This window comes from Pseudomonas oryzihabitans (genome assembly GCF_032027545.1).
In the GTDB taxonomy this organism is placed as follows: Bacteria; Pseudomonadota; Gammaproteobacteria; order Pseudomonadales; family Pseudomonadaceae; genus Chryseomonas; species Chryseomonas oryzihabitans_F.
This window is the reverse complement of record NZ_JAVSJB010000005.1, coordinates 280,183-392,504: the sequence shown is the minus strand read 5'-3', so window position 1 is coordinate 392,504 and position 112,322 is coordinate 280,183. Positions and strand designations below refer to the sequence as shown.

99 protein-coding genes and 3 pseudogenes (2 of these 102 only partly in view) are annotated in these 112,322 nt (G+C 66.0%); 49 read left to right on the top strand and 53 right to left on the bottom strand.

Annotated elements, in window-relative coordinates; all coding sequences use genetic code 11:
• On the bottom strand, window positions 1-922 hold the 5' portion of the coding sequence (locus tag RND78_RS11340; protein ID WP_312728796.1) for a LysR family transcriptional regulator. Its footprint begins 11 nt before the window's first position; only the first 922 of its 933 coding nucleotides appear in the window; its start codon is at window positions 920-922; its stop codon lies off the left edge, out of view.
• A gap of 120 nt (window positions 923-1,042) precedes the next feature.
• Between RND78_RS11340 and fpr the strand changes: the two genes are divergently transcribed.
• The gene (gene fpr, locus RND78_RS11335) at window positions 1,043-1,822 is read left to right on the top strand and encodes a ferredoxin-NADP reductase (RefSeq protein ID WP_058760032.1); all 780 of its coding nucleotides are present in this window, start codon (window positions 1,043-1,045) and stop codon (window positions 1,820-1,822) included.
• 280 nt (window positions 1,823-2,102) lie between these two features.
• On the top strand, window positions 2,103-2,789 hold the full coding sequence (locus RND78_RS11330; protein WP_312728793.1) for a dihydrofolate reductase family protein: 687 nt from the start codon (window positions 2,103-2,105) through the stop codon (window positions 2,787-2,789).
• Here the strand turns inward: RND78_RS11330 and RND78_RS11325 are convergent.
• The 6 genes and pseudogenes from RND78_RS11325 to RND78_RS11300 form a co-directional block, all read right to left on the bottom strand.
• Window positions 2,786-5,011 (bottom strand): putative bifunctional diguanylate cyclase/phosphodiesterase, encoded by a 2,226-nt coding sequence (locus RND78_RS11325; RefSeq protein ID WP_312728791.1) that lies wholly within the window; start codon window positions 5,009-5,011, stop codon window positions 2,786-2,788. The two genes, RND78_RS11330 and RND78_RS11325, sit on opposite strands and share 4 nt — an antisense overlap.
• Window positions 5,012-5,363: 352 nt before the next feature.
• On the bottom strand, window positions 5,364-6,740 hold the full coding sequence (gene ppnN, locus RND78_RS11320) for a nucleotide 5'-monophosphate nucleosidase PpnN (RefSeq protein ID WP_312728789.1): 1,377 nt from the start codon (window positions 6,738-6,740) through the stop codon (window positions 5,364-5,366).
• A 120-nt stretch (window positions 6,741-6,860) separates the two neighbouring features.
• Window positions 6,861-7,556 (bottom strand): tRNA (N6-threonylcarbamoyladenosine(37)-N6)-methyltransferase TrmO, encoded by a 696-nt coding sequence (tsaA, locus tag RND78_RS11315; RefSeq protein WP_312728788.1) that lies wholly within the window; start codon window positions 7,554-7,556, stop codon window positions 6,861-6,863.
• Window positions 7,557-7,604: 48 nt separating this feature from the next.
• Window positions 7,605-7,859, bottom strand: a complete 255-nt coding sequence (locus tag RND78_RS11310) for a hypothetical protein (protein ID WP_312728786.1) — start codon at window positions 7,857-7,859, stop codon at window positions 7,605-7,607.
• A 212-nt stretch (window positions 7,860-8,071) separates the two neighbouring features.
• A pseudogene (locus tag RND78_RS11305) lies at window positions 8,072-8,697 on the bottom strand (CatB-related O-acetyltransferase).
• A gap of 208 nt (window positions 8,698-8,905) precedes the next feature.
• On the bottom strand, window positions 8,906-9,646 hold the full coding sequence (locus tag RND78_RS11300; protein WP_312728784.1) for a haloacid dehalogenase type II: 741 nt from the start codon (window positions 9,644-9,646) through the stop codon (window positions 8,906-8,908).
• Between the two features lie 103 nt (window positions 9,647-9,749).
• On the opposite strand from RND78_RS11300, the gene RND78_RS11295 reads away from it, so the two are divergent.
• On the top strand, window positions 9,750-10,349 hold the full coding sequence (locus RND78_RS11295) for an HAD family hydrolase (protein WP_312728782.1): 600 nt from the start codon (window positions 9,750-9,752) through the stop codon (window positions 10,347-10,349).
• Here RND78_RS11295 and RND78_RS11290 read toward each other — a convergent pair.
• From RND78_RS11290 to RND78_RS11275, 4 genes are all read right to left on the bottom strand, one after another.
• Window positions 10,346-11,341: an alpha/beta hydrolase gene (locus RND78_RS11290; protein WP_312728780.1), complete on the bottom strand. Its 996-nt coding sequence runs from the start codon at window positions 11,339-11,341 to the stop codon at window positions 10,346-10,348. The two genes, RND78_RS11295 and RND78_RS11290, sit on opposite strands and share 4 nt — an antisense overlap.
• Before the next feature lie 19 nt (window positions 11,342-11,360).
• A complete protein-coding gene (locus tag RND78_RS11285; RefSeq protein ID WP_312728779.1) occupies window positions 11,361-12,221 on the bottom strand; it encodes a neutral zinc metallopeptidase in 861 nt (286 codons plus the stop codon).
• A 119-nt stretch (window positions 12,222-12,340) separates the two neighbouring features.
• Window positions 12,341-13,408, bottom strand: a complete 1,068-nt coding sequence (locus tag RND78_RS11280) for an NAD(P)-dependent alcohol dehydrogenase (RefSeq protein ID WP_312728778.1) — start codon at window positions 13,406-13,408, stop codon at window positions 12,341-12,343.
• A gap of 235 nt (window positions 13,409-13,643) precedes the next feature.
• Window positions 13,644-14,576, bottom strand: coding sequence for a LysR family transcriptional regulator (locus RND78_RS11275; protein ID WP_312728776.1), 933 nt, complete (start codon window positions 14,574-14,576; stop codon window positions 13,644-13,646).
• Between the two features lie 164 nt (window positions 14,577-14,740).
• On the opposite strand from RND78_RS11275, the gene RND78_RS11270 reads away from it, so the two are divergent.
• The 3 genes from RND78_RS11270 to RND78_RS11260 all read left to right on the top strand — a co-directional run bounded on the left by RND78_RS11270 (window position 14,741) and on the right by RND78_RS11260 (window position 17,965).
• Entirely contained in the window at window positions 14,741-15,805 is a 1,065-nt protein-coding gene (locus RND78_RS11270) for an SDR family oxidoreductase (RefSeq protein ID WP_312728775.1), read from the top strand.
• Window positions 15,806-16,048: 243 nt separating this feature from the next.
• A complete protein-coding gene (locus tag RND78_RS11265) occupies window positions 16,049-16,819 on the top strand; it encodes a sulfite exporter TauE/SafE family protein (protein ID WP_312728774.1) in 771 nt (256 codons plus the stop codon).
• Window positions 16,820-17,077: 258 nt separating this feature from the next.
• Window positions 17,078-17,965: an alpha/beta hydrolase gene (locus RND78_RS11260; RefSeq protein WP_312728773.1), complete on the top strand. Its 888-nt coding sequence runs from the start codon at window positions 17,078-17,080 to the stop codon at window positions 17,963-17,965.
• Between the two features lie 104 nt (window positions 17,966-18,069).
• Here the strand turns inward: RND78_RS11260 and RND78_RS11255 are convergent, their stop codons facing one another.
• The 6 genes from RND78_RS11255 to RND78_RS11230 form a co-directional block, all read right to left on the bottom strand.
• Window positions 18,070-19,041, bottom strand: a complete 972-nt coding sequence (locus RND78_RS11255) for a D-2-hydroxyacid dehydrogenase family protein (RefSeq protein WP_312728772.1) — start codon at window positions 19,039-19,041, stop codon at window positions 18,070-18,072.
• A gap of 150 nt (window positions 19,042-19,191) precedes the next feature.
• A complete protein-coding gene (locus RND78_RS11250) occupies window positions 19,192-19,998 on the bottom strand; it encodes an ABC transporter ATP-binding protein (RefSeq protein WP_312728771.1) in 807 nt (268 codons plus the stop codon).
• Window positions 19,980-20,993 (bottom strand): iron chelate uptake ABC transporter family permease subunit, encoded by a 1,014-nt coding sequence (locus tag RND78_RS11245; protein WP_312728769.1) that lies wholly within the window; start codon window positions 20,991-20,993, stop codon window positions 19,980-19,982. Before RND78_RS11245 ends, RND78_RS11250 begins: the two co-directional genes overlap by 19 nt.
• Window positions 20,990-21,967, bottom strand: a complete 978-nt coding sequence (locus RND78_RS11240) for a FecCD family ABC transporter permease (RefSeq protein ID WP_409457044.1) — start codon at window positions 21,965-21,967, stop codon at window positions 20,990-20,992. The genes RND78_RS11245 and RND78_RS11240 overlap by 4 nt, the downstream gene beginning before the upstream one ends.
• Window positions 21,968-22,026: 59 nt before the next feature.
• The gene (locus tag RND78_RS11235; protein ID WP_312728765.1) at window positions 22,027-22,971 is read right to left on the bottom strand and encodes an iron-siderophore ABC transporter substrate-binding protein; all 945 of its coding nucleotides are present in this window, start codon (window positions 22,969-22,971) and stop codon (window positions 22,027-22,029) included.
• Between the two features lie 195 nt (window positions 22,972-23,166).
• Window positions 23,167-25,173 (bottom strand): TonB-dependent siderophore receptor, encoded by a 2,007-nt coding sequence (locus RND78_RS11230; protein WP_409457043.1) that lies wholly within the window; start codon window positions 25,171-25,173, stop codon window positions 23,167-23,169.
• 276 nt (window positions 25,174-25,449) lie between these two features.
• Between RND78_RS11230 and guaB the strand changes: the two genes are divergently transcribed.
• The 4 genes and pseudogenes from guaB to RND78_RS11210 all read left to right on the top strand — a co-directional run bounded on the left by guaB (window position 25,450) and on the right by RND78_RS11210 (window position 33,583).
• Window positions 25,450-26,919: an IMP dehydrogenase gene (gene guaB, locus RND78_RS11225; RefSeq protein ID WP_312728763.1), complete on the top strand. Its 1,470-nt coding sequence runs from the start codon at window positions 25,450-25,452 to the stop codon at window positions 26,917-26,919.
• A 90-nt stretch (window positions 26,920-27,009) separates the two neighbouring features.
• Entirely contained in the window at window positions 27,010-28,587 is a 1,578-nt protein-coding gene (guaA, locus tag RND78_RS11220; protein ID WP_059229945.1) for a glutamine-hydrolyzing GMP synthase, read from the top strand.
• 464 nt (window positions 28,588-29,051) lie between these two features.
• Window positions 29,052-30,022: pseudogene (locus tag RND78_RS11215) on the top strand (IS5 family transposase); the annotation flags it as partial.
• A 186-nt stretch (window positions 30,023-30,208) separates the two neighbouring features.
• Window positions 30,209-33,583, top strand: coding sequence for a VPA1262 family protein (locus RND78_RS11210; RefSeq protein ID WP_312728761.1), 3,375 nt, complete (start codon window positions 30,209-30,211; stop codon window positions 33,581-33,583).
• 224 nt (window positions 33,584-33,807) lie between these two features.
• On the opposite strand, the pseudogene RND78_RS11205 reads toward RND78_RS11210, so the two are convergent.
• From RND78_RS11205 to RND78_RS11190, 4 genes and pseudogenes are all read right to left on the bottom strand, one after another.
• Window positions 33,808-35,753, bottom strand: a pseudogene (locus RND78_RS11205) (putative bifunctional diguanylate cyclase/phosphodiesterase).
• A gap of 680 nt (window positions 35,754-36,433) precedes the next feature.
• Window positions 36,434-36,823 (bottom strand): nuclear transport factor 2 family protein, encoded by a 390-nt coding sequence (locus RND78_RS11200; protein ID WP_312728760.1) that lies wholly within the window; start codon window positions 36,821-36,823, stop codon window positions 36,434-36,436.
• A 1-nt stretch (window position 36,824) separates the two neighbouring features.
• The gene (locus tag RND78_RS11195) at window positions 36,825-37,655 is read right to left on the bottom strand and encodes an MBL fold metallo-hydrolase (protein ID WP_312728759.1); all 831 of its coding nucleotides are present in this window, start codon (window positions 37,653-37,655) and stop codon (window positions 36,825-36,827) included.
• A 44-nt stretch (window positions 37,656-37,699) separates the two neighbouring features.
• On the bottom strand, window positions 37,700-38,332 hold the full coding sequence (locus tag RND78_RS11190) for a DsbA family protein (RefSeq protein WP_312728758.1): 633 nt from the start codon (window positions 38,330-38,332) through the stop codon (window positions 37,700-37,702).
• Window positions 38,333-38,443: 111 nt separating this feature from the next.
• Here RND78_RS11190 and RND78_RS11185 point away from each other — a divergent pair, with 111 nt between their 5' ends.
• Window positions 38,444-39,343, top strand: a complete 900-nt coding sequence (locus RND78_RS11185; protein ID WP_312728756.1) for a LysR substrate-binding domain-containing protein — start codon at window positions 38,444-38,446, stop codon at window positions 39,341-39,343.
• A gap of 45 nt (window positions 39,344-39,388) precedes the next feature.
• Here the strand turns inward: RND78_RS11185 and RND78_RS11180 are convergent, their stop codons facing one another.
• The 7 genes from RND78_RS11180 to RND78_RS11150 all read right to left on the bottom strand — a co-directional run bounded on the left by RND78_RS11180 (window position 39,389) and on the right by RND78_RS11150 (window position 45,709).
• Window positions 39,389-40,066, bottom strand: coding sequence for a type 1 glutamine amidotransferase domain-containing protein (locus RND78_RS11180; protein ID WP_312728755.1), 678 nt, complete (start codon window positions 40,064-40,066; stop codon window positions 39,389-39,391).
• A 162-nt stretch (window positions 40,067-40,228) separates the two neighbouring features.
• Window positions 40,229-41,497: a hypothetical protein gene (locus tag RND78_RS11175; RefSeq protein WP_312728754.1), complete on the bottom strand. Its 1,269-nt coding sequence runs from the start codon at window positions 41,495-41,497 to the stop codon at window positions 40,229-40,231.
• 172 nt (window positions 41,498-41,669) lie between these two features.
• A complete protein-coding gene (gene chrA, locus RND78_RS11170; RefSeq protein ID WP_312728752.1) occupies window positions 41,670-42,869 on the bottom strand; it encodes a chromate efflux transporter in 1,200 nt (399 codons plus the stop codon).
• Window positions 42,870-42,880: 11 nt separating this feature from the next.
• Window positions 42,881-43,306, bottom strand: coding sequence for an arsenate reductase (glutaredoxin) (arsC, locus tag RND78_RS11165; protein ID WP_312728751.1), 426 nt, complete (start codon window positions 43,304-43,306; stop codon window positions 42,881-42,883).
• Window positions 43,303-44,388: an ACR3 family arsenite efflux transporter gene (arsB, locus tag RND78_RS11160; protein ID WP_312728750.1), complete on the bottom strand. Its 1,086-nt coding sequence runs from the start codon at window positions 44,386-44,388 to the stop codon at window positions 43,303-43,305. The genes arsC and arsB overlap by 4 nt, the downstream gene beginning before the upstream one ends.
• Window positions 44,389-44,431: 43 nt before the next feature.
• Entirely contained in the window at window positions 44,432-44,752 is a 321-nt protein-coding gene (locus RND78_RS11155) for a metalloregulator ArsR/SmtB family transcription factor (protein ID WP_312728748.1), read from the bottom strand.
• Between the two features lie 69 nt (window positions 44,753-44,821).
• Window positions 44,822-45,709, bottom strand: coding sequence for a LysR family transcriptional regulator (locus RND78_RS11150; protein ID WP_312728746.1), 888 nt, complete (start codon window positions 45,707-45,709; stop codon window positions 44,822-44,824).
• Window positions 45,710-45,810: 101 nt separating this feature from the next.
• Between RND78_RS11150 and RND78_RS11145 the strand changes: the two genes are divergently transcribed.
• On the top strand, window positions 45,811-46,344 hold the full coding sequence (locus RND78_RS11145) for an N-acetyltransferase family protein (protein ID WP_312728744.1): 534 nt from the start codon (window positions 45,811-45,813) through the stop codon (window positions 46,342-46,344).
• On the top strand, window positions 46,344-47,504 hold the full coding sequence (locus RND78_RS11140) for an MFS transporter (protein WP_312728742.1): 1,161 nt from the start codon (window positions 46,344-46,346) through the stop codon (window positions 47,502-47,504). The genes RND78_RS11145 and RND78_RS11140 overlap by 1 nt, the downstream gene beginning before the upstream one ends.
• Here the strand turns inward: RND78_RS11140 and RND78_RS11135 are convergent.
• From RND78_RS11135 to mntR, 7 genes are all read right to left on the bottom strand, one after another.
• Complete coding sequence (locus tag RND78_RS11135) at window positions 47,501-48,253, bottom strand: class II aldolase/adducin family protein (RefSeq protein WP_312728741.1); 753 nt, start codon at window positions 48,251-48,253, stop codon at window positions 47,501-47,503. The genes RND78_RS11140 and RND78_RS11135 overlap by 4 nt on opposite strands.
• Entirely contained in the window at window positions 48,250-49,803 is a 1,554-nt protein-coding gene (locus tag RND78_RS11130) for an amino acid ABC transporter permease/ATP-binding protein (RefSeq protein WP_312728739.1), read from the bottom strand. The genes RND78_RS11135 and RND78_RS11130 overlap by 4 nt, the downstream gene beginning before the upstream one ends.
• Before the next feature lie 55 nt (window positions 49,804-49,858).
• Window positions 49,859-50,653 (bottom strand): ABC transporter substrate-binding protein, encoded by a 795-nt coding sequence (locus RND78_RS11125; RefSeq protein WP_312728737.1) that lies wholly within the window; start codon window positions 50,651-50,653, stop codon window positions 49,859-49,861.
• Window positions 50,654-50,681: 28 nt separating this feature from the next.
• Window positions 50,682-51,716, bottom strand: coding sequence for a 2-oxoglutarate and iron-dependent oxygenase domain-containing protein (locus RND78_RS11120; protein WP_312728735.1), 1,035 nt, complete (start codon window positions 51,714-51,716; stop codon window positions 50,682-50,684).
• A 10-nt stretch (window positions 51,717-51,726) separates the two neighbouring features.
• Window positions 51,727-52,572 (bottom strand): TIM barrel protein, encoded by an 846-nt coding sequence (locus RND78_RS11115; RefSeq protein ID WP_312728733.1) that lies wholly within the window; start codon window positions 52,570-52,572, stop codon window positions 51,727-51,729.
• Between the two features lie 203 nt (window positions 52,573-52,775).
• Complete coding sequence (locus tag RND78_RS11110) at window positions 52,776-54,089, bottom strand: PAS domain-containing methyl-accepting chemotaxis protein (RefSeq protein WP_312728731.1); 1,314 nt, start codon at window positions 54,087-54,089, stop codon at window positions 52,776-52,778.
• Between the two features lie 103 nt (window positions 54,090-54,192).
• On the bottom strand, window positions 54,193-54,642 hold the full coding sequence (mntR, locus tag RND78_RS11105; RefSeq protein WP_059225834.1) for a manganese-binding transcriptional regulator MntR: 450 nt from the start codon (window positions 54,640-54,642) through the stop codon (window positions 54,193-54,195).
• A 214-nt stretch (window positions 54,643-54,856) separates the two neighbouring features.
• Between mntR and RND78_RS11100 the strand changes: the two genes are divergently transcribed.
• Both RND78_RS11100 and RND78_RS11095 read left to right on the top strand, forming a co-directional pair.
• On the top strand, window positions 54,857-56,206 hold the full coding sequence (locus tag RND78_RS11100) for an Nramp family divalent metal transporter (protein ID WP_312728729.1): 1,350 nt from the start codon (window positions 54,857-54,859) through the stop codon (window positions 56,204-56,206).
• A 108-nt stretch (window positions 56,207-56,314) separates the two neighbouring features.
• Entirely contained in the window at window positions 56,315-57,319 is a 1,005-nt protein-coding gene (locus tag RND78_RS11095) for a hypothetical protein (RefSeq protein WP_312728727.1), read from the top strand.
• Window positions 57,320-57,548: 229 nt separating this feature from the next.
• Here the strand turns inward: RND78_RS11095 and RND78_RS11090 are convergent, their stop codons facing one another.
• The gene (locus tag RND78_RS11090; RefSeq protein WP_312728726.1) at window positions 57,549-58,106 is read right to left on the bottom strand and encodes a TetR/AcrR family transcriptional regulator; all 558 of its coding nucleotides are present in this window, start codon (window positions 58,104-58,106) and stop codon (window positions 57,549-57,551) included.
• 96 nt (window positions 58,107-58,202) lie between these two features.
• Between RND78_RS11090 and RND78_RS11085 the strand changes: the two genes are divergently transcribed.
• Window positions 58,203-59,384: an MFS transporter gene (locus RND78_RS11085; RefSeq protein WP_312728724.1), complete on the top strand. Its 1,182-nt coding sequence runs from the start codon at window positions 58,203-58,205 to the stop codon at window positions 59,382-59,384.
• On the opposite strand, the gene RND78_RS11080 is transcribed toward RND78_RS11085, so the two are convergent.
• Window positions 59,381-60,316, bottom strand: a complete 936-nt coding sequence (locus RND78_RS11080) for a DNA/RNA non-specific endonuclease (RefSeq protein ID WP_312728722.1) — start codon at window positions 60,314-60,316, stop codon at window positions 59,381-59,383. The genes RND78_RS11085 and RND78_RS11080 overlap by 4 nt on opposite strands.
• 210 nt (window positions 60,317-60,526) lie before the next feature.
• On the opposite strand from RND78_RS11080, the gene RND78_RS11075 reads away from it, so the two are divergent.
• Window positions 60,527-61,828, top strand: a complete 1,302-nt coding sequence (locus RND78_RS11075) for an OprD family porin (RefSeq protein ID WP_312728858.1) — start codon at window positions 60,527-60,529, stop codon at window positions 61,826-61,828.
• Window positions 61,829-62,162: 334 nt separating this feature from the next.
• On the opposite strand, the gene RND78_RS11070 is transcribed toward RND78_RS11075, so the two are convergent.
• The 3 genes from RND78_RS11070 to RND78_RS11060 all read right to left on the bottom strand — a co-directional run bounded on the left by RND78_RS11070 (window position 62,163) and on the right by RND78_RS11060 (window position 69,483).
• Window positions 62,163-67,292, bottom strand: coding sequence for a DUF4011 domain-containing protein (locus tag RND78_RS11070; RefSeq protein ID WP_312728720.1), 5,130 nt, complete (start codon window positions 67,290-67,292; stop codon window positions 62,163-62,165).
• A 140-nt stretch (window positions 67,293-67,432) separates the two neighbouring features.
• A complete protein-coding gene (locus RND78_RS11065) occupies window positions 67,433-68,815 on the bottom strand; it encodes a heavy metal sensor histidine kinase (RefSeq protein ID WP_312728719.1) in 1,383 nt (460 codons plus the stop codon).
• A complete protein-coding gene (locus RND78_RS11060) occupies window positions 68,812-69,483 on the bottom strand; it encodes a heavy metal response regulator transcription factor (RefSeq protein ID WP_093254533.1) in 672 nt (223 codons plus the stop codon). Before RND78_RS11060 ends, RND78_RS11065 begins: the two co-directional genes overlap by 4 nt.
• Before the next feature lie 120 nt (window positions 69,484-69,603).
• On the opposite strand from RND78_RS11060, the gene RND78_RS11055 reads away from it, so the two are divergent.
• From RND78_RS11055 to RND78_RS11040, 4 genes are all read left to right on the top strand, one after another.
• Window positions 69,604-70,215 carry a hypothetical protein gene (locus RND78_RS11055; protein ID WP_312378925.1) on the top strand — a complete coding sequence of 204 codons (612 nt, stop codon included), beginning with the start codon at window positions 69,604-69,606 and terminating at the stop codon, window positions 70,213-70,215.
• 198 nt (window positions 70,216-70,413) lie between these two features.
• Complete coding sequence (locus RND78_RS11050) at window positions 70,414-71,040, top strand: cytochrome b/b6 domain-containing protein (RefSeq protein WP_312728716.1); 627 nt, start codon at window positions 70,414-70,416, stop codon at window positions 71,038-71,040.
• The gene (locus RND78_RS11045) at window positions 71,027-71,782 is read left to right on the top strand and encodes a molybdopterin-dependent oxidoreductase (protein WP_312728714.1); all 756 of its coding nucleotides are present in this window, start codon (window positions 71,027-71,029) and stop codon (window positions 71,780-71,782) included. Before RND78_RS11050 ends, RND78_RS11045 begins: the two co-directional genes overlap by 14 nt.
• A gap of 201 nt (window positions 71,783-71,983) precedes the next feature.
• Window positions 71,984-72,865 (top strand): NAD(P)-dependent oxidoreductase, encoded by an 882-nt coding sequence (locus RND78_RS11040; RefSeq protein ID WP_312728712.1) that lies wholly within the window; start codon window positions 71,984-71,986, stop codon window positions 72,863-72,865.
• Window positions 72,866-72,905: 40 nt separating this feature from the next.
• On the opposite strand, the gene mqo is transcribed toward RND78_RS11040, so the two are convergent.
• The 3 genes from mqo to RND78_RS11025 all read right to left on the bottom strand — a co-directional run bounded on the left by mqo (window position 72,906) and on the right by RND78_RS11025 (window position 75,837).
• A complete protein-coding gene (gene mqo / locus RND78_RS11035) occupies window positions 72,906-74,411 on the bottom strand; it encodes a malate dehydrogenase (quinone) (RefSeq protein ID WP_409457042.1) in 1,506 nt (501 codons plus the stop codon).
• Between the two features lie 22 nt (window positions 74,412-74,433).
• Window positions 74,434-74,829 (bottom strand): cupin domain-containing protein, encoded by a 396-nt coding sequence (locus RND78_RS11030; RefSeq protein ID WP_059226654.1) that lies wholly within the window; start codon window positions 74,827-74,829, stop codon window positions 74,434-74,436.
• A gap of 99 nt (window positions 74,830-74,928) precedes the next feature.
• Window positions 74,929-75,837 (bottom strand): AEC family transporter, encoded by a 909-nt coding sequence (locus RND78_RS11025; protein WP_312728707.1) that lies wholly within the window; start codon window positions 75,835-75,837, stop codon window positions 74,929-74,931.
• A 424-nt stretch (window positions 75,838-76,261) separates the two neighbouring features.
• Here RND78_RS11025 and RND78_RS11020 point away from each other — a divergent pair, with 424 nt between their 5' ends.
• Window positions 76,262-77,089 carry an AraC family transcriptional regulator gene (locus RND78_RS11020; protein ID WP_312728705.1) on the top strand — a complete coding sequence of 276 codons (828 nt, stop codon included), beginning with the start codon at window positions 76,262-76,264 and terminating at the stop codon, window positions 77,087-77,089.
• On the opposite strand, the gene RND78_RS11015 is transcribed toward RND78_RS11020, so the two are convergent.
• Both RND78_RS11015 and RND78_RS11010 read right to left on the bottom strand, forming a co-directional pair.
• Complete coding sequence (locus tag RND78_RS11015) at window positions 77,069-77,656, bottom strand: LysE family translocator (protein WP_312728704.1); 588 nt, start codon at window positions 77,654-77,656, stop codon at window positions 77,069-77,071. The two genes, RND78_RS11020 and RND78_RS11015, sit on opposite strands and share 21 nt — an antisense overlap.
• 188 nt (window positions 77,657-77,844) lie before the next feature.
• Window positions 77,845-80,067: an ATP-binding protein gene (locus RND78_RS11010; RefSeq protein ID WP_312728703.1), complete on the bottom strand. Its 2,223-nt coding sequence runs from the start codon at window positions 80,065-80,067 to the stop codon at window positions 77,845-77,847.
• A gap of 252 nt (window positions 80,068-80,319) precedes the next feature.
• Here RND78_RS11010 and tadA point away from each other — a divergent pair, with 252 nt between their 5' ends.
• Entirely contained in the window at window positions 80,320-80,823 is a 504-nt protein-coding gene (tadA, locus tag RND78_RS11005) for a tRNA adenosine(34) deaminase TadA (protein WP_312728702.1), read from the top strand.
• Here tadA and RND78_RS11000 read toward each other — a convergent pair.
• From RND78_RS11000 to RND78_RS10980, 5 genes are all read right to left on the bottom strand, one after another.
• Window positions 80,820-81,218, bottom strand: coding sequence for a SufE family protein (locus tag RND78_RS11000; RefSeq protein WP_312728700.1), 399 nt, complete (start codon window positions 81,216-81,218; stop codon window positions 80,820-80,822). The two genes, tadA and RND78_RS11000, sit on opposite strands and share 4 nt — an antisense overlap.
• Window positions 81,215-82,423: a cysteine desulfurase gene (locus RND78_RS10995; RefSeq protein WP_312728698.1), complete on the bottom strand. Its 1,209-nt coding sequence runs from the start codon at window positions 82,421-82,423 to the stop codon at window positions 81,215-81,217. Before RND78_RS10995 ends, RND78_RS11000 begins: the two co-directional genes overlap by 4 nt.
• A gap of 50 nt (window positions 82,424-82,473) precedes the next feature.
• A complete protein-coding gene (dapD, locus tag RND78_RS10990) occupies window positions 82,474-83,508 on the bottom strand; it encodes a 2,3,4,5-tetrahydropyridine-2,6-dicarboxylate N-succinyltransferase (RefSeq protein ID WP_312728696.1) in 1,035 nt (344 codons plus the stop codon).
• A gap of 70 nt (window positions 83,509-83,578) precedes the next feature.
• Complete coding sequence (locus RND78_RS10985; RefSeq protein WP_312728694.1) at window positions 83,579-83,941, bottom strand: ArsC family reductase; 363 nt, start codon at window positions 83,939-83,941, stop codon at window positions 83,579-83,581.
• A 131-nt stretch (window positions 83,942-84,072) separates the two neighbouring features.
• Window positions 84,073-84,513 (bottom strand): YhcB family protein, encoded by a 441-nt coding sequence (locus tag RND78_RS10980; protein ID WP_312728691.1) that lies wholly within the window; start codon window positions 84,511-84,513, stop codon window positions 84,073-84,075.
• Window positions 84,514-84,698: 185 nt separating this feature from the next.
• Here RND78_RS10980 and RND78_RS10975 point away from each other — a divergent pair, with 185 nt between their 5' ends.
• From RND78_RS10975 to rpsI, 6 genes are all read left to right on the top strand, one after another.
• On the top strand, window positions 84,699-85,334 hold the full coding sequence (locus RND78_RS10975; RefSeq protein WP_312728688.1) for an alpha/beta fold hydrolase: 636 nt from the start codon (window positions 84,699-84,701) through the stop codon (window positions 85,332-85,334).
• A 41-nt stretch (window positions 85,335-85,375) separates the two neighbouring features.
• On the top strand, window positions 85,376-86,722 hold the full coding sequence (locus tag RND78_RS10970) for a tryptophan--tRNA ligase (protein WP_312728685.1): 1,347 nt from the start codon (window positions 85,376-85,378) through the stop codon (window positions 86,720-86,722).
• An 83-nt stretch (window positions 86,723-86,805) separates the two neighbouring features.
• The gene (gene zapE, locus RND78_RS10965; RefSeq protein ID WP_312728682.1) at window positions 86,806-87,900 is read left to right on the top strand and encodes a cell division protein ZapE; all 1,095 of its coding nucleotides are present in this window, start codon (window positions 86,806-86,808) and stop codon (window positions 87,898-87,900) included.
• A 54-nt stretch (window positions 87,901-87,954) separates the two neighbouring features.
• Window positions 87,955-88,656, top strand: a complete 702-nt coding sequence (gene nfi, locus RND78_RS10960) for a deoxyribonuclease V (RefSeq protein ID WP_312728679.1) — start codon at window positions 87,955-87,957, stop codon at window positions 88,654-88,656.
• A gap of 206 nt (window positions 88,657-88,862) precedes the next feature.
• Complete coding sequence (gene rplM / locus RND78_RS10955) at window positions 88,863-89,291, top strand: 50S ribosomal protein L13 (RefSeq protein ID WP_007160609.1); 429 nt, start codon at window positions 88,863-88,865, stop codon at window positions 89,289-89,291.
• 15 nt (window positions 89,292-89,306) lie between these two features.
• Entirely contained in the window at window positions 89,307-89,699 is a 393-nt protein-coding gene (gene rpsI / locus RND78_RS10950; protein WP_312728676.1) for a 30S ribosomal protein S9, read from the top strand.
• A gap of 612 nt (window positions 89,700-90,311) precedes the next feature.
• On the opposite strand, the gene rne is transcribed toward rpsI, so the two are convergent.
• Window positions 90,312-93,593, bottom strand: a complete 3,282-nt coding sequence (gene rne / locus RND78_RS10945; protein WP_312728674.1) for a ribonuclease E — start codon at window positions 93,591-93,593, stop codon at window positions 90,312-90,314.
• Window positions 93,594-94,300: 707 nt separating this feature from the next.
• Between rne and rluC the strand changes: the two genes are divergently transcribed.
• The 3 genes from rluC to sppA are packed head-to-tail and all read left to right on the top strand — an operon-like array spanning window position 94,301 to window position 96,918.
• Window positions 94,301-95,254: a 23S rRNA pseudouridine(955/2504/2580) synthase RluC gene (gene rluC, locus RND78_RS10940; protein ID WP_312728671.1), complete on the top strand. Its 954-nt coding sequence runs from the start codon at window positions 94,301-94,303 to the stop codon at window positions 95,252-95,254.
• Entirely contained in the window at window positions 95,247-95,933 is a 687-nt protein-coding gene (locus RND78_RS10935; protein ID WP_312728669.1) for an HAD-IA family hydrolase, read from the top strand. The genes rluC and RND78_RS10935 overlap by 8 nt, the downstream gene beginning before the upstream one ends.
• The gene (sppA, locus tag RND78_RS10930; protein ID WP_312728667.1) at window positions 95,926-96,918 is read left to right on the top strand and encodes a signal peptide peptidase SppA; all 993 of its coding nucleotides are present in this window, start codon (window positions 95,926-95,928) and stop codon (window positions 96,916-96,918) included. The genes RND78_RS10935 and sppA overlap by 8 nt, the downstream gene beginning before the upstream one ends.
• 21 nt (window positions 96,919-96,939) lie before the next feature.
• Here the strand turns inward: sppA and RND78_RS10925 are convergent, their stop codons facing one another.
• On the bottom strand, window positions 96,940-97,518 hold the full coding sequence (locus tag RND78_RS10925) for a Maf family nucleotide pyrophosphatase (RefSeq protein WP_312728664.1): 579 nt from the start codon (window positions 97,516-97,518) through the stop codon (window positions 96,940-96,942).
• Between the two features lie 99 nt (window positions 97,519-97,617).
• Here RND78_RS10925 and RND78_RS10920 point away from each other — a divergent pair, with 99 nt between their 5' ends.
• The 13 genes from RND78_RS10920 to RND78_RS10860 all read left to right on the top strand — a co-directional run bounded on the left by RND78_RS10920 (window position 97,618) and on the right by RND78_RS10860 (window position 107,615).
• Window positions 97,618-98,145 carry a YceD family protein gene (locus RND78_RS10920; RefSeq protein WP_312728661.1) on the top strand — a complete coding sequence of 176 codons (528 nt, stop codon included), beginning with the start codon at window positions 97,618-97,620 and terminating at the stop codon, window positions 98,143-98,145.
• 10 nt (window positions 98,146-98,155) lie between these two features.
• Window positions 98,156-98,338 carry a 50S ribosomal protein L32 gene (gene rpmF / locus RND78_RS10915; protein ID WP_007160601.1) on the top strand — a complete coding sequence of 61 codons (183 nt, stop codon included), beginning with the start codon at window positions 98,156-98,158 and terminating at the stop codon, window positions 98,336-98,338.
• Between the two features lie 6 nt (window positions 98,339-98,344).
• Entirely contained in the window at window positions 98,345-99,334 is a 990-nt protein-coding gene (gene plsX, locus RND78_RS10910) for a phosphate acyltransferase PlsX (protein WP_312728856.1), read from the top strand.
• Between the two features lie 82 nt (window positions 99,335-99,416).
• Window positions 99,417-100,352: an ACP S-malonyltransferase gene (fabD, locus tag RND78_RS10905; RefSeq protein WP_312728658.1), complete on the top strand. Its 936-nt coding sequence runs from the start codon at window positions 99,417-99,419 to the stop codon at window positions 100,350-100,352.
• 16 nt (window positions 100,353-100,368) lie between these two features.
• Window positions 100,369-101,112, top strand: coding sequence for a 3-oxoacyl-ACP reductase FabG (gene fabG, locus RND78_RS10900; RefSeq protein ID WP_312728655.1), 744 nt, complete (start codon window positions 100,369-100,371; stop codon window positions 101,110-101,112).
• Window positions 101,113-101,278: 166 nt separating this feature from the next.
• On the top strand, window positions 101,279-101,515 hold the full coding sequence (acpP, locus tag RND78_RS10895) for an acyl carrier protein (protein ID WP_007160597.1): 237 nt from the start codon (window positions 101,279-101,281) through the stop codon (window positions 101,513-101,515).
• Between the two features lie 138 nt (window positions 101,516-101,653).
• Entirely contained in the window at window positions 101,654-102,898 is a 1,245-nt protein-coding gene (gene fabF, locus RND78_RS10890) for a beta-ketoacyl-ACP synthase II (protein WP_312728652.1), read from the top strand.
• Window positions 102,898-103,710, top strand: coding sequence for an aminodeoxychorismate lyase (gene pabC / locus RND78_RS10885; protein ID WP_312728854.1), 813 nt, complete (start codon window positions 102,898-102,900; stop codon window positions 103,708-103,710). Before fabF ends, pabC begins: the two co-directional genes overlap by 1 nt.
• 3 nt (window positions 103,711-103,713) lie before the next feature.
• On the top strand, window positions 103,714-104,772 hold the full coding sequence (mltG, locus tag RND78_RS10880; RefSeq protein WP_312728650.1) for an endolytic transglycosylase MltG: 1,059 nt from the start codon (window positions 103,714-103,716) through the stop codon (window positions 104,770-104,772).
• Complete coding sequence (gene tmk, locus RND78_RS10875) at window positions 104,769-105,407, top strand: dTMP kinase (protein WP_312728647.1); 639 nt, start codon at window positions 104,769-104,771, stop codon at window positions 105,405-105,407. Before mltG ends, tmk begins: the two co-directional genes overlap by 4 nt.
• Entirely contained in the window at window positions 105,400-106,383 is a 984-nt protein-coding gene (locus RND78_RS10870) for a DNA polymerase III subunit delta' (protein ID WP_312728644.1), read from the top strand. Before tmk ends, RND78_RS10870 begins: the two co-directional genes overlap by 8 nt.
• Window positions 106,384-106,418: 35 nt before the next feature.
• Window positions 106,419-106,775, top strand: coding sequence for a PilZ domain-containing protein (locus RND78_RS10865; RefSeq protein WP_059226680.1), 357 nt, complete (start codon window positions 106,419-106,421; stop codon window positions 106,773-106,775).
• A gap of 57 nt (window positions 106,776-106,832) precedes the next feature.
• A complete protein-coding gene (locus RND78_RS10860; RefSeq protein WP_312728641.1) occupies window positions 106,833-107,615 on the top strand; it encodes a TatD family hydrolase in 783 nt (260 codons plus the stop codon).
• A gap of 217 nt (window positions 107,616-107,832) precedes the next feature.
• Here the strand turns inward: RND78_RS10860 and RND78_RS10855 are convergent, their stop codons facing one another.
• Window positions 107,833-108,963, bottom strand: coding sequence for an aminotransferase class V-fold PLP-dependent enzyme (locus tag RND78_RS10855; protein WP_312728638.1), 1,131 nt, complete (start codon window positions 108,961-108,963; stop codon window positions 107,833-107,835).
• A gap of 169 nt (window positions 108,964-109,132) precedes the next feature.
• On the opposite strand from RND78_RS10855, the gene RND78_RS10850 reads away from it, so the two are divergent.
• The 4 genes from RND78_RS10850 to RND78_RS10835 form a co-directional block, all read left to right on the top strand.
• Complete coding sequence (locus RND78_RS10850) at window positions 109,133-109,774, top strand: TetR/AcrR family transcriptional regulator (protein ID WP_058764584.1); 642 nt, start codon at window positions 109,133-109,135, stop codon at window positions 109,772-109,774.
• A 207-nt stretch (window positions 109,775-109,981) separates the two neighbouring features.
• A complete protein-coding gene (locus tag RND78_RS10845; RefSeq protein WP_312728626.1) occupies window positions 109,982-110,950 on the top strand; it encodes a GTP 3',8-cyclase MoaA in 969 nt (322 codons plus the stop codon).
• 66 nt (window positions 110,951-111,016) lie between these two features.
• A complete protein-coding gene (locus RND78_RS10840) occupies window positions 111,017-111,631 on the top strand; it encodes a DUF4823 domain-containing protein (protein WP_312728622.1) in 615 nt (204 codons plus the stop codon).
• 174 nt (window positions 111,632-111,805) lie between these two features.
• Window positions 111,806-112,322, top strand: partial view of a DUF1285 domain-containing protein gene (locus RND78_RS10835; RefSeq protein ID WP_312728619.1) — the 5' portion only. The gene runs 44 nt beyond the window's last position; the window shows 517 of its 561 coding nt (coding positions 1-517); it begins with the start codon at window positions 111,806-111,808; its stop codon lies off the right edge, out of view.

Below are 112,322 nucleotides of genomic sequence, written 5' to 3'. Positions count from 1 at the left end.
GTCGAGGCCGCGCGGTGTCGATCTGATCGCTACGGTTCAGGCCCAGGGTCAGCTGCCGGCAGAGGTCGAGGAACTCCACCATGGCCCCGGTCTGGTACTTCTGCTTGTGCCAGATGAAGCAGAATTGCCGACGCAGATCAAGCGTCGGGGTGGCGATGGGCACCAGGGTGCCGCGGGCGAAGGCGTCGCGTAGCGCCAGGCGCGACAGGCAACCGATCCCTAGCCCCGACTCCACCGCGCGCAGGATGGCCTCGGTGTGCTCCAGCTCCAGGCGCACGTCCAGTGGCTGGGCGTGGTGGCGCATGGCTTGGTCGAAGGTCAGGCGGGTGCCCGAGCCCTGTTCGCGCAAGATCCAGGCCTGGGCTTCCAACTCGGCTTGGCTGGCGTTGGTCTGGGCCAGGCGATGCCCGGGCGCGCAGAACACCACCAGTTCGTCCTCGATCCAGGGCTGGACCTCCAGATCCGGATTCTGGCAGTCGCCTTCGATCAGGCCGAGGTCGATGTCATGATTGGCGACCCGTTGCACCACGCTGGCGGTGTTGTGCACGTGCAGGCGCACCCGGCAGTCGGGGTGGCGCTGCATGAAGTCGCCCAGCAGCAGGGTGGCCAGGTAGTTACCGATGGTCAGGGTGGCGCCGAGCTCCAGGGAACCGAAACCGGTCTTGCCACGCAGCAGGTTTTCCACCTCGGCACTGCGATCGAGCAGGGCCACCGCCTTGGGCAGCAGCTGACGACCCAGGGCGTTGAGCGTCAAACGCTTTCCCGCGCGGTCGAATACCCGGCAGTCGAATTGCCGTTCCAGTTCGCCCAGGGCGGTACTGGTGGCCGACTGCGACAGACTGAGCGCCTCGGCTGCCCGGGAAACGCTTTCCTGGCGGGCCACGGCGACGAATACCTCGAGTTGACGTAACGTAAATCGCATATCTGCCTTTTGGATAATCGATATTCGAATTATTCATTTCACGGATATTTTCCCCCTCTATAAACTGTCGCGCAATTTCTATCCAGCCCCGGGCTGTACCGATTTTTCCTGGAGTCATCGATGAGCAACCTGTACACCGAGCGCGTCCTGAGCGTTCATCACTGGAACGACACCCTGTTCAGCTTCAAGACCACCCGTAATCCGGGCCTGCGTTTCGAGAATGGTCAGTTCGTGATGATCGGCCTGGAAACCGAAGGCGGTCGCCCGCTGATGCGCGCCTACAGCATCGCCAGCCCCAACTACGAAGAACACCTGGAGTTCTTCAGCATCAAGGTGCCGGACGGCCCCCTGACCTCGCGCCTGCAGCACCTCAAGGAAGGCGACAACCTGATGGTCAGCCGCAAGCCCACCGGCACCCTGATCCTCAGTGACCTCAAGCCCGCCAAGCACCTCTACCTGCTGAGCACCGGCACCGGCATGGCGCCCTTCCTGAGTACCATCCAGGACCCGGAGACCTACGAGCGCTTCGAGAAGGTGATCCTGGTCCACGGCGTGCGCTACGTGAACGAATTGGCCTATGCCGACTTCATCACCAAGACCCTGCCCGAGCACGAGTTCATCGGTGACCTGGTACGCGAGAAGCTGATCTACTACCCCCTGGTCACCCGCGAGGAATTCCGCAACCAGGGTCGCCAGACCGATCTGATGCGCAGCGGCAAGCTGTTCGAGGACATCGGCCTGCCGCCGATCAATCCCCAGGACGACCGCGCCATGATCTGCGGCAGCCCGAGCATGCTGGACGAGACCAGCGCCGTGCTGAACGAATTCGGCCTGACCATCTCGCCGCGCATGGGCGATCCGGGCGACTACCTGATCGAGCGGGCCTTCGTCGAGAAGTAAGAACCTGTTCACGATCTGCTGCGCGTCGGCCAAACGGCGTTGAAACTGGCTTCGGAATGCTCATTTACCACTCGTAAACTCCGCTTCCTCAGCCATTTTCGCCTTGTTTGGCTCTAGCTCGCGAGATCGTGAACAGGCTCTAACGCCACCAGGCTCCCCGAAAACCCGCCCTCCGGCGGGTTTTTCGTCTGTGCGGCCAGGCGAGCTGAACTCACCCGGCGCCGGGCCGGTCGGTTTCTGCAAGGCGTGTCATGGCGACACGCCATTGCCAGGAGTCCCCATGAAGCCCTATGTGATCTGCCATATGATGTCGTCGGTCGATGGTCACGCCCTCACCGACGGCTGGGATCGTGCGGTCAAGAAACAGGCCGATGCGACCTACGAGCGCCTGGCCGAGCGCTTCGACTTCGACGCCTGGGCCTGTGGCCGGGTGACCATGGAAGAGATCGCCCACGGCGAGGGCTATCCCACCGGAGTGGCCCAGACGCCCATCCCGCGTACCCATCATTTCGCCCAGCGCGACGCCGCCAAGTACGCCATCGCCATCGATCCCCAGGGCAAGGTGGCCTGGAAAAAGAACGAGGCGCTGGATTCCCATGTGGTGGCGGTGCTCACCGAGGGCGTCAGCGACGACTACCTGGCCCACCTGCAGAATATCGGCGCTTCCTATGTCTTCGGTGGCAAGGACGCGCTGGATCTGGCCGCGGTGCTGGAATTGCTGAACGCCGAGCTGGGTATCGAGCGGCTGGTGGTGGAGGGCGGTCCCCACGTCAGCGGTTCCTTCGTCGCCGCCGGGTTGGTGGATGAGATCAGCGTGCTGATCATCCCCCTGGTGGACGGTCGCGGTGCCCATCCGGCGTCCTTCGAGATCGCCGAGCAGGCCTGGCAGCAGCCGCTCTACCTCAAGCTGGATTCGGCCGACGCCCAGGACGATGGCAGCGTCTGGCTGCGTTATCGGCGCGGCTAGCCGAGCGCCCTTGCCAGGGCCAGGGCATTGGCGTCGAGCTGGGCCTGGTCCTGCAGCGGGCAGACCCCGGTGGCATAGCGAGCGACCACCCCGGGCACCTGGTTCAGGGGCACCGGCCGGCTGATGTGATAGCCCTGGATGAAGTCGCAGCCCAGGGCGCAGAGCAGGCGGAGCTGCTCCAGGTGCTCGACGCCCTCGGCGGTGATCTTGAGCTTGAGTGGCCGGGCCATGCCGATGATGGCCTGGACGATCTGGTGGTCGGCGTTACCCTCGACCAGTCCGGTAACGAAGGAACGGTCGATCTTGAGGATGTCGATGGGCAACCGCTTGAGATAGGCCAGCGACGAATAGCCGGTGCCGAAGTCGTCGATGGAGACGGTCACGCCCAGGTCGCGGATGCGCTGCAGCAGCTCGGCGGTGGGCTGCACGTTCTTGACCAGGGCATTCTCGGTGACCTCCAGCTCCAGGCATCGCGGCGACAGCCGGTGTTCGTCCAGGCACCAGGCGATCTGGGCCGGCAGCGCCTCGTTGCTCAGGCTGAGCGCCGAGCAGTTGATGGCTATGCGCAGCTCGGGAAGGCCCGCAGCGGCCAGTTCGGCGAGATCGTGGCAGGCCCGGCGTAGCACCCAGGCATCCAGTTCCTCGATGAAACCATTGGCCTCGGCGACGCCGAGGAAGACGTTCGGCGCCAGCAGGCCGAGGCGGGGATGATCCCAGCGGATCAGCGCCTCGGCCTTGTCCAGCTGGCCGCTGGCCACGTCGAGGATCGGCTGGTAGTAGAGTTGCAGGCCGCGTTCCTCGACCAGGGCCTCGCGCAGTTCGGCCTCCAGCTCCAGCTGCAGCGAGATCTTCTCGCGCAGGGTCTCGTCGAAGAAGCTGAAGGTATTGCGGCCATTGCCCTTGGACAGGTAGAGCGCGAGATCGGCGCTCTTGAGTAGCTCTTCGCAACAGCCGCCGTCGCGGGGATAGAGGCTGATGCCGATGCTGGTGGTCATCACCAAGGTGCGACTGCCGATGGCGATGGGCTGGCGCAGCCGCTCGAGGATGCGCTGGGCCAGGTGACGCGCCTCGTCCGGGCCGGCGAGACTGGCGAGGATGCAGAATTCGTCGCCGCCGAAGCGGGCCACCAGATCGCCGTCGCGGACCGTCTCGCGAATGGTCTGGGCCATGGCGACCAACAACTGGTCGCCAGCGTCGTGGCCGAGGCTGTCGTTGATGCGCTTGAAGTGATCGATGTCGAGGAACATCACCGCCAGGTTGCGCCCCTGCTGGGCGTGCCGGGCGAGGGTGTCGGCGAAGGCCTGGTTGAAGGCACGGCGGTTGTGCAGGTCGGTGAGCGGATCGTAGTGCGCCGCCTGCTGCAGCGAAGCGCGGGCTTCGTCGAGCTGGCCGACCAGGGAGTTGACCCGCTCCAGATCGTTTTCCTTGCGTTGCAACTGGCGATCCGCCCAGGCCGCACCCAGGCCGCCCATCACCAGCAGCAGGGCGATGATGGCGATGCCCACGCCGAGCTGCCAGGAATTGCTGGCACCCTGCAGCGTGGTCTCGGATTGCACCGGGGCGATCAGCACCATGGACCACATGCCGGTGAAGTGCATGGCGGCGATGGCCAGGCCCATCACCAGGGCGGTAGCCATGCGCAGCCAGCGATAGATGCCGGTGTAATGGCGGCGGAAGATCTGGATCAACTGCAGCGCGGCGAAGCTGGCGCCCACGGCGATGAGGATCGACAGCAGGAAGGGGCCCGGGCGATAGAGCACCACCGCGTCGGTGTGCACGGCGCTCATGCCGGTGTAGTGCATGAGCACGATGCCCACACTCAGCACCACGCCGGCCTTGAGGCGCTGGCCGACGCTGAGGTCGGGCTGGCTCAGGGCTGGCATGGCCATGAGCCCGGCCAGCACCACGATCAGCAGCGAGGCCAGGGTGATCAGGAGGTCGTAGTGCACCTGGGTGGGCACGGTGTACGCCAGCATGGCGATGAAGTGCATGCCCCAGACACCGAAACCGAAGCTCAGGGCGCCCATCAGGCTCCAGGCCCGTCGCCGCGACAGGGTGCGGGTCTGGCCAATGCGCTCGGCGAACACCAGGGTGACGTAGCAGGCACTGACGGCGACCAGATAGGCGAGCGCTACCAGCCAGGCGTCGTGCTGGCCGTGCAGGTGGACCTGGTCGTGGGCGAGAGGGGCGACGAGGAAGTCGAGTCCCAGCCAGTTATTCATTCCGTGACCTCGGCAGGAAATCCGGCGTGACGGGGTGAAGCCGGTCCGACGGGATCTCCGCTTCGGTCAGCATTCGCCACAGCAGCCACCGCTTTGAGTTTAGCTTGCCTTGCCCTATCGGCGTGGTGAAGAGGGGCTTTAGCACGGAGACAGGCAGTTAGCGCGCGAGTTTTTTTTCCGAATGCGAGGTGAGCGAAAACGAAGCCATGATGTACCGAGCGGAACGCTCTGGATAGCTAGCTGGCGAATTCTTGATATTGGTTGGCCATCAATATGACCGTTCGTCGATCAGTAGCTTCGACGAACGGCCATTTAGGAGGAAAACCGGCCGAACAGGCCAGCGTGAAAGGATTCAGCTCACCACGCGATAGCAGGGCTCATAGGCCGCGCCGCCGGGAAGCTTCATGCGGTGCTGTTCGACGAAAGCCTGCAGCAGCTGGTCCAGCGGGCGCATGATGGCGGGTTCGCCATTGATCTCGTAGGGGCCATGCTCCTCGATCAGCTGGATGCCCTTGGCCTTGACGTTGCCGGCGACGATGCCGGAGAAGGCCCGGCGCAGGTTGGCGGCCAGCTCGTGGGGGGGCAGGGCATGGGTAAGTTCCAGCGCGGCCATGTTGGCATGGGTGGGATCGAAGGGACGCTGGAAGCCTTCCTCGATGCGCAGCAGCCAGTTGAAGTGGAAGGCGTCGTGGCGCTCGCGGCGGAACTGCTTGACCGCCTTGAGCCCCTGGGCCATCTGCCGGGCCACCTCGGCCGGATCGTTGACCACGATCTGGTAGTGGCGCTGGGCGGCCTCGCCCAGGGTGGCGCCGATGAAGGCGTGCAGCTGTTCCAGGTAGGGCGCGGCGCTCTGCGGGCCGGTGAGCACCACCGGGAGGGGGATGTCCCGGTTCTCCGGATGCATGAGGATGCCCAGCAGGTAGAGGAATTCCTCCGCCGTGCCGGCGCCGCCGGGGAAGATGATGATGCCGTGGCCGACGCGGACGAAGGCCTCCAGGCGCTTCTCGATGTCCGGCAGGATAACCAGTTCGTTGACGATGGGATTGGGCGCCTCGGCGGCGATGATGCCCGGCTCGGTGAGGCCCAGGTAACGGCCGCCCTGGATGCGCTGCTTGGCGTGGGCGATGGTGGCGCCCTTCATCGGGCCCTTCATCACGCCCGGACCGCAGCCGGTGCAGATGTTCAGGCTGCGCAGGCCCAACTCGTGGCCGACCTTCTTGGTGTACTTGTATTCCTCGGTGCTGATGGAGTGGCCACCCCAGCAGACCACCATCTTCGGCTCGACGCCAGCGCGCAGGGTACGGGCGTTGCGCAGCAGGTGGAAGACGTAGTCGGTGATGCCCTCGGAGCTGTCCAGATCGATGCGCAGGCTGCTCTGTTCACTCTCGGTGTAGACGATGTCCCTCAGGGCGCTGAACAGCATTTCGCGGGTGCTGGCGATCATCTCGCCGTCGACGAAGGCATCGGCCGGCGCGTTGACCAGTTCCAGACGCACGCCGCGGTCCTGCTGGTGGATACGGATCTCGAAGTCCTGGTAGGCCTCGAGAATGGTCTTGGCGTTGTCGCTGTGGGCGCCGGTGTTGAGGATGGCCAGGGCGCACTGGCGGAAGAGCTGGTAGAGGTTGCCCGAGCCGGCGGCGCTGAGCTGCTGGACCTCGCGCTGGGAAAGGGTCTCCAGGCTGCCCTTGGGGCTGACCTGAGCGTTGATGACCTGTCTGCTTGGAGCCATAGATGTTTCCCTAATCGGTGATACGGCCGAACGGCGACCGTAGCCGCGTGCGGATCGCCTCATGCGATCCGGCAGCCCCATTGTTGGGGCCTCGCGCGCCGGATTGCAAACCGCAGGGCGTCAGGTGGCCGGGGTGACGTCCAGGACGTGAAGGCTGGCGGGGGTGGGATAGTGCCAGTGCACCTCCACGTCCCACAGGCGTACCCCGTAGCGACGCTCCGGGGCCGGATGCTGGTAGGCCGGGCGCGGGTCCTGGGCCAGGCACTGCTCGATCAGCTCGACCAGGGGTTCGCCCAGGCGCTGGCCATGGACGTCGGCCTGGCGGCGCGCCGCGTCCGCCCAGCTCACCGCCAGAGCCGGTGGCGGTGCTTCGGCAATGGCGTTGTGGGCGCCCAATGGGCTGTCGGCGTAGGGCACATAGGGCTTGATGTCGAGCACCGGGGTACCGTCCAGCAGATCGATGCCCGACAGCAACAGCCGTCCCGGTTCGATGCCGTCCAGGCGGACCACCGACTGGCCGATGCCATTCGGCCGGTGGGTGGCGCGAGTGGCGAACACCCCCAGGTAGCGATTGCCGCCCAGGCGCGGCGGCCGCACGCGCAGGCGGGGTTCGCTTTCCAGTGCCTGGTGGAAGAGGAACAGCAACCAGACGTGGCTCACCTGTTCCAGCCCCTGGACGGCCTCGGGCCGGTCGAACGGCGGCAGCAGCTCCAGCACGCCGCGGGCGGCCGGCGCCAGGGCGGGCTGCCGGGGGATGGCGAATTTCTCCTTGAAGCAGGAGCGGACGTGGCCAATGGGGGTGACGCTGTGCTGCATGGCGATGGGCCGTCTGACACGGGGCTGGCCATTATGCCTGGCCCAGGCCTAGGGGAGCGTCGCCGCAGCGGCCTCCTGGGCATTGCGCCGCACGCCGCGCAGATTCATCGCCGCCAGCCCCAGTTGCAGCACGATCAGTGCATAGGCTTCGGCTTGCAGCCCCCAGGCGATCCATAGGCCGTTGCTGCACAGGAAGACCCAGAAACCCAGGTTACGTCGGCCTTGGCGCTGGGAAGCCACGAGCCAGGCGGCGAGCAGGGTGATGGCCATGGCCGGCCATTGCAGCAGGTCGAGCGCTTCCATGGAAAACCTTCGGTTGCATGATTCATGAAGGTGAGTTCCTGGGAGCGATCAGAGTTCCTGAGCCTGTCCTCAGAACCTGTTCACGATCTGCTGCGCGTCGGCCAAACCGCGTTGACAATGCCTTCGGAATGCTCATTTACCACTCGTAAACTCCGCTTCCTCAGCCCTTTTCGCTTTGTTTGGCTCTAGCTCGCGAGATCGTGAGCAGGTTCTCAGGGCGCCGGATGGCGTGCCCGGGCGTAGGCGATAAACCCCTCGATATCGTCGCTGCACAGGTGCGTGCCGGCGGCGAGGATGTCCGCTTCGGGCCAGTCCCACCAGGCGATGTCCAGCAAGGCCTGGCAGATCTCCTCGGAAAAGCGCCACTTGATGAAGCGCGCCGGATTGCCGCCCACCACCGCATAGGGCGGCACGTCGCGGGTCACCACGGCGCCGGCCGCCACTACCGCGCCGTGGCCGATGGTGACGCCGGGAGCAGCAGTGCAACGGTGCAGATCCAGCAGTCGCTGCCGATCACCACGTCGCCGCGGCTGCCGCCGTAGTCGGTGATGTGGGCCAGGTCGTCGACGAAGGCGGGGAAGGGATAGGTGGTGACCCAGTCCAGGCGATGCAGGCCGCCGAGCAGGATCTGCACGTCGCTGGCGATGGAGGTGTAGCAGCCGATCCTCAGGGTCGAGCCTTCCTGCAGATCCGAGACCTCGGGCATGCCGTAGGTGCCGGCGCCGATTTCGTAGTTCGGCAGGGCGTTGCGCAGCCGGATGGTGCGCTGATGGAGCTTTGGCAAGGCCTTGATGGCCTTGCGCTCGCGTTTCTTGCGGAGTCGGTCGAGAAAGCCCATGGGAGCGCCCTGGTGAAAAAGTATCGGCGAGGATACCGAGCGCTCCGGCCTCCCCTCAATCGACCTCAGAACCTGTTTACGATCTCCTGACCGTCAGCCATACGGCGTTAAAAACAGCTTCGGAATGCTCATTTACGACCTGTAAACTGCGCTTCCTCAGCTGTTTTTGCCTTGTCTGACTCTAGTCCAAAAGATCGTGAACAGGTTCTCAGGCCTCCGTAAGGTCCTCCGCATCGCTGGCGGGCAGGCCGAGCTGGTCGGCCAGGTCCTGCAGGTCGCTGGCCTCGAGGTCCCAGCCGCCGCGCGATACCTCGCCACCGGCAGGTCCCTTTTCCCGGGGGCGCTGGATGAAGGCGGTGGCCAGGCCCAGTTCCTGGGCAGCCTGCAGATCGCCGTTGTGGGCGGCGCAGAGCATCACCTGTTCGGGCTGCAGGTCGAGCAGGGCGCAGGCGCCGAGATAGACCTCCGCCGCCGGCTTGTAGCGCCGGAACAGATCGGCGCCGAACAGCATGTCCCAGGGCAGCCCGGCGTGGCGGGCCATGTCCAGCAGCAGGCTGACATTGCCATTGGACAGGGCGCACACCGGATAACCCCGGCGCAGACGCTGCAGCCCCGGCACCGCATCGGGCCAGGGCGCCAGCTGGTGCCAGCGGCGGTTGAGCCAGCTCACCTCGGCCGCGGTGAGCCCGGCCAGGCCGTGGCGCGGCAGCAACTCGTCCAGCGCCAGCCGATGGACCTCGTCGAGGGGCAGCCAGGGCAGGGTGCGGGCCTCGATCTGCGGCAGGATGGCCTCGTAGGCCTCGGCGCGCCAGGCGTCGGCCAGGGCCCCCCAGTCGGCCTGCACGCCGTGCTTGGCGGAGAGCTCCTGCAACTGCTCGACCAGGCTGCCGCGCCAGTCCACCACGGTGCCGAAGACATCGAAAAGCAGCGCACGAACGGTCGTCGTCATGGGTAGACTCCTGCAGAAGATTGTTTCCACCAGACGGAGCGCGCAGGACGAGGGTTCCCCCCGTGCGCCCGGAGGTCACCTTTTCCCCTGCAGGATACTGCCGATGACATTGCGCCAACGCAGCCACTGGGTGTTCGACCTGGACGGCACCCTGACCCTGGCCGTGCACGACTTCGCTGCCATTCGCCGCCACCTCGACATCCCCGAACAGGCCGACATCCTGCACCATCTGGCCGACCTCCCGGCCACCGAGCGCGCCGCCAAGCACGCCTGGCTATTCGAGCACGAGCGCGAGCTGGCCGTCGCCGCCCGCCCGGCGCCAGGCGCGGTGGAGCTCGTGCGCCACCTGCACGGGCGTGGCTACCAACTGGGCATCCTGACCCGCAACGCCCGCGACCTGGCGTTGCTGACCCTGGCCGCCATCGGCCTGGAAGACTGTTTCGCTCCCGCCACGGTGCTCGGCCGCGACGAAGCGGCACCCAAGCCCGATCCCGGCGGCTTGCTGCACCTGGCGGCGCTGTGGCAAGTGGCACCGACCAGCCTGGTGATGGTCGGCGATCATCGCTATGACCTGGAATGCGGGCGGGCCGCCGGATGCCGAACCCTGCAGGTCAACCAGCCCGGCGATCCCTGGCCCACGGCGCGGGACCGGCGTTTTGCGGACTGCCGCGAACTCCTGGCGGCACTCGGAGAGCCAGGCTAGCGGCCGAACAGCGCCCGGCGCCCTTCGGGTGAGGTGAAGATGGCATCGCCGTTATGCCCTACGCCTGGGACCTCGACCAGCTCTTGGGTCAGTCCCGGATGGCGGCCCTGCAGGTAGTGGTAGTAGTTCAGCCCTCGCGCCAGGCGATAGGGCCCCTGGGCCTCCGCGGCGCAGCTCTTGTCCAGCGCCGGATGATTGGGGTTGGTATCCTGGGCGCCGAGCAGATAGGTGATGGCTTGTTGGGCATAGTGACGTTCCAGCGCCGCGGCGTTGCGTCCCTGGGCATAGGCGGGTAGCCCCTGCATGCCGTACTTCCAGGTATCGAAGTCCGGGCAGCTGGCCGCGTCGGCGAAGGCCGCGGGACGGCCCTGGGCATCGGGCCGGCTGGCGTCGAAATAGGCATAGGACGACGGATTGGCGATCACGAATCTCAGACGAATGCCGCTGGCCGCCAGCGGGCGTTCGCCCTGGCCGAGGACGGCGTAGCGCTGCACCACCTGGCCACCGCCGGAGTGACCGGCGATCACCACCTCCTGCAGGTTGGGCAGCAGGCGGCGATCCGCCAGGCGGGCGAGGAGGGCGTCGAATACCGCGAAGCTGCTCAGCGGCTGCGGCCCCAGGGCGGGTTCGCCGCCCATCCAGGCGTTGCCTTGCCAGCGCAGCAGGTCAGCCGGCAGCTGATGGCGCTCTACGTCCTGGTCGTTGAGAAATTGCGGGGCGATCACCAGGGTGTCGGCGCTGGCACCCGCGGCCTGGGTGGCGGTCTCGCCGGAGCGGAAATAGGTCGCGGCATTGCGCAGCCGGCCATGGACGATCACCAGGGCACGGCGAATTTCCGGATGGGGCTGGTTCCAGTCGGCCGACAGTTGCAACGCGGCCTGGGCCGTGCCGATCGGCAAGCGATCGCTGACGATGCGGGCGACCCCCTCGTGCGGCGCCGCCAGGGCGGAGCCGCAGACCAGGGACAGGCATAGCGCGAGTAGGCGGCGCATCGAGGGACTCTCCTGCAGGTCAGAGTGCCTGCGTAGCGAAGGTGTTGCAGCTTTCCACCTTGCCGCTGTCGAAGCCGGTGCGGAACCATTTCACCCGCTGCGCCGAGCTGCCATGGGTAAAAGAATCCGGCACCACGTGCCCCTGGGCCTGGCGTTGCAGGCGATCATCACCGATGGCGTTGGCGGCGTTCAAGGCCTTCTCCAGGTCGCCCGGGTCCAGCCAGTTCAACCGTTGCTGGGCGTCGTTGGCCCAGACCCCGGCATAGCAGTCGGCCTGCAGCTCCAGCCGTACCGACAACCCGGTGGCGCCTTCGGTAGGGGTGCCGCGGCGGCGCGCTGCTTCCATCTTGCTGGTCGTGCCGGTGAGGTTCTGCACGTGATGGCCGACCTCGTGGGCGATGACGTAGGCGCGGGCGAAGTCGCCGTCGGCGCCGAAGCGTTGTTGCAATTCCTGGAAGAAGGTCAGGTCGAGGTAGACCTTGCCGTCCACCGGGCAATAGAAGGGACCGCTGGCCGCGGTGGCGCCGCCGCAACTGGATTGCACCTGGCCGTTGAACAGCACCAGCTTGGGCGGCTGGTACTGCTCGCCATGGGCCTGGAAGATGCGCGTCCAGGTGTTCTCGGTTTCGCCCAGTACCACCCGGACGAAGTCCACCTGGCGATTGTCGGCGGGGGCGGTGGTCTGCTGCTGGGTCGGGGCGCCCTGGCCGCTGAGGCTGATCAGGGTGCCGAGGATCTGCGTCGGGCTCTGGCCGCTGAGCAGGCCGAACACCACCACGATGGCCACGCCGCCGAGGCCCAGGCCACCGCCGATCTTCAGGCCGCGTCCGCCGCTGGCCTGTTCCACGTTGTCGCTACGTTGTCCCTTGTCCCATTGCATGGCGGCTGTCTCTTGGTTGTCGTCAACGCTAGGACCGCGAAGCCTAGCGAAAATGCGTTACCGGAAATGACAACGCCCGCGACGGGCGCGGGCGTTGTGGGTGGGGCGACGAACGCGGATCAGGCCGCGGTCTGGCCCTGCTTGAGGCTCTGCATGTCGATCACGAAGCGGTACTTCACGTCGCTCTTGAGCATGCGCTCGTAGGCCTGGTTGATGTCCTGGATGGCGATCTGCTCGATGTCCGAGACGATGCCGTGCTTGGCGCAGAAGTCCAGCATCTCCTGGGTCTCGCGGATGCCACCGATGAGCGAGCCGGCCAGTTGGCGGCGCTTCATCACCAGGTTGAACACGCTGGGGGCCGGGTGCGGCTCGGCGGGTACGCCGACCAGGGTCATGGTGCCGTCCCACTTCAGCAGGGTGAGGAAGGCGTCCAGATTGTGCGGCGCGGCCACGGTGTTGAGGATGAAGTCGAAGCTGCCCGCATGGGCGGCCATCTCGTCTTCGTTCTTCGACACCACCACCTCGTCGGCGCCCAGGCGCAGGGCGTCGTCCTTCTTGCCGGCGCTGGTGGTGAATAGCACCACGTGGGCACCCATGGCGTGGGCGATCTTCACGCCCATGTGGCCGAGGCCACCCAGGCCGACGATGCCAACCTTCTTGCCCGGACCGACCTTCCAGTGGGCCAGCGGCGAATAGGTGGTGATGCCGGCGCACAGCAGCGGCGCCACGGCGGCCAGGTTCTCGGTGTGGCTCACCTTGAGCACGAACTTCTCGTTGACCACGATGTGGTCGGAGTAGCCGCCCTGGGTGTTTTCGGCACCACCATAGAGGTTGCCGTTGTAGGTGCCGGTGAAGCCGTTCTCGCAATAGGATTCTTCGCCGGCGTCACAGGGGGCGCAGTGCTGGCAGCTGTCGACCATGCAGCCGACGCCGACGGTGTCGCCGATCTTGAAGTTCTGCACATGGGCACCGACCGCGGTCACCTTGCCGACGATCTCGTGGCCGGGCACGGAAGGATAGAGGGTGTTGTTCCACTCGTTGCGTGCGGTGTGCAGGTCCGAATGGCAGACGCCACAGAAGAGGATGTCGATCTGCACGTCGTGGGCGCCGGGTTCGCGCCGCTCGAAGGAGTAGGGCGCCAGGGGCTGGTCGGCGGACTGGGCAGCGTAGCCTTGGGCTTGGCTCATGAGATACCTCGTTCAGATGGTGGAACGGTACAGCCAGGTTGGCCTGGCCGAATGACAAACCGTCGATCCTGCGGAGCCGAAGCCCGGGTCGCCAATCGATCGTCTCGATAATCGTCATGTCGCCCATCGATGGAACTTGGCGAATGCGCAGGTACGACGTTTTACGACTAGGGTGGTGGGGGCGATGTTCCCGCGTCCCGAGGCCCGGCCAGAGGCGTTGGTCGACTGGCGAACGTCAGTGCGGAATCGTCGGCGCCACCGTGGCGAGCAACCGGCTGGCCAGATGGTCGAGCAGCACACGCACCCGGGGCAGGGTCTCCCGGCTGCGCGGCCACACCAGGTTGATCGGCAGGCCGTCGACGGCGAGATCGGGCAGGACGTCCACCAGGGCGCCACTGGCCAGGTGCTCGGCGATCAGCCAGGTCGGCAACTGGGCGATGCCATGACCGGCCAGTGCCGCCAGCACCTCGCCTTCGCCGTCGCCCACCGCCAGGCGGGGCTTGAACACCCAGCGTTCCAGGTCACCGGGCTGCTCGCCGCGCAGGTGCCAGGGGCTGACCAGGCCGTCGGCCTGCCGAAAGCCGATGCAGTGGTGGTCAGGAAGGTCGCTCGCGCCCTGTGGCCGACCCTGGCGGGCGAGATAGGCCGGCGCCGCGCAAAAGACCTGGCGCTGGGTGCCCAGGTAGCGATGGCCGAGGCTGGCTGGCCAGGCGTCGGAGCCCCCGATGCGCACCAGGATATCGATGCCTTCGTGGACGGGATCGACGAAGCGGTCCGAGAAGGACAGGTCGGGCTGCAGCAGCGGATAGCGCTGCAGCGCCTCCAGGAGCACCGGCAGCACGTGCAGGCGACCGTAGGAGGCGGGCAGGTCGATGCGCACCCGCCCGTGGGGTTCGCCCTCCTGGGTGGTCAGGCCCAGCTCGGCCTGCTCCAGCTCGGCCAGCACCGCCGTACAGGTGCGATAGAAGCTCGCGCCGGCTTCGGTCAGGGTCAGGCGGCGGGTGGTGCGCTGGAACAGCCGCACGCCCAGGCGCTCTTCCAGCCGGGCCACGCTCTTGCCGATGGCCGAACCGGTGAGGTTCAGGCGCTCGCCAGCGGCAGTGAAGCTACCGAGATCGGCCACGGTGACGAAGACGTCGAGACCCTTGAGGCGTTCCGAGGAATACAAAGCGGGCTCCTGATTGCGGAATTGGATTCCCGTCTGATGGGAAATTTTACCCAGGATACGCCGTTAATTCTCCAATAGGCTGGAGTCATCTTTCCTTCGCGACACTCCCTTATCCATGTGCCCGCCGTCATTGCGGGCTTTCATCGCTTTCTCCTGGAGGTTTCATGCGTAAAGGCACCGCTCTCATCGTCGGCGTGACCGGCATTTCCGGCTACAACCTGGCCCACACCCTGGTCGCCTCCGGCTGGACGGTCTACGGCCTGGCGCGCAAGCCGGTGGAGCAAGAAGGCGTCATCCCGGTCGCCGCCGATCTGCTGGATGCCGAAGCTACCCGCAAGGCCCTCGCCGGCCTGCCGATCAGCCATGTGTTCTTCTGCACCTGGACCCGTCGCGCCACCGAGAAGGAAAACGTCGAGGCCAATGGCGCCATGATGGACAACCTCTGCCAGGCCCTGGCCGGCGCGCCGCTGGAGCACCTGGCGCTGGTCACCGGCACCAAGCACTACCTGGGTTCCTTCGAGGAATACGGCAGCGGCAAGGCGGAAACACCCTTCCGCGAAAGCGAACCGCGCCAGCCCGGCGCGAACTTCTACTACACCCTGGAAGACATCCTCTTCGCCGCCGCCGAGCGCCATGGCTTCGGCTGGAGCGTGCACCGTTCCCACAGCATGATCGGCCAGGCCAAGGGCACCAACGCCATGAACATGGGCCTGACCCTGGCGGTCTACGCCTCCCTGTGCAAGGCCACCGGCCAGCCCTTCGTCTTCCCCGGTTCCCGGACCCAGTGGGACAGCCTCACCGACGTCACCGACGCCGGCCTGCTCGCCGAGCAACTGGAATGGGCCGCCCTGGCCCCGGCGGCGCGCAACCAGGCGTTCAATACCGTCAATGGCGACGTCTTCCGCTGGCGCTGGCTGTGGGGCGAGATCGCCGCCTTCTTCGAGCTGGAGCCGGCGCCCTATCCCGAGCAGCCCATGCCCCTGGAAGCGCGGATGAAGGACCAGGCCCCGGCGCTGTGGCGCCAGCTGGCCGAGGAGCATGGCCTGGTGGAAGCCGACGTCGACAAGCTCGCCTCCTGGTGGCACAGCGACGCCGACCTGGGCCGCGAGATCGAGTGCCTCAACGACATGACCAAGAGCCGCGACCTGGGCTTCTTCGGCTATCGCGACACCCGGGCGAGCTTTCTCGACCTCTTCACCCGGCTGCGGGCGCAACGCCTGATTCCCTGAGAACCTGCTCACGATCTTGCGAGCTAGCGACAAACAAGGCGAAAAGGGCTGAGGAAGCGGAGTTTACGAGTGGTAAGTGAGCATTCCGAAGGCATTGTCAACGCCGTTTGGCCGACGCGCAGCAGATCGTGAACAGGTTCTGAGGCGCTCTGGTTCGCCGGTCCGCGTGTGAGCAGAGGCCAGCGGTTTTCATCGGCCTCCTGAGGGGCGCAAAATGCGGCATCTTGTCGCAGGATGCGCCCCATGCTCGAATCCCTCGTTGCCCTGATTCCCGCCTTCGGCCCGCTCGATTGGCTGTTCATCGAGGCCATCGTGGTGCTGGCCTATCTGATCTTCGGGGTTGCCGGTTTCGGCAGCGCCCTGGTTGCCGGTCCCTTGCTCACCAGCTGGATGCCCCTGTCGCGCATCGTACCCTTGCTGGTGATGCTGGATTTCCTCGCCTCCTTTCACAACTGGCTGCCGGATCGGCGCGCCATCGCCGGGCGCGAACTCAAGCGACTGCTGCCCATGCTGCTGCTCGGCGCGGCCCTGGGCACCTATCTGCTGATGCGTACCGATGCGCGGTTGCTGATGCTCTGGCTGGGGCTGTTCGTGGTGGCCTATTCCACCTATAGCCTGCTCTCGCCCAAGGGCTTCCGCCAACTGGCGCCGGCCTGGTCGATCCCGGCGGGCGGGGTAGGGGGACTCTGCGGCGCCCTGTTCGGCAGCGGCGGCTTCCTCTATGCGCTGTATCTCAATGGGCGGCTGCAGGACAAGAACGCCATCCGCGGTACCCAAAGCTTTCTCATCGGCTGCAGCGCCGCCATCCGCATCGCCCTCCTGCTGATCGCCGGTGCCTACAGCGATGGCAGCCTCTTGCTGCTGGCGGTCTGCCTGCTGCCGGCCATGCTGCTCGGCGGCTGGATCGGGCGCCACCTGCAGCGCTGCCTGTCCCGCGAGCGCTTCACCCGACTGGTGACCTGGTTGGTGTTGGTGTCGGGGGTGACGCTGATCGGACGGTATCTGGCGGGGTAGCCAGTGAGGCCGGGCGCTCTGTGTTGGGCTTCGCTGCGCTCAACCTAACCTATTTCGCTGATCGCGGCTGATCGCGGCCATGGGCCGCTCCTACAAAGGCCGGCCGCTGTAGGAGCGGCCCATGGCCGCGATGCTCTCAGACGCCGTAGCCTGGTAGGGTGGAAAACCGCGCAGCGTTTTCCACGCGACGCTGCCAGGTCGGGAACTCCCTCCGTCCACACCGATCCGCTCTACAACGACCCCAGGCGGAGATCCCCCATGCTCACCTCCATCCAGGCCGGCGTACTGGACGTGGCCTACCAGGTCCAGGGGCCGGCAAATGGCCATCCGGTCCTGCTGCTGCACGGCTTTCCCTACGACATCCATGCCTATGACGAGGTGGCCGGCGAGTTGGCCGCCCATGGCTGCCGGGTCTATGTGCCCTATCTGCGGGGCTATGGCGCCACCCATTATCGGAGTGCCGATACCCCACGTTCCGGCCAGCAGGCCGCGCTGGCTCATGATGTCCTGGCGCTGCTCGACGCCCTCGGCCTGGAGCGTGCCACGCTGGCCGTCTACGACTGGGGTGGCCGGGCCGCCGGCATCGTCGCGGCACTCTGGCCGGAGCGGGTGAGCGGGCTGGTCCTAGGCGATGGCTATCCCATCCAGGACATCGCCCGCGCCGCGACCCAGCCGGCCGCGCCAGCGGCGGAGCTGCGCTATTGGTACCAGTACTATTTCCACGGCGAGCGCGGTCGCGCCGGTCTCACGGCGCAGCGCCGGGAATTCTGCCGGCTGCTCTGGTCGCTGTGGTCGCCCACCTGGCGTTTCAGCGACGCCACCTACGCCCTTACCGCGGCGGCCTTCGACAATCCCGACTTCGTCGCGACGGTGATCCACTCCTATCGCCACCGCTACGGCCTGGCGCCGGACGATCCGGCCTATGCCGAGACCGAAGCGCGTCTGGCGGCCCAGCCGCCGATCAGGGTATCGACCACGGTGCTGGCCGGGGCGGACGATGGGGTGAGCACCTTACAGGAGGAGGCTGCCATAGCACGGCATTTTCGCGGCCCCTTCCGTTACGAGGTGCTGCCGCTTTGCGGGCACAACCTGCCCCAGGAAGCACCCGCCGCCTTCGCCGCGGCGGTGCGGGAACGGCTGCCGTAGGTGGGCCATGCCAGGACAGTGGAAAACGCTGCGCGGTTTTCCACGCTACAAGGGTGCAAGCGTAGGGTGGATAACGGCGCAGCCTCATCCACGCGCAACAACGTCTACCGACCCAACACCTCTGGATTGGCGACGCCCGTGGGTTCGCCGGCGAAGAAGCCCACCAGGTTGGCGAAGGCCTCGCCGAAATAGAGCTCGTAGCTGTGCTTTTCCACGTAGCCCAGGTGCGGGGTGCAGAGCACCTGCGGGTGGGCGAGCAGGGGATCGTCCGGCGCCACGGGTTCCTGGTCGAAGACGTCCAGCGCCGCCTGGCCGGGATGGCCCAGTTCTAGGGCGGTGAGCAGGGCGCCGGGCTCGATCAGGCCGGCGCGGGCGGTGTTCACCAGCAGGGCGCTCTTCTTCATCCGCGCCAGGTCCTCGGCGCGCACGCAGCCGCGGCTGCGCTCGCTGTATCTCAGGTGCAGGCTGATGACATCGGCCTCGGCGAAAAAGGCCTCCTGGCTGGTCGCCGCGCGATGGCCGTCGGCTTCGGCGCGGGCGCGCGAGGCCTCGCTGCCCCAGACCAGCACCGGCATGCCGAAGGCGTGGCCGTAGCGCGCCAGGCGCTGGCCGATCTTGCCGTAGCCCCAGATGCCGAGGATCTGCCCATCCAGCCGCTCGCCCAGGTTGACCTGCCAACGGCCGGCATAGAGCGCATCGATGGCCGGCTTGAGCTTGCGGCGGGCCATCAGGATCAGCGTCCAGGTCAACTCGGCGGTGGAGACTGGCGAACCGCTGCCTTCGCAGACCGCTATCCCGCGGTGGGTGCAGGCGACCACGTCGAGATGGGCGGTAGCCTTGCCGGTCTGGCTGATCAGCTTGAGGCGCGGCAGGTGCGCCAGCAACTCGGCATCGATGCGGGTGCGCTCGCGGGTCAGCACCAGGGCATCGGCGTCGCGGAAGCGCTCCACCAGCACCCTGGGGTCCCGCTCGGCGTCGTGGTAGAGCGTCACCTGGTGCCCGGCGCGCTGGAGCAGGGGGTAGCAATCCAGGGTTTCGACGACGTGCTGGTAGTCGTCGGGGATGACGATGTGCATGGCGGGCTCCGTTGTTGTTCTAGGCAACCAGTGGAGCACGGCGGTCGGGCTTTGCAAAGTCGTCCGACAGGCTGATGGCGGACAAGGCTGCGCCGGTGTCCGCCCTACGCGTAGCCTGGAAAACCGCGCAGCGTTTTCCGGGGGGGCACCCTAGTAGGGAATCACCAGCGGCGTACCCGCCAGCGGATTCTCGATCACCGCGCACCTGAGGCCGTACAACGCCTCGATCAGCGCGGGGGTGATGATCTCCGCCGGTGGCCCTTCGGCGAGGATGCGCCCGGTGCGCAGGGCGATGATGTGGTCGGCGTAGCGACAGGCCTGGTTGAGGTCGTGCAGCACCGCCACCAGCGTCCGGCCGCCTTCGCGGTTGAGCCGGCAGAGCAGCTCCATCAGCTCCACCTGGTGGGCGATGTCCAGGAAGGTGGTGGGCTCGTCGAGCAGCAGCAGGGGCGTCTCCTGGGCCAGCGCCAGGGCGATCCACACCCGTTGGCGCTGGCCGCCGGACAGGCTGTCCACCGCGCGCTCGGCCAGCTCCAGGGTATTGGTGGCCTCCAGCGCGTGCTGCACCGCCCTCTCGTCGGCATCCGTCCAGCCGGCGAAGGCCTGGCGGTGCGGATGACGCCCGCGGGCCACCAGGTCGCTGACCAGGATGTCCTCCGGCGCCACCGCGCTCTGCGGCAGCAGGCCGATGCGTCGGGCTACCTCGCGGGTCGGCAGTTCCTGGATCAGTCGACCGTCCAGGCGCACCTCGCCGGCCGTGGGGCGGATAAGGCGTGCCAGGCTGCGCAGCAGGGTCGACTTGCCGCAGCCGTTGGGGCCGATGATGACGGTGAAGCGGCCATCGGGCAGGCGCACGTCGAGGTCGCTGCAGATCGGCTGGCCGCCGTAGCCCACGGTAAGGCCGCGGGCGGCCAGGCGGCTGGAAGAGGCGTCTTGGCTCATGAGGTCCGCCGCCATTCGCGGCTCAGCAGGAAGATCAGATAGAGCCCGCCCAGGGCGCCGGTCAGCAACCCGACCGGAATCTGGAAGGGTGCCAGCAGCCGCTGGGCCAGCAGATCCGCGAGCGCCGTGAGGCAGGCACCGAGCAAGGCGGGCGCGAGGATGCCGAGGTCGGTACTGCGGGTCAGGCGGCGGGCCAGTTGCGGCGCCGCCAGGGCGACGAAACCTATGGGCCCGGCGGTGGCGATGGCCAGGGCGGCCAGGGCCACCGCCACCGCCAGCAACAGGTTCTGGCTGCGCAGCACCGGCAGGCCCAGGGCGCGGGCCAGGTCGTCGCCGAGTTCCAGCAGCCGCAGGCGGCGGGCCAGCAGGGCGGCCAGGGGCAGGAGCAGCAGGCAGCCGGCGAGCAGGGTGAGGGTACGGCTCCAGGTCATGCCGTCCAGGCTGCCGAACAGCCAGAGCCGGGCCTCCTGGGCTTCGTCCAGCTCGGCACGGGTCAGCAGGTATTCGTTGAGCGAGGCGAGCAGGGCGCTGATGGCGATGCCGAGCAGGATCATCCGCTCGCCGCGGATGCCGGCCAGGCCAGCCAGTCCGGCCACCAGCACCGCCGCCAGCAGGCCACCGGTGAGGGCACCGAGCATCAGCGCCGCGCCGCCCAGTTGCAGCCACAGCAGGGTGATCAGGGCGCCGCTGGCCGAACCGACGGTAAAGCCCACCAGGTCCGGGCTGGCCAGAGGGTTGCGTGCCAGCCGCTGGAAAATGGCACCACTGGCCGCCAGCGCGGCGCCCACGCCAAAGGCCGCCAGCAGCCGCGGCAGGCGCAGGTCCAGCAGGATCAGGCTGGCCAGGGTGTCACCCTGGCCTAGCAGTGTGATGACCACCCGGTGGGGCGCCGGAGCGAAGGCGCCGCCGGTGAGGGTCAGGGCGCAGACACCGACCGCTGCCAGCAGGAGCAGCAGCAGGCAGGCCTTGAAGCGGGCCGAGCGCCGCGGGGCGAAGCGATGGCGACTCAAGGACGCACCCGCCGTGCGGAACGGATGACCAGCGCCAGCAGCACCGGGGTACCGAGCAGGGCGCAGACGATCCCGGCCTCCAGCTCGCCCGGCAGCGCCACGCGGCGTCCCAGGGTGTCGGCCAGCAGCAACAGGTTGGCGCCGGCCAGGGGCGCCAGCGCCAGGATCCAACGCCAGTCGGCGCCCACCAGTAGGCGCAGGGCATGGGGCACCACCAGGCCGAGGAAGCCGATGGGGCCGGCCACCGCCGTGGCAGCGCCACAGAGCAGCACGATGGCGACGAAGGCCAGCAGCCGCAGTTGTCCCGGTCGGACGCCGAGGGCGCGACCCAGGTCGTCGCCCAGGGCGAGGGCATTGAGGCGACCACCCAGGGGCAGGCCCAGCAGGAGGCCGATCAGCAGCAGCGGCAGGATAGCCAGCGCCCCTCCGGGCGTCTGGCCGCTGAGTGCGCCCACCGCCCAGAAGCGGTAGCTGTCGAACACGGCGCTGTCGAACAGGGTGATGATGCCGGTGCAGGCGTGGAGGCTGGCGCTCAGGGCGATGCCGGCGAGGATCAGCCGCAACGGCTGGCCCCGGGCCGGGGCGCTGGCGCCGAGCAGATAGACCAGGCCAGCGGCCAGGGTCGCGCCCAGCAGGGCGCAGGCCAGGCGCGTCGGCGCATCGTCCAGCCCTACCAGCGACAGCCCGGCGACCACGGCGAAGGCCGCGCCGGCATTGATTCCCAGCAGGCCAGGGTCGGCCAGGGGATTGCGCGTCAGCGCCTGCATCAGCGCGCCGGCCAGCCCCAGGGCGGCGCCCACCAGTAACCCGAGCAGGGTGCGCGGCAGGCGCAGGTCCCAGAGCACCACGGCTTCCGTGGAGCCGTCGGGGGCGAACAACAACTGGAGGATGCGTGGCGCCGACAGCGGCCGGGCGCCGATGCCGAGACTCGCCACCACCGCCAGCGCCAGGGCGATCAACAACAGCACCAGCACCAGGCCACCCCGGGCGAAGGAGGTGCTGCGTGCGACGGGCGCGGGGCAGGCCGGCTGGGTCATACCAACCCCAGGGCGGTGGCGACCGTGGCCACCACCTGGCGCGCGGCCACGGGACCGGCGTTGAGATAGAAGGCGTCGGTGTCCACCTGGATCGCCCGCGCCTGGCTCACCGCCTCCAGCCGTGGCCACAGCGGCTGCCGCGCCAGGCTGGCCAGGGCGGTGCCCTGTTCGGCGTAGAACAGCCAATCGGCATCCGCCAGGTCGAGCAGCTCGGCGCTCACATCGCGCGAGGTGCCCTTGAAGCGCTGGCCAGCCGGGCGGATCACGCCCATGGCCTGCAGCAGGCCGCCGGCGAAGGAGTCCACCCCCATCAGGCGTAGGCGGGCGCCACTGGAAAACAGCAGGGAGGCGGAGGGTGGTTGGGCTGCGAGGCGCTGCGCCATGCCAGCGAGCTGCCGGTCCAGCGCTGCAAGTTGCCCCTCGGCCTGTTGGCGCCGCCCGAGGGCGTCGGCCAGCAGCAGGAAATCCGGCCGCCAGTTGCCGCCGGTACCGCGGGCCACCACGGTGGGGGCTATGCGTGAGAACAGCTCGAAGCCACCCCCGCGCAGCACGGTACGATTGAGGATGATGAGATCCGGCGCCAGCCGCGCCAGGGCTTCCAGGTCCGGCGCCTGGCGACTGCCCAGGTCGACCATGGCCTCCAGCTCGCCAGCCCGGTCGGCGTAGGCCGCGCGCAGATAGGCCGGCGCCAGTTCCCGGTTGTCCACCCGACTGCTGCCCGCCGGGATCACGCCCAGGCTGAGGGCGGCGTCCAGCTGGCCGGTGGAGATCACCGCGATCCTCTGGGGCGCCCGCAGCAGGGTGGTGCTGCCCGCCATGTGCTCCACCTGGCGCGGAAACTCGCCGTCAGCGAGCACCGTACGCGCCAGCACCTGGCCAGGCAGCCCGGCGAGCAGTGCGGTGCAACCGGCGAATTGAAGGAAGGCGCGACGATCAAGCATGGATGGCGACTGCTGACTGGCAGGAAAAGGCCCGCCAGGCGGGCCGAGGCCCCTGGCGGGGCGGCTAGGATAGAGCATCGCCGCCTGGCTGGCACTCATCCGCTATCTCACTCGGAATACCGTGCTAGCCATCGAGCACCATTGCGCCCCCTCTCCCTGAGGGAGAGGGCTGGGGAGAGGGGATAGCGCAGCTGATCAGAAGCTGACGCTGGCACTCAGGCGCGCCGTGCGCGGCTCGCCCACGGACACCTGCAGCGGACTGTTGGCGCTCGACGGGTAGTACTGCTTGTCGAACAAGTTGTCGATGTTCAGCTGCAACCGGGTCTGGTAGCCGGTCACCGGCAGGTCCCAGCGCAGGAAGGCGTCGGCCACGGTGTAGCTGCTCATGTAGAAGCTGTTGGCCGGATCGCCGGCGCGTTCGCCGACGTAGCGGGCGCCGCCGCCGACATGCCAGCCGCCGAGGTTGGACGGTACCAGCAGGTGGTGCGTGAGGTAGAGGCTGCCACTGTGCTTGGGTGCCTGGGGCAGGCGATTGCCCTCGTTGGCCGGGTCGTCGAGCACCTCGGTGTGGTCATAGGCATAGGTGGCGACCATGTCCCACCGCTCGGCCAGGCGACCGGTAAGGTCGATCTCCAGGCCATGCGAACCCACCTTGCCGATGGCCTGGCTGACGTTAGCGACGGGGGTCGCCACTACCACGTCGGTCTTTTCGATGTCATAGAGGGCGACATTCAGGTTCAGACCCGGAGTGATGTCGTACTTGGCCCCCAGCTCGTAGCTCCGACCTTTCGTGGGATCGAACGTATTGCCCGAGGCATCGGGATCGTTCGGCACGAAGGAGCGGCTGTAGTTGCCATACAGCGACAGGGCATCGGTCGCCCGGAACACCACGCCTGCCAGGGGCACGGCGGCATGATCGCTTTTGTCCAGATTGACGACGTAATCGCGGCCCAGGCCCTGGTCGCTGTACTGGTCGAAGCTCTGGTAGCGTCCGCCCAGCACCAGGATCCAACGATCGTTCAGGTGCCAGTTGTCCTTGACGTAGAGCGAAGTGGATTTCAGGTTGCTGTCCTGGTCGCTCTGGGTCGTGCTCAGCTGGCTCGGCGGCGCCAGGTTGCCGTACACCGGCGCATTGATGTTGAGGTTGCGCCGCGAGAGGTTGTTGTTGCGGTAGGTGTTGCCGCGGAACTGGTCGTTGTCCTCGTGATCGACGCCCAGCAGCAGGTCATGGCGTTGGCCGAAGAGCTCCTGGCGACCGATGAAGTCCCAGCTGGCGTACGTCGTCTCGTAGTCGTAGTCGGCGCCATTGGCGACCCGCAGCAGGTTGCCGTTCGCGGCCAGGGAAACCGGCTGGGCGAAGTCGAGGCTGTACCTGTCATTGTTCCAGGCATAGATCAGCCGCGTCTTCCAGTCATCACTGAGCTGGTACTCGTAGCGCGCACTCGCCGTCTCAGTGATGCCTTTGGTCTGGGCCCATTTCTCGTCGAGACGCTTGTCGTAGCTGGCGCTGCTGGGATGCCCATTGACGAACACCGTCCCGCGATCCACCGGGCCGGTGTAATCGTTGTAGGAATAGGCCAGGGTCAGGCTGGCGCGCTCGCCGGTCCAGGATAGCGACGGCGCCACCAGGGTGTGCTGATCCACCCCGTAGTTGCGCCAATAGTCCTCGCTCTGGCGCTCGGCGATCAGCCGATAGGCGAAGCCGCTGTCACCCAGGGGGCCGGTGGTATCGACGCCGAGATTGCCGCCGCCCTCGCTGTAGGCCGAGCCGCTCAGGGTGGTAAGCGGCTGGTATTGCGGCTGCTTGCTGACCACGTTGATCAGCCCGCCCGGCTCCAGGGCGCCATAAAGAAGAGAAGCCGGGCCCTTCAGGACTTCTACGCGCTCGGCGGTGGCATCGAAGTTGTGCGACAGATTCGAGCGCACCCCGTCGCGGAAGATGGAGCCGTCGTTGTTGGTGCCGAAGCCGCGCTTGACGAAGGCATCCTTGGTGCCGGCCAGGGTGTTGGCCTGGGTCACGCCGCTGACGAACTTCGAGGCGTCATCCAGGGTGCGCACCTCGTAGTCCTGGATCAACTGCGGGGTCACCGTCTGCACCGATTGCGCCTCGTCCTTGAGCGGAACCTCGCTCTTGCTCGCCGTCGAGGCGGTGGTCGCCCGATAGCTGGCGTCTGCCTCGCTGGCCGTGGTGGAGATGTCCATCGGCGCGAGGCTGGTGCTCTCGGCTGCCAGCACGGCGGAACTGGTCGCCAGGGCCAGGGTGCTGAGGGCGAAGGGAACGAAGCGACGCAGGGCTCTGGGCTGGGTGTTCAAGGGCGGTCTCGGTGGATGGGAAGGGGAAGGGCGGCGATTCTAAGTTGATAGCCATTCTCAAGTAAATCGATTCCCGAACCGTTGGTGTCCTAGCGCGTTGCCGCCCATCACAAAGCACAGGTATAATGTCGCGCTCCTAAATTTTCCCGCCCGGGAGCGCCCGCCATGCTGCGCATCAGCCAAGAAGCCCTGACGTTCGACGACGTTCTCCTCATCCCCGGCTATTCGGATGTCCTGCCGAAAGACGTCAGTCTCAAGACCCGCCTGACCCGTGGCATAGAGCTGAACATTCCCCTGGTGTCCGCCGCCATGGACACCGTGACCGAGTCCCGCCTGGCCATCGCCATGGCCCAGGAAGGCGGCATCGGCATCATCCACAAGAACATGACCGTCGAGCAGCAGGCCGCGGAAGTCCGCAAGGTCAAGCGCTTCGAAGCCGGCGTGGTGAAGGACCCCATCACCATCGACGCCGACGCCAGCGTACGCGATCTGTTCGACCTGACCCGCCAGCACAACATCTCCGGTGTACCGGTGCTCTCCGGTCGTGACCTGGTCGGTATCGTCACCTCCCGCGACGTGCGCTTCGAGACCCGCCTGGACATCCCGGTGCGCGACGTCATGACCCCCAAGGATCGCCTGGTCATCGTGCGCGAAGGTGCCGACAAGCAGGAAGTCCGCGAGCTGCTGCACAAGCACCGCATCGAGAAGGTGCTGATCGTCGACGAGGCCTTCGCCCTTAAGGGCATGATGACCGTCAAGGACATCGAAAAGGCCAAGGCCTACCCCAACGCCAGCAAGGACGACGCCGGTAGCCTGCGCGTCGGCGCGGCCGTCGGTACCGGTGCCGAGACCCCCGAGCGAGTCGCCGCCCTGGTCGCCGCCGGTGTGGACGTCATCGTGGTCGACACCGCCCACGGTCACTCCAAGGGCGTGATCGAGCGCGTGCGCTGGGTCAAGGAGACCTACCCGCAGGTGCAGGTGATCGGCGGCAACATCGCCACCGCCGAAGCCGCCAAGGCCCTGGCCGATGCCGGCGCCGACGCGGTCAAGGTCGGCATCGGCCCGGGCTCCATCTGCACCACCCGCATCGTCGCTGGTGTCGGTGTGCCGCAGATCTCCGCCATCGCCAACGTCGCCGCTGCCCTCGAAGGCACCGGCGTGCCCCTGATCGCCGACGGTGGCATCCGCTTCTCCGGTGACCTGTCCAAGGCCATCGTCGCCGGTGGCTACTGCGTGATGATGGGCTCCATGTTCGCCGGTACCGAAGAGGCCCCGGGCGAGGTCGAGCTGTTCCAGGGCCGTTCCTACAAGTCCTACCGCGGCATGGGCTCCCTGGGTGCCATGTCCCAGACCCAGGGCTCCAGCGACCGCTACTTCCAGGACTCCGCCTCCGGCGCCGAGAAGCTGGTGCCGGAAGGCATCGAAGGCCGCGTCCCCTACAAGGGCCCGCTGGCGGCGATCATCCACCAGTTGATGGGCGGCCTGCGTGCCTCCATGGGCTACACCGGTTGCGCCACCATCGAGCAGATGCGTACCAAGCCGCAGTTCGTGCGCATCACCGGCGCCGGCATGGCCGAATCCCACGTCCACGACGTGCAGATCACCAAGGAAGCGCCCAACTACCGCGTTGGTTGATGCCTAAACTGTTTGTACTTCTACGTTGCGATTCGGGGCTGTCTAGACAGCCCCGAATCGTCTGAACCTAGCGCTCACCGAGACCTGGCCATGTCCCAAGACATCCACGCCCACCGCATCCTCATCCTCGACTTCGGTTCCCAGTACACCCAGCTCATCGCCCGCCGCGTGCGCGAACTGGGCGTCTACTGCGAACTGCACCCCTTCGACATGGACGACGCCGACATCCGCGCCTTCGCTCCGCGCGGCATCATCCTCGCCGGTGGTCCCGAGTCGGTCCATGAGGCCGGCAGCCCCCGCGCACCCAAGGCGGTGTTCGACCTGGGCGTCCCGCTGCTGGGCATCTGCTACGGCATGCAGACCATGGCCGAGCAACTCGGCGGCAAGGTCGAAGGCTCCAACATCCGTGAATTTGGCTACGCCAAGGTCGACGTGGTCGGCAAGAGCCGCCTGCTGCAGGGCATCGAAGACCACATCGACGACGACGGCGTGCTCGGCCTGGACGTCTGGATGAGCCACGGCGACAAGGTCGGCAAGCTGCCGGAAGGCTTCCACATCGTCGCCAGCACCCCCAGCTGCGCCATCGCCGCCATGGGTGACGACGAGCGCGGCTGGTACGGCGTGCAGTTCCACCCCGAGGTGACCCACACCAAGCAGGGCGGTCGTATCCTCTCGCGCTTCCTGAAAGAGATCTGCGGCTGCGAAGCCCTCTGGACCCCGGCCAACATCGTCGAGGATGCCATCGCCCAGGTGCGCGCCCAGGTCGGCAGTTCCAACGTGCTGCTGGGCCTCTCCGGCGGCGTCGACTCCTCCGTGGTCGCGGCCCTGCTGCACAAGGCCATCGGCGACCAGCTCACCTGCGTCTTCGTCGACAACGGACTCTTGCGCCTGCACGAGGGTGACCAGGTGATGGCCATGTTCGCCGAGAACATGGGCGTCAAGGTGATCCGCGCCAACGCCGAGCAGCGCTTCCTGACCAACCTGGAAGGCGAAGCCGACCCGGAGAAGAAGCGCAAGATCATCGGCCGCACCTTCATCGACGTCTTCGACGCCGAGGCCAGCAAGCTCGACAACATCAAGTTCCTGGCCCAGGGCACCATCTACCCCGACGTCATCGAGTCGGCCGGCGCCAAGACCGGCAAGGCCCACGTCATCAAGTCCCACCACAACGTCGGCGGCCTGCCCGAGGAGATGAACCTCAAGCTGGTCGAGCCGCTGCGCGAACTGTTCAAGGACGAGGTGCGCAAGATCGGCCTGGAGCTGGGCCTGCCCTACGACATGGTCTACCGCCATCCCTTTCCCGGTCCGGGCCTGGGCGTGCGCATCCTCGGCGAAGTGAAGAAGGAATACGCCGACCTGCTGCGTCGCGCCGACGACATCTTCATCAGCGAACTGCGCAAGGCCGACTGGTACCACAAGGTCAGCCAGGCCTTCGTCGTCTTCCAGCCGGTGAAATCCGTCGGCGTGGTCGGCGACGGCCGCCGCTACGCCTGGGTCGTCGCCCTGCGCGCGGTGGAAACCATCGACTTCATGACCGCCCGCTGGGCCCATCTGCCCTACGAGCTGCTGGAAAAGGTCTCCAACCGCATCATCAACGAAATCGACGGCATCTCCCGCGTCACCTACGACGTCTCGAGCAAGCCGCCGGCGACGATTGAGTGGGAGTGATGCTGCGGCTGGCGTAGGCCGGCAGCAAGTAGCGAGAAAAAACGGAAGCCCGCTTAAATGCGGGCTTTCGTTTTTGTGTCTGCCAACTTCAGACAGTGCTCGACATCAAAAGTATAGTGCTAATTTTTCAGGTTATAGATCTGGCCGGCAGGCTCGATTTTACTGAGGATAGATAAGCTCTCGCGCTTTTTAGTGAGCCAGTTAATAACTATGTTGAGGATGTATTTGCCAAGCTCAATACTGAGTCGGGATCAGGCAATCCAAAAAATAAATCTGTCCCATTTTTCTGAAGTTTATCTTGTTTTTCGGTGTTGAAGTTGAGGTGGCTACGGCGCAGAATGAAGCGCGCGCAAAGACCAAAAGATGAATTGAAACGAGAGTTAGGGGAATTCCGAATAACTCAGCGCAGGCCATCTGAGCTGTGCTGAAATAGGCGCACGCCCCCATCCCCACAAGCTTTGCCCATGAGCCAGATGAGTTTTTCCGATCTCGAATACGTCGTTAAGCGCAAGCAACCACGCCGTGAACGTTTCCTGGCCGAGATGGAGCAGGTCGTGCCATGGAGTGGCTTGGTCGCGTTGATCGAGCCGCATTGCCCGATGCGGGAGGCGGTCGCAAACCCTATCCATTGGACACCCTGCTGCGCATCCATCTGCTGCAGAACTGGTTTTCGCTGAGCGACCCGGCCATGGAAGAAGCGCTCTACGAGATCACCTCGATGCGCCAGTTTGCTCGACTGATGCTCAGTGCGCCGATTCCCGAAGATACGACGATCATGAATTTTCGGCACCTGCTGGAGAAGCATCAATTAGCGGCAGGCCTCTTGGCGATCATCAATGACCACCTGAGGAACCATGGCCTCTCGTTGCGCCAGGGCACGATTGTCGATGCCACGATCATCCACACGCCCGGCTCGACCAAGAACCCGGACGGCAAGCGCGATCCCGAGATGCACCAGACGAAGAAGGGCAACCAATACTATTTCGGCATGAAAGCCCATATCGGTGTCGACGCTGAGTCGGGGCTGGTGCACCACGTCCACGGTACGGCGGCGAATGTGGCCGACGTGACGACAGTTGCCCATCTGCTGCATAGCGAAGAGAACGTCGTCTGCGCCGATGCCGGCGTGGAGAAACGACCGGGGCATGAGGGGCGGTCCGTGATCTGGCAGATCGCGGACCGGCGTAGCTCGTACAAACACCTGGGCAATCACAGCGTGCTTTACAACGTCAGGCGCAAGATCGAGAGGGTCAAAGCGCAGAAGCGGGCAAAGGTCGAACATCCCTTTCGGGTCGTCAAACGCCAGTTGGGCTATGTGAAAACTCGCTTCCGTGGATTGGCCAAGAACACCGCTCAACTGACCACACTCTTTGTGCTATTGAATCTGTGGATGGCGCGCCGGCAATTATTGGGCACGGCAGGAGAGGTGCGTCTGTCGAGAGGGAAAACCAGAGCTGATCACGGGTTTCAACGTCATCTGCACTCATCTGCACTCATCTGCACTCATCTGCACCTAAAAATCTGATCCAAGGGGCGCGAGACTCCGTCTGTTGCAGGTTACTGAGCGACTTATTCGGAGTTTCCTTATGGTTTCCGTCAATAATTTGATTGGGCATTGAGAATGCATACAAAGACTTATGAGGTGATGGCTCCAACACTAGACAACCTGCTCACTGATGAACGACTGGCTAGGCTATTCACAACGGATAGCCGTGACTGCGCGCTTCAGTTGTGGATTTTGCAGGTCAAATACGATAGGTTAATTGAAAATCGTGTTGTTTACGGCCGTCTTCTTCCTTACAGTCATTCCAGTAATGGTTGGTCCTACACTAATAACGACGACTTCCAGAGCATTGGTCAAGTAAGGGCGAAAATCACTAGACTTAATCTTTATATTAAAAGTGGTCGTTGTGCGGAGCTTTTGCGGCTCTTTTGTGAGGGTAAGTCAATATCCAAAGTCAGCGAAGTGTTTAAGTTGACACTGCCAGATGGATTTGAAAAACAGTTTGGAACTGCATCGCTAGGGGATGGAAATAAAATTTATCGCCCAGTTGCCTACCTGCTAAACCGCGACGCATATGATCGGCGGGGACCGATCTCTAGCCCGCATGGCGCAGCTGGCGCATTTAGTGCCTCAATTACCCTGGCCAACAAGACGACATTATTTAGTCTAGGTGATGTCTACGATCCAGCCTTAGCAGCTATGGTGGTCAAGTGCCTTAATGCGGAAACCGGATTAGATTTCAGTGGGTCTGATATTGCGAGGTTTGGCGATCTTGAAATGCTGGTCTTTCCCACGCTAAATGATCACGAGCAGAGCTTGCTGAATGTGAGTTGGGAGGATTCTCCCTGTACTTTGGTTGCACGGTTCAATTCGCTACAGGTGCCGCATTTTGATGGTTTCCAATTTCGCCTGAGCATTAGCAATGATGGTCAGATCGTCTACTCAGGCTTGGCTATTGCTTTTAGGGATGAAGCTGGTGAGTTTGTGTATAAGTTTGAAGTAGGTGACCAGCTACGAGAGAGAGCCGATAGCGCCGAACTAGAAATATTTGGATTCCACAGCGATTGCGCAAGCATAGGCTTGTTGTGCTGCCGATGGCGGGTCGGATATATCCGGGAATTAAATTTCCTGGGGAAGCTTGTGGGCCACGGCGGCGGTCAGGTCAAGTTTGATTGGCTAGAAAAGACGGTTCGCCCGTCAGAGTCCGCGCGGGCAAAGGCTGCCCTGACCATTAATCGCGGCGATCATGGATTCGGCAATAGCATCGGCGGGCGTAAGGCGGACCCTTGGGTGCCAGTCAACCGAGACCTCGTATCCCTTTTCACGCGACTTCATCCACCAAAGTCAGAGGGGAATTTTCTGTTGCGCTGGGGTAAGGAAGATCCCGAGAGTCGACTGAAATTCATTGAATGGTTCAAGGCTATTCTGGCCAAGTACCAACAACACCAGATTGTCATCTTTGATCCTTACTTTGAGGATGCAGGATTAGGTCTGCTTTTAATCTGTGCAGCACAAAATACAAGCCATATTGTCTTCAGGTCATTGCCAAAGAAACTATCCAAAAAAATAGATCTTGAGTCGAGCACTTTTGAAGAGCATGGCCTGAACGGCATTAATAACTTGCTGAAAAATTGCGAGCATAATCGGCACCTGCTCAGACGTCTGAAGCTGCGCATCTACGGATTGAAAGAAGGTAGGCTGCATGATCGTTACATCTTGATTGTAGGAAGTGATGGTTTGCCAGTCGCGGGGTTTAATCTGTCTAACTCTTTTCAGAAAGCTGCAGAGAACTACCCATTGCTGATAACTCCGATCCCTGCGGATATTTTGCTTAATGTTGAAAGATATATGTTCGACCTCATGCAGGAGGCAGGGGCTACGGAAAGCAAAGACGAAATAGAAGATCCTTCTATACGGATTCTCTTCGACTCTATGGAATCACCAATGGTAGGGCAAAACTATGAGCCGCCACACTATCTTGACAATCACCAAGCAGGCGACGTTCTGAGCACGTGGATCGGTGATGAGTCCTTACAAGGCCTGAGCGGTGATCCGTTGAAGGAGCGAATGGCGGTATTAGGCCTACTTACTAATGAATCACTAGCTCTTTCAGAGACGACAGGTCTACACAATTGTCTGCTTCAGAACGCTGGTAACTTCACCGACTTCATGGCTGCCTGGGAAGTAATCGGTGACGTACTCGCTCATTCACACATAGAGGAATACCGCTTACGCGAACTCGAACCAGAGCCGGAACGTGGCTTTCTGGAGTTTCTGGCGCGATTTCTTGAGGCATCCTTCACCCGTGCTCATGACGAGTTGGGGAAGGAAGTGGCGGTGATAGAGGTCCGGTTTTTCAAGATGCCGATTGAAACGTTGTTACAAAGCTCTTATCACCCGCATCATTTATTCCATCCGATAAAATACACAGCCTTGAATTGGGCGGAGTACTACACAATTAAGTTTTTGTGGTGGTATGCCCCAGATGCTCTGCTGTCGATCGCTGAAGCGCAGATGGCTAGCGTACCCATGGAATCTCAGGGACCAGATACGGTGCGACTATCCCTATTGAGTCAGGTCGTGAGCGAGATTTCGTTGACGGTGCAGTTCGGCGCCAATGCGAGGCAGCGGGACCGACTCGTTGGAAGCTGCAGTGGCCTGCTGCAATGGATGGGATTGTGTGCGATTGAGACCCAACTGGGAGAGCCGGGAGGCTTCAATGCTGTGTTGCAGTTGGTAGCCACCTTTGACTACCCCGCACGGGTCCGTGCTCTCGGCTGGATGGTTCATCATATGGCAAGGAATCCGCAGAAGATCGATCTCTACAAAGGTCTAGTTGCGGCACTCCACGATACGTTGCCTTCGGACATCCCGGCCGAAGATCTAGGGCGCTTGGTCAACTCAATGCGTGGGCATATGCAGCAACTGGCTTGGGCTGAGCCATGGTTGTTTCAGGATGTGATCTTGCCTTTGTTGCAGAATAATCGCGCCCACTACGATGATGCCTCCGTCATATGGAGTCAGGAGCTGGCTAATATGTTGGAGCCCAAGCTGATTGATCAATCACTGTTGTTTGACCGAGCACGTGAGGGGCAGACAACGAACATCTCTGCGTTTCTCTTTGCCTACAGCAGCCCCACACGACAGCAAGCCATATTGAACGCAATGCAAGGCATCCTTAGACGGCAGCAGCGGGTTATGCAACAGCCTCTTGCAAGTACCTCGAACTGGACTCGTTGGGATCGCGCTCTTACAGTCTCACTATGGTTACTGGTCTTCTTCAGGTGGGGTGAATTCTATCTGCGCCAACGTTGCTCGACTGATCACAAGTTAGAGCAACTGTCTTCAACTGCACGAGCGCTGGTCATGGTTAGGCCGATGAGTGAATGGCGATTTGATGGGGCCGGGAAGCCGGGCGAGCTCGCTGCGTTTCTTGATCAAGTGGATGCGCTTTTAGGCGCATCCGATGGGCAGAAAGACGGCCTTCAATAAGCTAAATAGATACAAAAGCATGATATTTTTCATAGTATCAATGCGTGAAAATAGTGTAAATTATTGATTTTTAATGACTAAAAATCATGAATCATAAATTACAATCGAGAGGGCCCTGCAAATCAGAGCAAGGCACGGTGTTGTGGGATTACAGTCGCGAGGGGGGGTGAATCAGAGGAGTCGCCGGGAAATGAGCGCGAGTCGCACATTGCCCTGCTGGCAAATCAAACCGCCAACACCTCGGCCAGATGCTCGCTTTCGAGCCAGGCGCTGATGTCATGGGCGCGCATAGGCTTGGCGAACAGATAACCTTCGCCCTTGTACAGCCAAGATTCTTCAGCGCATCAAGTTCTGCTGCGGTCTCCACCCCCTCCACGATGCATTCCAGCTCCATGTCCTGGCACAGGGCGACCAGGGATCTGATGATCTTCAGGCTTGCCGGGTCGAGGTGGAGGTTGGTGACGAAGGTGCGGTCCACCTTGAGTTTGGTCAGGGGTAGGGCGTGGATCTGGCTCAGGCTGGAGTAGCCGGTGCCGAAGTCGTCGAGGGAGATGCCGCAGCCCAGTTCGCGAAAGCGGCTGATGGCGCGCTGGGTCTGGGGCAGGTCCTGGATGGCGGCGGTTTCGGTGATTTCCAGGTCGAGGCAGGCCGGGTCGAAGCCGCTGTGCTTGATCAGCTCGACGATCTGCTGGGCGGCGTCTTCCGAGCCGCAGTCGTGGGCGGAGAGGTTGAAGGCCAGGCGGATACCCGCCGGCCAGCGCGCGGCGGCGTGCAGGGCCTTGTTCAGCAAGGGCAGGGTGAGGCGATTGACCATGCCGACGCGCTCGGCGATGGGGATGAAATCACCGGGCGGGACGTGGCCCAGCTCGGGGCTTTCCCAGCGGGCCAGGGCTTCGAAGGCCACGGTCTGCTTGCCGTGAAGGTCCACGATGGGCTGGAACACCATATAGAACTCTCGCTCCAGATCGGCACGGCGCAGAGCCTGTTCGGTCAGGCCTGCGCGATGGAGCTGCTGGCGATGGGCGGCGCTGAACAGGCAGACGGTGCCGGGGCGGTGGCGCTTGCTCTGATAGAGGGCGTAGTCGGCGTACTCGTAGACGTCCGTGGCGGAGGCTGCCTGGTCCGGGAAGGTCGCGATGCCCAGGGAGCCACTGATCTGGATAGGGATGTCCACCAGCAGGAAGGGCTCCCGCAGGCTGGCGCAGAGCGTCTCGCCGAACGCCCGCAACTGGTCGTCGCTCAGGGCCTTGGTGATGATCAGGCTGAATTCGTCGCCGCCTAGGCGGGCCAGGTGCACCTCGTCGTCGAGCAGGCCACTGAGGCGCTGGCCCACCTGATGGAGCAGCCGGTCACCCACGCTATGGCCATAGAGATCGTTGACCGGCTTGAAGCCGTCGAGGTCGATCAGCCCCACGGCCAGGCGCGTCTCCTGCTTGCGGGCGCGAGACAGCAGCGTATCGAGGCGGGAAAAGAACTGCCGTCGGTTAGCCAGCCCGGTCAGGCTGTCCTGGTTGGCCAGCTTGAGGTTTTCCTCGCTAAGTTTGGCGGTGTGCGCCTGCATGTTCACCAGGCGGGTGAAGTCGCCGTACTGCGCCTTGAGGATGACCAGCATGGCGATGGACACCAGCAGGACGTCGATTGCCGTGGCCACGAAGGTGACGATGGTGGTGGAGGCGAAGAACACCACGAAGGCCGTGTTGACCACGGCGGTGGTGGCCAGGGCCGCGGGCAGCAGGTGCATCATGCAGAAGATGCAGCCGATGACGGTGATCGCCATATAGAAGCCGACATGCGCCTGGGTGTAGCTGTCGCCATAGGGAAACAGTGCCAGCGACCAGGCAGTGAACGCCGTGGCCACGAAGGGCGCGAGCCCATTGGTGCGCTTCAGGGCCGTCAGCATCTGCGCCGGGCTGCGCGGCCGATGGCGCGTGCGTATCCATTCCGTCGCACGCACCACGCCGAACACCGTCATGATCAACGGGCAGTAGACCACCAGCCAGCGTGGCGCGACGGCATAGTGGGTGCCGGCCAGCAGCAGGGTGTTGGTCAGCAGGATGAAGTACATCATCGGCAATTGGCGCGAGAGCGCGAGGTATTGCGCCCTGACCAGGCCAGGATTGTCCTTGGGCACGGACAGCAGGGCTCGCACGCCGAGCAATAGTTTCTTCATCAGGCGACGCTCTGAAATACGACCAGGTAAACAACCGAACGGATGATCCTTTCCAGCCTGGGCGGAGCAGGGCTGGACGCTTCGCTTATGGGAGGATGTCGGCGGGTCCTTGGATTTCTGCAGTCTTTGCGACTGCTGGCACTCTGCCGTCCTTTGGCCGGCCGTACGTACCCAATAGGGATCAGGCCAGCGAGTTAGCACAGCGCCGAAAAGACCCTGCAAGCGGTTGATCCAGGGCTTTCTTGAGCTGGGTGAAGCCTTCGAACGTCCTGACCCCGACTGTCAGGATGGCTGTCCGGACCTCTGACCAGCGAGGTGCCTTCGGTGGCTTTGGTGTGGCGCAGGAGAGCAGGCCGAAGGGCTTGCCGGCTTGGGCGAAGGCTTCGAGCGGGGCGATGGCGTTGCCGGATTCGGCAAGATCCCAATTAGGCCGTGCCCTGTCTCTGGGATCTGTCGCACGAGCGGATGGAGAGGTCTCCCAGCGCCTCACTTACGAACTCAGCGCACGCTACGGGTGCTGATCGAGAGAGAGCTTACGTCTGGCGGAGAAGGGCATCGCCTAGCGCGAAACACCCCGAACGCCCGCCTGAGTGCAGGCTCTAGGCTTGGTAGGTTCTGCCGTCCAGCAGTCGCTGAGCGTCAAGGTGGCGGGCGAAGGCTCTTCTCCCGCCGGGCTCGGCTCAGGCCAGTGCCTGTTGCACCAACGCGGAGTCCACATATTGCTGCATCCGCACGATCCGGCCGTCACGCAGCTGGTAGAGATGGGCGAAGTGGGCGGTCATCGACTTGCCGGTGGCCTTGAAGGTGCCCGAGTAGACGCCGAAGGCCGCCACGCGGTCGCCGTCGGCCAGGTAGGTGTGGGCCTGGGCCTGGAAACCGTCCCATTCGGTCGCCAGGCGCTGGAAGACGCCCTGCATCAGGGCCTCAATGCCGACGTAGGTGCCGGCATAGGGAAAGCCCTCGGCTTCGGTCCATTCGACGTCGGGTGAGAGGGCGGCCAGAAGATGCCTGGTCCTATCCTCTGGGGACCCTTCGTAAGTCCGGCGGATGAGGTCGCGATTGCTGGTCATCTCAGCCCCACTGCATTTCGCCGGTGGCGACCTTGGCGCCGATGTCGAGGGCGACGCCCATGCCCAGGTTCGGGAAGCGCGCGGCCATGGCTGCCTTGAGCGCGGCGGCGTCCTGGGCTTTCGCCAGTTCTTCCTCGAAGGCCAGCAGGTAGGCCCGGGTGTGCGCGATGGCGGTCTGGTCGGTTGCGGCGGCGGGCGTCAGGTGGCCGGGCACCACGATGGCCGGCGCGCGGGCGGCGATGGCGTCGAGGGTAGCGACCCAGGCAGCCCGTTGCGCCTTGCTCTGGGTATCGGCGGTCCAGACATGCACGCCGGAGAACAGCAGGACGCCACCGAACACGGCGCGCAGCGACGGTACCCAGAGGTAGCGGCGATTGGCGAGCCCCTCGGCGGTGACGATTGCCACGGTTTCGCCATCCACCGTCAGCGTGGGGCCGTCGAAGGCCTCGGGCAGCACGATGTCGTCTAGCGTCTGCGGCCCATTGTCCTTGAGCTGCGGTCCCCAGACGGCGAGTTTCTTCGCGACGTTGGCCTGGACGGCGGCGAGGGTTTCAGGCGCGGCGATGACCTTGGCCTGGGGGAAGGCGTCGCGCACCGGCTTGAGGCTGAAGTAGTAATCTGGGTCCGACTGGCTGATGTAGATGGTCGTCAGGGTTTTGCCGGTGGCCTTGATGGCGTCCGCCAAGGCGTGGCCGTCGGGATAGGTGAAGCCGCCATCGATCAGCAGGGCTTCGGTCGGGCCGGTCAGCAGCACCGGGGCACGGAAGAAGCCATTCTCCCCGGCGGGGAAGTGGGCCCAGCTCAGGCGGGTGTTCTGGTTGGCGGTGGTCATGGGGTGTTCCTTGGCAAATAGGGGCGGGTGAGGAGCGGTGCGTTTCAGCCAGCGTGCAACTGGGCGTCCAGGGCTGCCGGGTCGCCGAACAGCACGCTGCTCGGCAGTAGGCGACTGCCCTTGGCGTCTTCGACGACGAGCGTCGGCACGCCCTGGGCGCCGAAGCGCGCCATTTCGCGCCGGGCTGCCGTGAGGCGCGCGTCATAGGCGTCGAGCAATTCGGCATCGGGCGCCAGGACACGGTGGGCGGCGGCGGCGAAACCGGCGCTGGACAGGACCTCGGCCACCACGGAGAGGAGGGCGTTATCCAGGCCGTCGACATAGCGCGCCTGTTGCAGTGCCTGCAGGGCTGCGAGTTCGCGCTCTGGCTCGCTCAGGCCCACGGCGACCACGCCGAGGGTCGCGGGCGTCGAGTCGAATCTTGCGGTGGTCGCCGCGAGTACCTGCCGTTGGTAGGCCGGGGAAAACACCTGCCCGGTGAGGCGTTGGATGCGCTGGTCGTTCTGCCAGGCATAGGCGGCGAAGTTCGCATCCATGGGGCGGGCATTCTGGCCGGCGAATAGGCCGGTGGGGGCGAGTTGCAGGGTGACGTCGGCGCGGCGCGAAAGGCGTTCCAGGGCCGGGCTGGCGCCGTAGCACCAACCGCAGAGGGGATCGAAGAGATAGGTAATGCACATGGTGGGTGGCTCCGGAAGAAGTGCAGCCACCTTAGCGAACCGGTACTGTTGGATAAATCCTGTGCAATGCTACAGTCTGTAAGTCATTGGCTTACAATTGGGTGGAGTCGCATGGACGCCGTCAATCTCAACCGACTGGCCTATTTCGCCGCCGTGGTGGACACGGGCTCCTTCACCCGGGCGGCCGAGCGGCTCGGTATCACCAAGACCGTCGTCAGCCAGCAGGTGGCCAAGCTCGAAGAAGAATTGAAGACGGCACTGCTGATGCGCACGACCCGGCGGGTCGAGCCCACCGAAGCCGGACGGCTGCTGCACGGACGCAGCGTGAGCATCCTGCGCCAGGCCGAGGATGCCATCGGCGAGGTGACCCGCGCCAGCACCGAGCCGAGCGGGGTGCTGCGGGTGGCGGCCTCCAACGACTACGGCACCTTCCGGATCGCGCCGCTGGCGGCGGCCTTTGCCCGGCGTTATCCGGCGTGCCAGGTCGAGCTGATCCTGTCCGATACCCGGATCGACCCGCTCGCCAACCAGATCGACCTGTCCATCCGGGTCGGTTGGCTCGAAGACTCCAGCCTGCATGCCCGGCGCCTGGGCGATTTCCGCCAGCTGCTGGTCGCTACCTCGGAGTTGGCTAGGAGCCTGACCCTCGGCGATCCGGATGAACTGGCGACCGCCCCCTTCATCGCCAACGGCGCCCTCAAAGACCCCCTGACCTGGCGCTTCGCCCGGGGCGCTGCCGAACAGCGCACGCTACGACTGCGTCCGGTGCTCTCGATCAACGCCACGCCAGCCGTGCTGGCGGCGACGCTGGCGGGTGGCGGGCTATCGATACTTCCGGACTTCCTGGTGGCGAACGCCCTGGCGACCGGGGAGCTGGTCACGCTGCTGCCGGCGTGGTCGCTGCCCATGGGAGGCATCCACGCCGTCTATCCCACGGCGCGCTTCCGTCCCTCCAAGGTCACCACCTTCGTCGAGATGCTGGTGGCGGAAGGGCGTATGTCACTGCCGTGACGGCCTTCCGCCGCGCGGAGGTTCAGATGGCGCTCCGGAGGACGCTCAACCCAGCTTGGTCAGGAGGGCATCCGCTGCGGCTTCCGAACTGGCCGGATTCTGGCCGGTGACCAGGTTGTCGTCCTCGAGGACGAATTCGCCCCAGTCCGGGCCCTTGCTGTAGTCGGCGCCGAGGCGCTTGAGCTCGTCCTCCACCAGGAAGGGCACCACGTCGGTGAGCTGCACACCGGCTTCTTCGCTGTTGCTGAAGCCGGTGACGGTGCGGCCCTTGACCAGCGGAGTGCCATCGGCGGCCTTGACGTGGCGCAGCACGCCCGGGGCGTGGCAAACCAGGGCGAAGGGTTTGTTGGACTGGGCGAAGGCTTCGAGCAGGGCGATGGAGTCGCGGGATTCGGCGAGGTCCCAGAGGGGGCCGTGGCCACCGGGATAGAAGAGCCCGTCGTAGTCATCGGCCTGCACTTCCGCGAGCGGGACGGTGTTGGCCAGGGCCTTCTGCGCCTCGGAGTCGTTCTTGAAGCGTTCGGTGGACTCGGTCTGGGCGTCGGGAGCGTCGCTCTTGGGGTCCAGGGGCGGTTGGCCACCAGCGGGTGAGGCCAGGGTGATCTGGGCGCCGGCGTCCTTGAAGACGTAGTAGGGGGCAGCGAATTCTTCCAGCCAGAAACCGGTTTTCTTGCCGGTGTCGCCGAGCTGGTCGTGGGAGGTCAGGACCATCAGGATCTTCATCGCGCGTTCCTCGAAGTCGAAGGAGTATCTCTAGAGAGACCCCGGGTCCTTGCCGCGAGTGCCCGGCTTCTTCGGCACGCCACACGAGTAGCGTACAGAAGCAGCCGCCCGACCCGTCATCCGGGACGACGGGTCGGGCGGCCCAGGCGGTGTCAGCGCGGATCAACCCCAGCCGAGCGTTCCGCCCGGCTCATAGCGCTCGCGGGCCGAGACGGTACCGGCCACGTCGTCGAGGTTGTGGATGCCCACCAGCTGGATCAGGGAGTCCTGGTTGTCGACCTGGCCTTCGGTGCCGGCGTCGCGGAAGACATAGGTGTCTTGGCCGTAGTGGAAGACGGCGGCGTTGACCAGGCCGGTGGTGGACTGGCTCACGGTGTTGAGCGCGGCGAACAGGCTGGTCGTCTTGGCCAGGGCAGCGTCCTGGACGGTGACCACGGCTTTTTCGTCGTATACCGCGAAGCCGAAGGTGATGCTGTCATCGCTGGCCTTGAAGTCGGTGACCGTCACATGGTTGGCCGCCAGCGAACGGTTGGCGGCGGCGCTGCTGCTGCCATCGAAGTTGACCAGGTTGGGGTCGACGACGGTGAGGTAATCGCGACCCTCGCCCAGGGTGACGGTGGCCCCGTGACCGAAGCTACCGCTCAGGTTGGCGTTGTGGGCGGCCACGCCTTTGGTGAACAGTAGGTCGACGAAGTCGTTGCCGGAGCCGGCATTGATGGTGACATCGGCCTGCTGGATGTGTGCGGCGACTTGGTCGTTGTTGGCGCCGCTGTCGACCGTGATGGTCTTGACCCGGGAATGGGCCAGCGAGGCGACGCTGTCCAGCTCCGGGGCGGCGATGGTGCTGACGCTCACCAGATCCTTGCCGCTGCCGGTGGTCACGCTCTTGAGGAAGGCACTCTGGCTGGCATAGCTGACGTCGTGGGTGTAGTCGTTGATGAAGTCGATGGACAGGCCGACGGTGGACTTGGAGCCATCGAAGGTCTGCAGGCCATCGAAGTTGTCCAGGGTGATGAGGTCACCTTCGTGGAATTGGTTGTCCGCGGTGTCGGTAAGGCTGACGGTGAGCTTGCTGATGCTCGAGTCGAGGGTCTGGTCGCTGGCGGTGGCGCCGCGGGTGTGGCCATCGAGGCGGGTGAGCTGGTGTTCGAAGTGGCCGGTCAGGACGAGTTCGTTGAGGGTCGAGGCGGCCGCATAGTGCGGGCCCTGGGCATCGAAGGTCTTGGCGAAGCCGACGTACTCGGGGGTGGCGTTGATGTCGAGGGTGAGACTGGGCTTGCTCTGGAAGGCGTAGTAGGTGACGCCATCGAAGGTGCCGGCAGGCTGGGCGGGCGTGGCGGCCAGGGGAGCCCTGGCGAACGTCGGGGCGGCAGCGAGGGTTTGGGCGAAGAGGGGGTGATCGGAGTCCAGCGCGTATTTCTTGTAGGTCATGACGGTCATCCTTAATGCATGCAGGCCGAGCGCTCGCTGGACGGCTCGCACACCGCGAGGCGTCTTGGCAGCCGAACGTCGCGCTGACATTGCCTACCTTTGCACAGGCCCACCGCGAACCATTCCGCAATTTCATCGGGCCACTAGTGGCACGCCGCCAAACGGTCGTTTGCTAAAAGTTCAGCAGGGCGCTGGCGAATACGACGAAGAGCGCAACCACCAGGGGCGACCCCTTCGTGCTCAGCAGCAGCGCCAGGGCGATCAGGGCCAGCAGCAGGTCGACGGGGCCGTGGATGGCACCGGTCCAGACCGGATCGTAGAGGGCGGCGAGCAGCAGGCCGACGACGCCGGCGTTGAGTCCGGCGAGGGCGCGCTGCCAGCCTTGGTGCCGGCGCAGGGTCTGCCAGAACGGCAGGGTCGCCAGCAGGACGAGGGCGCCGGGCAGGAAGATCAGTGCCGTCCAGACCAGGCCGTTCAGCCACGCCGGCAGCGCGCTGGGGACCAAGGCGCCGAGGTAGGCGGCGAAGGTGAACAGCGGGCCGGGCACTGCCTGGGCGAGGCCGTAGCCGGCCAGCACCTGGGCATCGCTGACCAGGCCGTTGGGCACCACCACTGCCTGCAGCAGCGGCAGCACCACGTGGCCGCCACCGAACACCAGGGCGCCGGCGCGGTAGACGCCTTCTGCCAAAGAGAGCCCAGGCGCGTCGGTGAGCGCCGTCCACAGCGGCAGAAGCAGCAGCGGCAGCGCGAAGAGCACCAGGGCCAGGCCGCCGTAATGGCGGGACAGGCCAGGGCTCTGGCCCAGGCCCGGCGGGGTGGTCGGCGCCGCCAGCAGGAAGCGCCCGACCAGGGCGGCCAGGGTCAGCCCCAGCAGCTGTCCGGCCACCCCGGGCAGCCCGAGCATCAGGCCGGCGACCATCAGCGCCAGGGCGCGGCGCCGGGCATCCGGGCACAGCGACCGCCCCATACTCCATACCGCCTGGGCCACCACCGCCACGGCGAACACCTTGAGGCCGTGGACGACGCCCGAGTCGGCCAGTTGTGGATACCGCGCCAGCCCCAGGGCGCAGCCGATCAGCAGCAGCGCGGAGGGCAGGGTGAAGCCGAGCCAGGCCGCCAGCAGGCCCCAGCCCCCGGCACGGCCCAGGCCCAGGGCCATGCCGACCTGGCTGCTGGTGGGGCCGGGCAGCAGTTGGCAGAGGGCGACCAGCTCGGCATAGGCCGCCTCGTCCAGCCAGCGGCGGCGGACGACGAACGCCTGGCGGAAGTAGCCGAGGTGGGCGATGGGGCCACCGAAGCTGGTGCAGCCCAGGCGCAGGAAGATCAGGAAGACCTGCCAGGGGCTGCCGTGGTCGCGAGGGGCCTGCTGCATGGCGGCCCGGCTCAGCTATGCGGCGTCACGGGAGGTACCACCACTTCGCCGTCTTCCTTGACGAAGGGGCCGCGCTGCGGATCGGGCAGGATCTCCAGTACCTGCTCCGAAGGACGGCAGAGTCGGGTGCCCAAGGGCGTCACCACGATGGGTCTGTTGATCAGGATGGGATGGCGCAGCATGGCGGCGATCAGCTCGGCATCGCTCAGGTGCGGATCGTCCAGCCCCAGCTCGGCATAGGGCGTGCCCTTCTGCCGCAGCAGGTCGCGCAGCGGAATGCCCAGGGCGACGATCAGCCGTTCCAGCTGCGCCCGGTCGGGTGGGGTCTCCAGGTAGTGGATGATCTCGGGCTCGACGCCGCTGTTGCGGATCAGGCCCAGCACGTTGCGCGAGGTGCCGCAGGCGGGGTTGTGGTAGATCGTGATGGCGCTGGTCATGACCGGTCTCGACGAGAGGAGGGAGCTCCGCCTTCGTACCAGGCGCGCGAGCCGTTCACCAGGCGCACGACCAGCAGCATCAGCGGTACCTCGATGAGGACGCCCACCACGGTAGCCAGGGCGGCGCCGGAGTGGAAGCCGAACAGGCTGATGGCGGCGGCCACGGCCAGTTCGAAGAAGTTGCTGGCGCCGATCAGCGCCGAGGGGCAGGCGACGCTGTGCGCCTCGCCCACCAGCCGATTCAGCCAGTAGGCCAGCGCCGAATTGAACAGCACCTGGATCAGGATGGGCACCGCCAACAGGGCGATGACCAGCGGCTGGGCCAGGATGGCCTCGCCCTGGAAGGCGAACAGCAGCACCAGGGTGGCGAGCAGCGCCGCCATGGAGAGCGGGCCCAGGCGCGCCAGGGTGCGCTCGAAGGTGGCCTGGCCCCGGCGCAGCAGGGCGCGGCGCCAGAGCTGGGCGAGGAGCACCGGCAGCACCAGGTAGAGGACCACCGAGAGCAGCAGGGTGGCCCAGGGTACCGCGATCGACGACAGCCCCAGCAGCAGGCCGACGATGGGGGCGAAGGCGAACACCATGAGGGTGTCGTTCAGGGCGACCTGCGACAGGGTGAACAGCGGGTCGCCCTGGGTGAGACGACTCCAGACGAAGACCATGGCGGTGCAGGGCGCCGCTGCCAGGAGGATGAGGCCGGCGATGTAGCTGTCCAGTTGGTCCGCCGGCAGCCAGGCGGCGAAGAGCTGGCGCACGAACAGCCAGGCCAGCAGCGCCATGGAGAAGGGCTTGACCGCCCAGTTGACGAAGAGGGTGACGCCGATCCCGCGCCAGTGCCGGCGGACCTGGCCCAGGGCGCCGAAGTCCACCTTGAGCAGCATGGGCACGATCATGATCCAGATCAGCAGCCCGACCGGCAGGTTGACCTGAGCCACTTCGAGCCGACCGATGGCGCGGAAGAGGCCTGGCGCCAACTGCCCGAGGGCGATGCCGGCCAGGATGCAGAGCGCGACCCAGAGGCTGAGGTAGCGCTCGAAGGTGTTCAGGTGGGGAGCTGCCGGTGGGCAGGCGGACGGACTGTTCATGATGGGCCTGGCGGTGGATTCGGTAGGCAGCGGTCGAAGGGGATCAGCAGCAACGCGCGGTGTCGCGGACCGCGCAGTCGGCGCCGGCGCAGCAATGTTCGGTGAGATAGCCGAGCAGCGCGTTCATCTGGTCATAGGCCGCGCGATAGATCAGGTTGCGCCCCTGTTGCTCCACGCTGACGAGACCGGCCGTGGCCAGCTCCTTGAGGTGGAAGGACAGGTTGCTGCGCGCGACCCCGAGCTGGTCGGCCAACTGGCTGGGCGTGAGGCCATCCACCCCGGCGACCACCAGGGCGCGAAAGACCCGCAGGCGCTGGGTGTGGGCGAGGGCGGCGAGGGCGGATACGGCGAGGGCTTCGTGCATGATTCGATAATACAAGGATCGTTGAATCATCGAAAGATACCGCAGCGTTGGTTCCCGGTCGAGCCCCGCTCAGTTGCGCAGTTGGCGCAGGGCCTCCAGCACCTGCTGCAGGGCACGGCTCAGGGGTTTGTCGCGGCGCAGCACCAGGGCGAGGGTGCGGGTCAGCGGCGGTGCCACGGGCTGGACGCGCAGGCCGTGGCGATGATGCTCGGTGGCCACGGCGATGCCCGGCACCAGGCTGTAGCCGAGGCCGGCGGCCACCAGTTCCTTGAGCGCCTCGATGCTGCCCAGCTCCATCACCGGGCGGCTGGCCTGGCCGGCGCGGCGGAACCAGTCATCGATCAATAAGCGGGTGCTGCTGCCGGTCTCGAAGGCCAGCAGCGGCGTCTCGGCCAGGTCCTGCGGGGCGAGGGGGCGCTGCGGCAGGGGGCTGGCCGGTGGCAGCAGGGCGACGAAGACGTCGTCCAGCAGCGACTCCACCTGGAGGTTGCGGCCGCTGGCGGGCAGGGTGACCAGGCCCAGGTCGAGGCGGTTGTCTTCCACCGCGCGCAGCACATCCAGGGTGTTGCCGGTGCTGACGCGCACGTCCAGCTGGGGGAAGCGCTGGCGCAACTGGCCCAGCAGTGGCGGCAATAGATGGATGCAGGCGGTGGCCCCGGTACCGATGGCGACCCGTCCGGTGATGGTCTCGCCGTGGCTGGCCAGGGCCTGCAGCGCCTGGTCCACGGTGCCCTGGATGCGCTCGGCATGGTCCAGCAGGATGGTACCGGCGGCGGTGGGCTTGAGGCTGCGGCCGAGACGCTCCAGCAGCTTGAGGCCGAGCCGCCGTTCCAGCTGGCGGATCTGCAGGCTCACCGCCGGCTGGCTCAGCCCCAGGCGATCAGCCGCGGCGGAAAAGCTGCCGGTGGCGACCACCTGGACGAAGGTCTGCAACTGAGTGAGATTGAGCTCGGCCATGCCAAGGTTTCACTTATACGAGGGATAACGGAGCATAGCTTTATCTTTGGCTACTCGTCCCGGCATGATCGCCTCTTCGACTCCCTGGATGGACAACCTTCGTGAACACCGCTCTGCAACTGCGCGACGCCACCCCCGCCGATCTCCCCGCCATCCAGGCCATCTACGCCCCCCACGTGCTGCACGGCTCGGCGAGCTTCGAGGTGGAGCCACCCGACGCGGCGGAACTGGGCCGGCGCCTGGCCGCCGTGCGCGCGGCCGGGTTGCCCTACCGGGTGGCGGTGCTGGACGGCGAGGTGGTGGGCTATGCCTGTGCCACGCTCTATCGACCGCGCCCGGCCTATCGCCACACGGCGGAAGATTCGGTGTACGTGCGTGACGGCCTGGGTGGGCAGGGCATCGGCCAGAGATTGCTGGCGCAGGTGATCGAAGGCTGCACGGCAGCGGGCTTTCGGCAGCTGGTGGCGGTGATCGGCGACAGCGCCAACCAGGCGTCCATCGCCTTGCACCGCCGCCTCGGCTTTCGCGCGGTGGGTACCTTCGAGGCGGTGGGCTTCAAGCACGGCCGCTGGCTCGATTCGGTGCTGATGCAGCTCAGCCTGGGCGAGGGTGATCGCACGCCGGGCAGCCGCTGATGACGCCGATGCCGAGCGACCGCGCCATCTGGCAGCTGGGCCTGATGCAGCTGCTGGCCTGGGGGCTGGCCTTCTACCTGCCGGGCGTGTACGGACCGGCGATGGCGGCGGGGCTGGGTTGGGACGCACGCTGGGTCTACGGCGGCTTCTCCCTGGCGATGCTGACCATGGGCTTGGTCTCGCCTTTCAGTGGTGCGCTGATCGAGCGGTTGGGTGGTTGCCGGACCCTGCAGCTCGGCCTGGTGCTGGATGCCCTGGGCTGCCTGGGGCTGGCCGCCGCGCACTCGGCGCCGCTCTTCTATCTGGCCTGGGTGGTCCTGGGCGTGGGCATGCGGCTGTCGCTCTACGACGCCGCCTTCGCTACCCTGGCGCGGTTGGCCGGTGAGCGCTCACGGGCGGTGATGGTACGCATCACCCTGCTCGGTGGCCTGGCCTCGGCGGTGTTCTGGCCACTGGGGCACTGGCTGTTGGAGACCCTGGGTTGGCGTCTGGGGCTGGTGGTCTACGCCGGTATCGCCCTGGCTGGTCTGGTGCTCCTGCTGCCGCTGCCCAATGTGCGCGGGCGACTGCCCAGTGCCGCGCTGCCCGCGTTGACGGGCGACGCCTCGCCACGCTTGGCGGGGGTGCTGTTCGCCACGGGTATGGCGCTGATCGGTTTTCTGTCGGCGGGCTTATCGGCCCATCTGCCGGCGCTGCTGGCCGAGCGCGGCGTGCCGGTGGGGGTGGCGGCGCTCTGGGGCATCGGCCAGGTCTGCGCGCGGCTGGCGGAGCTGGCCTCCGGGCAGCGGCTGGCGGCGCGTCAACTCAATCTGTTGCTGGGCCTGGGATTGCCGCTCAGCTTCGCCCTGGCCCTGGCGAGCGAAGGCCATCTCGGCCTCACTGCCGGTTTCGTCTTTCTCTACGGCGCCCTCAATGGCCTGGTGGCGGTGCTGCGCGCCAGCCTGCCGCTGGAGTTGTTCGACCGGGCCCTCTATGCCCGGCTGACCGGCAAGCTCCTGGCGCCGAGCTTCCTGCTCTCGGCGGCGGCGCCCTGGTGCTACGCCCTGGCCCGGGAACACTGGGGCGCTCGCGGCCTACTCGCCTTGTGCCTGCTGGTCAGCCTGGGGGTGACCCTGGCGGCCGTGGGACTGCTGGGACGACGGCACGCGGTGGTGGGCTAGCGACACCAGTCGGGGCGCTGGTCCTCGATCAGCGACAGCGCCGCCTGCCAGGCCAGGTCGATCAGGCCCTCGGCGCCATCGGCCTGGAATTGCGCGGCGGTGTGCCGGCAGACGGCTTCGCTGGGATGGTGCAGCGGCACCCCGCCGGCCAGGGCCTGGACCTGGGCCTGGCAGGCGCGCTCCAGGAAATAGATCTCGTGGAAGGCTTCCGCCGGGGTGGCGCCGCCCACCAGCAGGCCGTGATTGCGTAGGATCATCGCCTTGTGCGGGCCCAGATCGGCGACCAGACGGGCGCGTTCGTCCAGCGACAGGGCGATGCCCTCGTAGGTGTGGTAGGCCAGGTGGCCATAGAACTTCAGGGCATGCTGGGTGAGCGGCAGCAGGCCGTCGCGCTGGGCGGCCACCGCCATGCCGGCCGCGGTGTGGGTATGGATCACGCAGTGCAGGTCCGGGCGGGCGGCGTGGATCGCCGAGTGGATGACGAAGCCGGCGACGTTGACCAACTGGTCGCCGAAGGGCCCGGGCTGCGCCTGGCCATCCAGGTCGATCAGGGCCAGGTCGCTGGCGGTCATGCGTTCGAAGGGCACCCCGTAGCGGTTGATCAGGAAGAGGTCGCTCGTCCCCGGCAGGCGCAGGGTGATGTGGGTGTCGATCAGGTCGGTCATGCGGTAGTGGGCGATCAGCCGGTACAGCGCGGCCAGTTCGCAGCGCGCCTGCCATTCGCCGGGACGCAGCTCGGGGAGGCTCATGTCGGGATCTCCTCGGTGACGAGCGTCTCGGTGGCCGGGGCGGTCAGGCCCATGAACTGGCGGATGCGCGGATCGCAGTGGCCCTGACGGATCGCCTCGGGCGTGGCGTCGGTGTGGATTACGCCGTTTTCCATGAAGATCACCCGGTCGGCGATGGACAGGGCGAAGTCCATCTCGTGGGTGACGATCAGTAGGGTCATGCCTTCGTCGGCCAGGGTGCGGATCACCTTGAGCACCTCGCCCACCAGCTCCGGGTCCAGGGCCGAGGTGGGTTCGTCGAACAGCATGATGTCCGGCGCCATGGCCAGGGCGCGGGCGATGGCGACCCGCTGCTGCTGGCCGCCGGAGAGCTGGTGCGGATACTTGTGGGTATGGGCCAGCAGGCCGACCTTGTCCAGCAGCGCCAGGGCGCGCTGGCGTAGTTCGCCCGCCTGGGCGTCGCGCTGCTGGCGTGGCGCCAGGGTGACGTTGCCCAGCAGGGTCAGGTGTGGAAAGAGGTTGAAGCCCTGGAACACCATGCCCAGGTGCCGCAGCCCTTCGCGCAGCCGCCGCCGGGGCGTGCGCTCGCCGGCGCGGATGAAGCCTTCGCCGAACAGCAGTATCTCGCCGTCATCCAGGCTTTCCAGGCCGTTGAGGGTGCGGATCAGCGAGGTCTTGCCCGAGCCCGAGGGGCCGATCAGCGCCAGCACCTCGCCCCGGCCGACCTTGAGGTCGATGCCCTTGAGCACCTCCTGGGCGCCGTAGCGCTTGCGCACGCCGCGCAGCTCCAGCACCGGCGGATCGCCCGGGCGGGGGGCGGGGAAGCGTGGGCCGGCATCCTTGGGCAAGCCGGCCCTCAGGGCGGCTTCGGCGGGGCCGTCGAGGGTACCCGGGCGGCGCCGGCCGAGGTCCAGGTAGCGTTCCAGCGCCTGCAGCAGCCAGCCGAACAGGGTGACGATGAGCACGTAGTAGACGGCCACCGCGGCCAGGGTCTCCAGCACCAGGAAGTTGGCGGCATAGAGTTGCTGGCCGACCTTGAGGATCTCGGTCAGGGAGATCACCGAGATCAGCGAGGTCAGCTTGACCACGGTGATGTATTCGTTGATCAGGGTGGGCAGGGCGATGCGCAGGGCCTGGGGGATGACGATCAACCGCTGGATGTTCAGCGTCCCCAGGGCCAGGGCGCGCCCGGCTTCGCGTTGTCCCTTGGCCACGGCCAGCAGGCCGCCGCGATGGATCTCGGCCATGTAGGCGGTTTCGGTGAGCACCAGGGCCAGCAGGCCGGAGATGAAGGGATTCGACAGCAGCGGGCCGCTCATGGGCAGGAGCTGCGGCAGGTTGTAGACGAACACCACCAGCATCAGCAGGGGCACGCTGCGGAAGAACCAGATGTAGCCGCCCAGGGGCCAGCGTAGCCAGGCCGGTCCGTGCAGCCGCGCCGAGGCCACCAGGAAGCCCAGCGCCAGCCCGATCAGCCAGGCCAGACCGCTGAGCTGGACCACGGTGACGCAGGCCTTCCAGAAGGCCGGCAGGGAGAACAACGAGAAGAAGTAGGGCCAATCGAATTGCATGGGGATCACCAGGCGTCGCCGCCACGGCAGGGGCCGCGGCGGCTCGGCTCCTCGCTCAGTTCGCCGGGGCGTCTTCCAGGTTGTACTTCTTCAGCAGGGCAGCGTAGTCGCCGGAGGCCCGGACCTTGGCGAAGGCTTCCTCGAGGGCCTGCTTCAGGGCCTCGTTGTCCTTGCGCAGGTAGATGCCGAGGGTCTCCTTGTACACCAGCTCCGGCGAGGTGATGCGCACCCGGCCGCGGGAGCGCTCGACGATCTGGCTGGCGGCGCCGCCGATCTCCATTTGCGCATCCACGTTGCCGGCCAGCATGGCCTGGGTGGCTTCCGGCGCGGAGGGGAACTCGCTCACGGCGATGGCGCCCTTGCCCTGGGGCACGCAGGTGTCGGCGGAAAGCTTCTGCAGCTTGCCGACCCAGGTGGTGCCGCGCTGCAGGCCGACCTTCAGGCCGCAGAGGTCTTCCGGCACCTTGGGCGCCTGGGCGCCGCCGGCCTTGGTCATGATGGCCGCGCCGGTCCGCGCATAGGGGATCGCCAGGGCCTGGGCGGTGCGTTCCGGAGTGATGTACATGCCCGAGATCACCGTATCGAAGTGGTTGGACTTCAGGCCCAGGATCAGCCCGGCGAACTCGGTGTTGACGAAGTCGGCCTTGAGTCCCAGCTGCTTGGCCAGGTCAGTGGCGAAGTCCGGATCGGAGCCCACCACCTTGTCGCCGTCGAAGGATTCGAAGGGCGGATAGGTGATGTCCATGCCGACCTTCAGCACGCCGGGGGTGACGGTCTTGACCTCGGCCTGGGCCGCGCAGGCCAGGCTGCCCAACAGGATGACGCTCAGGGTTTTGCGCAGGATATTCATGGGGATGCTCCGGTGGTTGTCGTTATGGTCAGGCGTGATTCTTCAGGTGGCCGAAGCTGGACGTCTTGCGCGCCCGTTCCGGCAGGGCCAGCTCGCCGGCGGCGACCTTGGCGCGCAGGTAGCGGTAGGTCTGCAGCGCCTGGCTCCACATGTGCTCGCCGATGGCCAGGGCCTCGTAGCCCGCGGCACCCGCGGCGAACTGCGGCAGCGGGGCGATGCGGGTGTGGTAGTCGCAGGCGTAGAACAGCGGGAAGGAGTAGCGCTCGGCCTTGACCTTGCGCACCCGGTGCGCGGTGGCGACGAAGGCGCCGGCGGTCATCACCTCCAGCATGTCGCCGATGTTCACCACCAGGGCGCCGTCCAGCGGCGGGGCGTCGATCCACTGGCCGGCTTCGTTCATCACCTCCAGGCCCGGCTGGTCGGCCAGCAGGATGGTGAAGCACTCGTAGTCGGTGTGGGCACCGATGCCGGGGGCATCCTCGGCGCTGGCGTCGAAGGGATAGTGGATCAGCCGCAGCTTGGACGGCGGCCGGCTGACCAGGGGGTCGAAGGTGTCTTCCGGCAGGTCCAGCGCCAGGGCGAAGCCGCGGAACAGCTGGCGGCCGAGGGCGAAGGCCGCCGCGTAGTAGGCCTGGACACTCTCGCGGAAGCCAGGCAGGGTCGGCCAGGCGTTGGGGCCCAGCAGCGGGGTGCCGGCCAGCACCAGCGGATCGTCCGCCGCCACCTCGAAGCCGACGTCGAAGGCTTCCTTGTGGTCGGGCTTGCCAGTGCCGTAGATCTCCTCGCCCTCGGGCACGAAGCCCTTGTGCGACGCCGAGCTGCCGATGTAGTGGTCCATCTTGGCCGCCAGCGGCTGGGCGAAGTAGTCCCGCGCCGCCTGGCGCAGGCCGTCGATCAGCTCCGGGTCGAGGCCGTGGTTGCGGATGTAGAGAAAGCCCACTTCGCGGGCGGCCTGGCCCAGCTCGGCGGCGACGGCCTGGCGCTCGGCCAGGTCGGTGCTGAACAGGCCGGCGATGTCCACCACGGGGATGGTCTGGAAGGCGGCGTCTTGGACGTCTGGCATGGTGGGCTCCTTAGGCGTGGTGGAGAAAGCGCAGGAAGTGTTCGCGCTGGGTGTCGGCCATCCAGCGGTTGAGGTCCCAGAGATCGGCGATGGGCATGCCGGTGAAGGGCAGGCGGAAGGTGTAGCCGTCGGGGCCGAATTCGGGGGTGAGGGTGGTGACCGGATAGCCGCGCTCGCGCTGGCTCCGCCACACCGCTTCCCAGTGGCGCTGGTGGAAGGCCAGCTCGCGGGCGTATTCCGGCGCGGCGGGGTGGGGCACCTGGGGGCCCTGGTCGTAGCCGACCCGGGCCTGGATGTGGTGGACCCGGCTGATGAAGTCGGCGAGGTCGTCGGTGGGATCGTCCAGTAGCCGTTCGCAGCCCACCACCCAGTGGCTGATGTCGGTGGTGAACAGCAGCTCCGGCAGTTGGCGCGCGATCTCCAGGGTGACCCAGGGGGTGGCCAGGCAACGTGCGCGGTGGGTCTCGAAGCTGCACAGGTGACCACCGCGCCGGGCGATTTCCTGGGCCTGGCCGAGGAAGTCCAGTTGCTGCGCGGTGGACCAGCGATCGTTGCCGGCCAGCACGTTGACGAAGCGCGGTTCGAGTTCGGCGGATTGGTCGAGCTGGCGGTCCAGGTCGCGCAGGTGCTCGGCCGGGGTCAGGCCCTGGTCGGGCAGCACGCCACCGCCGGTGAAGAGGATGGCGATGTAGGCCAGGTCTTCGCCGGCGAGGAGGGTGCGCAGCGCGTGGCGTTCGGCCGAGGTCTGCGGCAACCGCGCCTCGATGCCGGTAAAGCCGGCGGCGCGGGCTTCGCGGCAGGCGCGGTCACGCTGTTCGGCGTGGCCCCAGAGGCTGCGGAAGAGGTCAAGTTTCATGCGGGCAACGGCCTCCCAGGTGGCGGGATCGAATGGGGCAGTTGCAAGGGACAGCGGAGGCCGCAGCTCTAGTGGCTAGGTGCCGTGAGCGATTCTGCGGGGGGCGGGACCGCCATTGAATAGGCGGCGGCAAAAACTTACTTCAGAGATTTCGTAACTGAAGGCGGGGCGGGGGGAGCCGCCACCGCCGCTGGGCGTCGGACTCAGTTCAGCCGACGGGCGAACTGGCCCACGGCACCGACCACGCGCTGGGCGCCGTCCTGGATCTCGGTGATACGGCTGCCGGCGGCGTTGGCCAGTTGCAGCCCCTGTTCCGCTTGGTGCTTGCTCGCCGCCATGTTGGCCACGGCGGTCTGCGCCAGCTGCTGGTTCTGCTGCACCACCCCGACGATTTCCTCGGTGGCCTTGCTGGTGCGGCCGGCCAGTTGGCGCACCTCGTCGGCCACCACGGCGAAGCCACGGCCCTGTTCGCCGGCCCGGGCGGCCTCGATGGCGGCGTTGAGCGCCAGCAGGTTGGTCTGTTCGGCGATGCCGCTGATGGTCTTGACGATGGTGCTGATCACCAGCGACTGCTCGCCGAGGGCCTCAATGCCGTTGGAGGCCACCTGCAGCTCTTCGGCGATCTTGCGCATCACCGCCACGGTGTCCTGTACCACCTCGGCGCCCTGGCGGGCACTCTCGTCGGTCTGCTGGGAGATGTCGAAGGCCACCTTGGCGGCCTCGGCCACGGCCTGCTCCTGCTCGACCTGCTCGGTGATGACGGTGGCGAACTTGACCACCTTGTACAGCTCGCCGCGGGTATTGAGCACCGGATTGTAGGAGGCTTCCAGCCAGACCGTGCGGCCATGGCTGTCGAGGCGTTTGAAGCGGCTGGCGATGAATTCACCCCGGTTCAGCCGCGCCCAGAACGCCTGGTACTCGGCGGAATGGGCTTCCTCGCTGGTGCAGAACATCCGGTGGTGCTTGCCCTGGATCTGCGCCAGGGAATAGCCCATGCCTTGCAGGAAGCGGTCGTTGGCGGTGAGCACCTCGCCGGCCAGGTTGAATTCGATGACCGCGGTGGAGCGCAGCAGGGCGTTGATCAGGCCGGCGTGCTCGGTGGCGGTTTCCACCTGTTCGGTGCGGTCGTTGGCGTAGCAGATGGTCTTGTGGATGCGGCCCTGGGCATCGCGCAGCGGCTGCCAGGTCGCATAGAGCCAGGCCTCTTCGCCGTTGGCCCGCAGCAGGCGGTACATGCCGCTGGTCTGGGTGCCGTGGTTGAGGGCGTTCTTGAGGTCGCGGTAGCAGGGCAACTGCTTCACGTAAGCGGGGATGAAGTCATCCAGCGGCCGTCCGGTGAGGGCTTCGGGGCGATAGCCCAGTTCCCGGCAGAAGCGTTCGTTGACGCGTTCGACGTTGCCCTGACCATCCAGGGTGAGGCTGAGCGCCTGGCTTTCGAAGCCGGCGTGCAACTGATGCAATTCGGCGACCTCGGCGCGCAGTTGGGCGAGCTCGGTCTTGAGGTGGCGATTGAACATGGCAGGGCACCGACAGAAGGAAAGGTAAGACTTCCACTACTTCGACGGCGCCGGGATTTTCTTAAGGGGGAGTGGAGCGACTTCCGACCGTGGTCTTGGCGGCTCAGCCCTGCTGGCTGGCGATGAAGCGGCGGAAGGCGGCCAGGGTGGCTTCGCTGACGTGGTGTTCCATGCCCTCGGCATCGCGCCGGGCGGTATCGGCGTCGACGCCGAGGCTCAGCAGGAAGGTCTCCACCACGTGGTGGCGCGCCCGGCTGGCTTCGGCCAGGGCCTCGCCTTCGGGGGTGAGGAAGACGCCACGATAGGGCCGCTGCACGATCAGGCCGGCGGTGGCCAGGCGCTTGAGCATCTTGGCCACGGTCGGTTGGGCCACGCCGATGCGCGCGGCGATGTCGACCTGGCGCGCTTCGCCACCGTCACGGATGAGGTCCGAGATGAGCTCGACGTAGTCTTCGATCAGCTCCTGGCGATGCGCCTCGCGGACCTGTTGAAAACCTTCCATGTGAATGGATGGATCGACCAACCGATTCAGCAGTTCGTCGTCCTTAGTCATGTTGCCCACCTGAATGACCTTCTCCGCAAGAGCAGTGCGACCCGACGGGCCGTTCGGGCGCCATTTTGACCGAGTTGCGGGCGAATACCAAAGTTTCCTTTACCAATGGGCGTTATGGAGAGACGAGATAGAGATTTTTTATTGCTGGATGTGTGAATTTTAGCCTAGGCTAAATTCTCCAAAGGGTAGTTACCTGTTGCCGCACGAGCCAGACATGAAAGAATCCGCCCGCTACGTCGAGCCCGCCTGGCAGGAGCCTTCCGCTCCCACCCGACCCAGTCTGGGGCGGATGAATGCCAGCGTGCCGGTGCCCAAGGATGGCTCCTGGTTCCGCCGGCTGCTGGCCTTCCTCGGGCCGGGCTACATGATTTCGGTGGGCTACATGGACCCGGGCAACTGGGCCACGGACCTGGCCGGCGGCGCGCAATTCGGCTACCTGCTGCTGTCGGTGATCCTGCTCTCCAACCTGATGGCCATCCTGCTGCAGGCCCTGGCCGCGCGCCTGGGCATCGCCACCGGGCTGGACCTGGCCCAGGCCTGCCGGGCCCGCTATTCGCGGCCAGTGAGCCTGCTGCTGTGGATCGCCTGCGAGATCGCCATCATCGCCTGCGACCTGGCCGAGGTGATCGGCACCGCCATCGCCCTCAACCTGCTGTTCGGCATCCCGCTGATGTGGGGCGCCATCCTCACCGCGCTGGACGTCTTCCTCATCCTGCTGCTGATGAATCGTGGCTTCCGTTGGCTGGAAGCCTTCGTCATCGCCCTGCTGACGCTGATCTTCGTCTGCTTCGGCGTCCAGATGGCGCTGGCCCAGCCGCCCCTCGCCGCGGTGCTCGACGGCTTCCTGCCCAAGGCGGAGATCGTCACCAACCCGGCCGCGCTGTACCTGGCCATCGGCATCATCGGCGCCACGGTGATGCCTCACAACCTCTACCTGCATTCCTCCATCGTGCAGACCCGCGCCTATCCGCGTACCGAGGAGGGCCGCCGCATGGGGCTGCGCTGGGCGGTCGCCGACAGCACCCTGGCGCTGATGCTGGCGCTGTTCGTCAACGCCGCCATCCTCATCACCGCGGCGGCGGTGTTCCACAGCGCCGGCCGGACCGATGTGGCCGAGATCCAGGACGCCTACCACCTGTTGTCGCCGATGCTGGGCGTCGGCATCGCCTCGCTGCTGTTCGCCGTGGCGCTGCTGGCCTCGGGCATCAATTCCACCGTCACCGCGACCCTGGCCGGGCAGATCGTCATGGAAGGCTTCCTCTCGCTGCGCATCCCGGATTGGGCACGACGGCTGATCACCCGCGGCATCGCCGTCATCCCGGTGGTGGTGGTGACCGGCCTCTATGGAGAAAGCGGCACGGCCAAGCTGCTGGTGCTGAGCCAGGTGGTGCTGTCCATGCAGTTGCCCTTCGCGGTGATTCCGCTGGTGCGCTTCGTGTCGGATCGCCAACTGATGGGCTCCTTCGTCATCGGCCGGATCACCGCGGTGCTGGCCTGGGCGGTGGCCGGCCTGATCGTGGTGCTGAACGTGAAACTGCTGCTGGATATCCTGCTGGGCAACTGAAAAGGCCTGGCAACGGCTCTGGGGTGCTGTTGTGGGAACTTGAGTGGAAGGGACGGACTCCATCCGTTACCACAATAAGTTTCCCCTGTCCCTTATGGAGCACCTGCCATGTCCTATGACGACCGTCCCTCTGCCGCCTACGTCGCCCCGGCTACCGCCACCGCGCCGCTGCTCAAGCGTATCTCCTGGAGTTCGATCATCGCTGGTGTGGTGATCGCCCTGACCGTTTCGCTGCTACTCAGCCTGCTGGGTACCGCCATCGGCTCGGCTTCCATCGATCCGCAGCAGGAAGCCAATCCGCTGGACGGCCTGGGCAAGGGCACCGGTATCTGGGTCGGCATCAGCGCCGCCATCTCGGTGTTCGTCGGTGCCTGGGTCGCCGGCCGCCTGGCCCAGCGCGAAGGCGCCCTGCACGGCATCCTGGTCTGGGCCAGCGTGACCCTGGTCAGCGTCTATCTGGTGTCCAGCGCCGTGAGTGGCGTGGTGCGTACCGGCCTCAACGTCGCCGGCAGTGGCCTGTCGATGATCGGCAGCGGCATCTCCCAGGCGGCCCCAGCCCTGACCAACCAGGTCCAGGATCAACTGCGCCAGCAGGGCATCGACCTGAACGATGTGCAGAACGAGCTGGAAACCGCGCTGCGCCAGACCGGCAAGCCGGAACTGCAGCCGGAGAATCTCCAGCAGCAGGCCCAGGGCGCCGAGCAGGATGCCAAGAACACCGCGCAGAACAGTGCCAACAACCCCCAGCAGACCGATGACCAGCTGACTGCCCTGTTGGATCGCCTGAAGCAGCGTGGCGACCAGGCCTGGAACGCCGCCGACCGCCAGGCCCTGGTCAATCTGATCAAGGCCCGTACCGGCAAGAGCGACGCCGAGGCCAATGCCATCGTCGACAAGGCCCAGCAGACCTACCAGCAGGCCTATGCCAAGTACCAGGAGCTCAAGGCCCAGGCCGAGCAGAAGGCCCGTGAAGCCGCTGACGTGGCCGCTCGCAAGGTCTCCCAGGCCAGCTGGATCCTGCTGATCAGCCTGATCGTGGGCGGGGTCGTCGGCGCCCTCGGTGGGGCCCTGGGTCGTCGTACCCAGCCGGCCAACAAGGTGGTCGCTGTCTAACCGAGCGTTTCAGCCGCGCTGAACGAGCGAGGCGATGCCCGAACCGGAAGGCTCGGGCATCGTCGTTTCTTAGAGCCTGTTCAAAATCTCGCGAGCTAGAGCCAAACAAGGCGAAAATGGCTGAGGAAGCGGAGTTTACGAGTGGTAAATGAGCATTCCGAAGCCATTTTCAACGCCGTTTGGCCGACGTGCAGCAGATTTTGAACAGGCTCTTAGATATGGATTGGCGTTAGTCGTCCGGACGCAACGCTCGGGCGAGCAGGCTTTGGCACAGTTGGTGATCGGGGCGCTCGGCGCGAAACAGCGTCCGATAGACCAGTGGGGCGACCAGGCCATCCATCAGGGTATCCAGGCTAGGCACTGACTCGCCCCGCGCCTGGGCACGTTCGAGCATGAGTTCCAGGCGCTCCCGGGTCGGCTCGGTGCAACGCACCGCGCAGCCGGGGTCGGTCGCGGCCAGGGCATCCCTGAGCATGGCCTGGCCAGGCGTCGAGGCCATGTCGTCGACATAGTGTTCGAGCCAGCGCTCGAGATCGCCTCTCAGGCTGCCGGTATCCTCCGGTGGCTGATCCGGAAGCAGGCGCTGCAGCTCGACGTCGGCCAGCAGGCTGGGCAGATTGCCCCAGCGGCGGTAGAGCGTGGAAGGGGTAACTCCGGCGCGGGCGGCGATCAAGGGAACGGTCAGGGAGTCGCGCGGCTGTTCCTGCAACAGCGCCAGGACGGCGTCGTGGATGGCTTGCTGAACGCGGGCGCTGCGGCCGCCGGGGCGGGCTTGCTTGCTGGTCATACCGACAGGATACCGCTGTCCTAACGCAAACGCATTGCTTTTGCTGCCGGAAAGGCTCAGGCTTTAAAGCAATTAATTAGCTTTAAGGCAGAGGCCATGACTTTAGCGACAGCGTCTTCCGGGGCACGCCTGACTTTGCTCGGTGCCTTGCTCCTCACCTTTCTGGCCGCGTCCAGTGCGCCGACGCCGCTCTATGCCAGCTACCAGCACGCCTGGGGGTTCTCGACCTTCTGGCTGACCTGGGTATTCGCGGTCTATGCCTTCACCCTGTTGGCCGCCCTGCTGGTGGGTGGGCGGCTGTCCGACCACCTGGGACGGCGCCCGGTGATCCTGGGGGCGTTGGTGCTGGAAGCCGGGTCGATGTTGCTGTTCCATCAGGCACAGGGTCTAGCGGACCTGGTGCTCGCCCGGGCCGTGCAGGGGCTGGCGACCGGGATCGCCACCAGCGCCCTGGGCGCCGCCTTGCTCGACGTGGATCGCGAGCGCGGGCCCTGGCTGAACAGCCTGGCACCCTTGCTGGGCATGGCCGTTGGTGCCCTGGGCTGTGGCCTACTGGTGGAATTCGCGCCCGCACCGTTGCAACTGGTCTATCGCCTCTTCCTGCTGCTCTTCGTACTGCAAGGCCTGTTGCTGCTGCGCCTGCCCGATACGCTGGCGCCGCGACCAGGACTGCTCACCGCCTTGCGTCCGCGGCTGGCGGTACCCCCGCAAGCGCGCGCCATGCTATGGCGGGTGCTGCCGCTGGAGCTGGCGGTCTGGGCGGTGGGCGGTTTCTATCTGTCGCTGATGCCGGGGCTGATCAAGGCAGCCACCGGTACCACCTCGATCCTGGTCGGCGGCGGGGTGGTGGCCGGCCTGACCCTGACCGGTGCGGCCTGTCTGCATGGCCTGCGCGGCTGGCCGCCCGCCCGGCTGCTGCGCCTGGGCGCCGTTACCCTGGTAGCGGGGCCGGCATTGCTCTGGCTGGCGGTGGTCAGCGGCCAGCTCGGGCTCTTCGCCCTGGGGACCCTGGTCACCGGGGTCGGCTTCGGCAGCGGCTTTCTCGGCGCCACCCGCAGCCTGCTGCCCCTGGCCGAACCGGACCAGCGCGCCGGGCTGCTGGCGGCCTTCTATGTGCTCAGCTACCTGGCGTTCTGCCTGCCGGCCCTGGCGGTCAGCACCTTGGTACCTCGGCTCGGCCTGGCGGGCGCCGCCGAACTGTATCTGGCCGGGGTGATCCTGCTGGCGCTGCTGGGCGTGCGTAACAGCGCGCCGCGCCCATGCGTCCAACCCGGTTAGAGACGGATATCGGCCGGGCCGAAGATGGCCCGTTCGACCGGCTTGCCGGTGGCGCGCTCTTCGTTGGAAAAGCCGTCGTAGTCGGCCAGGGCGCCGAAATCGATGTCGGTCAACTGCTGGATGCGCAGCACGCTGCACTGGTAGGTGCGCAGCCGGCCGAAGGCGATGGACAGGGCGTCCAGCTCGCGGCGCTGGTCGATCAGGTAGGCGCTGGCGGAGGGCTTGCCGTCGTCGCCGAGAAAGGCCACCACCTTCCAGAAGGCTTCGGGAATCTGGACCTCGCGGTAGTGGCGGTCGTCCGCGCGCAACACCGGTCCGCTGAACACCGTCACCCGCGCCTGCCAGCGCTGGGTGTTGTCGAGGATGTAGTCCTCCAACTCCAGCCAGGTCTTCTGGTTGAAGGCAGCCATCTGTGGTGCGCAGTTGGTGAAGTGGAAGGTATCCCGGTTGGCCTGGGCGGCCTCGGTTCCCCAGTTGGGGTCCTGGCGGCGCACCAGATGGCCACGGTCGAGCAGGTTGTCGGCATAGAGGTCGTCGCCCAGTTGGGCGTCCAGCGGCACCCGGCCGTCGTAGGCCCAGGTATCGCGACTGCGCGGTACTTCCACCGGTTGGTCACCGTCGATGTTGACGCCCACCCACAGCGCCAGGCGTCGGCTGCGAGACAGGGTCACGGAAAAATGGGTGTAGTCCAGGCGGTCGGCAGTGGTGGGCAGCGGATAGACATCGGCGGCCAGGGCCGCGCTCGGCCGGGGCCAGGGGACGGGGAAGCCACCGAGGAAATCGGCGCTATAGCCCTGGCGATCCGCCAAGTCGGCGGCGGGGGTGATTCTTGGACCGCCACGCAGTCCGCTGGCCGCTTCGGGCAGGAGCGGACGCAGATCGGCGAGGCGAGGGCGGTAGGCGAGATCGACGACGGGGGCTTGGGCGGGCATGGCAGGTCTCGGTAGGCGAGAAAGGACGTTTCACCGGAGCATAGTCACATTGCTGAACGATGACAGGGGCAGCCAAGTGGTAGGCGAGGGCAACAGCTGGCAAACTCGTTCGTGACCTAACGATTTCAACGCTGAGATCCCGCGAGTGAGGTGCCCATGAAGCTGTCAATGTTTGCTCCTTTCGCCCGCCACGGTGCCTGGCTGCTGGGTATGCCCGGTCTGCTCTTCACCGGCGCCGCCCTGGCCAGCCAGCAGTCCGACGCCAAGGGCTTCGTCGAGGACGGCGACCTGACCCTGCTGCTGCGCAACTACTACTACCTGCGTCAGAACGAAGGCGACGGCCATGGCGCCGAACCGCGCAACAGCCGTGATCCGCGTAGCTGGACCCAGGCCTTCCTGCTCAACTACACCTCGGGCTTCACCCAGGGCACCGTCGGCGTTGGCGTGGATGCCTTCGGCTATCTGGGGCTCAAGCTGGATGGCGGCGATGGCCACGCCAACACACCCAACCTGCCGGTGGACGGCGACGGCAGCCAGCGCGACGAATTCAGCCGGGGCGGGGCGGCGGTCAAGCTGCGGGTCTCCAACACCGTGCTCAAGTACGGCGACCAGCAACCCACCGCGCCGGTACTGGCGGCGGGCGGCAACTGGCTGCTGCCCCAGACCGCCCGCGGCTGGAGCCTGGTGAGCCAGGAGGTCGATCACCTGCTGCTGGAGGGCGGCCATTTCACCGCCGGCACGGCGCCACGCATGACCAGCTCGGACGGGGGCATCTACGCGGGCTACGCCGGGGTCGAAGCCTCCTCCGCGAGCTACGCCGGTGGCGTCTACAAATTCAGCGATCACCTCAGTGCCTCGCTCTACACCGGGCACTTCGAAGATGTCTGGGACCAGTACTACGGCAACCTGAACTACGTGGTGCCCCTGGCCGCCGAACAGAGCCTGACCTTCGACGGCAACCTCTACCGCACCCTGGATGCCGGCAGCGCCAAGGCCGGCAGCATCGACAACACCGCCTGGTCGCTGGCCGCCGCCTTCCAGACCGGCGCCCATACCTTCACCCTGGTCCACCAGCGCGTCCACGGTGACGAACCCTTCGACTACGCGGTCTTCGGTGCGCCGGTACCGGGCTCCTTCGGCGATTCCATCCTGCTCGGCAACTCGATGCAATTCTCCGACTTCAACGGCCCGGGCGAGCGCAGCTGGCAGGCGCGCTACGACCTGAACCTGGAAAGCTACGGCGTGCCGGGCCTGAGCCTGATGGTGCGGCATACCCGCGGCAGTGGCATCGACGGCACCCACGTGGCCGCCGATTCGGCCTATGCCGGTCTCTATGGGGATGGCGAGAAGGAGCACGAGACCGACCTGGAGGCCAAGTACGTCCTGCAGAGCGGACCGGCCAAGGACCTCAGCTTCCGCCTGCGCCAGGCCTGGCATTCGGGTAGCCAGAGCACTGGCGGCACCGTGGCCGAGACGCGGCTGATCACCGAGTATCCGTTGAACATCCTTTGATGCCTGGAATTGTTGGGCTTCGGCGATGGAGCCTCAGCGTCAACCTACGAAAGCAGGCGTGCCGCGTAGGGTGGATAACGGCGCAGCCTTATCCACGTCTAGGTGCAGTTCATCAGTGGAAAACGCGGCGCGGTTTTCCACGCTACGGACGCCTTGGCATCGCGATACCAGGGGAAAAGCCACCCCCCACGCCGGACCCAACCGCCCCCTCTCCCGTGGGGAGAGGGCCGTGGTGAGGGTTACCACACACCAAGACATCCGACTCGCTACGCTCAACCTACGCACCACACCTTAGGTTGTCGTTGAGCGTAGCGAAGCCCAATAGGGAGCCACCTCAAACCTCCGCCCGTGACGCCTCCAGTAGCTTCTCGATCTCCCCGTGCAGCCGCTCGGTGGCGCCAGCGCGGTCGATCCACCATTCGGTGGACCAGACGCGCAGGAGCGTCCAGCCGAGTCCCTGGAGGATGGCGCTGCGGGTCTTGTCGCGGTCACGGGCGGTAGCGGCGCTGTGGTAGGTGGCGCCGTCGCATTCGATGCCCACCAGGTAGTCGCCCGGGCGATCGGGATGGACGATGCCCAGGTCGATGCGGAAACGCGACACGCCGATCTGCGGCACCACCTGCCAGCCCTTGGCCTCCAGCGCCTGGGCCACGGCTTCCTCGAAGGGCGAATCGTGCCCGCCCAGCGAACCCTTGACTGCGGCGGCCAGGGCCTGGGGGCCGCGCTGGGCGAATTCCAGGAACAGCTTGAGATCGCGCACCGCGCGGGCATTGGTGCGGTTGAGGTCGATCAATCCCGGATCGAAGGAGGAGAACACCAGCATCTCCCGTCGTGCCCGGGTCACGGCGACGTTGAGGCGGCGCCAGCCACCGTCCTTGTTCAAGGGACCGAAGTTCATCGACATCGTATTGGCGCCGGGCTCGGTGGGACCGAAGCCGATGCCGAGCATGATCAGGTCGCGCTCGTCGCCCTGGACCGTTTCCAGGTTCTTCACCACCACCGGCTCGGCCAGGTCTTCGGCGAAGTGCGCCTCGATCTCCGGGTGCTGCTGGCGCGCGCGGTCGAGCAGGTCGGTGACCAGGCGCTGCTGTTCACTGTTGAGGGTGATGATGCCCAGACTGAGGCCGGCAAAGGCCGGATCGAGCAGGCGCTTGACCGCCTCGGCGACCATGGCCTGGGCTTCCAGGGCATTGTGGCGCCCCTTGCCCTTGGCGTAGACGCCGTCCACCCGCCGCCACTCCACCGCGCTCGGGCGGATCTCCGGGGCGGGGAAGGTGATGAGCTGGCCGTCGTAGTAGTGGTGGTTGGAGAAGGCGATCAGGCTCTCGTGGCGACTGCGGTAGTGCCAGTTGAGGCTGTGGCTGTAGATGCCGGCGCCCAGGCATTCGTCGAGGATGCTTTCCAGGTCCTCGGCGGTGTCGTCCTCGCCGGCGGCACGGTCGAAGAAGCGCGTCGGCGGCATCTGCCGGGGGTCGCCGGCGATCACCACCTGCACGCCGCGGGCGATGGCGCCCACCGCGTCCCAGGGAGCGATCTGCGAGGCTTCGTCGAAGATCACCAGGTCGAACAGGCCACCGTCCGGCGGCAGGTACTGGGCGATGGACAGCGGACTCATCAGCATGCAGGGCGCCAGCCGGGCCAGGGCATCGCCCATTTCCAGGGCCAGTTGGCGCAGCGGCTTGTGCCGGCGCTGCTTCTGCAATTCGTGCTTGAGCACGGCGAAGCCGCCACCCTGGCGCGCCGCGTCGTTCTTCGGCGGTAGCTCGCCACAGAGGCGGGCGCGGATATGGCGCACGGCCAGGGTCTGCAGGCGGTCGTCCAGCCGGCGATAGGCCTGGATATCGCTCTCGTGCTCGGCGGGGACGAAGTCGCGCAGCAGCGGCTCGGCGTCCAGCGCGGTGGCGGCGAACCAGCGGGCATAGGCGGTCTCGAACAGGGCTGCCAGGTCCTCGACCGAAGCGGCCGTGGCGCGCGCGATCAGAGTGGCCAGACCGAGGGCCTCGGCTTCTTCGCGGACCCGCTGCCAGTCGCACCAGGCCTTGAGGCGACCCGGCTGACGCAGCAGCGCGGCAGCGGTACGCACCAGCTCGGCGGCGGTGTCACCGGCCAATCCCGCCTGCGCGGCGAATGCCTGGCGGGCGGCTTCGGCCGCGTCGAGGGCCTCGGCGAAGGCACCGCTGGCCGGGGCCAGGGTGGTGTCTTCCGGCTGGTCCTCGGGATGCTGCAACCGGCGCGCCGCCGCCTGGCGCAGGGCCAGCAGCTGTTCGGGGGTTTCCGCCAGGGTCGGCAGCGCCGCGCTCAGCCTTTCCGCCAGGGTGCGGCGGGCGAGCAGGGCCTCCAGGTCGCTGGTGACGCCCTGCCAGCCACCGATGCCGGCCAGGGTCGGCGCCAACTCGTCCAGTTCGGTGAGCAGAGCGCGCTGGCGGCGCAGCCGTGGTAGGTCGGCCGCCACATCGGGCTGGCCCTGAGTTTCGCCCTGGCGGGCGAGGTCCTGGGTGACCTGGCGCTGGGCGCGGCTGGCGAAGATCCAGAAGCGCTGCCCGGCGGCGTCCCAGGCCCCTTCCAACTGGGTGAGGGCGACGCGGCGACAGGCTTCGGCGGCATAGGGCACCGACAGCTCGCGCTCCAGTGCCTGGTAGTCGCGCAGCAACTCCAGGGCGCGGCCGAACTGACGCTGGCGCTCGCCGGCACCGTGGCCGAAGGCGAAGCCCAGGTCCTGGCCGGCGGCGCTCTGCAGCAGCTCGGCGAAGTCCAGCAGGCGCCGGGGCGCGACCTGTTCGGCCAGTGGCAGGCCAAGCACCTCGCGCAGCCGCTGGCGAGACTGTTGGAGTGTGTGCTGGGTCTCGCGCAGCCGTTCGGCGGCGCTGACCAGGGCATCCTGCCAGGCGTTGGACCAGGGATGGGCTGGCAGGAGGGCGAAATCCGTCGCCAGGCTGCGACCGGTCTCGGCGTGCAGGGCCAGGCGCCGCACGGCGTTGCGCAACTCGGCCAGGCCCTCGGCGTCGTGGGCGTCGGCCTGGGACCAGGCGAGGCGCGGGGTATCGGGGGCGGCGTCGCGCAGTACCCGACCGATGCTCTGTTGCAGGGTCAGGCCGTTGGGCCAGCGCCGATGCAGGCGCTCGACCACGGCATTGAGGCGATCGCGCAGGCGTTCCACCTCGGCGGCCTCGACCAGCCATTCCTCTTCGTCGAGGCCGTCGCGGGTATCCCAGGCGCGCTCCAGCTGCTTGAGCACCTCGGCCTTGGAGGCCTTGCTCGAATGCAGTTCCAGGCAGAACTCGCCAAGCCCCTGGGCCTCCAGGCGGCGATACACCACGTCCAGCGCCGCGCGCTTCTCGGCGACGAACAGCACCCGCCGACCCAGCGCCAGGTTGTGGGCGATCATGTTGGCGATGGTCTGGGACTTGCCGGTGCCGGGCGGGCCGTCGAGCACGAAATCCTGGCCACCGGCCGAGGCGAGCACCGCCGCCAGTTGCGATGAATCCGCCGGCAGCGGGGTGAAGAGCTCGGCCGGGGTGACCTGGCGATCCAGTTCGCGCTCGCGGGGAAAGCTGTCGCCGCTGAGGTAGGCGCCGGATTCCGTGGTGCGCTCCAGCAGGTGGCGCACCAACGGGCTTTCCAGGAGCTGGTCGCTGCGCTCGGTGAGGTCCTTCCACATCAGGTACTTGGCGAAGGAGAACTGGCCGAGCAGCAAGTCGCCGCTGACCTCGAAGCCGGGCAGGTCGCGCACCGCCCGCCGCACCTTGTTCCAGATGCCGTCCACGTCTATGCCGTTGCCATCACCGGGCAGCGGGCCGTCGAGCCCGGGGATGTCCAGGTCGAAGTCGTGGCGCAGGAGCTCCAGCAGGGTCAGGTTGAAGCGCGGCTCGTCCTCGAACAGGTGCAGGGTGATGCCGCTGGCGGCGCTCTGGCGTTCCAAGCGCACCGGCAGCAGGATCAACGGCGCGCGGTAGTGCTTGGGATCGTCGGCGGCCTTTTTCCAGCGCAGGAAGCCCAGCGCCAGGTAGAGGGTGTTGGCGCCGCCCTCGTCGAGATCGCTGCGGGCGCGGCGATAGAGTTCCACCAGGGCCGCGTCCAGCCTGGTCGCATCCAGGGGGGCGACCACCTCGCCACGCGCCAGGGCGCCGCGGGCGTATTCCTCTTGCAGATTCTCGTGTTCGCGGGCTTCGTGCAGCACGGCATCGCGCCCGCTCACCGCCAGGTCCGGCAGCGGCACCAGGCGTAGCGCGCGCCCCTCGGCCAGGCGATCCTCCAGCGCCGCCGGCTCGGGGCAGAGCAGGGGCACGCTGCGGGCGTTGTCCGGCACGTGCAGCAGGCGATTGCGGGTGGTGAGGTCGAGCAGCTTGCGCTGCCAGAGCGCCAGGCGGCCGACGGGGGTGGTGGGCGCCGCCTCGACGTCCACGTCGAAGGCCGGCAGCGGCGGCGCTTCCTCCAGCGCCTCGCCCGGCAGCAGTAGGCCATCCGCCGTACTGGCGGGCTGACCCGGCACCGCCAGCGGACGGATGCGTTGCAGGCGGGCACGGCGGACGTCCAGGGCCAGCACGAATGACTCGTCGTCCAGCTGCCGCTCGGCCAGTTGCATGGCCTGACTGAAGGACGGCGGCGGCGAGGCGGTGGCCTGGGTGGTCTCGAACACCAGCAGGTCCTTGAGCGCCACCCGCTTGCGCACCGGCTCGGCGTCGTCGGTGAGCAGCTGGGCGAATTCCTGGGGCTGCAGCCAGACCCCGGCGAAGGCATGGCCGTGGGTGATGACCAACAGCGGATTGAGGCCGGCCTGTTCCAGCGCCGCGCAGGCGAGCAGGGCGAGATCCAGGCAGGTGGCCAGGCCACCGTCGAGAATGCTGCCCGGCGTGCGGATCTTCTGGCCCTGGCGCTCGAAGCTGGCGGGCGGCACCGCGTAGGTCAGCTGCAGACCACACAGCGCCGACCATAGCGCCGAGCCCAGTTCCCAGACACGCCGCCGCGAGCCGCTCTCGTAGCCATCCAGCGCCGTGGGCTTGCCGGCGCGGCGCAAGACCTCGGCGGCGGCGCCCAGCAGGAGCTCCACCGCCGGATCGTTGGGCATGACGAAGGCCGCCGCCAGCTCGGGCATGCTGTCCACGCCGCCCCACTGGTTGCGCGCCAACAGCTCGACCGGATAACGCCGCGTCTGCAGGATCGTATCGCCCTGGCGCACCGTGAAGGTCAGTTGGGCGACCAGGCTTTCCTGCAGGCTGCCGAGCAGGGCGGCGTCGAATTCGAGGTCGCGATCGTCGAGATGGAGGGTGCCCTGGGGATCCAGGCGCTCCAGGTGCCAGGTGCGCGGCACCACGAAGGCCGGTTCCGCCGTCACCGTGAGACTGAGGTCGGCCAGGGGTTCGGGGCCGCTGTGGGTGAGGCGCAATTCACGCAGCACGGGCACCGCGTTCTGGCGCGCCGCGAAGCCGATCTTGCCGGCCAGCACCAGTTCGACATCCACGCTCATCGCCTACCACCCTTGCTTATTGCCTAAGGTAGATGAATGTACAGTAGTAGGCGTGTCGATGCAGCCCATAGCCGGCCCGGGCAAGCGGAAAAAGTCCTTTGTTGACGGGCGGTTGCGTGGTTTGAGGGGTAGGTCGCGGTTCAGCTTGCCGGATGCGGGAAGACCAGGCTGAAATGGATGCCCCGCGCGTCCTGCTCGACCTCGGCACGGCCACCGTGCAGGCGCATGATCGCCGCGACGATGGCCAGGCCCAGGCCGTTGGAATCATGGGGTTGATGACGGGACGGATCGGCGCGATAGAAGCGGTCGAACAGCCGCTGCAGATGCGCCGGTGCCAGGGCGGGCCCGGTATTGCTGACGCTTATCCGGCCGCCGTCCGCCTGCAGGCGAATCTCGCCATCCGGTTCGGCGTAGCGAATGGCGTTGGCCACCAGGTTGCTCAGGGCGCGGCGCAACAGCAGCGGATCGGCGACCACCTGGCCGCCACCGGCCACCACCAGGCGCAGGCCGCGCTCGTCGGCCGGGCCTTCGAAATAGTCGGCGATGCGCGCCAGCTCTTCGTCCAGCCGCAGCGGCTGCGGCGTCAGCACCGCCTGGGCATCGTCGGCGCGGGCGAGGAAGAGGATGCTTTCCACCAGCCGCGAGATGCGCTCCAGCTCCTCCAGGTTGGAGGCCAGCAGCGTCTGGTAGTCCTCGGCGCTGCGCACCTGGCGCAGGGCCACCTCGGTATGGCCCATGAGGGCATTGATCGGGGTACGGATCTCGTGGGCGAGGTCGGCGGAAAACTGCACCAGTCGGCCATAGCCGTCGGCCAGGCGCGCCAGCATGGCGTTGTAGTTTTCCACCAGCGGCTGCAGCTCGCGTGGGGCATCGGCCAATTCCAGGGGCGCGGCCAGCCGGGTCGGGGTGATGCCGCCGGCATGGCGGGCGATACGCCGCAGGGGTGCCAGCCCGCGCCGCAGCAGCAGATAGCCGAGTCCGGCGGTCGCCAGGAAGGCCAGGGTCACGGCGCCGATCAAGCCCAGCCGGAAATCCGCCAGGGTGGTGTCCTCGTTGCGCAGCACATGGGCGGCGGTGAGTTCCACCGGGCCTTCGGCGGTATTCACCGCGACCCGCGCCGCGCGCCAGCGGGTGCCGTCGGCCAGTTTGCCTTCGCGCAGGTCGGCCCGCGTCGGCCGCCGTGTCTGGGGTACCACGACCAGCTCGGGGAGGGCGATCTGCAGCGGATTGGAGGCGATCACCGGCTTGGTACCCGGCGTGCCGATGAGAAAGACATCCTGCTCGTTGCCCAGCATGTTGGCGAACAGCTGCGGACTGTGGCCGAGGGTCTCCAGCGACAGGTCGGTACTGAGCAGGCTGCGAAAATGCGCCAGGCGACCGAGCAGGGCGTAGTCGGCGCGCTCCAGCACGGTACGTTCCAGGTTGTGGTAGAGGAAGGCCCCCGCGCCGCCCACGGCGAGCAGCGCCACCAGGGCGAAACCCAGGGTGGCGCGCAGGATCAGCGAGGGTGAACGCGCGCTCACGGGCGGACCTCGCAGACGTAGCCGATGCCGCGCACGGTGTGGATCAGCTTGACCGGATAGGGGTTGTCGACCTTGGCGCGCAGCCGCTTGATGGCCACGTCCACCACATTGGTGTCGCTGTCGAAATTCATGTCCCAGACCTCGGCGGCGATCAGGGTGCGCGACAGCACCTCACCCTCGCGGCGCAGCAGCAGGTGCAGCAGGGCGAATTCCTTGTTGGTCAGCACGATGAGGTCGTCACCGCGGGTCACCCGCCGCCGCAGGAGGTCCAGTTGCAGATCGGCCAGGTGGAAGTGCTCGGGCTCGCGCACCACGCCACGGCGCAGCAGGGTGCGGATGCGCAACAGCAGCTCGACGAAGGAGAAGGGCTTGACCAGGTAGTCGTCGGCGCCCAGCTCCAGGCCGCGGATGCGATCCTGCAGGCCGTCGCGGGCGGTGAGAAAGAGCACCGGCACGTCGAGCTTCTTGCGCAGGACTTCCATGATCTGCCAACCGTCGATGCCGGGCAGCATCACGTCGAGGATGACCAGGTCGTAACGGCCGTCCAGCGCCAGGTGCAGGCCGTCGGCGCCGTGCTGGGTCCAGTCGACCGCGTAGCCGGATTCGCCGAGGCCCTTCTTCAGGTACTCGCCGGTCTTCTGGTCGTCTTCGATGAGGAGAATATGCATGACGTCATGGTAGGGCCTCCGGTCGCTTCGCTGGGTGACATTTTTGTCATTCGCCGGTCATCTTGCTGACCCCCCACGCGTCGCACTGTGGCGGGGCGATTCCCTATCCCAGGAGGTTTCATGCGTACCCAGACTCTGCTTCGCGGTTCCCTTGCCCTGCTGCTCGCCAGCAGCGCCCTGCTGGCCCAGGCCGCGCCCATGCCCACAGTCAAGCCCATGCGCGGCACCGTGGACAGCGTCCAGGGCGACACCCTGGCCTTCACCACCAGAAGCGGTGCCCACCAGACCCTGATGCTGGATGACAAGACCAGCTACCGCGCCGTGTCCAAGGCCAACCTGGATCGCATCGAAGCCAACAGCTTCATCGGTTCCGCCGCCACGCCCCAGCCCGACGGCACCCTCAAGGCGCTGGAAGTGACGGTGTTCGAGGCCAGCCTGCGTGGCTCCGGCGAAGGCCACTACGGTTGGGAAAATGCCGATGGCAGCACCGGCACCATGACCAACGGCACCGTGGGCGAACTCAAGAAGGCCAACGGCCGCACCCTGACCGTGCAGTACAAGGGCGGCGAGAAGCAGCTGGTGGTGCCGGAAGACGTACCCATCGCCTACGTCGAGAAGGGCGACCGCAGCCTGCTCAAGCCCGGCGCCAAGGTGGTGCTGTTCCCCGCCGAAGACGGCAAGCACGCCAAGGGCGTGGCGGTAGGCAAGGACGGTTTCACCCCGCCCATGTAAGAGCCTTTTTAAAGTCTGCTGCGGGTCGGCCAAACGGCGTTGAAAATGGCTTCGGAATGCTCATTTACCACTCGTAAACTCCGCTTCCTCAGCCCTTTTCGCCTTGTTTGTCTCTAGCTCGCGAGACTTTAAATAGACTCTAAGACCCGTGCGCGGTCGCCTGGCGACCGCGTTCAACGCTCTATGGAGGGGAACCCCATGACCACCTCGCGACGGCGCCTGGTGCACCGCTGGCCGGTGCGCCTCACCCATTGGCTCAATGCCCTGGCGATGCCCTGCATGTTCATGAGTGGCTGGGCGATCTATAACGCCTCGCCGCTGTTCCCCTTCACCTTTCCCACCTGGGCGACTCTCGGTGGTTGGCTGGGCGGGGCCATCGCCTGGCACCTGGCGGTACTCTGGGTGCTGGTGGCGAATGGCCTGATCTATCTGCTCTATGGCCTGTTCAGCGGCCACTTCCGGCGCGATTTCCTGCCGCTGTCGCCCCGCGCCATCGGCCGCGATTTCGTCGCCGCCGCACGCCTGCGCCTGGGTCATCGGCTGGGCACCTACAACGCCGTGCAACGCCTGCTCTACTGGGGCGTGCTGGCGCTCGGGGTACTGGTGGTGCTCTCGGGCCTGGCGATCTGGAAGCCGGTGCAGTTGCAGGGATTGGCCGTGCTGCTCGGCGGTTTCGACACCGCCCGCTATGTGCATTTCTTCGCCATGGCCGGCATCGGCGCCTTCGTCGTCGTGCACCTGGCCCTGGTCATCCTGGTACCCCGCACCCTGCCGCCGATGATTACCGGTCGGGCGCATGAGGAGGTGAACGATGAGTCGGCGTGAGCGTCTGCGCCTGGAACCGGCGCAACAGCGGCAGGTGGAAAATCTGCAACGGCGCTTGCTACTCAAGCAGGGCCTGACGGTGGGCGCCCTGGCCATGCTCAGCGGCTGCAACCTGCAGGACGGCGACAGCGTCGACAAGGTGCTCTGGTCGATGTCGCGCTTCAACGACCGGGTGCAGGCCTGGCTGTTCGGCCGCGAGCGCCTGGCGCCGACCTATGCCGCCAGCCAGATCACCAACCCCTTTCCCTTCAACGCCTTCTATCCCGAATACAACGTGCCGGAAATCGACCTCAGCGACTATCGCCTGGAAGTCTCCGGACTGGTCGCCAACAAGCAGCCCTGGACCCTCGAAGAGTTGCGCCGCCTGCCGCAGCGTGCCGACATCACCCGCTTCATCTGCATCGAAGGTTGGAGCGCCATTGGCCAGTGGGGCGGGGTGCCGCTGCGCACCTTCCTCGAACGCATCGGCGCCGACACCAGCGCCAAGTACGTCGGCTTCAAGTGCGCTGATCGCTACTACTCCAGCATCGACATGGCCTCGGCGCTGCATCCGCAGACCCTGCTGGCGCTGGACTTCGGCGAGGTGGCCCTGCCGCCGGACTACGGCTATCCGCTGCGGCTGCGGGTACCCACCAAGCTCGGCTTCAAGAATCCCAAGCACATCCAGGCGCTGTTCGTGACCAACGACTATCCCGGCGGCTACTGGGAGGATCAGGGCTACAACTGGTTCAGCGGGATCTAGGTACAACCGCTGCTGCGCGTCGGCCGAACTGCGTTGAAAAGACCTTTCGAATGCTCATTTACCACTCGTAAACTGCGCTGCCTCAGGTCTTCTCGCCTGGTCTGGCGCTAGCTCGCGAGACGTTGCCTAAGCTTCTGGTGGCGGAACCCCGGCCTGGAGGTGGAGTCGAGATACCACCATCCTCTACCGGGAGCTCCCCTCATGTCCGCGCATCCCTCGATCGGTTTCATCGGCTTCGGCGCCATGGCCCAGCGCATGGGCGCCAACCTGCGCGAGGCCGGCTATACGGTCAGCGCCTATGCCGAGCACCAGCAGGATGGCGAGCGCCACGGTACGCCGATGGAGTCCCTGGCGACCCTGCTGCCCCAAGCCGAGGCAGTGATCGTCTCCCTGCCCAACGACGCCATTCTCGAACAGGTGCTGCTCGGCCCCGACGGCGTCCTCGCCCGCCTGGAAAGCGGTCGGCTGCTGATCAATACCAGTACCAACTCGCCCGCGCTGTCGCTGCGTCTGGAAGCGGCCGGCCGGTCCCGCGGTATCGCCGTGGTCGAGGCGCCGGTCTCCGGTAGCACGCCCGAAGCGGAAAAGGCGCAGCTGGTAGTCCTGGCCGCCGGCGAGCCCGAAGCGGTCGATCGTGCCCGCCCCATCCTCGAAACCCTGGGCAAGGCGGTGCACCATGTCGGCCCGACCGGGCAGGGTGCGGCCATCAAGCTGGCCATCAACGGCCTGATGGGCGCCGGTCTCGCCGCCCTGGCCGAGGCGCTGGCCTACGCCACCCGCGCCGGGCTGGATGCCGAGGTGCTGTTCGAGGTGTTCGGCGACCTGGCGGTGCTCTCGCCCCATCACCAGCGCAAGCTGGCCGCCTTGCGCGAGGGCGACTTCGCCCCGCAGTTCCCGGCGGCGCTGATGCACAAGGACATGGGCCTCTTGCTGGCCGAACTCAACGCCACCTACCAGGGTGCTCCGACCCTGGCGGCCGCCGCGCAGCAACTGGCACTGGGCGCCGAACTGCATCCGGATGCCGACTACGCCATCACCGCCGATATCCTGCTGGAAGAAGCCGAAGACGCTGCCACCCACTGATGTCCTTGGCCGCACGCCCGCGCGTGCGGCCAAGGACGTCTCAGACGTCGACGATTCCGAGCACCTTTGCGGTTTCGCTACGGCTTTGCCGGCAAGCTGCGGCGTCGGTTTTCAGGTCGACCCCATAGGTCGGCAGGATGCGCCGCAACGCCGGCAGCCAGGCATCTTCGGTAAGACGCTTGGGGAAGCAGGTTTCCAACACCTCCAGGGCGATGGCCGCGGCCGTCGAGGCACCCGGGGAGGCGCCGAGCAGCGCGGCGATGGATCTGTCCGCGGCGCTTACCAGTTCGGTGCCGAATTCCAGTTCGCCCTTCTTGCTCAACAGGCCATGCTGGCCGGTGGGCTTGATGGTCTGCACCCGCTGCCCGGCCACCGCTTCCTGCCAGTCGCGCTTCTTCGCCACGGGGAAGAACTGCTGCAGCATGGCGAATTGCTGGCTGGAGCTCTGGAAGATCTGCCCGATCAGGTATTCGGTCAGGTCCAGGTTGTCCTTTGCCACGTTCAGCAGCGGCAGGATGTTGTCATGGCGCAGCGAGGTGAAGAGATCGGTCAGGGCGCCGTGCTTGAGGAAGCGCGAGGAGAAGCCCGCGTAGGGTCCGAACAGCAGCGAGCGCTGGCCGCCGACGATGCGGGTATCCAGGTGCGGTACCGACATGGGCGGCGAGCCCGAGGGCGCCTTGCCATAGACCTTGGCCTGGTGCCGCTCGGCCAGTGCCGGGACGTCGCAGCGCAGCCAGATGCCGGAGATGGGAAAACCGCCGAAACCGTGCCCTTCGGGGATGCCGGACTTCTGCAGCAGCGGCAGGGAGCCGCCACCGGCACCGATGAAGACGAACTTGGCGGTGACCTCCGTCCGGCTGCCGTGGTCGACGTCCTCCACCGTCACCCGCCAGCGACCGCCATCGGTGCGCGCCAGGTCGACCACCCGCTGGTGATAGTGCACGGCGAAGCCCGACTGCTGGCTGAGCTGGCGCACCAGCAGGTGGGTGAGGGCGCCATAGTCGACATCGGTGCCGGTGACCATGCGGGTCGCGGCTACTGGTTCGTCGGCGGTGCGCCCCTCCATGATCAGCGGCGCCCACTGGGCGATCTGCGCGCGGTCTTCGCTGTATTCCATGCCGTGATAGCAGTGATGGGCGCTCATGGTGCGGTAGCGCTCACGCAAGAAAGCGACGTTGTCCGCGCCCCAGACGAAACTCAGGTGGGGGCAGGCATGGATGAAGGCCTGCGGATCCGGGATGGCGCCCTTGCGGACCAGGTAGGCCCAGAGCTGGCGCGAGAGATCGAACTGGGTGTTCACCTTGAGCGCCTTGGTGATGTCGACGCTGCCGTCGTCGCGCTGCGGCGTGTAATTCAGTTCGCAGTTGGCGGCGTGGCCGGTACCGGCGTTGTTCCAGCCCTGGGAGCTTTCCTGCGCGCAGTCGTGCAGGCTCTCGAACAGGGTCACGCTCAGGCCGGGGTCGAGCTCCTTGAGCAGGGTACCCAGGGTGGCGCTCATGATGCCGGCGCCGATCAGGACGACGTCGGGTGAATCCGTGGAAGACAGGGACATGATGGGTTGCTCCAACTCAGGCGGCGGTATGGGGGACGAAGCGCAGGTCGGCGCTGGGATCGTAGATGACGTAGGCGCGGCGCCAGGGCTCGTCGCCGAGTAGCTTCCAGCGGTGCCCGGAGCCGGTGTCGTCCTGGGCCAGCAGCACGTCGCCGGGCCGCAGCACGAAGGTCTTGCCCGACTTGACCTCGAACTCCAGGGTGCCGCTCAGGGTGATGACGAATTGCGGCTGCGGGTCCTGGTGCCACGCGAAGGAGCCCCCCGCGGTGGTTTCCTGGAAGGACAGCTCGCTGACCGGGATCGGCAGGCCCGAGGCCTTGCCATGCAGGCCTTCACCCAATTCCAGGTGCCCTTCCTCGAACAGCGAATCACCCTCGCTGCCGGTCCAGAGCCGTACACATCGAATGGCCATTTCCGTCTCCTGAAACATCGGTGGGGTTGCTAGGGGGCGGGTTTGTCTGACGACTCAGGGCACCCGCCGGACCCTGACGCGCTGCAGCGCGCCGGCTGGCTACCAGCTGGCGGCCAGCACGATGCCCAGGGCGATGCACGGGATGGCGAGCAGGGTGCTGAACAACACGCTGCGCGCCGCGTCCTCTGTGTAGACGCCATGAGCCATCGCCAGGGTCGGTGCCGCCGTGGCGGCTGGTAGCACGCCGAGCAGGAACACCTGCCGGAGCAGCTCGCCCTGCAGCCCCACGGCCAGGCCGACGCCCAGCATCACCAGGGGTTGCAGCAGATTCTTCAGCACCACGTTGAGCAGGATGTCGCGATCCAGGCTCGGCCGGATGCCCGACAGGATCAGGCCCAGGGTGAACAAGGCGACGCCACCGGCCGCGCGGCCGATCTCGTCCGTCGCCGTCACCAGCAGGTGAGGCAGTCGGATACCCAGCAGCGCGCAGATCAACCCCAGCAGCGGCAGGATCACCAGCGGCTGGCGCAGCGCCTTGCCCAGCGCCTGGCGGGCGCCCCCGCCACTGAGCAGCAGCAGCGACAGCGGGATGACCACCAGGGTGAAGATCAGATTGCCGACGATCACCGCCAGCACGGCGGAGGGGCCGATGGCGGCGGTCAGCACCGGCGGCCCGCAGTAGGCCATGTTGGGAAAGGCCACCGTGATGCCCCGCATGGCTCCTTCGCGCCAGGTCTGTCCACCGCGGTAGCGACCGAGCAGCAGGCCCAGCAGCCAGACCCCGACCAGACCCGCGGCTAGGCTGGCCACATAGGGCAGATTGAGGATCTGCTCGGGGCGGGTATTGGCGGCGGCGAGGAACAGGGCGATAGGCAGGGCGAAAATGACCACGAAGGTCGCGAGGGTCTTGCTCGCCGCCTGGGGCAGGACGCCCCAGCGGCCGGCGCACCAGCCGAGGAGGGTGACGAACACGATGGGGGCGAGCGCCTGTCCGATGGTCTCGATCATGACCGTGGCCCCGCGAGCGCTGGGGATGCGCCAGGAAAATCGGGGAATGGCGTTGGATCGTCGAGTGAACTGCTGGACATCCGAAACTCCTGTGCCTGCCCGGTGCGGGTCCTCGATTGAGGAAGCGCTGTACTCTTCATGCCGAGCCTTCGCAACGCCTGTCGCTGCGCCTGAAAGGCTCTGCAATCGAGGTTTACTCCTTCTAAGAGGGTCGAGTGACATCTTTGTTTACAGGTCTATATGCGACATTTTGTCGCCTTTAGACCTTTGTCGGATTCCCTTCGTGGTTTCCCTGTGGGCGCGGAAAGGCCAGCGCTGTTGGGATGCACCGCCAGCTGCGTTGCTTTAAGCTGCCAAGGCAGGGCGGAGGCGGATTCCGGCGAATCCTTGCCCCAAGCGCTGCTTACCTCGTTAGGGAAAGGGCATGTTGCCGACCACTCCCCGTTTCTGGCGCGATCCCGCGCTACCCTTCCTGGAGGCACGGGCCATCGCCGATGGCCGCGGCCTCTGCTATGCGCCGCACTCCCACGAAACCTTTTCGGTAGGCGTGGTGCTGGGCGGCGAGAGCCGTTACGTCAACGGTCCCACCCGCGAATGGGTCGGTCGTGGCACCCTGGTGCTGATGAATCCGGGAGAGGTGCATGCCTGCAATCCGCGCGCAGACCGGGCCTGGCGCTATCTCATGCTGTACCTGGACCCTGCCTGGCTCGCCGCGGTGCAGGGCCGGGCGGATAGCGACTTCCAGCCGCTGGCTGCCCAGCTCGCGCGCGATCCTTGCCTGACGGTCGGATTGGTACGCCTCTATCGCCGCCTGCTGGATGCGGATGCCAGCCCCTTGGAGCGGCAGGGCCACGCCTGGGACTACGCGAGCACCCTGCTGGAGCGACTCGGCGCACCCCGCCCACCGCTCAGCGATGCCTCGGACCCGCCCCGCCTGCGCCTGGCCGCCGACTATCTGGCCGACCGCTGCGCCGAGGCCATCAGCCTGGACGACCTGAGCCAGGCGGTAGGCCTCTCGCCGACCCACCTGATCCGCAGCTTCAAGCGCCGCTACGGCCTCACGCCCCACGCCTACCTGATCGACCAGCGCATCCGCCTGGCACGTCAGCGCCTGCGCCAGGGCGAGGAGCTGGCCGAGGTCGCCCTGGCCACCGGCTTCGCCGACCAGGCCCATCTGCAGCGCACCTTCAAGCGCCTGGTGGCAGCTACGCCCGGCCAGTACCGCAGCGCCTCAGCCCTCCCACAGCAATGAGACGGCACAGAGCACCAGCAGGGCGGCGAGCCCGCGATTGAGCAGGCGCAGTCGTGCCGGCGCCAGGGCGCGTCCGCGCAGCCACTCGCCCGCTACCGCCCAGCAAGCCAGGGAGGCGAAACAGATCACCAGGTAGAGCCCGGCGAACAGCGCCAGGCGCAGGCGATCCTCACCGACGAACAGCGCCACCCCCGCCGCGGCGGCCAGCCAGGCCTTGGGATTGAGCCATTGCAGCAGGGCGCCATCGCGAAAGCCCGGGCAGTCATCCAGCGGCCGGCTGCCCAGGTCACCCGCCGCGCGGGCCAGCTTCCAGGCCAGGTAGAGCAGGAAGAGGGCGCCGGCCACGCGCAGGATGTCGAGCAGCCGTGGCCAGGCCGTCAGCAGCTCGTGCAGGCCGAAGCCTACCGCCAGCAGCAGCGCGACGAAGCCGAGGGTCGCCCCGGTGACGTGGCGCAAGGCCGGGCGCCAACCGTGGGTGAGTCCGGTATTGAAGCCCACCAGGTTGACCGGGCCAGGGGATAGGGAAGCCACCAGGGCGAAGGCGGCCATGGACAGGATCAGCGTCATCTCGAAGTCTCTCGCCAAGGGAGACCCGAACGCTAGCCGGCGGCGTCAGCGGCGGTATTGAAGAAAATCACCCTGCAGTGACCGACGGAAGGCGGGAATTCAAGGCGCTGCCAGGGCGTCCATTGTTGCGAGCCCAGCGCTCCCCCGGTGGTTTCAACGTCGCTGTCGGCCACCGGGGATTTTCTTTCCTAGTTCGCCAGCGGCAGGGTGAAGCTGAAGGTACTGCCCTGGCCGAGGGCACTGGTGACGGTCAGGGTGCCGCCGTGGGCCTCGACGATACCCTTGGCGATGTAGAGGCCCAGGCCGTGACCGGTGGGGTTGTCTTCCTGGACGTGCCAGAAGCGCTCGAACACCCGTGCCTGCTGCGCCTGGCTCATGCCGCGACCGTTGTCGCTCACGCTGATCTCGGCCATGTCGTCGAGGCGCCGCATGCTCAACTGCACCAGGCCACCCGGCGCGGTGAACTTGATGGCGTTGCCCAGCAGATTCATCAGCACCTGGAAGATGCGCTCGGCCTCCACCCGTACCTCGATGTCGGGATCGGCAGCGTACTCCAGGCTGATCGTCTTGCTATCCGCCAGGGGCCGCGACAGCAGGATGGGTTGGGCGCAAACGTCTACCAGCCGCGCCGCTTTCAGCTCCAGGCTCAGGCGTTCCGACTCGATCTTCGACAGGTCCAGCAGATCGCTGATCAGCGCATTCATGCGGTGGGCGGCCGTCTCTATCACCTCCAGCGAGCTGCCGAGCCGCTCGTCGTCCACGCTCAGCTTCTCCAGCAGGCGCTGCAGCATACCCACCTTCATCAGGATGATGGTGATGGGGCTGCGCAGGTCGTGGGAGACCGCCGCGACGATCTCGTCGCGCAGCCGCACGGCCTGGCGTTCGCGCTCCACCTGGCGCGCCAGGTCGATCTCGACGGCCGAGCGGCGCAGATCCTTGGCGGCGAACAGGTCGGAAGGGCGCCAGCGCTCCGAGCGTAGCCGCACCAGCTCTCTCCAGGCGTCGAAGGAACGCCGCGGATGGGGATAGTTGAGCCCCGTGCCCAGCGCCGGTAGGGCGATCTCCAGCTTGGCCGGATTACCGCTCCAGACCACCGTGGTCACGATTTCCGGGCGGAACCACAGCACCAGGTTGCGGACCGGCTTGGGCAGCGCCAGGGCGAGCAGGCCGCTGGCACGGTCGCTGTAGCACCGCGCCTCGGGCAATTCGTCGGCCAGGCAGCGCGTCGCATAGATGCCGGAGGCATCCATCTCGGCAGTGACCCAGGCGGCCAGGGTGCGAATGTCCTCGGGGCTCGGGCATTCGCCCAGCATGCAGAGCTCGTCTTCCACCAGCACCGCAGCGCCCGTGGCATTGACCAGTTCCAGCAGCTCCGCGGCGTGATCGCACAGCCCGCCGAGCACTTCGCCCCGGCTGTCGCACATGCCCTGGATCAGCGCCGCCAGCTGGGCTTCGCGCTCATCTATCTCGCGCTGCACCTGGCGATTGTCCAGCGCCCGAATCATCAGCGAGACCAGTACCCCCACGGAGCGACAGGCCATACGGGTGCGGAAGGGCAGGTACAGGGGCTCGCGGTGGCCACAGCTGATCAGGCCCCAGAGCTTGTCGTCGCTGATCAGGGAGACGCTCATCGAGGCCCGCAGACCCTGGTTGCGTACGTACTGGCAATGGATGGGCGACACACTGCGCAGCACGGCGTGGGTCAGGTCGATGGGGTCCTTCTCGGTGCCGTGCCGGAAGGCGGGCACCAGCGACACGGCCTCGTAGGCCGCATCGGGAATGTTGCGAATCCAGTTCTCGTGGTAGAGGGCCCTGGCCTGGGCCGGAATGTCGCTCGCCGGAAAATGCATGCCCAGGTAGCTGTCGATGTCCGCGACCCTATCCTCGGCGACCACCTGGCCGTCACCGCCATCGTCGAAGCGATAGACCACCACCCGGTCGAAACCGGTCAGGGCGCGTACCTCCCGCACTGCGCCTTCGCACAGCTCGACAAGGGTACGCGCCTGCTGCAGGCGGGCCAGGGCGCGCGCCAGGCCGGCTGGCTCCACGCTGCCGTAGTCGTCCGGCTCGAACTCCAGGAACACCAGGTCCTCACTGCGGTGCAGGATCACGTCCATGTCCCGCGTCGGCCGGCTCCAGCCGAGCGGATTGGCTTCCTCCAGATGCTCCAGCGTCAGCGCCCGCTGCACCTGCTCGAAGAGTCCTTCGGGCAGCACCTGTGCCACGGGCCGATCCAGCAGTTCGATCTCGGTCTTGCCCAGCAGCTCGGGCAGGTTGCGACTGATATGCCTGACCCGTCGCGTGGTCTCGTCGAATGCCAGGAGATAACCATGCGCCTGGATCGAGCCTGGAATGCGGATCGGCTCGCTTTCGCAGCTCTGCAGCGACTGAGCGGGGGGTGCAGCTATCATGCGACTGTCTCAGATGAACTCTTGAATGGGACCACGCGCCGCCGCGCCTGTTGACGTTATAGCGTCGAATCCGCACCTATGTGACGCAAATCACGTAGCATTTCAGCCTTATAGTCATTCTTTCATATGATTGCTTCGATAACGATTGTTGTGGTCATTCTCGTGGCGAAGTGTGTACCAGCGTTCGTGATTCCTCGCGGCTGGTCTCGGCCGACGAGGGCGGTATCATTGGCCTTTGTCCAGAGTTCAGCCATGGCCCGCTTTCGTCCGCTACCCATCATCGACCGCAGTCGAGATGACCTCTTCATGCGCGAAGCGCTCGTGCTGGCGGAGCAGGGCGCCCTGCAGGGCGAGGTGCCGGTCGGTGCCGTGGTGGTGGTGGATGGTGAAGTCATCGGCCGCGGCTTCAATCGCCCCATAGGTGCCCACGACCCCAGCGCCCACGCCGAGATGGAGGCCATTCGCGCCGCCGCCGCGTGCCTGGCCAACTACCGGCTTCCGGGCGCCACCCTCTACGTCACCCTGGAGCCCTGCAGCATGTGCGCCGGACTGATCGTGCACAGCCGCATCCAGCGCCTGGTCTACGGCGCCAGCGAGCCGCGTGCCGGCATGGCGCAGAGTCGCGGTCGCTTCTTCGAGCAGGATTTTCTCAACCACCGGGTGCTGGTGGAGGGCGGGGTGCTGGCCGAGGCCTGTGGCCAGGTGCTGACCGATTTCTTCCGTGCGCGGCGCAATCCGGTGGCCGGTGAAACCTAGGTCGCCAGTTCGCGCATCCGCGCAAGCACCGCATTCAGGCCGTTGCTGCGCGATTGCGACAGCTGCCGTTCCAGTCCGAGTTCGCTCAGCCAGCCGTGGATGTCGAGGCGGCCCAGCTCTTCGCGGGTCAGGCCATTGGCGCGCACCAGCACCACGGCGAGCAGCCCCTTGAGCACCCGGGATTCGCTGCTGGCGCGAAAGAAATGGCGATCGCCCTGGGCTTCATGGGTCAGGCGCACCCGGCTTTCGCAGCCCTGCACCAGGTCCTCGTCACGCTCTTCCAGTACCGCAGGCAAGCGCTCCGCCCACTGCAGCAACAGGCGCGAGCGTGCCTCCCAGCCCTTGGCGATGACGAAGGCGCGGCGCGCCTCCGCCGCATCGGGAAGCAGATTCATCGCAGCAGCTCCAGGGCATTGTCCAGCGCGGTAAAGAAGCGCTGCAGGTCGTCGGCATCGTTGTACAGCCCCAGGGAGACCCGCAGCGCGCCGGGCGCCTGCAGCGTCTGGAACAGCGGCATGGCGCAGTGCTGACCGGCACGCACGGCGATGCCCTGTTCACCCAGCAGGTGGGAAAGATCGCCGACCTCAACGCCCGCGACCCGGAAACTGGCCAGGGCGATCTGCGGCTCCCCGAGAATCCGCACTCCGTCGCGGGCGGCAAGACCGGCCAGCAACTTCAGACTCAGGGCTTGCTCGTGACTGCGGATGAGCGTCTCGTCCTGTCCCTGCAGCCAGTCGACCGCCGCGCCCAGGGCGATGGTCGCGCCGATGGGTGGCGTCCCCGCCTCGAAGCCCAGGGGCGCGGCATGGAACCGGGCGTCGCTGAAGGTGGTATGGCGCACCATCTCGCCACCGAACTGCCAGGGCTTGAGCTGCGCCAGGCAGTCGGCCTTGCCCCAGAGCACGCCGATGGCTTCCGGCGCATAGAGCTTGTGGCCGGAGAAGACATAGAAGTCGGCGTCGAAGTCGCTGGGTCGATGGCGGCCATGGACCGCGCCCTGGGCCCCATCCACCACCAGCCAGGCCGGCGAACGAGCCCGTACCAATTCGGCGAGTTCCGCCAGCGGCTGCCAGGTGCCGAGCACATTGGACAGCTGGCTCACCGCCACCAGTCGAGTCTTGGCGCCCAGCAACGCCTTGGCGGCGTCCAGATCCAGATGGCCGCTGGGTGTCAGGGGAATTACCTTCAGCTGCAAGCCCCGGCGCTGGGCCAACTGCTGCCAGGGCAGCAGATTGGCATGATGCTCCAGGGCACTGATCAGGATTTCGTCACCGGGAGCGAAGGCGTCTTCCAGCCCATAGGCCAGCAGATTGAGCGCCTCGGTCGCCCCCCGGGTCAGCACCACCTCCTGCGGCGAGGCCGCGCCCAGCCAGGCGGCAATCCGCCCTCGCGCGCCTTCGTAGGCAGCGGTGGCGCGCTCGGCCGCCCAGTGCTGGGCGCGGTGCACATTGGCCGCGCCCAGGCGGTAGCTGGCCAGCAGGGCATCCAGCACCACCTGGGGCTTCTGCGCCGTGGCGGCGCTGTCGAGGTAGGTGATGCCGTCGGCGGCGAAGGCGGTGAAGGCCGGAAATTCGGCTCTCCAGGGGGAGGGTAGCGACATGGCGGCAACTCCGGGGTAGCCCGCCCGGGGCGGGCTGCCCGGTGGTGGACTCAGTTGTGCGCGTGCAGCGCTTCGTTGAGTTCGATGGCGGTCTTGTTGGTCTTGCACTCCACCGCCCCGGTTTCCGAATTGCGGCGCAGCAGCAGATCGCTCTGACCGGCCAGCTCACGGGCCTTGACCACTCGCACCAGCTGGTTCTGGTCGTCCAGTACCGCCACCTTGGTGCCAGCGGTCACATAGAGACCGGACTCCACGGTACAGCGATCCCCCAGCGGGATGCCGATGCCGGCATTGGCGCCGATCAGGCAGCCTTCGCCAACGCTGATGATGATGTTGCCGCCGCCCGACAGGGTGCCCATGGTAGAGCAACCGCCGCCCAGGTCCGAGCCCTTGCCGACGAAGACGCCTGCGGAGACGCGGCCTTCGACCATGCCGGGACCGGCGGTGCCAGCATTGAAGTTGACGAAGCCTTCGTGCATCACCGTGGTGCCTTCACCCACGTAGGCACCCAGGCGCACGCGGGCGGTATCGGCGATGCGTACCCCGGCCGGCACCACGTAGTCGGTCATCTTGGGGAACTTGTCCACCGAGAAAACTTCCAGCAGCTTGCCACGCAGGCGGGCTTCCAGTTGCTCGGCCGGCAGTTCGACCAGGTCGACGGCGCCCTGGTTGGTCCAGGCCACGTTGGGCAGCAGGGCGAAGATGCCGCTGAGATTCAGGCCGTGCGGTTTCACCAGGCGATGGGACAACAGGTGCAGCTTCAGGTAGGCCTCGGGAGTGGAGGCGGGCGCTGCGTCTTCGGCCAGCAGGGTGGCCACCAGCGGCTTGGTGCTCTCGGCCAGGCGGGTCAGCAGTGCCGATTGCACCGGGTCGATGCCCTTGAGCGCCTCGGCCAGGCCACGGGCCTGGGCAGGAGCGAAGGCGATGGCCTGGTTGCCGCCCTGGTAGTCGAGCAGCGGCGCGACCGCCGCGACCAGCTCGGGAGAGGGATTCAGCAGGGGCTGTGCATAGAAGACTTCGAGCCAGGCATCCTGGCGATTCTGGGTGCCGACACCGAAGGCGATACTGAAGAGGGCATTCGACATAAGACTGTTCCTTTGCAAAGGCACCGATCCGGTCGGTGCAAGATGTTCGGTAATGAGGGTGGCCGCGGGGTCAGTTCAGGGCCGCGGCATAGAACTCGGGCTTGAAGCCCAGCAGGGTACGGTCGCCCAGATCGAGCACGGGTCTCTTGATCATCGAGGGCTGCGCCAGCATCAGGTCGATGGCCTTGGCGGTATCCAGGTCGGCCTTCTGGGCGTCGTCGAGCTTGCGGAAGGTGGTACCGGCGCGATTGAGCACCTTCTCCCAGCCGTGCTCCGCGCACCAGGCGACCAGTCGCTCGCGGTCGATGCCGCTCTGCTTGTAGTCATGGAAGTGATAGGCCTGGCCGTGCTCGTCGAGCCATTGGCGGGCCTTCTTCATGGTGTCACAGGCCTTGATGCCGTAGAGGCTCAGGCCACTGGCCGCTGCGGGCATGGCGTTCTCCTGCGAAAGACTGCAACCGCGGATTATGCCATGTCAGGCCGGAAAAGGGCCGGGCGTCGCAGCGCGACGGGGAAGGGTGGGAACAAGACGGCAAAAGGCCGGGCTAGGTCCGGCCTCAGGAATCAACCGCGGCTCTTCACGCCATAGGTCTCGTCGAGCGTGCCCGGCGTGCCGTCACCCTTGGGCGCGTAATCCTTGGGCGCCTCGGCCGGACCATCGATCCGCTCGCGGCTGGTGGGATAGCGCTGTTCGGCGCTGTGCAGCGACGCCAGCAGATGCTGCCGGGTCAGCTCGTCCTGCGCCAGGCGCTCGGCGCCTTCGGACAGATGGGTCTGCATGTCCTGGTAGGTCTGGGTGAGCTTGCGCACCAGGCCGGCCGTGGTGCTGAAGTGACTGGTAACCTCGTGCTGGTAGTCGTCGAACTTCTTCTGCAGATCATCCAGTTGGCGCTGAACCCGGTTCGGCGCGGCGCCTGGCAGCAGACGCGCCAGCAGAAAACCTATCCCGACCCCGATCAGCAGCGCGACCAGGGGCAACAACCAGGTAGTGAGCGACTGTTCCACGAAACTTCCTCTATGAGCGGCTTTGCTTTACGGTAACGGCAGACCGGCGAGCCTGTACACTGGGTTGCGTCTTCTGCCATTCGCTGGGCGTCATCATACCCCGCACTCAGGCATCGCGCAGGATCGACCCTATCAAAATCAATTCCTTGGATGAGCACTGTGCGTCCGGGGTCACGGAGTCAAACGTGTCAGCCCGTGAAGAATCCCTGCTGCTGGAGGGCCCCGCGGGCACTCTGGAAGCCCTGTACCAGCGTCCGGCCGAACCCCTCGGCGCTGTCCTCCTCTGTCATCCCCATCCGCTCCATGGGGGCACCATGCAGAACAAGGTGGTCGCCACTCTGCAGCGCATCGCCCGTGACGCCAACCAGGCTACCCTCAGATTCAACTTCCGTGGTGTCGGTGCCAGCACCGGTGTCCATGCCGGTGGCGAAGGCGAAATCGACGATGCCGCTGCCGCCGTGACCTGGCTGCGGGAGCGCCATCCCGACCTGCCGCTCACCCTCTGTGGCTTCTCCTTCGGCTCCTGTGTCGCGGCCTGCCTGGGCGGTCGCCTGGAAGGCGAGGGCGTCGCGGTGGCGCGGCTGTTCATGCTGGCGCCGCCGGTGGAGCGCTTCGCGGTCGACGGTCGTCTACCCGAGCGGGCGCAGCTGACAGTCATCCAGCCCGAAGCCGACGAGGTGGTCACCCCCGCGCGGGTCTACGCCTGGTCCGCCACCCTCGAACGGCCTCACGAACTGCTCCGCGTGCCCGAGTGCAGCCACTTCTTCCATGGCAAACTCGTCGAACTCAAGGAACTGGTCCTGCCACGCCTGCAGGCCTGACCTCTTCAGATAAGCCCTCGTCTCGGATTTCCAGCGCCTCCATGACCACTCGTATCCTCACTGGCATCACCACCACCGGTACCCCGCACCTGGGCAACTACGCCGGGGCCATCCGTCCCGCCATCCGCGCCAGCCTGGCTGCCGATGCCGATTCCTTCTATTTCCTCGCCGACTACCACGCCCTGATCAAGTGCGACGACCCGGCGCGTATCCAGCGCTCGCGCCTGGAGATCGCCGCCACCTGGCTGGCCAGCGGCCTGGACCCGGAGCGGGTGACCTTCTATCGCCAGTCCGACATCCCCGAGATTCCCGAACTGACCTGGCTGCTCACCTGCGTCGCCGGCAAGGGCCTGCTCAACCGCGCCCATGCCTACAAAGCCGCAGTGGACCGCAACCTGGAGCAGGGCGAGGACCCCGATGCCGGGGTGACCATGGGCCTCTACAGCTACCCGGTGCTGATGGCGGCGGACATCCTCATGTTCAACGCCCTGCGCGTACCGGTCGGTCGCGACCAGATCCAGCACGTGGAAATGGCCCGCGACATCGGCCAGCGCTTCAACCACCTGTTCGGCAACGGCCGTGACTACTTCGCCTTGCCCGAGGCGGTCATCGAGGAAAGCGTCTCTACCTTGCCCGGTCTCGATGGCCGCAAGATGTCCAAGAGCTACGACAACACCATCCCCTTGTTCGGCAGCGCCACGCAACTCAAGGACGCCATCGCCCGCATCGTCACCGACTCGCGCCTGCCTGGCGAGCCGAAGGACCCGGACAGCGCCCACCTCTTCACCCTCTACCAGGCCTTCGCCACGCCCGAGCAGAGCGCGGCCTTCCGCGCGGCCCTGCTGGGCGGCCTCGCCTGGGGCGAAGCCAAGGGCCAGCTCTTCGAACTGCTCGACACCGAACTGGGCGAGGCCCGCGAGCGCTACGCCACCCTGATCGCCCGCCCCGACGACCTGGAAGACATCCTGCTGGCCGGCGCCGCCAAGGCCCGCCGCTACGCCACGCCCTTCCTCGGCGAACTGCGCGAAGCCGTGGGCCTGCGCTCGCTCAAGACCCAGGTCGCCACTGGCGGCGCCAAGAAGAAGGCCAGCAAGACCGCCCGCTTCGTCAGCTTCCGTGAAGGTGACAGCTTCCGTTTCCGCCTGCTCGACGCCGACGCTACCGAACTGGCGCTGTCCATCCCCTTCGCCGAAGCCAAGACCGCCGGCATCACCAGCAAGCAACTGGTCACGACGCCGGCCAGTGTTGTAGCGGGCGAGGGCAATGGCTTCCAACTGCTGCTGGACGGCAAGGTGGTGGCCGAAGGCGTCGCCAGCGATTCGCCTGCCGCGCGCGATGCCCTCATCGAGCGGACCCGCAGCGCCCTGGCGCAATTGGCCGAAGCCTGACGGCACCCGCGGTCCCCGGCGTTGTCAACGCCAGGGACCGCCATTACAGTGACCACCTTTTTTCTACCCGACCAGAAGCCGCCATGACCCCCCTCGAGCGTTACCAGGCCGATCTCAAACGCCCGGAGTTTTTCTACGATGCCGCCCAGGAAGAGGCCGTCCGTCACCTGCAGCGGCTCTATGACGACCTGCTCGCCGAGCCCGCGTCCAAGGGCGGCCTGTTCGGCAAGCTGCTCGGGCGCAAGACGGTCACCCCGATCAAGGGGCTGTATTTCTGGGGTGGGGTAGGGCGCGGCAAGACCTACCTGGTCGACACCTTCTACGACGCCCTGCCGTTCAAGCAGAAGATGCGCACCCACTTCCACCGCTTCATGAAGCGCGTGCATGAAGAGCTACGTACCCTCAAGGGCGAGAAGAATCCCCTGACCATCATCGCCCGGCGCTTCGCCGACGAGGCGCGGGTGATCTGCTTCGACGAATTCTTCGTTTCCGACATCACCGACGCCATGATCCTGGCGACCCTGCTCGAAGAGCTGTTCAAGAACGGCGTGAGTCTGGTCGCTACCTCCAACATCGTGCCCGACGGTCTCTACAAGGACGGCCTGCAGCGCGCGCGCTTCCTGCCGGCCATCGCCCTGCTCAAGGAACACACCGAGATCGTCAACGTCGACAGCGGCGTGGACTATCGCCTGCGCGCCCTGGAGCAGGCCCAGCTCTATCACTATCCGCTCAGCGAAGAAGTCGAGACGGCGATGGCCAAGAGCTTCCGCTCGCTTACCGTCGAATGTGCCGAACTCTGCGAAGACGTGCCGCTGATGATCGAGAATCGCGAGATCCGCGCCCGGCGTACCTGCGATGACGTCGCCTGGTTCGACTTCCGCGCCCTCTGCGACGGTCCTCGCAGCCAGAACGACTACATCGAGCTGGGCAAGATCTTCCAGACCGTGCTGGTTTCCAATGTCGAGCGGATGGACGCGCTCAAGGACGACATGGCGCGGCGCTTCATCAACCTGGTCGATGAATTCTACGACCGCCAGGTCAAGCTGATCCTGTCCGCCGAGGTCGAGCTCAAGGACCTCTATTCCGGTGGTCGGCTGGAGTTCGAATTCCAGCGTACCCTCAGCCGCCTGCTGGAAATGCAGTCGCAAGAGTATCTGGCCCGTCCGCACAAGCCCTGAACCCTGCCTGGGTTGGAGGATCAATCCTTTGACTCAGATTCTTGGGAGCAGCTCGTGAATTCCGACCCCTTCGCCGACTGGGACGGCTCGCCCGCCCAGGCGCGCACTCTGCAGAAACAGCTGGCCAAGCAGGTTCGCCTGGAGGATGACTTCGGTTCGCCGCGGCGTTACGCCGGGGTCGACGTGGGCTTCGAGGAGGGCGGGGAGATCACCCGCGCGGTGGCCGTCCTGCTGGATGCCGAGACCCTGCAGCCGCTGGCCCATGCCATCGCCCGCATCCCCACCGTGATGCCCTATGTGCCGGGATTGCTATCCTTCCGCGAACTTCCGGCCTTGCTGCAGGCGTTGCAAGAATTGCCGGAAACCCCGGATCTGGTGTTCTGCGATGGCCACGGCATCGCCCATCCGCGGCGCCTGGGTATTGCCGCTCATCTGGGGGTGGTCACCGGTCTGCCGACCATCGGCGTCGCCAAGAAGATCCTCACCGGTCACCACGGCGAACTGGCCGAGGCCCGCGGCAGCCAAGTCGAGCTGCTGGATCGCGACGGTTCGGTGATAGGGACGGTCGTGCGCAGCAAGGATAGGGTGAAGCCGCTGATCGTTTCGCCCGGCCATCGTGTCAGCCTGGCCGCCGCGCCCGCACTGGTCATGGCCTGTGTCAGGCGCCATCGCCTGCCGGAACCGACACGGCTGGCCGACCACCTGGCCTCCCGACGACAAGGGTCGGTGGCTACCCAGGCGCTGTTTTCTTTCTAACTCGCGATTGCTTTTTCGTCCTGAACGGGTATCATGCCGCAGCTTTCTTGGCGGGGGATGCCTAAGCCTGCCGAGATCGCCGTAGCGGACGCCGACCCGAGCCCCCGAAGAGCGTCTGTTTCCGGCTGCCCCTGACTTGTCTGGGGTTGCACTGTTGTGTAGAATTTGCCGTCTTTTTACCAGGGCGGCCTCTGAGGCCATAGAGAATGAAAACTTTCACCGCAAAACCGGAAACCGTTAAGCGCGACTGGTACGTCGTCGACGCTGCTGGCCAGACTCTGGGTCGTCTGGCTACTGAAATCGCCACTCGCCTGCGTGGCAAGCACAAGCCCGAATACACCCCTCACGTTGACACCGGCGACTACATCGTCGTCATCAACGCCGAGCAGGTTCGTGTGACCGGTGCCAAGACTACCGACAAGATGTACTACCATCACTCCGGTTTCCCGGGTGGCATCAAGTCGATCAACTTCGAAAAGCTGATCGCCCGTGCTCCCGAGCGCGTCATCGAGACCGCCGTCAAGGGTATGCTGCCGAAGAACCCGCTGGGCCGCGACATGTATCGCAAGCTCAAGGTGTACAAGGGTGCGAACCATCCGCACACCGCTCAGCAGCCCCAAGAACTCAAGTTTTAATCGGGATAGTACAACATGTCGGCAACTCAAAATTACGGTACCGGCCGTCGTAAGACTGCCACCGCTCGTGTCTTCCTCCGTCCGGGCACTGGCAAGATCTCCATCAACGATCGCACCCTGGACACCTTCTTCGGTCGCGAGACCGCGCGCATGGTCGTGCGTCAGCCCCTCGAGCTGACCGAGACCCTGGAGAAGTTCGACATCTACGTTACCGTCGCTGGCGGTGGTGTAAGCGGTCAGGCCGGTGCCATCCGTCACGGCATCACCCGCGCCCTGATCGAGTACGACGAAGGCTACCGCAGCTCCCTGCGCAAAGCCGGCTACGTCACTCGTGACGCCCGTGAAGTCGAGCGTAAGAAAGTCGGTCTGCGCAAAGCGCGTAAGCGTCCGCAGTACTCCAAGCGTTAATCCCTCGGGATACGCTCGAAAACCCAGCCATACGGCTGGGTTTTTTTATGCCTGGAATTTTTCGAGCAACGATGGTGGGGCGTCAGCTCTAGCAGCTCGGCGGGTGCGAGTTGTCGAAAGGCTCGCGGTCATTCCGTCAGGGTTTTCTGCGGCTATGCTGCCCGGGGCTGAGGATGTGCCAGGGTGGTAGGTGCCGGCAGCGCGTTGATGTTGTGCTCGGTACCCGCCTGTGTCGGCGGTCTGGCGTGGCTGTGGGTCGAGGCGGTTTCGCTGTCGAAGTCCGGCAGGCATAGTCTGGGACGCAGGCTGCGCAGCAGGGCGTTGAGCCTCGCGAGGTTCAGTGACCAGGTCCCATAGGGCTGCCTGGGTAGCCTGGGTCGGGTAAGAGGTTGCTCCATTGCAGCAGCCCAACAGGTAGGTAGGGTGGGCCCTAGGCCGTGGTGCTCCGTAGTCCCTCTGCTCGCCACCTTGCCGTCTAAGGGCCTGGGGTGGCCGAGGCGCCCTTGGGGGTTGTAGGTCCAGCTCATGGATCTCGCTGGCGCCAGGCTCAGCCTTGAATCCCTGGCATGAAAAAGGGGCGCCTGAGCGCCCCTTTTTCATTTACGCCGTGAATCAGTTGGGATGATTTTCCCGCGATTCGTTGCGCTTACGCTCGAGCTCGGATTCCGCCTGCCTGGCTTCCTCTTCCTTCGATACGTCTGCCTTGGGCTCTTCCTGCGAGGTGACTTCCTCGGCAGGCGGAGCGACAGTGGCAGGTTCTTCCTGGGCGGCGCTGGGTGCGATTTCAGCGGGCTGCTCGATCACGACCGGAGCCGATTCCGCTTCAGCAGCAGGAACTTCCTCTTGAGCCGCAGGCGCTTCCTGCGGCTCCACGGTTCCTACCGCTGCGGTCGCGAAGGTTTCCTCGGTCTCGGCGATGGCGCCCAGGGTGGGGGCTTGAGCGTCCTGCTCAGCCTGCTTGGCGCGTGCAGCTTCGGCTTCGCGGGCCAGGCGTTCACGACGACGACGCTCGCGCGGGTCATTGGAGGCGCGACCGATGGCCGATTCGGTGGCTTCGGTCTCGACCGGGGCTGCGGGGATGGGCGCGGTGGTCGTCACGGGAGCGACCTGCTCGGCGACCGGAGTGGCGATCTCCACCTCCTGGTGCGGCGCACGCTCGTCCTGCAGTTGGCTCGCACTGGGCGTGAGGATTTCCGGTTGGGCAGGTGCCTCGGCAGTCGGCTGTTCTACCGGAGTCTCCGCGGAAGCTTCAACAGCGGGGGTGTCGGCCACGGTTGCCGATGCCTGCTGACGCGCTTCGCGTGCCTCTTCCTGGGTGGCGACGGCGGTCACGCTCTCGCTGACCACGACGGCGGTGCCCAGGGCGACTGCAGCGGGCGCGACAGCAGCATCGTTGCCTGCAGCGCTCTGCTCTTCGTCGTCGATGAAGTTGCCATTGGCATCGCGCTGGCGTTCGCGACGGTTGCTGCGGCGGCGCTGACCGCGGGACCGGCGACGCGGACGCTCTTCGCCTTCTTCCAGCTCGTCGTTACCTTCCAGTACTTCTTCTTCGTTCAGCTCTTCGGCGCTGGTCGCTACTTGACGCTCTTCGCGCGCCTTGCGCTCTTCGCGGGGCAGACGCTCTTCGCGAGGCTTGCGCTCTTCGCGAGGCTGACGCCCTTCGCGAGCCGGACGCTCTTCGGCGCTCACGAGCTCTTCGCCCGGTTGGCGCTCTTCGCGGGGCTGACGCTCTTCGCGAGCGGCGCGCTCTTCGCGAGGCTGACGCTCTTCGCGAGCGGGACGCTCTTCACGGGGTTGACGCTCTTCGCGAGTGGCTCGCTCTTCGCGCGGTTGACGCTCTTCACGCGGTTGGCGCTCTTCGCGGGGCTGACGCTCTTCGCGAGGCTGGCGCTCTTCGCGGCTGGCGCGCTCTTCACGGGGTTGACGATCCTCGCGAGGCTGACGCTCTTCACGTGGCTTGCGCTCTTCCCGAGCCGGGCGATCGCTACGCTCGCCACGGTCGGCGCGCGGCTGACGCTCTTCGCGGGGCTTGCGCTCGTCATCGCGGCGGCCTTCGCGGCGGCGATTCTGCTGGCGACCGTTACGGCGCTCGTCCTGGCGGCGCTGCTCGTCGCTGCTCTTGGCGGTTTCCGGCGCAGCGACGGCCTTGTCGGCCAGCGGCTGCTCCTCGGTCTTGCCGGCGAACAGGCTGACCAGGGATTTCACCAGGCCCTTGAACAGGTTGGGCTCGGCTGCTGGCTTGGCGGCAACTACAGTCGCCGGGGCGACGACCTCGGCGGTCACCGGCGTGGGGGCCGGGGCGCGCTCGGGTGCTACCTTGACCGCTGCTTCCTGGCGTACCAGGGTGCGGGTCGAGCTGACCGGCAGCACTTCTTCGGCTTCGGTATTGGCCATCTCGTAGCTGGACTGGCTATTCAGCAGCTCAGGGTTGTCGTCACGCAGACGCTGCACTTCGAAGTGCGGGGTCTCGATGTGGTCGTCCGGCAGGATGATGATGCGGACACGGGTGCGCAGCTCGATCTTGGTGATGCTGTTGCGCTTCTCGTTGAGCAGGAAGGAGGCGACCTGGATCGGCACGTGGGCGCGAACCTCGGCGGTGCGATCCTTCAGGGCTTCTTCTTCGATCAGGCGCAGGATCGCCAGCGACAGGGATTCCACGTCGCGGATGATGCCCTGGCCATTGCAGCGCGGGCAGACGATGCCGCTGGTCTCGCGCAGGGAAGGGCGCAGGCGCTGGCGGGACATTTCCAGCAGGCCGAAGCGGGAGATGCGACCGATCTGCACGCGGGCGCGGTCGGCTTCCAGGGCTTCACGGACGCGGTCTTCCACGGCGCGCTGGTTCTTCACCGGGGTCATGTCGATGAAGTCGATGACGATGAGGCCGCCGATGTCACGCAGACGCAGCTGGCGGGCGATTTCCTCGGCCGCTTCCAGGTTGGTCTGCAGCGCGGTTTCCTCGATGTCGCCGCCCTTGGTGGCGCGCGCCGAGTTGATGTCGATGGAAACCAGGGCTTCGGTGGGATCGATGACGATGGAGCCACCCGACGGCAGCTTCACTTCACGCTGGAAGGCGGTCTCGATCTGGCTTTCGATCTGGAAGCGATTGAACAGCGGAACGCTGTCCTGGTACAGCTTGATCTTGCTGGCGTACTGCGGCATCACCTGGCGGATGAAGCTCAGGGCTTCTTCCTGGGCTTCGACGCTGTCGACCAGGACCTCGCCGATGTCCTGGCGCAGGTAGTCGCGAATGGCGCGAATGATCACATTGCTTTCCTGGTAGATCAGGAAGGGGCCCTTGCGCTCGCCCGAGGCCTCGGTGATGGCCGACCAGAGTTGCAGCAGGTAGTCGAGGTCCCACTGCAGCTCTTCGGTGCTGCGGCCCAGGCCGGCGGTGCGCACGATCAGGCCCATGTCGCCGGGGGCGTCCAGGCCGTTCAGGGCTTCGCGCAGCTCGTTGCGCTCTTCACCCTCGATGCGGCGGGAGATGCCGCCCGCGCGGGGGTTGTTGGGCATCAGCACCAGGTAGCGGCCGGCGAGGCTGATGAAGGTGGTGAGGGCGGCGCCCTTGTTGCCGCGCTCTTCCTTTTCGACCTGGACGACTACTTCCTGGCCTTCGGAGAGCACTTCCTTGATGTTGACGCGGCCTTCCGGGTTCTTCTTGAAGTATTCCCGGGAGATTTCCTTCAGCGGAAGAAAGCCGTGGCGATCGGCACCGAAGTCGACGAAGGCGGCTTCCAGGCTGGGTTCGATGCGGGTGATGCGGCCTTTGTAGATGTTGGCCTTCTTCTGTTCGCGGGCACCGGACTCGATGTCCAGGTCGAACAGGCGTTGACCGTCGACCAGGGCAACCCGCAATTCCTCGGGTTGGGTCGCGTTGATGAGCATTCTTTTCATGTAATACCACTACGTTCCGGGCTCTCGGTCCGAGTGGTGGCAACAGGATTCGAAAGAAGGGTGCGCGGGGGTCGTATCGAAGCCGGGTAAAGCCGGCCTTCGTGTCCAGCAGCAGGCCCGGGGGCGTGCCGCGACTACGTCTCCTGCAGGCGCTCGAGCGACTGCCTTTGCAGCTCCACAGGAGGAGGAATCAACCAGGCATGGTGCGGGCGTGACAGCCGAAAGGCTCGGGCAGCCGGGTCGTCGCTGGATTCGTGTCAGGTGTCGCTCGGTTGGAGCATCGGCCGTTGGCCTTGAGGCTTCCACCTGCGATCGTCACCTTGGCCGAAGCTGGGCGCGAAGCGGGCTGCAGGCGTACTGTCAGGCTACGCGATACGCTGGTTGTGCATCTCCATCCTGCACACAATCTTCAGTAATCAGGTGCCGCCCGCAAGGTCCGGAGCGGTTGTCGTTTTACAGCTGGCACCCTGGGTGCCGCTGCCTTGGTTACCAGGCGGATCGCGGATCGCCACTCGCCCCCTTGGGTAGAATCGGCGACCCGCTGGACGGCCAGACGTCCAGTGACTATTGCATTTGCAGCTTCTAATCCGCGGGCGGAATCGACGGCCTCGCGAGCGGTGCCATCCAGACAGGACTGATAACCGCCTCCGGACTATAGCAGCAAGCTTTAAGTGCTTCAAATCAGGGAAAATTGCTATCATCCAACGATGACTAAGCCTCCCTCTCCCAGCACCGGCGTTCAGTTGCTCGACGTGCCCGCCGACTATGCCGGTCAGCGCATCGACAACTTCCTGCGTACCCAGCTCAAGGGCGCACCCAAGACCCTCATCTATCGCATCCTGCGCAAGGGCGAGGTACGGGTGAACAAGGGGCGCATCAAGCCCGATTACCGCCTGCAGGCGGGTGATCAGGTGCGGGTGCCCCCCTTGCGTCTTTCCGAGCCCGACGAGCCAGCGCCCCTGGCCAGGGGACTGCTCGAGCGGCTGGAAGGCTCCATCGTCCACGAAGACAAGACGCTCATCGTCATCAACAAGCCGGCGGGTATCGCCGTGCATGGTGGCAGCGGCCTGTCCGGCGGGGTCATCGAAGTCTTCCGGCAGTTGCGGCCCGAGGCGCGCGATATCGAACTGGTCCATCGCCTCGACCGGGATACCTCCGGGCTGCTGATGATCGCCAAGAAGCGCAGCATGCTGCGCTTCCTGCACGAAGCCCTGCGCGGCGATGGCGTGGACAAGCGCTATCACGCCCTGGTGCGCGGCCACTGGCCGGCGGCGAAGAAGAAGATCAACGCCCCGCTGCTGAAGAACACCCTCAGATCCGGCGAGCGCATGGTCGAGGTCAACGACGAGGGCAAGGATGCGCTCACCGAATTCCGCGTGCTGCGTCGCTATGGCGAGTTCGCCACCCTGGTGGAGGCACGTCCGGTGACCGGGCGGACCCACCAGATCCGCGTCCACGCCCGCCATGCCGGTCATGCCATCGCCGGCGATCCCAAGTACGGCGACGAAGACTTCTCCCTGGAGATTCGCGAGCTGGGCGGCAAGCGCCTGTTCCTGCATTCGGCGAGCCTGGTGATTCCGTTGCCCGAAGGCGGCGAGCTACGCCTGGAGGCGCCGGTCGACAGCACCTGGAGCCAGACGCTGGAGCGTCTGGATGCCTGATTACCAGCTGCTGATCTTCGACTGGGATGGCACCCTGGCCGACTCCATCGGCCGCATCGTCGAGGTGATGCACGTGGCGGCCGAGCGGTTGGGGCTGCCGCCCCGCAGCGACGCGGCCATCAAGGGCATCATCGGCCTGGAACTGGTCGCCGCCATCCAGACCCTCTATCCGCACCTGGTCACCCAGGCGCAGCTCGATGGCTTCCGCGACGCCTACAGTGCCGAGTTCGTCCGCCGTGAGCAGACGGCCTCGCCGCTGTTTCCCGGGGTGCTCAGCGGACTGCAGCGTTTTCGCGCCCAGGGCTATCAGTTGGCCGTGGCGACCGGGAAGAGCCGGCGAGGCCTGGCTCGCTCGCTGCAGCAGCATGGTTTGAGCGATTTCTTCGACATCACCCGCTGCGCCGACGAGGCCGCCGGCAAGCCTGATCCGCAGATGGTGCGGGAAATCCTCGCCCATTGCCGCGTGGCGCCGGAGCGTGCGCTGCTGGTGGGTGATGCGGTGTTCGATCTGGAAATGGCCCGGCGCGCCGGGGTCGATGCGGTAGGTGCCGGCTATGGTGCTCAGCCGGCCGAGGTGCTGAGGGATTTCGCGCCGCGGTTGGTGATCGAAGCTTTCGCGGACCTGGCGCTATGGCTGGGTGATAACGATATGGTCAGGAGAGAGGTCGGGCATGGCTGATGAATGGAAAGAAGAGCGCGGGCAGGTGCGCCCGTCTGACGACAAGACCTGGGCCCTGATCGAGAAGACCATGCTCGCCAGCGTGCAGGAGCAGCGGCGGGCGCGGCGCTGGGGCATCTTTTTCAAGCTGCTCACCTTCGCCTACCTGATTCTCATGTTGGTGCTGTTCACGCCGCTGCTGTCGCTGGGTAAGAAGGGTGGGGTGACCGAGTCCGGTGCCCATACCGCGCTCATCGAGCTCAAGGGCGTGATCGCCGACGACGAAAAGGCCAGTGCCGACAATGTGGTGACGGCGTTGCGCAAGGCCTTCGAGGACAGCAATACCCGTGGGGTGGTGCTGCGCATCAACAGTCCAGGCGGCAGTCCGGTGCAGTCCGGCTACATCTATGACGAGATCAAGCGGCTGCGCGGTCTGCATCCCGACATCAAGCTGTACGCGGTGATCGCCGACCTGGGCGCCTCGGGAGCCTACTACGTGGCCAGCGCGGCCGATGCCATCTATGCCGACAAGGCCAGCCTGGTCGGCTCCATCGGCGTGACGGCGGCTTCCTTCGGCTTCGTTGGCACCATGGATAAGCTGGGCGTGGAGCGCCGGGTCTATACCTCCGGCGAACACAAGGCCTTCCTCGATCCTTTCCAGCCGCAGAAGCCCGAGGAAACCCGCTTCTGGCAGCAGGTGCTGGACACCACGCACCAGCAGTTCATCGACAGCGTCAAGAAAGGCCGCGGTGATCGGCTCAAGGTCGAAGGCCATCCGGAGCTGTTCTCCGGGCTGGTCTGGTCCGGCGAGCAGGCACTCTCCCTGGGGCTGATCGATGGCCTCGGCAGCGCCAGCTACGTGGCGCGGGACGTGGTCAAGGAAGAGCGCCTGGTGGATTTCACCCAGGAAGACTCGCCCTTCGATCGCTTCGCCAAGCGCCTCGGGGCCAGCGTCGCGGAGCGGCTCGCGCTCTACATGGGCTGGCAGGGCCCTACGCTGCGCTGACAGGGCGCCTCTGCAGGTGACCTAGGGCACCTGCAGACCCGCTTCGCGCAGCAATGCGGCCAGGCGGATGAGGGGGAGGCCGATCAGGCTGGTCGGATCCTCGCCCTGCATGGCTTCGAAGAGGGCGATGCCGAGGCCCTCGGCCTTGAAGCTGCCGGCACAGTCGTAAGGTTGTTCCGCCAGCAGGTAGCGGTCGATGGTCGCACCATCCAGCTGGCGGAAGCGCACCTGGAAGTCCACGACTTCGCTGCGGCACTGACCGGTATGGCTGTCCAGCACGGCCAATCCGGTATGGAACACCAGGGTGCGCCCACTGGCCCGTGCCAATTGCTGGTGGGCCCGTTCGTGACTCAGGGGTTTGCCAAGAATCTCGCCGTCGATGGCGGTGGCCTGGTCCGAGCCGATGATGAGTGTGGCTTGCGGTTGATCGCCCAGGGCAGCGGCCTTGGTTCGAGCCAGGCGCTCCACCAGCGCTCTGGGGCTCTCGCCGGGCAGGGGTGTTTCATCGATGTCAGGCGACCGATGAGTGAAGGGCAGGCCGAGCCTTTCCAGCAATTGGCGGCGGTAAGGCGAGCTGGATGCGAGTAGAATACGGGGCATCAGTTTGTTCTCGGGCGAGGCCGACCAGAGGTCGGTCGGTGTCGCTTCGGGGTTAATTTCCTTTGACAGCCGTAAGGCCGTCCCTATAATGGCGCGCTTATGTTGAATGGGCCAATTCCACCTCAGGTCGATCCTCGCAAATTGGCGGATCGCGGCGTAACCCTCAAGGGTGAGCTGCCTCTCGCGAACATGCGGCGTGTCGGCGAGCAGCTCGTGAAGTCCGAAGGCGCGGTAGCCGTCGTCCTCGACTTCGGGCGTGATCAACAGCGGCAGTTCGTCATCCATGGTGTCCTCGATACCGCGGTCGAGATGATCTGCCAGCGTTGTCTGGAGCCGGCAATGATTCCCATCCACAGCGAATTCGATTTCGCCGTGCTCTGGGAAGGAAAGTCGGCCGATGCCTTGCCACAGGGTTACGATGCCCTGGAGGTTGGCGAAGATCCACTGGATCTGCATAGCCTGGTCGAAGAGGAGCTTTTGCTCGCACTGCCGATCATTCCTACGCATCCAGAAGGGGCTTGCCAGCATCCGGAAGGTTTCGAGGCGCCCGAAGAGCCGGCGGACGAGGAAAAGCGGCCCAATCCGTTCAGTGTACTTGCGCAGTTGAAGCGTGACCCAAACGTTTAGGAGTTAAATCATGGCTGTTCAGCAGAACAAAAAATCCCGTTCCGCTCGCGACATGCGTCGTTCGCACGACGCCCTCGAAGCGAACGCCCTGTCCGTGGAAAAGAGCACCGGTGAAGTTCACCTGCGCCACCACGTGTCGCCCGACGGTTTCTACCGCGGTCGCAAAGTGATCGACAAGGGTTCCGACGAGTAATCCTCGATCGAAACCGTCATCGCGATCGATGCAATGGGCGGGGACTTCGGTCCCCGCTGCGTTGTTCCTGCTTCACTAAGCGCCCTCGAGCGTTTCCCCGCGTTAAATCTTCTGCTCTGTGGCCAGCGCGACGCCCTGTCGGCCTGGTCCCCTCCCGCTTCACTCGCAACTCGTCTGCAGTTCGAATACGTCGACTCCGCCGTTGGTCCTGATGAGCGGCCGGCCAGTGTCGTGCGCAGCCGCACCCGCACCTCCATGCATGCTGCCCTGGAGGCCGTCCAGCAGGGGCGCGCCCACGGCTGCCTGAGCGCCGGCAACACCGGCGCCTGGATGGCGCTGGCGCGACTGCTGCTCGGCACCCTGCCAGACATCGATCGGCCCGCCATGATGTCGGCCTTGCCCGGCCGGAGTGAGCATCAGTCGCTGTTGCTCGATCTGGGCGCGAATCTCGATCCCTCCGCCGAACAGCTGGTGCAGTTCGCCTACCTGGGCGCCGGCGCGGCCCAGGCGCGCGGTCTCGCCAGGCCACGGGTCGCCTTGCTCAATGTCGGTCGCGAGCCGGGCAAGGGCACGCCGGTGATCCAGGAAGCGGCTCGACAGCTTGCCCAGAGTCAGGCCTTCGCCTTCATCGGCTTCGTCGAGGGCAGCGATCTTTATGATGCCGTTGCAGACGTGGTGGTCTGCGACGGCTTCACCGGCAATGCGGTGCTCAAGTCCGGCGAGGCTTTGCTGCGACTGGTGGTGGAGCGGTCCGGACGAGCGTCCTGGCTGGAACGTCGGCTGCTGCAGCCTTGGCTGGCCCGGCGTTTTCGCCACTGGGACCCGGAGCTGCGCAACGGGGCGAGCTTTCTGGGCTTGAACGCCGTGGTGGTGAAGAGCCACGGCGCAGCGAGCGAAGTCGGTCTCGTTCAGGCCATCGAGCGGGCGCTGCGCGATGTGGAGACTGATCTCCCGCAACGTATCCGGTTAAACTTGGCGGCCCTGAAAGCGGTGTGACCGACCGGTCGACACCGACATCTCAGTCTATCCGTGGCGGAACAGCGTGTTCGCCAGCAATGGACCCACAAGAGACCTGCCTATGTCTGCCTCTCTCGCTTTCGTCTTTCCCGGCCAGGGTTCCCAAGCCCTGGGCATGCTGGGCGAACTGGCCGCGCACCATGCGCTGATCGGCGAAACCTTCGCGGAAGCTTCCGCCGTGCTCGACTACGATCTCTGGGCGCTGACCCAGCAGGGCCCGCAGGAGTCGCTCAATCAGACCGACCGTACCCAGCCTGCCATTCTGACCGCCTCCATCGCGCTGTGGCGGCTGTGGCTGGCCGAGGGGGGCGCCAAGCCCGCCTACGTCGCCGGCCATAGCCTGGGCGAGTACTCCGCGCTGGTCGCGGCGGGCAGCCTGCCGTTCGCCGAAGCGGTACGCCTGGTAGCGCGTCGCGGTGAATTGATGCAGCAGGCCGTGCCTGCCGGGCAGGGCGGCATGGCCGCCATCCTCGGCCTGGAAGATGCCCAGGTCCAGGCGGCCTGCGCCGAAGCCGCGCAGGGCGAAGTGGTGAGTGCCGTCAATTTCAATGCGCCGGGTCAGGTGGTCATCGCTGGTGCCGCGGCTGCCGTGGAGCGTGCCATCGAGGCCTGCAAGGCACTGGGTGCCAAGCGCGCCGTCGCCCTGCCGGTGAGCGTGCCGTCCCACTGCGAACTGATGCGCCCGGCGGCCGAGCGCTTCGCCGAGGATGTGCGTGGCTGCACCTGGAGTCAGCCGGAGATTCCGGTCGTGCAGAACGTCAATGCCGGCGTGAACACCGACCTGGCCAGCGTGCAACAGGATCTGCTGGCCCAGCTGTACAGCCCGGTACGTTGGGTCGAGTCCGTGCAGTACCTGGCCGCCCAGGGCGTCACCCACCTGGTGGAGTGCGGCCCCGGCAAGGTGCTGGCCGGCCTGAACAAGAGATGCGTCAAGGGCGTGGAAACGCTGGCCCTGGACACCCCCGACGCCTTTGCCGCCGCGCGCGCGGCTTTTTGAATCCGAGGAAAACGAGATGAATCTGCAAGGTAAGGTCGCCCTGGTCACGGGTGCTACCCGTGGTATCGGTCAAGCCATCGCCCTGGAACTGGGTCGGCTTGGCGCTACCGTGATCGGTACCGCGACCAGCGAGGCGGGCGCCCAGCGCATCGCCGAGTCGCTCAAGGCCAATGGCATCGAGGGCACCGGCCTGGTGCTCAACGTGTCCGACAGCGCCTCCGTCGCCGCTGCCCTCGAGCAGGTCCAGGCGCAATTCGGCGCTCCGTCGATCCTGGTCAACAATGCCGGCATCACCCGCGACAACCTGATGCTGCGGATGAAGGACGATGAGTGGTTCGACGTGATCGATACCAACCTCAACAGCCTGTTCCGCCTGTCCAAGGCCGTGCTCAAGGGCATGACCAAGGGCCGCTGGGGTCGTATCGTCAGCATCGGCTCGGTGGTCGGTGCCATGGGCAACGCCGGTCAGGCCAACTACGCTGCCGCCAAGGCCGGTCTCGAGGGCTTCACCCGGGCCCTGGCCCGCGAGGTGGGTTCGCGCAACATCACCGTCAACGCGGTGGCCCCTGGTTTCATCGATACCGACATGACCCGTGAGCTGCCCGAAGCCCAGCGCGAAGCGCTACTGACCCAGATTCCTGCCGGTCGCCTCGGGCAGGCCGACGAAATCGCCAAGGTGGTTGGCTTCCTGGCGGGTGAGGGCGCGGCCTATGTGACCGGCGCCACGATCCCCGTGAACGGCGGAATGTACATGAGCTGACCGGCGTTACCCCGCGCGGCTATTGCGCTAAGCTGGTAAACTGTCGGACCAGCAATGGCCGCGCATACGTCTTGATGTCGCGTCAGCTTGAAATACGGAAATCCCTTTCTATACACTTACGCGCAATCCGTTGTGCGGATTTTTCCTTTAGGAGTGAGAACACGGTATGAGCACCATCGAAGAACGCGTTAAGAAGATCGTCGCTGAGCAGCTCGGCGTGAAGGAAGAGGAAGTTACCAACAGCGCTTCCTTCGTCGAGGATCTGGGCGCCGACTCCCTTGACACCGTCGAACTGGTGATGGCTCTGGAAGAGGAATTCGAGACCGAAATCCCGGACGAGCAGGCTGAGAAGATCACCACCGTCCAGGAAGCTATCGACTACATCGTTGCTCACCAGCAATAAGTAGTCGCCAGTTTCGGACACAAAAAGCCGCACGTCCTGTAGGGCGTGCGGCTTTTCTTTAGGTCCAGGGTTCTAACTCGTTGGAATCGGCTTTTTTCAAGAGGGGTGGCCGCCCCGGAAGGACAAGAGGAGTTGGGTGTGTCGCGTAGACGTGTCGTGATCACGGGTATGGGCATGGTATCGCCGCTTGGCGCGGACGTAGCCAGCAGCTGGGAAGGCATCCTTGCCGGCCGCAGTGGCATTGCGCCGATCGAGCATATGGACGTCTCTGCCTTCAGCACGCGGATCGGCGGATCGGTCAAGGGATTCGACGTGGAGCAGTATCTGTCCGCGAAGGAAGCCCGCAAGCTGGATCTGTTCATCCAATACGGTCTCGCTGCCAGCTTCCAGGCCATGCGTGACAGCGGCATCGAAGTCAACGAAGCCAATCGCGAACGCATCGGCGTCGCCATGGGTTCGGGCATCGGTGGCCTGACCAACATCGAGGCGAACTGCCAGTCGCTGCTCGAACAGGGTCCACGCCGTATCTCCCCCTTTTTCGTACCGGGTTCCATCATCAACATGGTGTCCGGTTTCCTGTCGATCCACCTGGGTCTGCAGGGCCCCAACTATGCCATCGCCACCGCCTGTACCACGGCGACGCATTGCATCGGCATGGCCGCGCGCAACATCGCCTACGGTGAGGCCGATGTGATGGTGGCCGGTGGTTCGGAAATGGCGACCTCGGGTCTGGGGCTGGGTGGCTTCGGCGCCGCCCGCGCCTTGTCGACCCGCAATGACGACCCGACCCGTGCCAGCCGTCCCTGGGATCGTGATCGTGACGGCTTCGTGCTGTCCGACGGTGCCGGTGCCCTGGTGCTGGAAGAATACGAGCATGCCAAGGCGCGTGGCGCCCGTATCTACGCCGAGCTGATCGGCTTCGGCATGAGCGCGGATGCTTATCACATGACTGCGCCTTCGGAAAACGGCGATGGTGCTGCGCGCTGCATGCGCGCCACCCTCAAGGATGCCGGCATCGCGCCCGAGGCGGTTGACTACGTCAACGCCCACGGCACCTCCACGCCGGCTGGCGACCTGGCCGAAGTGGCTGCCCTCAAGCAGGTGTTCGGCGACCAGGCCAAGCGCCTGAGCGTGAGTTCCACCAAGTCCATGACCGGTCACCTGCTGGGTGCTGCCGGCGCGGTGGAAGCCATCTTCACGGTACTGGCGCTCCGCGACCAGGTGGCGCCGCCCACCATCAACCTGGACAATCCCAGCGACGGCTGCGACTTGGACTTCGTGCCCCACGAGGCGCGGCAGCGGCCCATCGAAGTGGCTCTGTCCAATTCGTTCGGCTTCGGTGGCACCAACGGCAGTCTGGTGTTCCGGCGCTTCCACGCTTGATCCAGGACTGGCTCAACGGCCAACCGCTGGACGCCGGTCTGCAACGCGACCGGGGTCTGGCCTATGGCGATGGGCTGTTCGAGACCATTGCCGTGCGCCGTGGCCAGCCCCGGCTGCTGGAGCGCCATCTGCAGCGGCTGGTCACGGGCTGCCAGCGGTTGCGTATTCCCTGCGACATCGCCCAACTGGACGCCGAGATACGTGCCTACGCGGCGCGGCTGGGGGAGGGCGTCGCCAAATTGTTGCTCACCCGCGGCGATGGCCTGCGTGGGTACGCCCCGCCGGCCGAGCCCGACGTGCGACGGTTGTTGCTGGGGTCGCCCGCGCCGGCCTATCCCGCAGCTCATGCGGACGAGGGCATCGCCCTCTATCCCTGCGCGACGCGCCTGGCTTGCCAGCCGCTGCTGGCCGGACTCAAGCACCTCAATCGGCTCGAACAGGTACTGGCCCGCGGCGAGTGGAGCGGTACCGACTATGCCGAGGGCCTGATGCTGGATCAGGAGGGTCGACCGATCGAAGGCGTGTTCAGCAACCTGTTCCTGGTCCATGCCGGCCGGCTGCTGACTCCGGTGCTCGACCGTTGCGGTGTTGCCGGAGTGATGCGGGGTCTGATCCTGGACATCGCCGCTCGGGAAGGCTTCGAGGCCGAGGTCCTGCCGGTCTCCCTGGACGATCTGGTGCAGGCCGATGAGGTTTTCCTCTGCAACAGCCAGTTCGGTATCTGGCCCGTGCGCCGGTACGCAGCCGCGAACTGGTCCGTGGGGCCGCTGACCCGTAAACTGCAAGGTTCGATAAACGAGATTCTGGAATAGCCGATGCGCAAGGCGAGAGCTCTGCTGACGGCGCTGCTGGCAGTCGGCGGCCTGCTGGTGATCCTGGCCGGCTGGCGCCAGCATCAGGCGCTGGTCCAGCCGCTGAAGGTCGATGGCGAGCAACTGTTCGAGATCGGCAAGGGTGCCACTCCGGGTGGCAGCCTGCTGCGCCTCGAACAGGAGGGGGTGCTCAAGGGTGCCTTCTGGTTACGCCAATACTGGAACTTCAACCTCGCCGATCAGACGCTGCACAGCGGTGAGTATCGTCTGACGCCCGGTATGACGGTGCAGGATCTCTTGGCCCTGTGGCGCAAGGGCGAGGTCGTGCAATACGGCGTCACCCTGGTGGAAGGCTGGAACTTCCGCCAGGTCCGTGCCGCCCTGGCGCGGCAACCCAAGCTGGACCATGACACCGCCGACCTGGACGATGCTGCCCTGATGAAGCGCCTTGGCCTGGATGGCCAGTACCCCGAGGGACGCTTCTTCCCCGACACCTACCGCTACGTGAAGGGCCAGCGCGAATCGGACCTGCTGCGCCAGGCCAACCAGCGCCTGCAGGCTGTGCTCGATAAGGAATGGCAGGAGCGTGATCCCGCGGTTCCCTACCAGGACGCCTACCAGGCCCTGATCATGGCCTCGCTGGTGGAGAAGGAGACCGGCGTACCCGAGGAGCGCGACGAGATCGCCGGGGTGTTCGTTCGCCGTCTGGCGGCCGGGATGCTACTGCAGACCGATCCCACGGTGATCTACGGCATGGGCGAGCGCTACAGCGGTCGCATCACCCGTGCCGACCTGCGCGAGCCGTCGCCCTACAACACCTATCTGAATGCGGGGTTGCCGCCCACGCCCATCGCCATGCCCGGACGCGAGGCCATCCATGCTGCCCTGCATCCCAAGGAAGGCGACAGCCTCTACTTCGTCGCCCGGGGCGACGGCAGCCACGTCTTTTCCAAGTCACTCGACGAGCACAACCAGGCGGTGCGCGACTTCCAGCTCAAGCGGCGCGCCGATTACCGCTCCAGTCCCGCGCCCCAGACGCCTGAAACCAAGGAAACGCCATGACGGGAAACGGCCTGTTCATCACCCTCGAAGGCCCTGAGGGCGCCGGCAAGAGTACCAATCGCGACTATCTGGCCGAGTTGCTGGGCGCTGCCGGACGCGAGGTGGTCTTGACCCGCGAGCCAGGCGGTACGCCCCTGGCCGAGCGCATCCGCGAGATCCTGCTGACCCCGGCCGCCGAGCCCATGGCGGTGGATACCGAGCTGCTGCTGATGTTCGCGGCGCGGGCCCAGCACCTGGCCCAGGTCGTTCGTCCTGCGTTGGCGCGTGGTGCCCTGGTGCTCTGCGACCGCTTCGTCGATGCGACCTATGCCTATCAGGGCGGTGGTCGTGGCGTCCCCACGGCACGTATCGCCACCCTGGAAGCCTTCGTGCTGGGCGATCTGCAACCCGACCTGACCCTGGTATTCGACCTACCGGTGGAGATCGGCCTGGCCCGGGCTGCCCGTCGCGGCGCCCTGGACCGCTTCGAACAGGAGCAGCGGGCCTTCTTCGAGGCCGTGCGCCAGACCTACCTGGAGCGCGCCAAGGCGGTGCCGCAACGCTATCGCATCATCGATGCCTCGCGCAGCCTGGCCGAGGTACAGGCCGATCTGCGGGCGCTGGTCGCGCACCTGGAGCCGACGCTCGGTGGCTGACGTCTATCCCTGGCAGGAAGAGCTCTGGGCACGGATCTGGCCCCGGCGCCAGCACCCGCATGCCTATCTGCTGCACGGTCCGCGTGGCATCGGCAAGCGCGACCTTGCCGAACGCCTGGCCCAGTTGCTGCTGTGTCAGTCACCCCAGGGCGCGGCACCCTGTGGTCAATGCAAGGCCTGCGCCCTGCTCAAGGCCGGCACCCATCCGGATTACTGCGTGATCCAGCCGGAAGAGGCCGAGAAGCCGATCCGGGTCGACCAGATTCGCGCGCTGGTGGACTTCGTCACCCAGACCGCGCAACTCGGCGGGCGCAAGCTGATCCTGCTGGAGCCGGTCGAGGCGATGAACCTCAATGCCGCCAACGCCCTGCTCAAGAGTCTGGAGGAGCCCTCGGGCGCCACGGTGCTGCTGCTGGTCAGTCACCAGCCGAGCCGGCTGCTGCCCACCGTGCGCAGCCGTTGCGTGCAGCAGGCCTGCCCAGTCCCGACACGGGCGGAGAGTCTTGCCTGGCTGGCTGAACGCCTGCCGGAACTCGATGAGGAGGTGCGCATGCAACTGCTCGTGCTGGCCGGCGGTTCGCCACTGGCGGCGCTACGCTTGCATGGCGAGGAGGTACTCGCCCGGCGCGCCCTGGTAGTGGACGGGGTCAAGCGCCTGCTCAAGCGCCAGGCCGCGCCCAGCCAACTGGCCGAGAGCTGGAACGCCGTGCCCCTGCCGCTGCTGCTGGACTGGTTCTGCGAATGGACCCATGGCGTGCTGCGCCAGCAATGGGGTGGTGCGGATGCGGAAGCCGCACCGGACATGGCCAAGGTGCTCGGCTATCTGGCGGAGAAGACCACGGCGACCGAGGTCCTGGCCGTACAGGAGTGGCTGCACGCCAAGCGGCAGAAGGTGCTGGGCAAAGCCAACCTCAACCGCGTATTGTTGCTGGAGTCGCTGTTGATCCGCTGGGCTGGCCTGGTGCCTGGCCGCTAGCGATCCGCTCGTATCGCCCGTCTCGAGAGAACTTCATGAGTTTGCCGCAGAACCTGAGTCCGCGTAATGGCATCCTGTCGCTCACCATCAAGGACAAGTCGGTGCTCTACGCCGCCTATATGCCCTTCATTCGCAATGGTGGCCTGTTCATCCCGACCGGCAAGACCTACAAGCTGGGCGACGAGGTCTTCATGCTGCTGAACCTGATGGACGAACCGGACAAGATCCCGGTCGCCGGCAAGGTGGTGTGGATCACGCCCAAGGGTGCTCAGGGCAATCGGGCTGCCGGTGTCGGCGTCCAGTTCAACGATGGCGACAACACGGCACGCAACAAGATAGAAACCTATCTGGCCGGCTCCCTGAAGTCGGACCGTCCCACCCATACCATGTGATCAGCCGCCGTCCTGTTCGGGGCGGGGATGTTCTCTGTGATTCAAGGCTAGTTTCCCGTGCATTTCGTCGACTCCCACTGTCACCTGGATCGACTCGATCTTTCCCTTCACGATGGCTCCCTGGACGCAGCGCTGGACGCTGCGCGCGCCCGTGGCGTCAGCCAGTTCCTCTGCATCGGCGTCGATGCCAACAACGCGCCCACCGTGCAGGCCCTCGCCGAGCGCTATGCCGATGTCCATTGCGCGGTGGGTATCCACCCGCTGGATGCCGCCCAGGGCAGCCCCATCGATCTCGACTGGCTGCTGGAGCGACTGGCTCATCCCCGCGTCGCCGCCATCGGCGAGACCGGACTCGACTACCACTACCAACCGGATACCGCCGAGATCCAGCAGCGCTCCTTCGCCCTGCACCTCGAAGCGGCTCGGTGCACGACGCTGCCCCTGGTGATCCACACCCGCGAGGCACGGGCCGATACCCTGGCGATGCTGGCCGCCGCCGAGTTACCTGGCGCCGGGGTACTGCACTGCTTCACCGAGGACTGGGCGACGGCCAAGGCTGCGTTGGACCTGGGCTTCTACATCTCCTTCTCGGGCATCCTGACCTTCCGCAATGCCGCCGAGTTGCGCGAGGTGGCGCGCCAGGTGCCGGCCGATCGCCTGCTGGTGGAAACGGATTCACCTTACCTGGCGCCCGTGCCGCATCGGGGCAAGGCCAACCTGCCGCAATTCGTGGTGGAGGTGGCCCAGTGTCTGGCCGATGTCCGCGGCGTCACCCTCGAGATCCTCGCCGAGCAGACTACCGCCAACTTTCGTCGGCTGTTTCCCCGCGCGTCGCTTTAGGCAAAAAAATGGCCCGGATATCCTGGGATACCCGGGCCGGACCAACGGTTCGCCTAGACGGAGAGCCGCCTCCCTGGCTCGCGCCGCGGGGGTCGGCGCGACCAGTCACCTGAGTATTGGCCAGCCTGGGCAAAGGTCCAGTCTTGACTGGACATTTTTTAAACAGTTTTGGAATAGCCCTGCCGCGACACTGGCTATCTGGTGCCTTTCGGTCCGTTCAGAAGCGGGCCAGGGCCCGGATCAGGTCCAGCGTCTGCTCCAGCACATGCTCGCTGGTGTAGAAATGCGGCGACAGCCGGATGCCCGGTCCGCGCTGGGCACAGATGACATCGGCAGTCTTCAGGCGCTCGAACAGTTGGCGGTTGTCCCAGCCTTCGAGGGAAAAGGTGAGGATGCCGGAGCGTCGTGCGCCGTTCTCCGGCGAGTGCAGCACGGCGCCGGGCAGTTTGCGGATGTCGCCGTCCAGCAATTCGACCCGTGCCAGCAGCTCCTGGCCCACCTTGGCCATGCCGGCGTCTTCCAGCAGCGACAGGCTGGCCTCCAGCGCCACGGCGCCGAGCATGTTGGGGCTGCCACATTCGAAGCGCATGGCCGTCTTCGCCGGTTGCCAGTCGCGCTGGCCGTAGTCACCGGCGTTATCCAGCATGTGCCAGCCGTATTCGTGCAACTGCAGTTGTTCGCGCAGGTCGGCGCGGCAGTAGAAGACGCCCAGGCCTTCCGGGCCGAGCATCCACTTGTGGCCATCGGCCATGGCGAAGGCGCAGTTGCACGCCTGGACGTCGAAGGGCAGGGCACCCAGTTGCTGGATGGCATCGACGCAGAGCAGCACGCCCCTGGCCTCGCAGCCCTGGCCGAGCGTGGGCAAGTCCAGGCGCATTCCGCTGGCGTATTGCACGGCGCTGATGGCCATCAGACGGGTCCGCGGGCCGCAGGCGGCCAGCAGGTTGGCTTCGGGCATTTCTCCCAGGGTGACCTCCACCACCTCGACGCCGAAGCGCGCCAGGGCCTCCCAAACGATCCGGTTGGACGGAAATTCCTCGTCGCTGATCACCACCTGGTCGCCGCTCTGCCAGTCCAGGCCGAAGGCGACGAAGGAGAGCGCTTCGGAGGTGTTCTTCACCAGGGCGATGTCGCTGCTCGCCGGAGCATTGAGCAGGCGCGTCAGGCGATCGCGCAGGCGCTGCTCCAGGCCCAGCCAGGTCGGATAGTTGCGCGCGCCGTACTGGCAGTTCTCGGCGGCGAACTCGGTGACGGCCTGGGCCGCGCGCTTGGGCCAGGGCGCCACGGCCGCATGATTGAGGTAGCGCATGGCATACGCCTGGGGGAACTCGTGCTTCCAGGAAGACATTGACTCGATCCGTACAATCTGGGTGTGATGGGGCATAATAAGGGGCGCGCCGGCGCTGTTCACCGATCCCATCGGTCGAGCTCGCCAAAGGTGTGACGAAGTGCCGGTAAGCCGAGGGGTAGCCGGTGGTTCGAGGCCCTATCCCTTTGAAAACAACAAGTGGGCTGCTATGCAGAAAGAATCCCGCAAGGTCCGCGAGTTCCGTCGCCGTGAGCAGGAAATTCTCGATACCGCGCTGCAACTCTTCCTCAGTGAAGGTGAAGACAGCGTCACCGTCGAGATGATCGCCGAGGCCGTCGGCATCGGCAAAGGTACCATCTACAAGCACTTCAATTCGAAGGCCGAGATCTACCTGCGGCTGATGCTGGATTACGAACGGGACCTGGCCGAGCTGTTCCAGTCGGACAACGTCGCCCGTGATCGCGAGGCGCTCTCCCGCGCCTATTTCGAGTTCCGCATGAGCGATCCGCAGCGCTACCGGCTGTTCGACCGGCTCGAAGAAAAGGTGGTCAAGACGCGCCAGGTGCCCGAACTGGTCGAGCAGCTCCACAGCATCCGTACTTCCAACTTCCAGCGGCTGACCAGCCTGATCGAAGGGCGGATCGATGAAGGCAAGCTGGAAGACGTGCCCCCCTATTTCCACTACTGCGCCGCCTGGGCGCTGGTGCATGGCGCCGTGGCCCTTTACCATTCGCCCTTCTGGCGCGACGTGCTGGAGGATCAGGAGGGCTTCTTCCAGTTCCTCATGGACATCGGCGTGCGCATGGGCAACCGCCGCAAGCGAGACGTCGAAACGCCTGTCCGATCCTAGGGCTCTGTACGAAAAGTCGCCGAGCGAAGGTCAGGCGAGGCGAAAAAGGCTGAGGAAGCGGAGTTTACGAGCGGTAAATGAGCATTCCGAAGCCTTTTTCAACGACGCATCACCGAGCGCAGACACTTTTCGTACAGAGCCAGGGTCCGATAGAGGCGAGGGACGCCGATCAATCCCTTTTCTCTCGTAGCAGTGGAGTCCCCAACGATGATCGTCGACCGCCAGGGTAGGGCGTTTCGCAACCTGCGGATCAGCCTCACGGCGGCCTGCAACTATGCCTGTACGTATTGCGTGCCCAACGGCAAGCGACTCGTGGCCGCGCAGGACGAACTCAGCGCCGAAACCATGGCCCGTGGCGTGGAATACCTCATCGATGCCGCGGGCATCGAGCGCCTGCGCATCACCGGCGGCGAGCCCCTGGTGACGCCGCGCCTGGAGCCCTTTCTCGCCCGCGTTTCCCAGCTCGGCCTCAAGGACATCAGCCTGACCACCAACGGCCAGTTGCTGCCGCGCAAGCTGGACTTCCTCATCGACCATGGGATCCGTCGGCTGAACGTGTCCTTGGACACCCTCGACGCCGAAGCCTTCCCGCGCCTGGCGCGCGGGGGCGATCTGGCGACGGTGCTGGCCGGCCTCGAAGCGGCCCATGCCGCTGGGCTCAAGATCAAGCTCAACATGGTGCCGCTGCGCGGGCAGAATCTCGACCAGGTCCTGCCGTTGCTGGACTATTGTCTGGAGCGCGGATTCGAACTCAGGTTCATCGAGCTGATGCGCATGGGGCACCTGGCGAAGGATCCCAAGACCTTCAACAACCAGTTGGTGCCCCTGGCCGAGTTGCTGGACATCATCGGTTCGCGCCATGCCTATGTGCAGGCCGATGCGCCGGTGGATTCCACTGCCCTGCGCTACCGCGTGGAAGGCGGTGGTCACTTCGGCATCATCGCCAACGAGAGCGTGCCCTTCTGCCGTACCTGCTCGCGGCTGCGCCTGTCGTCCACTGGCTGGCTGCACGGCTGCCTGTCGTCGAGCAACCGCCACTACGTCGGCGACCTGCTGGACAAGCCGCGCCACCTGGCCCTGCCAGCGCTGCAGCGACTCTTGGTCAAGGCACTTGGCGACAAGCAGGACGTGGCCTTTTCCGGCGGTATCACGGTGATGAAGATCATTGGCGGCTAGCAACTGGCGCGAAAGCTGCTAAAGCCCCTGCATCGACGGCAACTTGGCGCCGGACAGGGGTTTTCCATGGTTAAAGTGCGTTTTCTGATGGTGGCCGTGTTGTTGGCCTGTCTGGGCGGCTGCATGAACGTCAGCGACATGGCGTCGGGCGTCGAGTATCACCTGCGCGATGCCGGGCTGCTCGATCACAGCAGGACCCAGCGGCTGAACAACTTTCGGCTGCAGGCCGACTCCTACATCTACATAGCCCAAGGCGCCTTCGTCCCCATCGGACATCCCTATGCCCGTCCGAACGTGGTGGCAGAGGAGGCCTTCAAAGGCTTCGTGGAATACTTTCCGCGAGTGCGACGGGCGGACAAGCCCGAGGGCTTCGACGATGCCATGGCCAAGGCGCGGCAACTGGGTGCCCACTACCTGCTCTACACCCGTTTCGCCGGCGCGGACGACCGCATCGGTACCTGGGAGGAGTTCGAGGACCAGGATGACATCGGGCGAGTGGGACGTGACCGCAGCGTGGTGCAGATGATGTTGGTGGAGGTCGCCACCTTTCGCCTGGTGGATACGGCCAGTATTCGCAGCCGTGGCGGCTTCTTGACGTTCTACGACGAGCGCCCGGAAGACCTGCTGGGACCGGCACTCAATGAATACGCCCAACGCCTCCTGGGGTTGAGCGGTCGCTAGCGTGGTGTTTCAGAAGTTAACTGCACAATTTTGGCAGCGCTTTTTTTGCCCGGGCGGCGTTGCCACTCCTCGCCATAGCCCTGCTATGACTCGTCGCGGCGCCTGGCCCGAGCAAAAAAATCACTCGCCAATTCTTGCGCGAACTTCTGAAACACCACCCAAGAGGAGAAGAGTGTGAGCCAGGTTGACGTGACACGGAATCTGCTGGCGCAATTGCCAGCCACCGGAGAGGGTCGCCTGCCGCCCGTGGAGCTCTGGCATCCGCCGTTCTGTGGCGACATCGACATGCGCATCGCCCGCGACGGAACCTGGTATCACCAGGGTACGCCCATCACCCGGCCGGCCATGGTGCGACTGTTCTCCACCATCCTGCGCCGTGATCCCGAGCGCTTTGTGCTGGTGACGCCGGTGGAGTGCGTGGGCATCCAGGTGGAGGACGTGCCCTTTGTCGCCGTGGACGTCGAATGGAGTGGCGGCGGTGCCGAACAAGCCCTGGATTTCCTCACCAATGTGGGCGATCGCGTCGCCGCCGGCGCCGAGCATCCGCTGCGCTTCGAGACACACGATGACCAGCCGGCGCCCTATCTGCGGGTGCGCGGCGGGCTGGAAGCTCGGCTCAATCGGGCGGTGTTCTATCGGCTGATGGAGAGGGTCGAGGAGGGCACCCACGAGGGCCGCTCCTGGCTCGGCC

What these genes read in the sequence shown, in the direction of transcription:
- RND78_RS11140 (WP_312728742.1), top strand. Translation starts at nt 46,344, where the DNA reads ATGACGCCGATGCCGAGCGACCGCGCCATCTGGCAGCTGGGCCTGATG.
- RND78_RS11085 (WP_312728724.1), top strand. Translation starts at nt 58,203, where the DNA reads ATGACTTTAGCGACAGCGTCTTCCGGGGCACGCCTGACTTTGCTCGGT.
- tadA (WP_312728702.1), top strand. Translation starts at nt 80,320, where the DNA reads ATGGCCCGCTTTCGTCCGCTACCCATCATCGACCGCAGTCGAGATGAC.
- RND78_RS11010 (WP_312728703.1), bottom strand. Translation starts at nt 80,067, where the DNA reads ATGATAGCTGCACCCCCCGCTCAGTCGCTGCAGAGCTGCGAAAGCGAG.
- rpsI (WP_312728676.1), top strand. Translation starts at nt 89,307, where the DNA reads ATGTCGGCAACTCAAAATTACGGTACCGGCCGTCGTAAGACTGCCACC.
- RND78_RS10920 (WP_312728661.1), top strand. Translation starts at nt 97,618, where the DNA reads ATGTTGAATGGGCCAATTCCACCTCAGGTCGATCCTCGCAAATTGGCG.
- RND78_RS11135 (WP_312728741.1), bottom strand. Translation starts at nt 48,253, where the DNA reads ATGAGCCTCCCCGAGCTGCGTCCCGGCGAATGGCAGGCGCGCTGCGAA.
- guaA (WP_059229945.1), top strand. Translation starts at nt 27,010, where the DNA reads ATGTCCCAAGACATCCACGCCCACCGCATCCTCATCCTCGACTTCGGT.
- RND78_RS11285 (WP_312728779.1), bottom strand. Translation starts at nt 12,221, where the DNA reads ATGCAATGGGACAAGGGACAACGTAGCGACAACGTGGAACAGGCCAGC.
- RND78_RS11125 (WP_312728737.1), bottom strand. Translation starts at nt 50,653, where the DNA reads ATGAATATCCTGCGCAAAACCCTGAGCGTCATCCTGTTGGGCAGCCTG.
- RND78_RS11050 (WP_312728716.1), top strand. Translation starts at nt 70,414, where the DNA reads ATGACCACCTCGCGACGGCGCCTGGTGCACCGCTGGCCGGTGCGCCTC.
- fabG (WP_312728655.1), top strand. Translation starts at nt 100,369, where the DNA reads ATGAATCTGCAAGGTAAGGTCGCCCTGGTCACGGGTGCTACCCGTGGT.
- RND78_RS11115 (WP_312728733.1), bottom strand. Translation starts at nt 52,572, where the DNA reads ATGAAACTTGACCTCTTCCGCAGCCTCTGGGGCCACGCCGAACAGCGT.
- RND78_RS11190 (WP_312728758.1), bottom strand. Translation starts at nt 38,332, where the DNA reads ATGTGCATTACCTATCTCTTCGATCCCCTCTGCGGTTGGTGCTACGGC.
- RND78_RS11300 (WP_312728784.1), bottom strand. Translation starts at nt 9,646, where the DNA reads ATGACGACGACCGTTCGTGCGCTGCTTTTCGATGTCTTCGGCACCGTG.
- RND78_RS11235 (WP_312728765.1), bottom strand. Translation starts at nt 22,971, where the DNA reads ATGCTTGATCGTCGCGCCTTCCTTCAATTCGCCGGTTGCACCGCACTG.
- RND78_RS10840 (WP_312728622.1), top strand. Translation starts at nt 111,017, where the DNA reads ATGGTTAAAGTGCGTTTTCTGATGGTGGCCGTGTTGTTGGCCTGTCTG.
- chrA (WP_312728752.1), bottom strand. Translation starts at nt 42,869, where the DNA reads ATGCAGCAGGCCCCTCGCGACCACGGCAGCCCCTGGCAGGTCTTCCTG.
- ppnN (WP_312728789.1), bottom strand. Translation starts at nt 6,740, where the DNA reads ATGGCTCCAAGCAGACAGGTCATCAACGCTCAGGTCAGCCCCAAGGGC.
- RND78_RS11325 (WP_312728791.1), bottom strand. Translation starts at nt 5,011, where the DNA reads ATGAATAACTGGCTGGGACTCGACTTCCTCGTCGCCCCTCTCGCCCAC.
- guaB (WP_312728763.1), top strand. Translation starts at nt 25,450, where the DNA reads ATGCTGCGCATCAGCCAAGAAGCCCTGACGTTCGACGACGTTCTCCTC.
- RND78_RS10995 (WP_312728698.1), bottom strand. Translation starts at nt 82,423, where the DNA reads ATGTCGCTACCCTCCCCCTGGAGAGCCGAATTTCCGGCCTTCACCGCC.
- sppA (WP_312728667.1), top strand. Translation starts at nt 95,926, where the DNA reads ATGGCTGATGAATGGAAAGAAGAGCGCGGGCAGGTGCGCCCGTCTGAC.
- RND78_RS11195 (WP_312728759.1), bottom strand. Translation starts at nt 37,655, where the DNA reads ATGACCACCGCCAACCAGAACACCCGCCTGAGCTGGGCCCACTTCCCC.
- RND78_RS11015 (WP_312728704.1), bottom strand. Translation starts at nt 77,656, where the DNA reads ATGACGCTGATCCTGTCCATGGCCGCCTTCGCCCTGGTGGCTTCCCTA.
- RND78_RS11330 (WP_312728793.1), top strand. Translation starts at nt 2,103, where the DNA reads ATGAAGCCCTATGTGATCTGCCATATGATGTCGTCGGTCGATGGTCAC.
- RND78_RS11040 (WP_312728712.1), top strand. Translation starts at nt 71,984, where the DNA reads ATGTCCGCGCATCCCTCGATCGGTTTCATCGGCTTCGGCGCCATGGCC.
- RND78_RS11280 (WP_312728778.1), bottom strand. Translation starts at nt 13,408, where the DNA reads ATGAGCCAAGCCCAAGGCTACGCTGCCCAGTCCGCCGACCAGCCCCTG.
- RND78_RS11100 (WP_312728729.1), top strand. Translation starts at nt 54,857, where the DNA reads ATGAAAGAATCCGCCCGCTACGTCGAGCCCGCCTGGCAGGAGCCTTCC.
- RND78_RS11230 (WP_409457043.1), bottom strand. Translation starts at nt 25,173, where the DNA reads ATGGACATCTCCACCACGGCCAGCGAGGCAGACGCCAGCTATCGGGCG.
- RND78_RS11175 (WP_312728754.1), bottom strand. Translation starts at nt 41,497, where the DNA reads ATGACCTACAAGAAATACGCGCTGGACTCCGATCACCCCCTCTTCGCC.
- RND78_RS11080 (WP_312728722.1), bottom strand. Translation starts at nt 60,316, where the DNA reads ATGCCCGCCCAAGCCCCCGTCGTCGATCTCGCCTACCGCCCTCGCCTC.
- RND78_RS11180 (WP_312728755.1), bottom strand. Translation starts at nt 40,066, where the DNA reads ATGAAGATCCTGATGGTCCTGACCTCCCACGACCAGCTCGGCGACACC.
- RND78_RS11055 (WP_312378925.1), top strand. Translation starts at nt 69,604, where the DNA reads ATGCGTACCCAGACTCTGCTTCGCGGTTCCCTTGCCCTGCTGCTCGCC.
- RND78_RS11260 (WP_312728773.1), top strand. Translation starts at nt 17,078, where the DNA reads ATGCTCACCTCCATCCAGGCCGGCGTACTGGACGTGGCCTACCAGGTC.
- RND78_RS11095 (WP_312728727.1), top strand. Translation starts at nt 56,315, where the DNA reads ATGTCCTATGACGACCGTCCCTCTGCCGCCTACGTCGCCCCGGCTACC.
- RND78_RS11120 (WP_312728735.1), bottom strand. Translation starts at nt 51,716, where the DNA reads ATGCCAGACGTCCAAGACGCCGCCTTCCAGACCATCCCCGTGGTGGAC.
- RND78_RS11045 (WP_312728714.1), top strand. Translation starts at nt 71,027, where the DNA reads ATGAGTCGGCGTGAGCGTCTGCGCCTGGAACCGGCGCAACAGCGGCAG.
- RND78_RS11150 (WP_312728746.1), bottom strand. Translation starts at nt 45,709, where the DNA reads ATGGCCGAGCTCAATCTCACTCAGTTGCAGACCTTCGTCCAGGTGGTC.
- rluC (WP_312728671.1), top strand. Translation starts at nt 94,301, where the DNA reads ATGACTAAGCCTCCCTCTCCCAGCACCGGCGTTCAGTTGCTCGACGTG.
- RND78_RS11185 (WP_312728756.1), top strand. Translation starts at nt 38,444, where the DNA reads ATGGACGCCGTCAATCTCAACCGACTGGCCTATTTCGCCGCCGTGGTG.
- mltG (WP_312728650.1), top strand. Translation starts at nt 103,714, where the DNA reads ATGCGCAAGGCGAGAGCTCTGCTGACGGCGCTGCTGGCAGTCGGCGGC.
- RND78_RS11000 (WP_312728700.1), bottom strand. Translation starts at nt 81,218, where the DNA reads ATGAATCTGCTTCCCGATGCGGCGGAGGCGCGCCGCGCCTTCGTCATC.
- RND78_RS10855 (WP_312728638.1), bottom strand. Translation starts at nt 108,963, where the DNA reads ATGTCTTCCTGGAAGCACGAGTTCCCCCAGGCGTATGCCATGCGCTAC.
- RND78_RS11210 (WP_312728761.1), top strand. Translation starts at nt 30,209, where the DNA reads ATGCATACAAAGACTTATGAGGTGATGGCTCCAACACTAGACAACCTG.
- RND78_RS11070 (WP_312728720.1), bottom strand. Translation starts at nt 67,292, where the DNA reads ATGAGCGTGGATGTCGAACTGGTGCTGGCCGGCAAGATCGGCTTCGCG.
- RND78_RS10845 (WP_312728626.1), top strand. Translation starts at nt 109,982, where the DNA reads ATGATCGTCGACCGCCAGGGTAGGGCGTTTCGCAACCTGCGGATCAGC.
- RND78_RS11250 (WP_312728771.1), bottom strand. Translation starts at nt 19,998, where the DNA reads ATGGCGGCGGACCTCATGAGCCAAGACGCCTCTTCCAGCCGCCTGGCC.
- tsaA (WP_312728788.1), bottom strand. Translation starts at nt 7,556, where the DNA reads ATGCAGCACAGCGTCACCCCCATTGGCCACGTCCGCTCCTGCTTCAAG.
- RND78_RS11090 (WP_312728726.1), bottom strand. Translation starts at nt 58,106, where the DNA reads ATGACCAGCAAGCAAGCCCGCCCCGGCGGCCGCAGCGCCCGCGTTCAG.
- RND78_RS11060 (WP_093254533.1), bottom strand. Translation starts at nt 69,483, where the DNA reads ATGCATATTCTCCTCATCGAAGACGACCAGAAGACCGGCGAGTACCTG.
- RND78_RS11295 (WP_312728782.1), top strand. Translation starts at nt 9,750, where the DNA reads ATGACATTGCGCCAACGCAGCCACTGGGTGTTCGACCTGGACGGCACC.
- tmk (WP_312728647.1), top strand. Translation starts at nt 104,769, where the DNA reads ATGACGGGAAACGGCCTGTTCATCACCCTCGAAGGCCCTGAGGGCGCC.
- rpmF (WP_007160601.1), top strand. Translation starts at nt 98,156, where the DNA reads ATGGCTGTTCAGCAGAACAAAAAATCCCGTTCCGCTCGCGACATGCGT.
- RND78_RS11155 (WP_312728748.1), bottom strand. Translation starts at nt 44,752, where the DNA reads ATGCACGAAGCCCTCGCCGTATCCGCCCTCGCCGCCCTCGCCCACACC.
- RND78_RS11020 (WP_312728705.1), top strand. Translation starts at nt 76,262, where the DNA reads ATGTTGCCGACCACTCCCCGTTTCTGGCGCGATCCCGCGCTACCCTTC.
- arsB (WP_312728750.1), bottom strand. Translation starts at nt 44,388, where the DNA reads ATGAACAGTCCGTCCGCCTGCCCACCGGCAGCTCCCCACCTGAACACC.
- fabD (WP_312728658.1), top strand. Translation starts at nt 99,417, where the DNA reads ATGTCTGCCTCTCTCGCTTTCGTCTTTCCCGGCCAGGGTTCCCAAGCC.
- RND78_RS10970 (WP_312728685.1), top strand. Translation starts at nt 85,376, where the DNA reads ATGACCACTCGTATCCTCACTGGCATCACCACCACCGGTACCCCGCAC.
- mntR (WP_059225834.1), bottom strand. Translation starts at nt 54,642, where the DNA reads ATGACTAAGGACGACGAACTGCTGAATCGGTTGGTCGATCCATCCATT.
- RND78_RS11200 (WP_312728760.1), bottom strand. Translation starts at nt 36,823, where the DNA reads ATGACCAGCAATCGCGACCTCATCCGCCGGACTTACGAAGGGTCCCCA.
- fpr (WP_058760032.1), top strand. Translation starts at nt 1,043, where the DNA reads ATGAGCAACCTGTACACCGAGCGCGTCCTGAGCGTTCATCACTGGAAC.
- RND78_RS11265 (WP_312728774.1), top strand. Translation starts at nt 16,049, where the DNA reads ATGCTCGAATCCCTCGTTGCCCTGATTCCCGCCTTCGGCCCGCTCGAT.
- RND78_RS10925 (WP_312728664.1), bottom strand. Translation starts at nt 97,518, where the DNA reads ATGCCCCGTATTCTACTCGCATCCAGCTCGCCTTACCGCCGCCAATTG.
- RND78_RS11130 (WP_312728739.1), bottom strand. Translation starts at nt 49,803, where the DNA reads ATGCAATTCGATTGGCCCTACTTCTTCTCGTTGTTCTCCCTGCCGGCC.
- RND78_RS10865 (WP_059226680.1), top strand. Translation starts at nt 106,419, where the DNA reads ATGAGTTTGCCGCAGAACCTGAGTCCGCGTAATGGCATCCTGTCGCTC.
- RND78_RS11270 (WP_312728775.1), top strand. Translation starts at nt 14,741, where the DNA reads ATGCGTAAAGGCACCGCTCTCATCGTCGGCGTGACCGGCATTTCCGGC.
- RND78_RS11110 (WP_312728731.1), bottom strand. Translation starts at nt 54,089, where the DNA reads ATGTTCAATCGCCACCTCAAGACCGAGCTCGCCCAACTGCGCGCCGAG.
- rplM (WP_007160609.1), top strand. Translation starts at nt 88,863, where the DNA reads ATGAAAACTTTCACCGCAAAACCGGAAACCGTTAAGCGCGACTGGTAC.
- arsC (WP_312728751.1), bottom strand. Translation starts at nt 43,306, where the DNA reads ATGACCAGCGCCATCACGATCTACCACAACCCCGCCTGCGGCACCTCG.
- rne (WP_312728674.1), bottom strand. Translation starts at nt 93,593, where the DNA reads ATGAAAAGAATGCTCATCAACGCGACCCAACCCGAGGAATTGCGGGTT.
- RND78_RS11290 (WP_312728780.1), bottom strand. Translation starts at nt 11,341, where the DNA reads ATGCGCCGCCTACTCGCGCTATGCCTGTCCCTGGTCTGCGGCTCCGCC.
- RND78_RS11025 (WP_312728707.1), bottom strand. Translation starts at nt 75,837, where the DNA reads ATGATCGAGACCATCGGACAGGCGCTCGCCCCCATCGTGTTCGTCACC.
- RND78_RS11030 (WP_059226654.1), bottom strand. Translation starts at nt 74,829, where the DNA reads ATGGCCATTCGATGTGTACGGCTCTGGACCGGCAGCGAGGGTGATTCG.
- dapD (WP_312728696.1), bottom strand. Translation starts at nt 83,508, where the DNA reads ATGTCGAATGCCCTCTTCAGTATCGCCTTCGGTGTCGGCACCCAGAAT.
- acpP (WP_007160597.1), top strand. Translation starts at nt 101,279, where the DNA reads ATGAGCACCATCGAAGAACGCGTTAAGAAGATCGTCGCTGAGCAGCTC.
- zapE (WP_312728682.1), top strand. Translation starts at nt 86,806, where the DNA reads ATGACCCCCCTCGAGCGTTACCAGGCCGATCTCAAACGCCCGGAGTTT.
- RND78_RS10985 (WP_312728694.1), bottom strand. Translation starts at nt 83,941, where the DNA reads ATGCCCGCAGCGGCCAGTGGCCTGAGCCTCTACGGCATCAAGGCCTGT.
- RND78_RS10935 (WP_312728669.1), top strand. Translation starts at nt 95,247, where the DNA reads ATGCCTGATTACCAGCTGCTGATCTTCGACTGGGATGGCACCCTGGCC.
- RND78_RS11255 (WP_312728772.1), bottom strand. Translation starts at nt 19,041, where the DNA reads ATGCACATCGTCATCCCCGACGACTACCAGCACGTCGTCGAAACCCTG.
- RND78_RS11075 (WP_312728858.1), top strand. Translation starts at nt 60,527, where the DNA reads ATGCCCGGTCTGCTCTTCACCGGCGCCGCCCTGGCCAGCCAGCAGTCC.
- RND78_RS11310 (WP_312728786.1), bottom strand. Translation starts at nt 7,859, where the DNA reads ATGGAAGCGCTCGACCTGCTGCAATGGCCGGCCATGGCCATCACCCTG.
- RND78_RS10850 (WP_058764584.1), top strand. Translation starts at nt 109,133, where the DNA reads ATGCAGAAAGAATCCCGCAAGGTCCGCGAGTTCCGTCGCCGTGAGCAG.